Origin of the sequence: Parabacteroides sp. AF14-59, assembly GCF_003479515.1 — a bacterium.
GTDB lineage: Bacteria > Bacteroidota > Bacteroidia > Bacteroidales > Tannerellaceae > Parabacteroides > Parabacteroides faecis.
The window spans coordinates 1-115343 of record NZ_QUHH01000017.1 but is presented as its reverse complement, the minus strand read 5'-3'; the positions used below and the strand labels follow the sequence as shown (position 1 = coordinate 115343).

At 41.3% G+C, this 115343-nt stretch carries 71 protein-coding genes, 3 tRNA genes and 2 pseudogenes (1 of these 76 running past the window's edge); 28 read left to right on the top strand and 48 right to left on the bottom strand.

Annotated features, from left to right (window positions below; translation table 11 throughout):
- Positions 1–778 carry the 5' portion of a sulfide/dihydroorotate dehydrogenase-like FAD/NAD-binding protein gene (locus DWW23_RS17695; protein WP_122354645.1) on the bottom strand. Its footprint begins 20 nt before the window's first position, so 778 of the gene's 798 nt are visible here — the first part of the coding sequence; the start codon lies at positions 776–778; the stop codon falls past the left edge of the window.
- Between the two features lie 95 nt (positions 779–873).
- The gene (locus tag DWW23_RS17690) at positions 874–1257 is read right to left on the bottom strand and encodes a co-chaperone GroES family protein (protein WP_122354643.1); all 384 of its coding nucleotides are present in this window, start codon (positions 1255–1257) and stop codon (positions 874–876) included.
- A gap of 153 nt (positions 1258–1410) precedes the next feature.
- Between DWW23_RS17690 and DWW23_RS17685 the strand changes: the two genes are divergently transcribed.
- On the top strand, positions 1411–2622 hold the full coding sequence (locus tag DWW23_RS17685) for a 6-bladed beta-propeller (protein WP_122354641.1): 1212 nt from the start codon (positions 1411–1413) through the stop codon (positions 2620–2622).
- A 104-nt stretch (positions 2623–2726) separates the two neighbouring features.
- On the opposite strand, the gene DWW23_RS17680 is transcribed toward DWW23_RS17685, so the two are convergent.
- The 6 genes from DWW23_RS17680 to DWW23_RS17655 form a co-directional block, all read right to left on the bottom strand.
- Positions 2727–3305, bottom strand: coding sequence for a DUF4251 domain-containing protein (locus DWW23_RS17680; RefSeq protein ID WP_122354639.1), 579 nt, complete (start codon positions 3303–3305; stop codon positions 2727–2729).
- 71 nt (positions 3306–3376) lie between these two features.
- A complete protein-coding gene (locus DWW23_RS17675; protein WP_122354637.1) occupies positions 3377–4729 on the bottom strand; it encodes an MATE family efflux transporter in 1353 nt (450 codons plus the stop codon).
- Between the two features lie 148 nt (positions 4730–4877).
- Entirely contained in the window at positions 4878–5921 is a 1044-nt protein-coding gene (locus tag DWW23_RS17670; RefSeq protein WP_122354635.1) for an ABC transporter ATP-binding protein, read from the bottom strand.
- Positions 5921–6955 (bottom strand): iron ABC transporter permease, encoded by a 1035-nt coding sequence (locus DWW23_RS17665; RefSeq protein ID WP_122354633.1) that lies wholly within the window; start codon positions 6953–6955, stop codon positions 5921–5923. Before DWW23_RS17665 ends, DWW23_RS17670 begins: the two co-directional genes overlap by 1 nt.
- A gap of 366 nt (positions 6956–7321) precedes the next feature.
- Complete coding sequence (locus DWW23_RS17660) at positions 7322–9322, bottom strand: fructose-1,6-bisphosphatase (RefSeq protein ID WP_122354631.1); 2001 nt, start codon at positions 9320–9322, stop codon at positions 7322–7324.
- Between the two features lie 309 nt (positions 9323–9631).
- Positions 9632–13312 carry a DUF6383 domain-containing protein gene (locus DWW23_RS17655; protein WP_122354629.1) on the bottom strand — a complete coding sequence of 1227 codons (3681 nt, stop codon included), beginning with the start codon at positions 13310–13312 and terminating at the stop codon, positions 9632–9634.
- 627 nt (positions 13313–13939) lie between these two features.
- Here DWW23_RS17655 and DWW23_RS17650 point away from each other — a divergent pair.
- A complete protein-coding gene (locus DWW23_RS17650; protein WP_122354627.1) occupies positions 13940–17962 on the top strand; it encodes a two-component regulator propeller domain-containing protein in 4023 nt (1340 codons plus the stop codon).
- Positions 17963–17995: 33 nt separating this feature from the next.
- Here DWW23_RS17650 and DWW23_RS17645 read toward each other — a convergent pair whose 3' ends face one another.
- The 9 genes from DWW23_RS17645 to DWW23_RS17605 all read right to left on the bottom strand — a co-directional run bounded on the left by DWW23_RS17645 (position 17996) and on the right by DWW23_RS17605 (position 38749).
- Entirely contained in the window at positions 17996–19201 is a 1206-nt protein-coding gene (locus tag DWW23_RS17645) for a glycoside hydrolase family 88 protein (protein ID WP_187576521.1), read from the bottom strand.
- 7 nt (positions 19202–19208) lie between these two features.
- On the bottom strand, positions 19209–21149 hold the full coding sequence (locus DWW23_RS17640) for a heparinase II/III-family protein (RefSeq protein WP_187576522.1): 1941 nt from the start codon (positions 21147–21149) through the stop codon (positions 19209–19211).
- A 196-nt stretch (positions 21150–21345) separates the two neighbouring features.
- Complete coding sequence (locus DWW23_RS17635) at positions 21346–23097, bottom strand: RagB/SusD family nutrient uptake outer membrane protein (protein WP_122354625.1); 1752 nt, start codon at positions 23095–23097, stop codon at positions 21346–21348.
- Positions 23098–23110: 13 nt separating this feature from the next.
- The gene (locus tag DWW23_RS17630; RefSeq protein WP_122354687.1) at positions 23111–26437 is read right to left on the bottom strand and encodes a TonB-dependent receptor; all 3327 of its coding nucleotides are present in this window, start codon (positions 26435–26437) and stop codon (positions 23111–23113) included.
- Positions 26438–27132: 695 nt separating this feature from the next.
- The gene (locus tag DWW23_RS17625) at positions 27133–28926 is read right to left on the bottom strand and encodes a RagB/SusD family nutrient uptake outer membrane protein (protein ID WP_122354623.1); all 1794 of its coding nucleotides are present in this window, start codon (positions 28924–28926) and stop codon (positions 27133–27135) included.
- A gap of 14 nt (positions 28927–28940) precedes the next feature.
- Entirely contained in the window at positions 28941–32291 is a 3351-nt protein-coding gene (locus DWW23_RS17620; RefSeq protein WP_122354621.1) for a TonB-dependent receptor, read from the bottom strand.
- Between the two features lie 735 nt (positions 32292–33026).
- A complete protein-coding gene (locus DWW23_RS17615) occupies positions 33027–35063 on the bottom strand; it encodes a glycoside hydrolase family 2 TIM barrel-domain containing protein (protein ID WP_122354685.1) in 2037 nt (678 codons plus the stop codon).
- 604 nt (positions 35064–35667) lie between these two features.
- On the bottom strand, positions 35668–36072 hold the full coding sequence (locus DWW23_RS17610) for a hypothetical protein (protein WP_122354619.1): 405 nt from the start codon (positions 36070–36072) through the stop codon (positions 35668–35670).
- 187 nt (positions 36073–36259) lie between these two features.
- The gene (locus tag DWW23_RS17605; RefSeq protein ID WP_122354617.1) at positions 36260–38749 is read right to left on the bottom strand and encodes an outer membrane beta-barrel family protein; all 2490 of its coding nucleotides are present in this window, start codon (positions 38747–38749) and stop codon (positions 36260–36262) included.
- 202 nt (positions 38750–38951) lie between these two features.
- Between DWW23_RS17605 and DWW23_RS17600 the strand changes: the two genes are divergently transcribed.
- The 3 genes from DWW23_RS17600 (at position 38952) to DWW23_RS17590 (ending at position 41898) form a co-directional block, all read left to right on the top strand.
- Positions 38952–39584, top strand: a complete 633-nt coding sequence (locus DWW23_RS17600) for a SagB/ThcOx family dehydrogenase (protein ID WP_122354615.1) — start codon at positions 38952–38954, stop codon at positions 39582–39584.
- Positions 39585–39669: 85 nt separating this feature from the next.
- Positions 39670–40761: a metallophosphoesterase gene (locus tag DWW23_RS17595; protein ID WP_122354613.1), complete on the top strand. Its 1092-nt coding sequence runs from the start codon at positions 39670–39672 to the stop codon at positions 40759–40761.
- Positions 40762–40773: 12 nt separating this feature from the next.
- Positions 40774–41898 (top strand): metallophosphoesterase, encoded by a 1125-nt coding sequence (locus DWW23_RS17590; protein WP_122354611.1) that lies wholly within the window; start codon positions 40774–40776, stop codon positions 41896–41898.
- An 89-nt stretch (positions 41899–41987) separates the two neighbouring features.
- Here the strand turns inward: DWW23_RS17590 and DWW23_RS17585 are convergent, their stop codons facing one another.
- The 7 genes from DWW23_RS17585 to DWW23_RS17555 form a co-directional block, all read right to left on the bottom strand.
- On the bottom strand, positions 41988–43058 hold the full coding sequence (locus tag DWW23_RS17585; RefSeq protein WP_122354609.1) for a metallophosphoesterase: 1071 nt from the start codon (positions 43056–43058) through the stop codon (positions 41988–41990).
- 26 nt (positions 43059–43084) lie between these two features.
- Entirely contained in the window at positions 43085–44974 is a 1890-nt protein-coding gene (locus tag DWW23_RS17580) for a RagB/SusD family nutrient uptake outer membrane protein (RefSeq protein WP_122354607.1), read from the bottom strand.
- A gap of 31 nt (positions 44975–45005) precedes the next feature.
- A complete protein-coding gene (locus DWW23_RS17575) occupies positions 45006–48536 on the bottom strand; it encodes a TonB-dependent receptor (RefSeq protein ID WP_233564379.1) in 3531 nt (1176 codons plus the stop codon).
- 104 nt (positions 48537–48640) lie between these two features.
- Complete coding sequence (locus DWW23_RS17570) at positions 48641–49567, bottom strand: FecR family protein (RefSeq protein WP_122354605.1); 927 nt, start codon at positions 49565–49567, stop codon at positions 48641–48643.
- 65 nt (positions 49568–49632) lie between these two features.
- Positions 49633–50205, bottom strand: a complete 573-nt coding sequence (locus DWW23_RS17565; RefSeq protein ID WP_122354603.1) for an RNA polymerase sigma-70 factor — start codon at positions 50203–50205, stop codon at positions 49633–49635.
- Positions 50206–50494: 289 nt separating this feature from the next.
- The gene (locus tag DWW23_RS17560) at positions 50495–52252 is read right to left on the bottom strand and encodes a S41 family peptidase (RefSeq protein ID WP_122354601.1); all 1758 of its coding nucleotides are present in this window, start codon (positions 52250–52252) and stop codon (positions 50495–50497) included.
- A gap of 47 nt (positions 52253–52299) precedes the next feature.
- Entirely contained in the window at positions 52300–53277 is a 978-nt protein-coding gene (locus DWW23_RS17555) for an adenosine kinase (protein WP_122354599.1), read from the bottom strand.
- Between the two features lie 106 nt (positions 53278–53383).
- On the opposite strand from DWW23_RS17555, the gene DWW23_RS17550 reads away from it, so the two are divergent.
- The 3 genes from DWW23_RS17550 (at position 53384) to DWW23_RS17540 (ending at position 53672) form a co-directional block, all read left to right on the top strand.
- Positions 53384–53457: transfer RNA gene (locus DWW23_RS17550), tRNA-Asn, on the top strand.
- Between the two features lie 33 nt (positions 53458–53490).
- Positions 53491–53564, top strand: a tRNA-Asn gene (locus tag DWW23_RS17545).
- 34 nt (positions 53565–53598) lie between these two features.
- Positions 53599–53672 (top strand) — tRNA-Asn (locus DWW23_RS17540).
- Positions 53673–53887: 215 nt separating this feature from the next.
- Here the strand turns inward: DWW23_RS17540 and DWW23_RS17535 are convergent.
- The 14 genes and pseudogenes from DWW23_RS17535 to DWW23_RS26450 all read right to left on the bottom strand — a co-directional run bounded on the left by DWW23_RS17535 (position 53888) and on the right by DWW23_RS26450 (position 73263).
- Positions 53888–57163, bottom strand: a complete 3276-nt coding sequence (locus tag DWW23_RS17535) for a glycosyl hydrolase (protein WP_122354597.1) — start codon at positions 57161–57163, stop codon at positions 53888–53890.
- Positions 57164–57195: 32 nt separating this feature from the next.
- Positions 57196–59835: a glycoside hydrolase family 78 protein gene (locus tag DWW23_RS17530; protein ID WP_122354595.1), complete on the bottom strand. Its 2640-nt coding sequence runs from the start codon at positions 59833–59835 to the stop codon at positions 57196–57198.
- Positions 59836–59991: 156 nt separating this feature from the next.
- Positions 59992–60846, bottom strand: a pseudogene (locus DWW23_RS17525) (alpha/beta hydrolase); the annotation flags it as partial.
- Between the two features lie 101 nt (positions 60847–60947).
- A complete protein-coding gene (locus DWW23_RS17520) occupies positions 60948–62627 on the bottom strand; it encodes a hypothetical protein (RefSeq protein WP_122354591.1) in 1680 nt (559 codons plus the stop codon).
- Positions 62628–62773: 146 nt separating this feature from the next.
- Complete coding sequence (locus DWW23_RS17515) at positions 62774–64399, bottom strand: RagB/SusD family nutrient uptake outer membrane protein (protein WP_122354589.1); 1626 nt, start codon at positions 64397–64399, stop codon at positions 62774–62776.
- Positions 64400–64411: 12 nt separating this feature from the next.
- Positions 64412–67591 (bottom strand): TonB-dependent receptor, encoded by a 3180-nt coding sequence (locus DWW23_RS17510; RefSeq protein WP_233564378.1) that lies wholly within the window; start codon positions 67589–67591, stop codon positions 64412–64414.
- Positions 67592–67886: 295 nt separating this feature from the next.
- Positions 67887–68861: a FecR family protein gene (locus tag DWW23_RS17505; RefSeq protein ID WP_122354585.1), complete on the bottom strand. Its 975-nt coding sequence runs from the start codon at positions 68859–68861 to the stop codon at positions 67887–67889.
- A gap of 66 nt (positions 68862–68927) precedes the next feature.
- Entirely contained in the window at positions 68928–69485 is a 558-nt protein-coding gene (locus DWW23_RS17500) for an RNA polymerase sigma-70 factor (protein WP_122354583.1), read from the bottom strand.
- Between the two features lie 113 nt (positions 69486–69598).
- A complete protein-coding gene (locus tag DWW23_RS17495) occupies positions 69599–70378 on the bottom strand; it encodes a LytTR family DNA-binding domain-containing protein (protein ID WP_122354581.1) in 780 nt (259 codons plus the stop codon).
- Positions 70371–71408, bottom strand: coding sequence for a sensor histidine kinase (locus tag DWW23_RS17490; protein ID WP_122354579.1), 1038 nt, complete (start codon positions 71406–71408; stop codon positions 70371–70373). The genes DWW23_RS17495 and DWW23_RS17490 overlap by 8 nt, the downstream gene beginning before the upstream one ends.
- A gap of 112 nt (positions 71409–71520) precedes the next feature.
- Complete coding sequence (locus DWW23_RS17485; RefSeq protein ID WP_122354577.1) at positions 71521–72153, bottom strand: porin family protein; 633 nt, start codon at positions 72151–72153, stop codon at positions 71521–71523.
- A 15-nt stretch (positions 72154–72168) separates the two neighbouring features.
- Complete coding sequence (locus DWW23_RS17480) at positions 72169–72819, bottom strand: DUF4136 domain-containing protein (protein WP_122354575.1); 651 nt, start codon at positions 72817–72819, stop codon at positions 72169–72171.
- A 68-nt stretch (positions 72820–72887) separates the two neighbouring features.
- Positions 72888–73049, bottom strand: coding sequence for a hypothetical protein (locus DWW23_RS26570; RefSeq protein ID WP_183668710.1), 162 nt, complete (start codon positions 73047–73049; stop codon positions 72888–72890).
- A gap of 70 nt (positions 73050–73119) precedes the next feature.
- Entirely contained in the window at positions 73120–73263 is a 144-nt protein-coding gene (locus tag DWW23_RS26450; RefSeq protein ID WP_158583209.1) for a hypothetical protein, read from the bottom strand.
- Positions 73264–73304: 41 nt separating this feature from the next.
- On the opposite strand from DWW23_RS26450, the gene DWW23_RS17475 reads away from it, so the two are divergent.
- From DWW23_RS17475 to DWW23_RS17385, 19 genes are all read left to right on the top strand, one after another.
- Complete coding sequence (locus tag DWW23_RS17475) at positions 73305–73496, top strand: hypothetical protein (RefSeq protein WP_122354573.1); 192 nt, start codon at positions 73305–73307, stop codon at positions 73494–73496.
- A gap of 5 nt (positions 73497–73501) precedes the next feature.
- A complete protein-coding gene (locus tag DWW23_RS17470; protein ID WP_122354681.1) occupies positions 73502–75871 on the top strand; it encodes a TonB-dependent receptor in 2370 nt (789 codons plus the stop codon).
- A gap of 63 nt (positions 75872–75934) precedes the next feature.
- On the top strand, positions 75935–77017 hold the full coding sequence (locus DWW23_RS17465; RefSeq protein ID WP_122354571.1) for a sensor histidine kinase: 1083 nt from the start codon (positions 75935–75937) through the stop codon (positions 77015–77017).
- Positions 77007–78071, top strand: a complete 1065-nt coding sequence (locus DWW23_RS17460) for a sensor histidine kinase (protein WP_122354569.1) — start codon at positions 77007–77009, stop codon at positions 78069–78071. Before DWW23_RS17465 ends, DWW23_RS17460 begins: the two co-directional genes overlap by 11 nt.
- Positions 78068–78781, top strand: a complete 714-nt coding sequence (locus DWW23_RS17455) for a LytTR family DNA-binding domain-containing protein (protein WP_122354567.1) — start codon at positions 78068–78070, stop codon at positions 78779–78781. The genes DWW23_RS17460 and DWW23_RS17455 overlap by 4 nt, the downstream gene beginning before the upstream one ends.
- A 138-nt stretch (positions 78782–78919) precedes the next feature.
- Positions 78920–81004 carry a right-handed parallel beta-helix repeat-containing protein gene (locus DWW23_RS17450; RefSeq protein ID WP_122354565.1) on the top strand — a complete coding sequence of 695 codons (2085 nt, stop codon included), beginning with the start codon at positions 78920–78922 and terminating at the stop codon, positions 81002–81004.
- A 76-nt stretch (positions 81005–81080) separates the two neighbouring features.
- Positions 81081–81839, top strand: coding sequence for a tRNA (guanosine(46)-N7)-methyltransferase TrmB (gene trmB / locus DWW23_RS17445; protein WP_122354563.1), 759 nt, complete (start codon positions 81081–81083; stop codon positions 81837–81839).
- Between the two features lie 24 nt (positions 81840–81863).
- Positions 81864–82973, top strand: coding sequence for an Mrp/NBP35 family ATP-binding protein (locus DWW23_RS17440; protein ID WP_122354561.1), 1110 nt, complete (start codon positions 81864–81866; stop codon positions 82971–82973).
- Between the two features lie 497 nt (positions 82974–83470).
- The gene (locus DWW23_RS17435; protein ID WP_122354559.1) at positions 83471–86638 is read left to right on the top strand and encodes a TonB-dependent receptor; all 3168 of its coding nucleotides are present in this window, start codon (positions 83471–83473) and stop codon (positions 86636–86638) included.
- A gap of 30 nt (positions 86639–86668) precedes the next feature.
- Entirely contained in the window at positions 86669–88651 is a 1983-nt protein-coding gene (locus DWW23_RS17430) for a RagB/SusD family nutrient uptake outer membrane protein (protein ID WP_122354557.1), read from the top strand.
- 17 nt (positions 88652–88668) lie between these two features.
- Complete coding sequence (locus DWW23_RS17425; RefSeq protein WP_122354555.1) at positions 88669–90006, top strand: BT_3987 domain-containing protein; 1338 nt, start codon at positions 88669–88671, stop codon at positions 90004–90006.
- Positions 90007–90310: 304 nt separating this feature from the next.
- A complete protein-coding gene (locus DWW23_RS17420) occupies positions 90311–91618 on the top strand; it encodes a hypothetical protein (RefSeq protein ID WP_122354553.1) in 1308 nt (435 codons plus the stop codon).
- A gap of 9 nt (positions 91619–91627) precedes the next feature.
- Complete coding sequence (locus DWW23_RS17415; RefSeq protein ID WP_233564377.1) at positions 91628–91951, top strand: hypothetical protein; 324 nt, start codon at positions 91628–91630, stop codon at positions 91949–91951.
- Positions 91952–92026: 75 nt separating this feature from the next.
- Entirely contained in the window at positions 92027–93256 is a 1230-nt protein-coding gene (locus tag DWW23_RS17410; RefSeq protein ID WP_122354551.1) for a 6-bladed beta-propeller, read from the top strand.
- A gap of 2 nt (positions 93257–93258) precedes the next feature.
- Positions 93259–93891: a hypothetical protein gene (locus DWW23_RS17405; RefSeq protein ID WP_122354549.1), complete on the top strand. Its 633-nt coding sequence runs from the start codon at positions 93259–93261 to the stop codon at positions 93889–93891.
- A 367-nt stretch (positions 93892–94258) separates the two neighbouring features.
- On the top strand, positions 94259–94861 hold the full coding sequence (locus tag DWW23_RS17400; protein WP_122354547.1) for an RNA polymerase sigma-70 factor: 603 nt from the start codon (positions 94259–94261) through the stop codon (positions 94859–94861).
- Between the two features lie 139 nt (positions 94862–95000).
- Positions 95001–96239, top strand: coding sequence for a 6-bladed beta-propeller (locus tag DWW23_RS17395; protein ID WP_122354545.1), 1239 nt, complete (start codon positions 95001–95003; stop codon positions 96237–96239).
- 232 nt (positions 96240–96471) lie between these two features.
- Positions 96472–96864 carry a GtrA family protein gene (locus DWW23_RS17390; RefSeq protein WP_122354543.1) on the top strand — a complete coding sequence of 131 codons (393 nt, stop codon included), beginning with the start codon at positions 96472–96474 and terminating at the stop codon, positions 96862–96864.
- A 493-nt stretch (positions 96865–97357) separates the two neighbouring features.
- Entirely contained in the window at positions 97358–97960 is a 603-nt protein-coding gene (locus DWW23_RS17385) for an RNA polymerase sigma-70 factor (RefSeq protein WP_122354541.1), read from the top strand.
- 107 nt (positions 97961–98067) lie between these two features.
- Here DWW23_RS17385 and DWW23_RS17380 read toward each other — a convergent pair whose 3' ends face one another.
- The 5 genes from DWW23_RS17380 to DWW23_RS17360 all read right to left on the bottom strand — a co-directional run bounded on the left by DWW23_RS17380 (position 98068) and on the right by DWW23_RS17360 (position 103045).
- On the bottom strand, positions 98068–99375 hold the full coding sequence (locus DWW23_RS17380; RefSeq protein WP_122354539.1) for an outer membrane beta-barrel protein: 1308 nt from the start codon (positions 99373–99375) through the stop codon (positions 98068–98070).
- Complete coding sequence (locus tag DWW23_RS17375) at positions 99372–99923, bottom strand: RNA polymerase sigma factor (RefSeq protein WP_122354537.1); 552 nt, start codon at positions 99921–99923, stop codon at positions 99372–99374. Before DWW23_RS17375 ends, DWW23_RS17380 begins: the two co-directional genes overlap by 4 nt.
- A 270-nt stretch (positions 99924–100193) precedes the next feature.
- Positions 100194–100871 carry an isochorismatase family protein gene (locus DWW23_RS17370; RefSeq protein ID WP_122354677.1) on the bottom strand — a complete coding sequence of 226 codons (678 nt, stop codon included), beginning with the start codon at positions 100869–100871 and terminating at the stop codon, positions 100194–100196.
- 284 nt (positions 100872–101155) lie between these two features.
- Positions 101156–101833, bottom strand: a complete 678-nt coding sequence (lepB, locus tag DWW23_RS17365; RefSeq protein ID WP_122354535.1) for a signal peptidase I — start codon at positions 101831–101833, stop codon at positions 101156–101158.
- An 18-nt stretch (positions 101834–101851) separates the two neighbouring features.
- Positions 101852–103045, bottom strand: coding sequence for a 6-bladed beta-propeller (locus DWW23_RS17360; RefSeq protein ID WP_122354534.1), 1194 nt, complete (start codon positions 103043–103045; stop codon positions 101852–101854).
- 397 nt (positions 103046–103442) lie between these two features.
- Here DWW23_RS17360 and DWW23_RS17355 point away from each other — a divergent pair.
- Positions 103443–103883, top strand: a pseudogene (locus DWW23_RS17355) (DUF302 domain-containing protein); the annotation flags it as partial.
- Positions 103884–104126: 243 nt separating this feature from the next.
- On the opposite strand, the gene DWW23_RS17350 reads toward DWW23_RS17355, so the two are convergent.
- The 5 genes from DWW23_RS17350 to DWW23_RS17330 all read right to left on the bottom strand — a co-directional run bounded on the left by DWW23_RS17350 (position 104127) and on the right by DWW23_RS17330 (position 115247).
- Positions 104127–107732 carry a glycoside hydrolase family 38 C-terminal domain-containing protein gene (locus tag DWW23_RS17350; protein WP_122354532.1) on the bottom strand — a complete coding sequence of 1202 codons (3606 nt, stop codon included), beginning with the start codon at positions 107730–107732 and terminating at the stop codon, positions 104127–104129.
- A gap of 137 nt (positions 107733–107869) precedes the next feature.
- Complete coding sequence (locus DWW23_RS17345) at positions 107870–109753, bottom strand: RagB/SusD family nutrient uptake outer membrane protein (RefSeq protein WP_122354531.1); 1884 nt, start codon at positions 109751–109753, stop codon at positions 107870–107872.
- Between the two features lie 17 nt (positions 109754–109770).
- The gene (locus DWW23_RS17340) at positions 109771–113301 is read right to left on the bottom strand and encodes a TonB-dependent receptor (RefSeq protein ID WP_122354530.1); all 3531 of its coding nucleotides are present in this window, start codon (positions 113299–113301) and stop codon (positions 109771–109773) included.
- Positions 113302–113366: 65 nt separating this feature from the next.
- Positions 113367–114506 carry a FecR family protein gene (locus DWW23_RS17335; RefSeq protein WP_122354529.1) on the bottom strand — a complete coding sequence of 380 codons (1140 nt, stop codon included), beginning with the start codon at positions 114504–114506 and terminating at the stop codon, positions 113367–113369.
- Between the two features lie 144 nt (positions 114507–114650).
- Complete coding sequence (locus DWW23_RS17330; protein ID WP_122354528.1) at positions 114651–115247, bottom strand: RNA polymerase sigma-70 factor; 597 nt, start codon at positions 115245–115247, stop codon at positions 114651–114653.
- Positions 115248–115343 lie beyond the last annotated feature (96 nt).

The window sequence follows — 115343 nt, the reverse complement described above, 5'->3', positions numbered from 1 at the left end:
TATAAGCACCCAGACGCATAAGCATCTCGTCGAAATCAACCTGATGAGCATCGAATTCAGGTCCGTCCACACAGACGAACTTGGTCTTTCCGCCCACCGTGATACGGCAAGCGCCGCACATGCCCGTACCGTCTACCATGATTGTATTCAGGGAAGCGACGGTAGGTATCTCGTATTTCTTTGTAAGAGCCGAAACGAATTTCATCATGATGGCCGGACCGATGGTTACACACAGGTCTACCTTCTCACGATTGATCACACTTTCCACACCGTTCGTCACCAGTCCCTTCGTGCCGTATGAGCCGTCGTCGGTCATCACGATCACTTCATCGGAATTAGCTTTCATCTGTTCCTCAAGGATCACCAGGTCTTTCGTACGGGCAGCCAGCACGACGATCACGCGGTTGCCGGCCTTATGGAAAGCCTCAACGATAGGCAGCAGCGGGGCTACACCTACACCACCTCCGGCACAAACTACCGTCCCTACCTTTTCGATATGGGTGGCTTGTCCCAGCGGACCTACCAGATCGGTAATATAGTCGCCTACGTTCAAATCGCAGATCTTTTTGGATGAACCGCCTACGGCCTGGATAACCAGGGTGATGGTTCCTTTCTGAGTATCTGCTCCTGCAATGGTTAAAGGGATACGTTCACCTTTCTCTCCCACCTTTACGATCACAAAGTGACCGGCTTTGCGTGAGCGGGCAATCAGCGGAGCTTCCACTTCCAGCTTCACGACGTTGGCAGAGAAATGTTCTTTACTTACAATTTTATTCATTCTAATCGCTACTGTTGATAGTTTATTTTGTTGATTTGCTTGCAAAAATACATCAAAAAAGTATATCTATTAGTATTTTGCCAAAGAAAAAGGCTTTATTCGAACAATCCTTCGTCTCGGAGCAGCATCAAAATAGCAGAATGAGGCACGATCAGGAACTTTTCTTCATTAAAGTTGATCTCATAGGCTGCATTCTGCAAATAGACAGCCAGATCACCTTCACGCGCCTGTAAAGGCAGGTAATGAACAGCTTCATCTTCCTTCTTTTCCCATACTTCATGCTCTTCCTTTTGCGAAGGCAGAGGAAAACCGGGACCTACCTTGATGATATAACCGCTCTGTATCTTATCCTGCTGTACCGTAGGCGGCAGGTAAAGACCTGATTTAGTCTGGCTCTGCGGATTCTTCGGTTTGATAAGCACCTTATCGCCTATCATGATGAATTTATCGATGTCTTTTTGGTCGATTGATAATTGCATAATAACTTAACTTTAACTATAGGATTAATGAGAACAAATCTACAAAATATCTTTATATGCGGAACAAACAAAGTTAAAAAACAACCTCACCACTTTGCTGTATCCTCCTTTATATCTATATTGTTTGCGTTTAACAATCAGATATACTATACCATGAAAACATTCCCTCTTCTATTTTTCACTTTCTCCCTGACAATCTGTTGTTCCGGCACAAAAAAAGAATCCCGGACGGAGGATACCGGAAAAGAGGCATCTGAAAAAGTTACTCTATCGGCTGCCCCCGTCTGGTATGAGGGAGAAAAACCTATCTACTTCAATGTAGAAGAGAACTATCCGGAAACGAATATCCGCTTGAGCGACCTCTCCGACGCTTTGTATATTCCATTGGAGACCAACGATACGACTCTCCTGAGGCAACGCGGCACCTGCGAGGGCAACGAATATCTGCTGACCAACGACTTTATCTACGCCCAGGAAGAGCAAACCGCCATTTATATATTCAAGAAAGACGGCAGCCTGGTCCGTAAAATCGACCACCGAGGCGGAGGACCGGGCGAATATAGTTACATTAGCAGCTATGCCGTCGATACCCTCCGGAAAGAGATATTCGTTCAAGATGCCAACTTAAAGAAAGGCTGCACATACGTCTACGACCTGGAAGGAAACTTCAAACGGACCTTCCCCAACAAAGCGAAAGAGATCGTAATACTCAATGACTCGCTCTTGCTCAATTACTTCAGATACAACCCCGGAGGCCCCCGCTATTCGGTCATCCGCAAAGAAGATGGAAGCACGGTAAAAAAACTACCGATCCGCTTCCCTACCCAATTGCCTCACGACAGCCACGGACGCCTGGCCTACGGAAGCCTGATAAAGAGTCCCAAGGGAGCCTTTATGGCTAACCTGGGCAACGACACGATCTTTGAAATCCGGCAGCAAGACCTGCAGGTCGTTCCGCGTATCATCGACCAAAGCCAATACCCCACCACCTTCGCACAGATACATCCGACGATCGAAACCGAGCGTTACCTGATGTTTTATATCCTCCGCAGCCATTCGTACAAACCGTATGTCGACGAGCATTTCTACATCTACGACAAGAAAGAAAACCAGATCTACAAGATGACCGACTATACGGATAATTCCTACTGGACACTGATGGACGACTATCCGCACATCACCAACTGGAATACGACGCAGAACAGCCATATTGCAGTTCGCACCCGCCAGGTATATGCTTTACAGGAAGCCGAAGGCCAACATGGGGACGAGGAACTGAAAAAGCTTATCGAAACACTCGACGACGACGCGAATCCGGTACTGCAGATAATGATATTCCACGATGTCGATCAAGTGAAGAAATAAACCTCGCATAAAACAACATGTGTCAGAAAACCGGACAACTCATCCGTTTCTGACACATGCTATTTTATATCCGACTTCGCTCCTGCGACAGTCATTCAACCGGTTTAAATGGAACGTCCCTTAAACACATTGGATTGTTCTGTCGGATACAGTGAACCGGTGAATGAAACACGGTTGCTGTTGAAGTTCGGGCTCACAGTAGCCGTACATTTATTGGAGCCTTTAACCATACGGAAAGTGACATTTGCTGAAACAGCTACACCTTGTACCATCATACTGAAAGTGATGTTTCCTTTCTTGTCGGTCTTCATTTCGACATTCGAAGCGTTACCTTCTACAGTGATCCCTCCGATGCCGTTAGGTCCGGCATATGCTCCGTTGAAAGCCAACTGGATCGTTGCACGGTTGCCATCCATCGATACGAAGTTGGTACTAGGAGTGACATAAACAAAACGTCCGCGTTTAAATTCCACACGATCTGCTTCGAGCACGAAATCTTTAGCGTTAAGAGCCTGGACAGCCTGTTCGAACAAGGCCATATTTTCAGCTTCCTCTGCTGCTTTCTTGGCTTCTTTCTCTGCTTTCTTGGCAGCCTTCTGTGCTGCTTTATCCTGTTGTGCCATCATTGTCCCTGAACCGGCACTAAACAGTAGGACAGCTAGCAATAATAATACTCTTTTCATACTTCTATTCTTTATAATTAATACGTTGTGAATCACTTTTCATTATATAGACAAATAACATGCCAGGAAGTTCAATTTACTCCTGTACTTTTTATGTTTTTAACATGATACCATAAGAACCCCCAGGCAGTTACGGCCGCAATGAAGTCTGAAAACGGCGAGGCATACCACACGCCGTCGAGCCCCCAGATGTTCGGGAAAACCAGCAGGGCCGGTATCAGGAAAAGGCACTGGCGGCTCAGACTAAGGAACATCGCTTTCCAGGCAATACCGATACTCTGGAAAAACTGGCTGATGGAGATCTGCGAACCGACCACCACGAAGACCAGCAAACTGATCCGTAAGCCGTTTGCCGTCACCTCTATCAGTGCCGGATCGTTTGTGAAAGCACGGGAGATCGTTTCCGGGAAAAGGATGCTGCATATACACCCGATCCCCATAATGACGGTCGAAGTAATGATAACGAGCCAAAGGGTATCCTGCACACGCTTATGATGCCCCGCCCCGTAGTTGAAACCGACAATAGGTTGCATCCCCTGGGCGATACCGATGATAAGCATGACGAGTAGCATGCCGACGCTGGTAATGATCCCGTTCGCACCGAGCGCCAGGTCGCCGCCATGTACTTTAAGCGCATAGTTCTGGATAACGACTACCAGGCTACCTGCCAGCTGCATGGCGAACGGTGAAACACCGATCGTCAGGATATTCCACACGACATGTCCCTCCAGCTTGAACGTTCCCTTGTGGAAGCGGACGATACTGTCTTTCTGAATAAAGTGATTCATCACGAAAGCGGTACTCAAGAGCATGGAGATAATCGTAGCGATCGCCGCCCCCTGTATACCCATATCCAGCCAGAAAATAAAGATCGGGTCGAGGATTACATTAGCTATGGCTCCGATCAGCATGGTGAACATGGCCTTTTTCGGATAACCGGAAGCTCGCATGACGGCATTAAAGCCGAAGCTCAACGAAGTAAGGATCGTTCCGGGGATGACAATATTCAGATAGTCCTTTGCATAAGGGATGGTCTGTTCGCTACCGCCAAAGGCAAGCAGCAGGTCTTCCATCCAGATCATACAAGGGATTACCGTAAGGATCGTTATGATGAAAGTCAGTGTAAAGGCATTTCCCAGTACCTTCTCCGCCATGTCATTCGCCTTCCTCCCCAGATGGATAGAGACACGCGTCGCGGCACCGGCCCCCACCAACATACCGAATGCCTGCAGGAAAAGCAGGATAGGGAAAGTCAATGTAAGCCCTGCAATCGCCAGCGCACCGACACCCTGACCGATAAAAACCCGGTCTACGATATTGTATAAAGAGTTCACCATCGTCCCGATCACCGCCGGGATAGCATACTGTAACAGCAGACGGCTTACTTTCTCATTCTCTAACCGCCAGGTTATTTCATTTGCCATAATTCATCTGTACTTATCTTATTATATCTTTTATTATTCTTTCATTCTTAGTAACACTGCCAAGTTACTGACAATAACGACACTAAGATACTTTTGTCAACACTATTATGTCAGTGCCCGTAGCACTACCGTGCTGATGCCAATGACACTATTGTGCTGATAGGGGCGACACTCTAGTGCTAAATTTCTCTTCCCTTACCGCTTCAATCAAAGCAGCCACTCCGTCCAGTTTTCTCACTTTCCCATCAGGCAAAGTCAGCAGGAGATCACTGGGAGACAGACAATTTACATTTACCTGTCCCTCTTTCGCCGGGGCAGGACGGAAACCGTTCCGGATAAGGGCATTCCCCACCCAATAAGAGACAAGGAAGTCGCCCTCGACCCCTATCGGATCGACAGGAGCTTTGGTATTCAGTTTCCCTGTAGAGGGATCGAACACGATGTCCTCCTTACCGAAAAAGGATTCGAAGGCACCGCTCAATATCAGATCTTCGGGTGTACCGCAGGCCATCGGGCGGCCTTTCTCCTGCAGCCAAAGACAGTCGCCCATCTGGATAGCCAGATCGAGGTCGTGGGTGGAGAGGAGGATGGCTTTATGTTGTTCCATTGCCAGGCGGTGCAGCAGCACCATAGTCTCTATGCGGCTGGTGACATCCAGGAAAGCGGTCGGCTCATCCAGCAGGATGATCGGGCATTGCTGCGCAAGGGCTTTCGCGATCATAGCTTTCTGCCGTTCGCCGTCGCTCAGTTCGGATACGTAATTTTGTGCTTTGTGGGCAATACCGGCTGCCTCCAGCGATTGTTCGATGATCTCCCTGTCGTGCTTCTTCAGTTGGCCGAAAAAACCTGTGTACGGGTGGCGTCCTAATGAAACGAGTTCATAAACAGTGATTCCGCCCGCGTTTGTCTTCTCCGTCAGTACAACACCTACAGTCAGCGAAAAGTTGCTTTGTGAATAGGATGCCAACGGTTTTCCCATCAGGCGGATCTCACCCGACAACGGGGGTTGAAAACCGCATAGGGTACGCAACAGGGTCGATTTACCGGCTCCGTTCAGCCCCAACAGGCAGGTGACTTCACCGGGTTGGAGACGCAGGTTCAGGTCCTCGTGGATGATCTTGCGCCTGCCGCCTTTCAGCAGGTAACCTATGCTGAGATGATTTGTTTCTATTACTGGTTCCTGTGTCCTCATCAGTCAAAGTATTGGATGTTTTTACGATTTACGATCACATAGATAATGACCGGAGCACCCAACATGGGGGTCACCGCATTCAGAGGCAGGATATTATTAGTTCCGGGCATGACCATCAGTATATTACAGAGTAAGGCGATACAGGAGCCTGCCAGCATCGTAACCGGCACCAGCATCTTATGATTGGACGAGCCTAGCATCAGGCGGGCAATATGCGGGACGGCAAGGCCGATAAAAGAGATAGGGCCGCAGAAAGCGGTGGTCGTAGCCGTCAGCAGACCGGTACAGAACAGAATCCCGATACGGGTCCGTTTGATCTTTATCCCGAGGTTGGCAGCGTACATCTCTCCCAGAAGCAAGGCATTCAGCGGCTTGATCAGCAGAATAGCCAAGAGCAGGCCGGTAATGGTGAAAAATAGAAAGTAAGGCAATTGCATGAGGGAGACTCCGGAGAAATTACCCAGGCCCCACATGACAAAGGCATGTACTTTATCGGTCGATGCGTAATAATTCAGTACGGATATCAGGGAGGATGCCAGATAGCCGATCATGATTCCGATGATTAGCAGCATGACATTATTCTTCACTTTGGCTGAGAACCAGATGATCAGTCCCAGGATACAGGCAGCACCGGCAAAAGCGGCAATGATGACTGCCAGATAACCGCTGATCGGCAGTTCGGTCACCATACCGAGAGTACCGCCGAAGTAAAGCATGATGGCAGCTACTCCCAGGTTTGCACCGTCGCTGATACCCAGGATAGAAGGACCTGCCAACGGATTTCGGAACAAGGTCTGCAACAACAAGCCGCTGGTAGCGAGCGAAGCACCGGCAAGCAAGGCCGTCACCACCTGCGGGAAACGGGATTGCAGGATGATGCTTTGCCAGGCCGGACGGCCGATGTCTTTTCCCAGAAGGATATCTATTACGCTTTCCAAAGGGATGGATACGGCACCGTATACCAAGCCACCCAGAAATAGCAAGACTATCAGGATGGTCAATAGTATGGGGGGCCAGGTTATTCGTTTTTGCATATACTTTATTCTGTTGTTTCAGATGCAATTGTTTCAGATACTATCAAATTTGAATACTTCAATAATTATCAGATTTGAATGTTTCAAAGATTGTCAGTTTGAGCTATCCCCTTATCAAATTATCAAAGAGACTTCACCTTTACAGGTTCATTTGCCGTCAGTTTTAACTGACGGTTTAGTAAATAATCTAGTTCTTTGGACTTTAGTCCCATTTTAAGCACACTCTCTATGCTAAAAGAAATGTGGCTAAAGCCAAAAAGAGAAAAAACTTGTAATCCGTCAGCTGAAGCAGACGGCAAATAAACCTGCAACTAAGCATGTCTTATTTATGACTGATAGCTTATGTTCGAATAAGCTCAAATCTTTCTAATACTCACTGCGTTCCTTCTCCTTGATAAAGCCGTTGCGGTAAGCGTATAATAGCTTTTCCAGATCATGGATCTGACGTTGCAGGTCGGCCCCCTTGTCGGTATCTTTTACCATCTGACGATGGGAACTCAGCTCAACCACAATAGTCGTGGAACGGATATCACGGCCTTCTTTGATGGCTTGGTCGGTAGACAGGAACGGTTCGTGCTGTACCAGCTGAAACCCACGGGAATGGTACACTAAAGTATAACCGGCAATACCTGTTTCCGGGTGATAAGCCTTGGAAAAGCCGCCGTCGATGACCAACAGTTTCCCGTTCGCCTTAATCGGATTCTCTCCCTGGATGGAACGTACCGGCACATGACCGTTGATGATGTGGCGATGTACACCCGTCACGCCGAACTCATCCAGCAGCCTGTCACATATCTTCTCTTCTTCACGTAACGTATAATAAGCGCCTTTTTCCTCTTTCTGCACCCCTTTATCGTCGATAAAACAGCGTTCGAAAGTAGCCATCTTGCTCTTATCGAATAACGGAGAATCTTTTCCTCCCCAGAGATACCAGATATAATCCAGCGCAAAATCTTTCTCCGGAGAATCCTCCGAATCGAAATAGGCCGTACGGATCAGCTGGTCTACCTTATCCAGCAAAGCCTTTCCCTTATATTCCTGTCCTTCGATGCTGACGCTTTTCAGCGAACCGTCAGCGTTCATCGGCACAGAGGCATGAAACAGAAGGTTCGAATTACAAACCTGATACATACTTCCATGACGGAAAAGGCAACGCATATGTTTCTTCAATTTCTCACTGTATTCGAACGAGTGTTGTATCCGGCGGATCAAATCTTCCTCTTCGATCGACAAGGCATAAGGATCTTTCGGATTGAGCGTAGGCCAGTTCTTGTCTTTCAACTCGTATTCCTTTCCGTCCAGATTAATGATTCCACGCTTCAGGTCGATATGGTGAAGCAACAGACGGTCGTCCATCTCGAATTCCGGACGACGGCGGATAATCTCCCCTTCCAGCTTGAACTGGATGATGGTAATAGCCTTATGCATCTGCGAAATCAAGCGGATTGTCTTCTCATCGAAAGTCGAATCAGATGCATTGGTCTTCGGCATGAACAGTTCGCAGGGATCGTCTCCATATACATCCATCGCAAAGGTAGCCAGCGGCAACAGATTGATGCCGTAACCGTCTTCCAGGGTTGCCAGGTTACCGAAACGCAGGCACATACGGATCACATTGGCAATACTGCCCAGATTCCCCGAAGCAGCCCCCATCCACAAAACATCGTGGTTACCCCACTGGATATCGAAATGGTGGTAGTCGCAAAGCGTATCCATGATAATATGGGCACCCGGACCGCGATCGTAAATATCACCGATCACATGTAGCAGGTCGATCGTCAACCGCTGTATCAGGTTACACATGGCAATGATGAAATCATTCGCCCGCCCGGTCGATATGATCGTTTTGATGATCTGGTCTACATAAGCCGATTTATTAGGCTCGTCCGACGACTCATGCAATAACTCCTGAATGATATAAGAGAACTCCTTCGGAAGCGCCTTACGCACTTTCGAACGGGTATATTTGGATGATACATTCCGGCATACCCGTACCAGTTGGTTCAGTGTGATCAGGAACCAGTCATCCAGATCCTGCTCCTTACATTTGACCAACTCCAGCTTTTGCTCCGGATAATAGATCAGTGTACACAATTCTTTCTTTTCATAATCGCGCAGCGTATTGCTGAATATCTCATTCACCTTACGCTTGATTGCTCCGGAAGCATTTTTCAGAACATGGTTAAAGGCCTGGTGCTCACCATGGATATCGGACATAAAATGTTCCGTCCCTTTCGGCAGGTTCAGGATCGCCTCCAGATTGATGATCTCTGTACTTGCATCTGCAATGGTAGGAAAACTACGTGCCAGCAATTGCAGATAACGCAGATCACCAAACACATATTCGGGTGTTATATCTTTCGTCATAAATGTTTACAAACTTTTTCCGTGCAAAGATAAGCAAATACAAGCAGACAAGCTATCCCAATCCTATTATTAGGCACCACCCGGAAAATAAAAATCGACAGTTACGAATCATTTAAATACAAAGCCCCGAAAGAGAGATCTTCCGGGGCTTGTTTTTTGTCTGTCTTCACTCTTCACAGAGGTAGAACAGAAGAACTTTATTTTCATTACTTTAGTATTAATAAATATCACTTGTTCACCTGTCACAGGATAATTAACGCCGTTGCGCTGCGTGATACTCTATCAGAATTATTTGATTACAAATAATTTTTATTTTACGATTGCTTTTACAGCAGCCTCGCCTTCTACAGCTACGAATACTACACCTGCAGGAGCTGAGATTGTTGCTTCATTAGAAGTAATCACTGTGTTAGCAATTGTTTGACCAAGGATGTTGCTGATAGCAACAGTCTTACCTTGAGCACCTATTACAGTAACAGATCCATTTCCGGAAATTACCTTGATAGTTCCCACTTCAACATCTTCTGTATCTGTAGCAGGACCTTCTGTAGCATTCAGAGAGAATACAGCAGCTTGGTTAATAACCTGACTGAAGTTGTTTACCGGAGTACTATTTCCACCACCGACTGTATCGTCAGTATCGTGATTTCCGTTTTCATTATGGAACTTACCTAATACAGGTACACCTGTTCCGTTCAAAGTAACCCAAGCACCTGTGAATGAACCGATACCTGCTTCTGATTTATCAGCTTCAGCCATTGCAACATCATAAGATTCAAGCATAATACCGTCTTCTTCAGAATCACCTACATAGCGGATTGCAAAAGCAACGTTGTTATGTGAACCGTCAAGAGCGATCTTATCGTAAACAATACCTTCCTGATCTGCTGCCAGATAAGTAGGAACTACATACATCTGTTCTGTTGCAGGATCTGCAGCACTGATGCTTGCGATTGTATACGGAGCTTTCAGAACATACAAGAAATCCCCCTGATGGATAGCTTCTACGAAAGCAAGTCTCGTATAGTTATCACTATGGAATTTACTTGCGTCAGTCAGTTTGTTGATAGAAGCATGGATAGAGTCATTCAGGTTAACCAAGAATTCACCTGCAACATAGCCTTTATAAGGATTAGAATGTTCGCAAGTTGAATTGATTCCGTGTTGTGAGCACCAAGTATAAGCCACTGCACTATCAGGTCTGATTACAAACAGATACTGAGGCATACGAGAGTCTACAGCTGCAGCTACTTCGTCTACATACAAAGCAGCATTCTTTCTGCTATCAGCATCAGACAGAGTTTCGATATCCAGATAGTTCAGTAAACCTTCAGCAAGCAAACTGCGTTCAAACAAGTTTCCAGCTGTCTTCATATGAGTGAACTTCATGCAGTTTTCTTCATTGTTGATATAGCTTGCATATTTGTCACCAACTACAGCGTCACCACGCATATTCATGTACAGAGGTCTTGCATCAGGTATAATATCGAATACATCGTATTCTCTCTGGCACAGATCGATAGCTTTTGTATGAGCAGTCTGAAGTTCTTTTGACAGAACACCTACTGGCTGATAAACAATCTTGTCATTTACAGTTTTCAGTTCATGATGAACTAATGTAAAGCAATCTACACCTCCATTTTCGCTGTTTTCTTTAAATGCGAATGTAGCCCATTTCAAGCCGTCTGTACCGGCATTAATATCTCTTTCAGAAGCAATCACAAATTTGTGGTTGTTATCGTATGCAACCCAAACATGATCGTTGTCGATCTTGTTGGCATCGCTTACTTTTACTTTGTACAGATATTTTTCACCGATAGTACCACCACCAACTTTATAACCGAATGCAGGAGCTGCAACGCGGAAGAATTCAAAGTTTGTAGCTGTAGTAGACAAACGTAAGTTTTCAATTACATCGTTAGCAGACAAGAACTGATTGCTAAAGTCTTTTTCAATCAGGTTGAAAGCATATTTGTTTTCTCTCAATACATCATCAGCAATATTCAGATAGCCGATTGTCGGATTTTCAACAGCAGCGAAAATCAATGTGTCAGCACAATTCAATGCATTATTTGCATCCGGAGTTGCCACATTGTTATGACCACGCAGACCCCGGTAATTATGATTGATGATATATACCAATTCTTTACCATCAGCATTCTGTCCTGCAGTATACAACTGACCAATAAATGCCTGAGATGCAAATTCACGGTTAGTAATCTTCACCCAACGGTTTCCACCTTTCGAACAACCCAATTGTTCAACAACCCACTGTGTTGCAGGCATATGAGCGAAGTTTTGTTCAGCTTCCCAAACATCGTAACGATAGTGTCCTGCATAATCTGCAACCAGATAAGAACCGTTCAGACGTTTTTCATCTAAAGAACTGTTAGTCTTAGTAGTTGAAAGCTGCAGATAATAGATGCCAGTATCTTTTGTTGTACGGTTCAATATAGGCAAATAAGTGTTATTGAAGTTCACTTTCACATACATATTTGCGTACGGATAACAAAATGGTTGATTAGCGTGATTTTCTGCAGCAACAATAGCATTTCCGGCAGAAGTAACCACTAAATGTCCCATAGTTGTTGCATTCTGAGGTTGTCCAACAGTAATAACCGTACGATTATCAATACCAGTTGTAGCATTCATGGCAGTCAAGGCAACAGGTACATTTGCTTTCTTTTTAGCAAATTCCCCGTTCAAATCCGCATTGTTTCCACTTGTAGAACCTGCATTAACCGTATTGTAATATTCTGCTGCTATTGCATCTGCTAATTTTGACTGGCTCCACGTTTTACCTTGCTGTTTCAATTCTGTAGTAATAACAGAAGCATTCAGCGGTTCTAATACCAAGCTATCATTAGTTGCATAATAAGTAGCTTTCCAGATATAACGGGCTAATAATGCATCACAAGCTTCTTCCGCATTTACACGAGCAAGCGGAGTATCCTTAACTTTCAAACCACCATGTAAACCTGGGTTCTGAATAGATTCATGTGTTTCATCTGTTGCTACCATTAAATATTTATTGGTAGTTTTCTTGTTCAACAGAATATTGTAACCATAGAAATCACCACTAGGTTGAACTTCTGCCCAAGTTGCATAAGCAGGATATACATCGGCAACTTTTTTTGCCTGATAAGCACCCGTAACCAAATCTTCGTTTACAATAGCAGCGGGAGTACCCATCAATCCCATAGCATCGAAGAGAGCTTCGTTCTTGCTGGTTCTGTTCTGCCATGAACCTTCAGCATCAATCATTGTATTGATATCGGCAGCAGTAAGCACTTTAGCACCGGCAGTACGAACTGTTAATGTAAGGAAGTTGATATTGGTCATCTCGTCTTCTAATAAATCTTTGTTGATTTTCACAGCAACAACATCGTCAGAGTTATTAGCCATCAACCCCATAACCATATTGCCTTCATGTGCATAAGACCATACTTTCTTCGGGCCGAAAATGGCAGGTGAAACATCATCCGAATACCATTCCCAACGAAGATTGTCGTCTTTGATGATAGTCGCTTCTTCGTTATTAACATTATCACCTGCATTAACTAATGTAACCGCATCCGCACAATCATAATTGATTGTATAACCGGTTTCTCTGTTTACAAAAACATATTCCTTACCACGAAGGCCATTGTCTTTTACTTCAATTCTCCATAAAGATCCTGTAAGAGGAGCTTCTTCGATATCCATTACCTTCAAGGTCAGATTTCCGGTCTGATAATCGCGTACCTGCACTAAGACCTTAGCAGGAACCAAATCATTTTGGTGCTCTTCAACTACTGAACCTTTTGCGTTAACCTGCAATTGATAATAGTAATCAGGATTAATAGCCTTAACACCAGTCAGGCAGGCATCGAATTGTTCAGACAAAACAACCTGTGTACGGTAAGGGATCTCGTTTGTTGCATGGGTTGCAAACGAAAAAGATCCAGCCACCAGCGCACAAGCCAGTAAAGTAGAAAACTTTTTGTTCATAATCAATAAATTTAATATTAATAATAGTGTTATAAAAGTCCTTGTTACGAATCCATTTAGAGATCGTCAAATGTTAAATGACGAGTTTAAACGTTCCTTTTTTCTAGTCATCATTTTGTGTATGTTTTGAGTTTATACTGAAAAGGACTAATTTTGTACTAACATTGTTATTCTGTTGATAAGAAAGGATATAGAGAAAGAAAAAAATATTGTCAAAATGAATGGTTGTTAAAAAGATTGTTGTAATTTTGTGACTAGAAAAAAGGAACCTTTAATTTAGTCAGTCACTTTTCTCATCTAAAGCATTAATTATCAATATATAAACAATGGTTATCATTCTTTTTTTCTTAGACAAGAATGAGACTTCCCATATATAATGTACATGTGCGTACATTTATATTATTAGTTTCCCGAAGAGAAAAAAGTCTGTTTTTTAGCGGCAATCGTTATAAATGAAGAAAAAAGAGTAGAAATGTCACCCCAAACTACCTCTAGTACAGCCCCGGTTTCATTATATCCAGTAGTTTATTGTTCACATGATTTACAAAGAGACCGTTTTATATAACTCTCAGTGTAAAATTGTTTCGGATTTTATCTGTATCTTCGTAGGCAAATAGTGATAAAGCCATGAGAAAAACAATCATCCTTTTCATCTTCCTGCATGTCCTTTCTTACGCCTTCCCTATCTATTTTAAACATATCGGGATGAAAGAAGGGCTTTCCCAACTTTCCGTTATGTCTATCTATCAGGACGAGCTAGGGCGTATGTGGTTCGGGACGGAAGAAGGATTAAGCGTTTTCGATGGCGTTCATGTAACGACACATAAACCGACTCTGAAAAACGAAACAAATAAAGAGACTACAGTCGGCAACAGTATTGATTTCATAACAGGAGATAATCAGGGGAATATCTATTTCAATTCTGATAATTCCCTCGTACGATACAATTTGCATACACAACAATTCAGCTGCCTGAAACAATCGGGAGTCACAGCTGTCGCTTTCGGTAACGACCGGCTTTGGGTCGGAGTCGCTGATTCTGTTTTTATCTGGGACCCGCAAATAAAAGAATTGCAGTTTTGTTTTAAACTGGAATACACTTACCAACATGCCACCTGCATCTTTGTCGATTCCCAAAAACAATGCTGGATCGGCACGAATGCCGGATTATACATGAAGGAAGAGAATAAACCGTTGACCTCCATCATTCTGAACGAAGATATTTACGGTCTGTTTGAAGACTCTCACGCAAATCTTTGGATTTCAGCCAGAATGAACGGACTTTATAAAAGAGAAACGTCCGGCAACTTTAAACGCTTCCGTTATGATCCGCAAAAAGCCGACAATATATCCAGCAACCAGGTCAGAGGCATCGTGGAAGACAACTTCGGAAATCTCTGGATAGGGACTTTTACCGGACTGAATAAATATAATCCGCATAACGATCATTTCCAGGTCTATACCCGAGATAACCTTCCGGGCAGTCTCGCCCACTCCTCCGTTTTCCCGGTTTATAAAGACCGTCAGGGAAGTATCTGGCTGGGAACTTATTACGGAGGTGTTCATTATTTCAATCCCGAAATGGACCTTTTCACCTTCTACACGGCGGATCAGTCCAGAAACGATTGTGTCAGTTTCCCCTTTGTCGGCCACATGGCAGAAGATAAGGACGAGAATATCTGGATTTGCACCGAGGGAGGAGGCTTGAACCTCTTCGACCGACAAAAGAAAACATTTACCTATTTCATGGCGGATCCCGACAAAAACTCCATAGCCCATGACAATCTGAAAGACATAGCCTACAGCGCCAAGCGCAACAAGCTTTACATAGGAACCCATACCGGCGGATTATCTATCTTCGATATTCCCCGGAAGCGATTCCGAAATCCTTATTTTGAAGATCCTTCGTATGCGGTCAAAGCCGGCGACCGTATCAACCAAATGACAATCTGGAAAGACAAATATCTGGTATTCCTGACCCAATGGGGAAGTGTCAAAATGGATCTCGACACGGAACATATCAGCCCGGTTTTCCCCAGCGGGAAACAATATGGGAATCATTGCTTCGCCATCGATTCGAACGATTATATCTGGATAACCAGCGGAAGAGTGATTTATAAGATCAACATGGAGAATGAGGAAGACAAGACAATCTTCCGTTGTGGTGAGAACGGCCTCGGGGATCAAACCGTTACCACGATCTATGAAGACAAGAAAGGACGGCTCTTTTTCGGTACCTCCGGTGCCGGATTATACCTCTATGACAAAAAGAATAACTCTTTCAAAGGATACACAACCGAAAACAGCATGATCCTCAGTAACTATTGTTATGAAATTGAAGAATCCCAGCAGGGCTACCTGATCATTTCGGGTGATAAGGGACTCTCATTCTTCGATCCGGAACAGTCGATGTTCAAAGTGGTGGAACTGGGCACCGCTCTTCCTGTATCGGGTATCAATAAAGGGTGCGGACTGCTTGTCTGTAAAAACGGCGAGATCTTTGTCGGAGGAATAGACGGTTTAAGTACCTTTTTCGAACAGGACCTGTTCCGTCCTTCCAAAGACTATCAGTTATATTTCTCAGATCTGTATATTAACAACGAGCCGGTTTACCCTAAGGATCAATCCCGCATATTATCCGAAGCACTTCCTTATACGCAGGAAATCCATTTGAACCATAACCAGAACAATCTCATTCTGAATTTTAATTCGAATAACTATATCAATACGTTAAAGGAAACGGCCTATGAATACAAGCTGGAAGGTTTCGATACCAAATGGATCAGTAACAGCGACAACAGCATTCAATATACCAACCTCAACCCCGGCGAATACACACTGATCGTACGGGAAAAACAGTACGATACCAGAATCGAACCGCAAACGATCCGGATGGGAATAACTATTCATTCTCCTTTCTATGCGACACCGTTATTCTACCTGTTGTATGTATTGGTAGGCGGAGGACTGATTTATGGCTTCTTCCGTTTCAAACAATCACAGTTGCTTTTAAGGACCTCATTACAATATGAACGAAAAGAGAAAGAGCGGATCGAGGAACTGAACCAGGCAAAGCTCCAGTTCTTCTCCAACATCTCACATGAGTTCCGCACACCGCTGACGCTGATCATTTCACAGATCGAGCTATTGCTTCAAAGTAGTTCGCTGGCGCCTTCTACCTATAATAAGTTATTGAAGATATACAGGAACACCCACAGTATGAGGGCTTTGATCAGTGAGTTACTGGACTTTCGCAAACTGGAGCAGGGACATGTCAAACTAAAAGTGTATGAACAAAATATTGTCCCGTTCCTGAAAGAAATTTATCTTTCTTTTTATGAGTATGCTTCCAGCCGGTCGATAACCTATCTTTTTACCTCTGAAAAGGAAAATATCAACTGCTGGTTCGACCCTAAACAGATGCAGAAAGTATTTTACAATCTGCTTTCAAACGCATTCAAATACACCAAACCGGGAGCGAGTATCGAGATGGTGATCGAAGAGAATGAGAACACGATCATCATTAAAATAATAGATAACGGCATCGGTATCAACAAAGAAGATATCAACAAGATATTCGACCGCTTTTACCAAGCTGGCAATCAGACGTCGGATACGGCACAACCCAGTACCGGCATCGGCCTGTCGCTCACGAAGAGCATTATCGAATTGCATCATGGTAAAATACAAGTAGAGAGCACACCCGGATACGGCAGTATTTTCATCGTCCGCCTGCCTAAAGACCGGACGCATTTCAAAGAAGAAGAATGCCAGTTTGTCGAACCTGACAATGAAACCATACGCAACGAGATCCTTCCGGAAAGTATCATCAAAGAACTACCCGAAAGCACTTCCGAATTATCATTTGCAGATACAGACACGACATACACCGTCTTACTGGTCGACGATAACGAAGAGTTGCTTCAGATCCTCAACTCCTTATTTTCACCGGTGTACAAAGTTTTACTGGCACACAACGGAAAGGAAGGACTCGAAATCGCACGCAACGAAAGACCGGATATTATCATAAGCGATATTATGATGCCTGAAATGTCCGGCACGGAAATGTGCCTGAAAATCAAGAATGATTTTGACATCTGTCATATTCCGGTCATCCTTCTTACAGCACTCAGTTCGACGGAACAGAGCATAGAAGGTTTGCAGCGCGGGGCTGACGATTATATCAGCAAGCCGTTCAATGCCAAAGTGCTGCTTGCACGCTGCAACAACCTGGTTCGCAACCGCATTATCCTGCAAAAGAAATTCAACGAACAAAAGGATTTCGATACGCAATCGCTTGCCAGCAATCCGATCGACCAGAAGTTTATGGATACCATAAACAAGATCATCGAAGAGAATCTGAACAATATGGAGTTCGATATGAATACACTGGCTAAAGAACTGGGATTAAGCCGCAGTTCCCTGTATGCCAAATTCAAGGCGTTGACAGGAATGACTCCGAATGATTTCGTGCTGAATTGTAAACTAAAACGGGCTGCTACCTTATTGACCGGACGGCCAGACCTGCAAATCGCAGAGATATCGGATATGTTAGGTTTCGGTTCTCCCCGTTATTTCACCCGTTGCTTCAAAGCACAATTCGATACGACACCGGCTGAATACAGAAAAAAAACAGGGAAAATGGAGTAAATCCATCTTCCCTGTTTGTAATTATCTTCACATTTACATCTTTTCGATGTCCTTTTTACGTTTTAGGGCTTCGACGAAATAGTAATCGGCATAGTTCAACGGAACATCGATTTCCGAATTATGAGGAATACTGCCGACTGAATGCATCAGGATAAAGTTTCCGTTCGTGCCTAACGCAGCACGATAAGCCGGGGAAGCCAACGACGTCATTATGCTGTCGGCATAGGCTTTATACTCTGAGGCATTTTCAACATCCATCGTACTGATCTCATACAAAGCGGAAGCGATACAGGAAGCAGCAGAAGCATCCCGCGGTTCATTCGGTATATTCGGAGCATCCATATCCCAATAAGGAATAAGATCTGTCGGCATTGCTTTATGATTTTTCATGAAATTGAATGTTTTCAAAGCCTGATCCAGATACTTACGGTCGCCAGTTTCACGGTAGCAAACAACGAATCCGTAAATCGCCCATGCTTGTCCGCGGCTCCAGGCCGACTCATGTGCATATCCCTGTGCCGTATGACGGTGACGGACAGAACCATCTTTCAAACTATAATCGATCACGTGATAACAACTGCCATCCGGACGGAAATGTTCCTGTAATGTACGGTCGGCATGTGCTATGGCAATTTTATAGAAAGAAGAATCACCGGATAAACGGGTTGCTTCGAACATCAGTTCCAGATTCATCATATTATCGATGATCACGGGACATTCCCAGCCACGTTCCGACTGCCAGCCACGATCGACATTCCAGGACTGAATCACCTGGGGGGCTTCCCGGAAACGGGTAGACAGGGATTTGGCTGCTTGTACCATCACATCTTTATAGGACGGATCGGCGGTCAAGCGCAAACCGTTACCGAAACTGCAATTAACAATGAAACCGATATCATGGTGCCAAGTCAGATTCTTTGCCTCTTCAATATCCAACGTATATTTCTGTGCAAGCGGAAGCAATGCCGTATCGCCTGTCAACTCATACAGGTACCACATCGAACCCGGGAAAAAACCACTGCGCCAATCAGCATAACCGCAATAATAAACGGAACTATCCTTTTTCAACGTAACAGGGTTCAGAAATTTACCACTGGCTTCTATGACTTCTATTTCCTTACCGATCTGCGCACGGGCAAAATCGACATTCTCGTCTACAAAGCTCTTTTCTACAGTTTTAGGTGTTCCTCCGCACGATATCAGAAATGCAGAGAAAGCCAAAGCGATCCAATTCTTCATTCTTTCTTTATTTATTGTTTTGTTTGATTGTAAACACATAAGTTCCCGACATTGCCGTCTTAACGGCATTCAATGAAAGACGGTATATTTCTTTTCCCCAGACATTCGATAAACGCGGATCTTCCAGCGTAATTGTCTCGACGGAAGGTGTGAACTGTTTTTTGTCATACAATAAATCAACCTTTTCACCATTCACTTCTATCCGGATAATACCGGCAGAAGAAACATCCACCTTCCCCCAGGTCAGGAAATTGACCTGATCCGGCTCTTTCCGTTCTCTCAAAGAGAATGAGTCTTTGATCTTCAGTTCTCCCTTGTTTTTATTTAAAGTATAGGAACGTACCCACGAGTTTACACCTGCTTCTTCGGGATAAGCAGTAGCAATATCGGCCGTAAAGGTCATTCGGTTCGGATCAAACGAAACCTTCGTTGCCTTATACCGGGAACCGAATGATTGGGGGATGCCGTTTATTATCGGCAGGTTATGATAATTGCTTTGCATCGTCCAGATCGTATAACGTTCGTTACTGAATGTCTGGCGGGTATAAGTACCGACACCGGCATCGATAAAGACCGGAGTCGTATTCAGATACAGTGAAAAAGTTCCTGCATCGTTGTGATTATGACTTTCATTATTATATCCGCCTTTGGTAGCCAAAAAGAAACCGGCTTTATTCGTCATATAGCAGAATTGAGTCTCCGGGTACCAGGTATAAGCCGGAGCATGATAGGAAGGTTCTGCCTCTCCCATCTCTTTTGCATACAGAAGGCTTTGTAACGTACGGAAGATATCTCTACCGGAAGAAAGATTCTTTTTAGCAGACAAGTTGCTCAAGTAAGCTGCATATTGCATCATAACATCGCTTCCGACAGCCTTACCGTACCGGTAGATGATCGGGGCATCTCCCCCGCCTTTGGCCGAAGCATCCGCAAAATTGACTACCCAGCCATTCCCTACATAAGAACGGGCGATATATTCTCCCATATTTTTAATGATCGGCTGGTCGAACAAACTGATCTTTCCGCCTGTCCCGTCATATAATAATTGAAGATAGTCATACATCTTTCCGGCAGCATGTCCCCAATAAGAAGGACCTTCTTCGCAGGCACCGTCGGAATGCGTATAATTAATGAATTTATCGACGGAAATCATTGTACGGTAAACGGCTTTAGCCAACTTCTCCTTGTCATTTTCCAGCAACAGGAAACATTGCAACACATTGAAGTTACACCATGGATTCCAGTTATTAACCAGCATTCCCGGTTTATAATTGAAAGCCATCCACCAGAAACGGTCTTCATTCATATAAGTATCCAGTATCCTTTCCTGCAATTCATGGCGGAGACGCCCGGAGATAACAGGATTCACTTTATCGAACTCCGAATGGAAGAAATAATATGTCCAGGAAAGTAACGATCCCAGATCACCGGCAGTCAGGTCGATCACATGTTCCTTATAATCAGGTAAGGATCTTTTAGAGTGTTGGGCGGTCAGGTGTGCAGACAATGCCCAGGAAGTCATTTCACAAGATTGGAAAACACCGTTGATAAGTTGGTCGATAAAACGTCCTTTGCCTTCCGCCAGTTCTGCCATCAGCAAATCGGCGATAGCTCCATTGTTACTTCCGAAAGGGTCTTCCATGATACGGCGGTTACCGCTCCGTTCGAATTCGATATAGTCGGTAGCTTTCACTACTTTCCATTCATAATCCAATTTCTTTTCCCCCCTTCTGATATACTCGGCTTTGTATTCTCCGAGAAACAGATCCCAGGCTGCACGATCCGAGTAAGACGGATACGGAACCCATTTCTGGTCTTCCTGTAAAACCGATTTCAATGTAGCAACATCTGCCGACCGTTGCAGCAGATCACGCTCTTCGTAGGCATGAAGAGGCAAGACAATATAAAATAACAGGCATAACAAAGCCCATGCTCTAAGTGTTTTCATGAGTATCCATTTTTCTAAGAACAAAATTAATAAGATCAGCATAACGGAACTGACCTTTTTATCCAATTTAGGGGTATTTATTGTCCAAAAGCAACCTTTTAATACCGGATATAACAAAAAAGGAGTGCCTCTGAACGATCTGTAAAACAGACCGTTCAGGAGGACTCCTTTTGTCTGGTCAGCCCAAACACACGAATTAATCTATCCAACCATTATTCTGGGTCAGATTTGTATTCATTTGAATTTCAGACTTCGGAATAGCCCAGTTATACAGATAATCGCCACCCCATGTATAGGAAGCCTGCATCGATCCCCAGATCTGTTTCAGACCGGCACCGCTCTTGAACTTGGTTTCATGCCAGGTCTTCCAACGCATTTCGTCGAAGAAGTTAACACCTTCACCTGCAAATTCCCAACGGCGTTCGTTACGGATACGTTCACGCATATTATCCTGACCGGAAACCTGGGTATATTGATTACTGTTCAATAACGCAACACCGGCACGGGCACGCACCTTATTCACCCATTCGATCGCTTCGTCTGTTTTGCCCTGTTCGTTCAGACATTCAGCCAAAGAAAGAACAACATCAGCATAACGGATGATTGGGATATCGATCGGGGAATACTCACGGTTAGGAATTTCAGAAGCTCCCTCTGCCACAAACTTCCTGAATAAATAATAATAACGATTGTTTGTATCTGTCTTCAAATCGAACGGATCGGCCGTATCAAAACCTCTGTATGGCCAACGAAGTGTATACGTATAAGCTGTAGCACCATTTGCTCCGAGATATTCGGCATACGGGGTAATGATAGTTGCCATCAAGCGCGGGTCCCGGCTTTCATAAGCCGTTCTGATTCGTGCTTCATTACCATCTGCCAGATATTTAGACAAATCAGCTCCATCTTCCGCCATTTTAGCCTTCTCTGCATCCGTCATTCCGTCACGCAGGAAATAAACCGATCTTTTTGCCTGGTCCATAGTGTTGTAACCCGGAATAAAATCATCCCAATTAAAAGGTTTACCATCTGCGCATTCATAAGTTTCAACAAAATCAGTACTTGCCAGATAGGTATTCCAACAAGAACCGAAAGAACTACGCGTACCGTAACGGAAACTAAAATTATTACCGTAACCGCTTTCACCTATACATTGCAGAGAGAAGATCATTTCCTCACATTGTTCGTTAGCCTCCTTGAATAATTGTTTGTATTCACCCTGGAATAAGCCGTAGCCCAGATCACCTACTTTACGCAGATCAGCTTCTGCCTTGGCCCATTCGCCTGTCCACATATAGACTTTTCCACGCAAGGCATAGGCAGCACCTTTGGTTACACGTCCATAACCGGCATCACCGGCCGCATATTTATCAGGCAAATCTGCTGTATTGATCGCATCTGTCAAGTCAGTAATAACCTGATTCCAGACTTCTGCTTCCGTATTACGTCCTTTCACCAGTTCATCCAATTCGGCAGGCTCCAGATATAAAGGGACACCTTTATACATCATATTCAATCTATAATAAAAAAAAGCACGCATGAATTTGGATTCTGCTGTTAAACGAGCAAGCTTCGACTCCGACAACGGAGCTTTTGACAAGTTCGTGATCGCATCGTTACATCGACTGATCCCTTCATAGTTGATCTTCCAGTAACCTGAGAATTGTCCGTCGCCTGTTGTTGCATTACCTCTTAACAAAGAGTAATTTCCATCGCGGTAATCGGCAGAAACGCCATAGCTGTCGAATTTATGCAGATCACCGGCCACATTCTCGGAACGAAGCACATTATAGATACCTGTAACACCCATATCCGCCAGATTTTCAGTCGTCCACATGTTTCCGGACGCAATTGAATCATATGGGGTCAAATCCATCAAGTCGCTGTTACACCCTGTCAACAGAGCGATAGAAGCGCCTAATAAACAAATATTCTTTACTAATTTCATAACTCTCTACACTTTAAAATGAAATGTTTGCACCAAATGCGAATTGTCTCAATGAAGTATATTCCGGATAAGCTCCCAGCTCAGGATCCTGGCCCGGATACTTCGTAATATTGAATACGTTTTCAATAGAAACATATACACGAAGGTTATCCGTAAAAATCTTCTTGGAGATATGAGCCGGTAACGTATAACCAAAAGTAAGATTCTTTAATTTCAGATAGTTACCATTAAACAAATACAAAGAAGATGTTTCAACATTCTGATAACCGCTTTCACCGTTCACCAGACGACCGTACTGAGCATACAGGTTTGTACGCGGATCGGAAGGATTTTCCGGATTATAGAAATAGTGATCATTGGCTATATCGGTTCCCAAAGCCACACCGACACGGGTGGTCGGAGAGTTATAACCGGTCGAAGCTCCCCAATACAATTTAAATCCGGCAGCACCAGCCCAGTTCATCGATATATCAAAACCTCTCCATGCGGCAGACATCTGAAAACCGAAGTTATACTTCGGATCGGAAGAAACTCCCTGGAACTCTTTATCGTCCGAACCACCATAGATACCGTCACCATTCGCATCGGCATAAATATAGTCACCATACCAGATCTTATCCTTGGATACTGTTTTATTGGGCATGAAAGTATGACCTGCATCGATCATCGCTTTCAACCATTCCATATCACTTTCCGTACGGATCATACCGTCTGTCGGACCGCCGTTCACACCGTCGGCAGCATACCCATTTCCGGAACCCTTATATGGATTACGAATATAGTATTCCTTCATGATGCGGTCTTCAATAACCGGATTCACTGCGGAAGTGCTGGAAGCGACATCACCGATGTTACTTTTCCATTCGCCGTTTTCGTCATAACCAGCGACTAATTTTCCTTTATACTTCTTTATCTTATTAGGCGTGTAAGAAAAGTTTCCGCTAACGGAATAGCTGACTTCTTCGATCTGGTCTTTCCATCCCAGCGACAGTTCGACACCTTTAGTACTCATTTCCGCTATATTCTTACGGGGAGCACCTTTGTTACCGGCAGTCAGATAAATAGACGGTGTAAACAAGATACCTGTGGTATTCTTTACAAATGCATCCATCGTGAAAGACAAGCGGTTATTCAATGCATTCAAGTCGATACCGACATTGGTCATTTTAGACGTTTCCCACGACAACATGGAGTTGGCTATGGAAGTAGAAGCCAGACCGGATATCAGTTTTCCGCCGAACGGATATTTACTACCTCCGTAAGTAGACTGATATTCATATTCACCCACATCATCACCACCGTTATTACCTACTGAACCATAAGAAACACGAAGTTTCAGGTTATCTAACCAGTTTTTGGTATTTATCATGAAATCTTCTTCCGATATACGCCAAGCCGCAGAAAAGGAAGGGAAAGTACCCCAACGATAATCGCTATGATAGCGGGCATTCCCATCATGACGCAAATTCGCTTCAAACAAATACCTTGATTTATAGGCATAATTGATACGGCCGAAGAACGAACGGCTGGCACGATCAAAAGCTCCTCCGCCTACACTCAGCATTTCCGTAGCCGAACCGGGTGTATGGATACTTGAATCGATCAGTCCCTTCTTTGTTGCATTACGGGTATCGCGTTTGTAATAATACTCTTCGTAACCAGCCAAAGCACCCAGGTCATGATCTTTATTGATCGTTATATTATAGCGTAAAATATTCTGTAAAGTATAGCTATAATCAGCACGGTTATAAAAGTAAGTAGTCATTTCAGACGGTTCTGTTGCCGGTGACATGACTGTACCGTCACTAAACTTGACTTTCTCATATGGATTCGTCCAGGTCTGATTATCTTCCCAATACCGTTTATAGTTCAGGTTAAAATCCCATGACAGCCCTTTTATCGGGGAAATACGTGAATACAAAGTCGTGTTGAAGTTCGTTTTCTGCTTTTTACCATCCTGTGCGTTAAGGAAAGCCAGGATACTATTGGCAGTAGCACTTTCTTCCGATGCTTCCGGATAACCGTACTGTCCGTTCCACTCCGGATACAGACCGGGAGTTGTCTGGCGCAGGTAGTTATTGGCATTATCGAAGTTTCCCGCCTCTTTATCTTCCTGAGAGGCAAATGTACGGGTTCCCACTGTTAACCAATTAGTAACGTTCGCTTCGATATTGGCACGTAAAGAGTATTTCTTAATACCGGTATTATCCACCAAGCCCGGATTATCCAGATAACCGGCAGACATCAGGATACGCAGTTTTTCAGTACCGCCATTCACTGAAACATTATGGTCATTGATCAGACCATGTCCGAACAAGGCTTCCTGCCAGTCAGTATTCGGATAGGCAATATAATTAGGAACTCCGTTCTCATTCAACCCATTCGGATCTTTTGATTTTTCACGCCACAGATCAATCGTACTTTGAGCAAAATGATTCGGCTGGCCGATGTTCTCGAACGACTCATTCAGCCACTCCATATAATCTGCGTAATCGGTCACCTGATCGATCAGGTTCGTAGGCTGTGCATAAGAAACACGTCCGGAATAGGACACCGACAATTTTCCGGCTTTTCCTTTTTTAGTCGTGATTAAAACAACACCATTCGCAGCACGTGATCCATAAATAGAAGAGGAAGCAGCATCCTTCAAAACAGAGATCGATTCGATATCTTGCGGATTAACAAGGTCCATAGCTCCTTCTACACCATCGATCAAAACTAACGGATCCTGATTGTTGAGCGTTCCGACACCGCGAATACGGATTTTCGAACCATCACTACCCGGCTGTCCGGAACTTTGCATTACCTGTACACCGGCACTCAAACCGGCCAACGCATTCGATACATTTGTAATAGGACGAGATAAAGCCTGATCCGCAAAATCTACGGAAGATACGGAACCTGTCAGATTCACTTTCTTCTGCGTACCATAACCAACCACTACCACTTCTTCCAAAGCCTGCGAATCTTCCTTTATCTGAATAGTAAAAGAGGTTTGGTTACCTACCGCGATCTGCTGCTCTGTGTATCCTATAAAAGATACTACCAAAACAGCATTCGGAGAAACGTCTAAAGTGAACTTACCATCCATATCGGTAATCGTCCCGTTCGTTGTCCCTTTCTCTACGATGTTGGCTCCGGCAATCGGGCCCATGGCGTCTTCAACTGTTCCGGTTACTGTTTTTTTCGCTTGTTGTGGCGAAGCGACAAAAACATCGGATTCCGGAACTTCTATCCCCAGATCTGTCGGACTGGCAGAAGCCACTCCTACCGATGTCAGGAACATAGTTGCTCCAATGAACATCTTTGATAAATAAAAACGATTAAAATCCTTCGTCATAATAACACCAGATTTAGTTAATGAATAAATTGTGTTTGCGCACACCAGATTCCAGGAATTTGTTGTGCTGATAATATTAGTTTTGTTCGTTTCGCACAAAAAAGGAAATAGTTCTGTTAAGACTAAGTTCATTTTTTCATTAACTAATTATTCTTTATTTGTGTGTTTTTAGTTGTCGGAGTATATGAAATAGCTTATAATTTAAAGTCTGGTTATCAATAACAAAATATACGGGACAAAAAGACAGGAAAGAATGCCATTGCATAATATTAATAGAAAAATGGTAAAGCATATAGCCTTATTTATAAAACCAACCTTCCTTTTTGACCTCAAATGTTCACCCAGAACTGCAGGAGAGATTGGTGACAAACTGATGACAAATCAGCTACCTTACTGATATGCAGAATATTATACATGTGTTAAAAATTTAATTGTGGACAATAGATGCACCTATATTAGACAAAAATGTATGTTAAGATTTCATACGATACGTTATTTTTGCAGTCGTTCTATTTTGTTCATCATAAGGACATAGTCTTAACAGAACTACATCCACCATATAAAAAAAGGATAGGATGTTAAATCATAACATCCTATCCAACAATTATTTGATCATCAAAAATAACTCTTATAATCTTTATCGGATTACCATTCTTTTTTCAGAGATCACAATTCAGTAGAAGAGTTACTTCCTGTTAGTTTATCCAACCGTTATTCTGAATCAGATTACTATTTCTTTCACACTCTGTACTCGGGATTGCCCAGGTATAGAGATAATCACCACTCCATGAGAACGGATTTACGACAGAACCCCAGATTTCCTTAGAGCCATCACCGGTTTTACACCAGTCACCGATCGTTCTCCAACGCATTTCGTCATACAAGTTAACACCTTCCAAAGGTAATTCCCAACGACGTTCGTTACGGATGCGGGTGCGCATATCATCCTGTCCTTTCACGTAAGTCGGCTTACCGGCATCCGTTGTCTGTAACAAAGCCGCACCGGCTCTTTGACGTACAGAATTAACCAAATCCACTGCTTCTTGTTTAAAGCCTTGTTCATTGATCGCTTCGGCCAACATCAGGACTACATCTGCATAACGGATCAACGGATAATCCCAGGGACAATATTCGCGGTTAGGAGTTTCAGATGCACCTTCTGCAACAAATTTCCGATACAGATAGTAGAACAATGTCTGGCTATCCGTTCTCAGGTCAAACGGTTCCACTTCGTCCGAATTAGTTGCAGGCCAACGCAATGTGTAAGTATATTCATTCGAACCAATCGCTCCGTTATATTTCGCATACGGGGTGATCACCGTTGCTTCCAGACGTGGATCACGATTTTCATACGCCTTACGCAAACGGGCTTCGTTTCCGGAAGGCAGATATTTAGACATATCAGCCCCATTTTTCACTGCCAGTTCAAAACCTGCCCGCAACTTGGATTTGATATCTTCCGAATAAGTATCCCAATCACCGACCGTATCACGCAAGAAAAAGACAACACGCTCTTTCGGGGTCATTTCATTATATCCCGGCAAAAAGTCATTCCAGTTGAAAGCTTTTCCGTCTGCACATTCAAACGATTCCACCCAATTCACACTCGGCAAATAGCTGTTCCAGCAAGAACCGAATGAAACACGTGTACCTAACCAGAACTGTGTTTTGGAACCATAATCCTTAATACCGATATTCTGTTCAGAAAAGATCATCTCATCGCACTGCTCGTTTTCTTCTTTAAAGAGTTGTTGATATTCGCCCTGGAATAAAGAAAAACCTTTCTCTCCGACTTTACGCAAAGCAGCTTCGGCTTTAGCATAATCCTTCATCCACATATAGGTCTGCCCCAGCAAAGCATAGGCAGCTCCTTTGGTAGCACGCCCGTAATTGGCATCGCCTTTACTATATTTGTCAGGAAGGTTCGCATTATTAATACAATCATTCAAATCATTGATAATAACTTCCCATACTTTATCGGCCGTTTCACGTCCATTCGTACATTCACTGTCTTCTATCGGTTCCAGATAAACAGGAACACCCTGGAACACCCGGTTCAGGCGGAAATAATAATAAGCACGCAAAAATTTGGATTCAGCGATCAGACGTTCTTTCTTTGCCTCATCCAAAGGAGCTTCCGGCAAATGGGCTATCGCATCGTTCGCACGGTGAATACCTTCATATAATTGCTTCCAGGTATCGGAGAACAAGCTGTTGCTTGCAGTAATCGTCCCATTCAGCAACGCTTGCGGATCACGAGCCTGTCCGGCAAATCCCATAGCATCCTGCGTAAACATCTCATGTACGACTTTTGCTTCTCGCAATGTGGCGTAAATACCATTCACACCCATATCACACATCGTTTCATTCTCCCACATTGCTCCGGAACCCACTTTATCGTATGGGTTTGTATCCAGCAAATCAGGTTTACATGCTGTTATAACCGAAGTGACAGCTGTAACGAATAATATTTTATTTATTAATTTCATTGTTCTTTTCTCTTTTAGAATGTAACACTAATACCGGCAGCAAACTGACGCAAAGAAGGATAGTTTGTAGATGCACCCATTTCCGGATCCTGGCCGGGGAATGACGTTATGGTAAACAAGTTTTCACCAGACAGATAGACGCGTACTCTTTCGGCAGAAACTTTATCGGTCAAGGTCGAAGGCAATGTATAACCGAGCGTCAGATTCTTCAGCTTCATATAAGTACCGTTGTACAGATAATAATTGCTCGTTTGACGGCTTTGCTTTGAGTTTTCAACCAAACGGGGAATATAACCACTCAGGTTGGTTCTTGAATCACCAGGATTCTCAGGATCATAAAAGTAGTGGTCGTTTGCAACCCGTTCAGAGACAGCAAATCCGTTTCTGATAGCCACACTATTATACGGGTCCTCTTCCCAGTACAATTTAAAGCCGCCGTTACCGGCCCACAGCATACTCAGATCGAAGTTCTTCCAGCTTGCACTGATATTGATACCATACCCGAACTTAGGCATAGCGGAAGCACCTTGAAAGTCATAGTCATAAGAACTACCATAGATACCGTCGCCATTCAAGTCGGCATAAATCAAATCACCATAATAAATGTTATTTCTACCTACGCTCTGGTTCGGCATAAATTTATAACCGGCATCGATCATGGCATTCAACCATTTCATATCATCTTCCGTGCGGATCATACCGTCTTTCGGACCACCATGAATATCGACGGAACCATCGCTGTTGAAATGAGAACCACTACCGGAGTAAGTATTCAATGTATAATATTCTTTGATCGGATGCCCTTCTACGATACGCCCTTTGTCTTTATCGACAGAGACATCACCGATATTCGACTGCCACACTTTCTTTCCGTCTTTCTCTACCCAACCGGCTTCGTACTTACCCAGGTATTTGGTAACTTCATTATGATTGTAAGAAAAATTGGTAGAAACTGCATAGTTAAAATCACCGACATGATCTTTCCAGCCTATTGTCATTTCAAAACCACGGTTCGTAACTTCTGCCGTATTCATTGTCGGCGGAGTTTTGATACCCATTGTCAGGTGCAGATTCGGCGTTGTCAAGATACCGTCTGTTACCTTGTTATACACATCCACTTCGGCAGTCAAACGGTTATTCAAAAATCCGGCATCGATACCAAAGTTCGTTACAGTGGTACTTTCCCATTCCAGGCGGGAGTTACCGATCCTGTTCTGAGCCAAAGCAGCAGCCTGTTTTCCTCCGAAAGAATAATTATAAGTTTTATAGGTAGCCTGATAACCGTAATAGTCCTGATAACCATCTTTATCGGTGATACGATTGTTACCGATCTGTCCCCATGAAGCACGAACTTTCAGATTAGATAACCAACCGATACTCTTCATGAATTCTTCTTCCGACAAACGCCATGCTGCAGAGAATGAAGGGAAGATACCCCAGCGTGAGTCTGAATTGAAACGGGAAGAACCGTCATAACGGAAATTCGCTTCAAACAGATACTTAGACATATAAGCATAATTCACACGCCCGAAAACAGAACGAAGAGATTCGTCTTTTGCTGTACCCGTGCTTGATAACATTTCGGTAGCAGCATCCGGTACATTAATACTCGGGTCTATCAATCCTTTTTTCTGTTCTTTGTGTTCATACTGTTTATAAAAGTATTCGTTGTAACCCAACATTACGTTCAGGTCGTGACCACCTTTGAAGCTTTTGTCATAACGCAGGATATTTTCCAGCGTATATGTTTCTTCGGCATACGACTTCCAGGTCGTTGTCATCTGGTCGGGTGTCGTCCCCGTAGCAGCAACCTCACCATTACTGAATGTGTAACGTGGCAGAGGAACCGTATGTGAATTATATTCGTCAAAGCGGCGGCCATAGTTGAAATTAAAATCCCAACTCAACCCTTCCATGAACTTTATCTTACTATATATTGTCGTATTAAAGCGGGAAGAACGATTCTGTCCGTCAGTCTGTTTCAGGTAAGCCCATATATTGTTGGCAGTCGAGCTTTCTTCTGCGGCTTCCTTATATCCCATCTTTCCGTCATACATACCGATCAGACCGGGAGTTGTCTGACGGATAAAATTCAACATACCGGTATCGGCATAATTTCCCTGTTCCTTATCGTTCATAATAGCATAGGTACGCGTACCCACAGTCAGCCATTTATTTACATTAGCCTCTACATTTGCACGTAAAGTATAACGTTTCAAACCTGTGTTTTCAACCAAACCGGGGTTGTCCATATAACCGGCTGACAATAAAAATGTAACCTTTTCACTACCACCGTTAACAGAAACGACATGATCCTGAACCAGATTATTTTTATACATTTCCTTATTCCAGTCGGTATTCGGATAAGCCAGCCAGTTAGGAACGCCATTTTCATTTACTCCATTCGGGTCAGCATTGGCTGCTTCCCAAGCAGAGATCGTTGCATCAGAAAATGTAGGATCAAAACCCTCATTGAATTTTGCTTCATTGATCAAACGCATATGCGTAGGATAATCCGTTACAAAATCCAGCAGATTGGAAGGTTGAGCCATAGAGAAAGTACCCGAATAAGTTACGCGGATCTTTTCACGGTTACCTTTCTTTGTCGTAATCAGAATGACACCGTTAGCAGCACGCGAACCATAAATAGCAGCAGATGCAGCATCTTTCAATACTGAAATAGTCTCGATATCCTGTGGATTAACGGCATCCATCGAGGCCTCCATACCGTCGACCAATACCAGCGGACTGGCATTATTCAATGTACCTGTACCACGAACACGGATCGTTGCGCCATCGTCGGTCGGATTACCTTTACTCTGCATAACCTGCAAGCCGGCAGACAAACCACCCAAAGCCGATGAAACATTAGTAATAGGACGACTTGCGGCTTGTTCCGTAAAGTCGACGGAAGAAACAGAACCTGTCAGATTCACTTTCTTCTGTGTGCCGTAACCTACAACGACCACCTCATCCAAAGCCTGAGAATCTTCCTTCATCTGAATAGTAAATGAAGTTTGATTGCCTACAGGAATTTGTTGCTCTGTATAACCGATAAAAGAAACGACCAGAATAGCATTTGGTGAAACGTTCAACGTAAATTTACCTTCCATATCGGTAATGGTTCCGTTAGTGGTTCCTTTTTCTACAACATTTGCTCCTGCAACCGGGCCAAATTGATCTTCCACTACTCCACTCACCATTTTCTGCGCTTGCTGTGGAGATGCAAGCGAAACATTGGTACCTGAAGTACCAGGTCCATAAATAGACGAACTGGCAGATGCCACTCCAACCGATGCCAGGAACATTGTCGCTCCAACAAACACCGCCCTGGGTAAATAAAAACAATTAAAATCCTTCGTCATAATAACACCAGATTTAGTTAATGAATTAATAATTATGTACGCCAAAACCCCTTTTGTTTTTGAAGTACAAAGGATAATTAGTTTTGTTCGCTTAACTTAAATGCAATAGTTCTTGATGGACTATGGAGATTATTTATCAAAAAAATCCGGGGTTACTTTCAAGTTGGTATATTTCATCGAGTTCATTAAAGTTTTGGTATTTACCTGTTTATTAAATAATGTTGCCATCCGGCATGTATTTTGTTTGGATTTGCCGGGGAAACTTTCAAATAAAAAGACTCTTTTTCTATCAGAGGGAAATATTTTACCACAATGAACGGAATATAACACAAAACACTTATATATCAATTGCTCTCTGACAGACCAAAAGGTAATACGCTCAATAGAAACTGTATTATAAAATGCAAACGCGAAAAAAGAACTAAGTTACATGTAATCAAGACATACAGCCTTTGTTAATTTTCTCTTTGTGGACAATTTGTGCACTTCAATCAGACGAATTTATGTGTTCGCAAACAAAACATTCGATTACATTTGCGCCCATAATGTTTGCCTTTTAAATCTCCATAGTCCATCAAGAACTACATTCAAAACATAAAAAAAGAGATAAGGCATTAATCACTAACACCCTATCCCTTAAAGACTTTCCTACTAAAATTATTCCCAATAACCTTTATCCAATTATCATTCTTTTTGCAAGAACTACAATTTAGTAGAAAAAAACCATCTATTATATTACTTACAAGTCCAGTTCACACTATCCGTTATACTGTTTTTCTTTTGAACGGCACGAGCTTCTATCGCATTTTCTCCATCCGCCAGATTTACTCCTTTCCACACAAAAGTTGCATAATTATCCGGTGTCTGTTTTCCCATGCTTTTGCCGTTCACAAACAGTTCTACCTCCGGCAAATTTGAGAAAACCATTACATCCGTCACTTGTGTAGTGCGATCGCGATGGCGTCGGTTAGCGATGTAAACGAATTTATCGTCTTTATTCCAGTTCGCTTTATAGTAATAGAAAGCATCCTTCTTCACTTTACGATCGAATGTAACCAGTCCTTTGTCATTGATACCCGGGCGGTCGCCTTCCGTACGATGGGCAGCTCCGAAATCGAACAGGTTCCAGATAAAAGATCCCCAAACGAACGGACGTTCAGCTATTGCCTCCCAGTTTCCCATATGATAGAAAGTCTGGAAATTCTCCGGATGCCACCAACCGGAAGCTACGCCCGGCTTAATTGAATCCTGCTGATGATAAATACTGGCTCCGGCACCGTATTCACTGATAGCGATCTTATAGTCCGGATGGGCTTTATGATTGGCATCCAGCCATTTCCCCATATCAGAGGGGGAACCTCCGTACCAGCCGAAATACTGGTTCCAGGCAATCACATCGGTAATTTTGCTGATATCGCTGTCATACGACAGGAAGCTGGCAGCCGTTGTCGGGCGCGTCGGATCTTCCTGATGAGCCAGTTCATTCAGTTCCTTAATATATTCTATCGGGTTATCCCCGTGTGTTTTCAATTCGTTGAACAATCCCCAGAAACAGATAGACGGATGATTATAATGCTGGCGGATCAATTCTTTCAATTGTTCTTTCCCATTCTCACGGAAAGAAGGCAGATCGTTGAATCCTCTGTCCAGATAACCGCCCGGCCCGATAAACGGGATCTCAGCCCAGGCCACGATACCATATTTGTCCATCAAATTATAAAAATAAGTAGCTTGCGGATAATGTGCCAGACGGATGGCATTCGTACCCATCTCTGCGATAATGGCAGCATCTTCTTCATGGTGTTCTTTATATAAGGCATTTCCCCTCTCCGCACGATCCTGGTGGCGGCATACGCCACGTAACTTCAGATGTTCGCCGTTCAGGAAAAAACCTTGCTCTGCATCCACATGGTAAAAACGAAGCCCCAACGGCTGAACCACTCTGTCTATTTCTTTACCGTCTGCCAGCAAAGTCACTTCCGTACGATATATAAACGGATCTTTCCGGCCATTCCACAAATGAGGGTTCTTAATGGAAAACTCCAAACCTGCCGTATGTACCTGACCGGCATCCACCGTCAGATTCAGATCCTGTTGCTGCACAATCTTGTTTCCATCCCATATCTTTACATTCACCTGTACCGGCACGTTTTCAGATGAGCTATTCGATACAAGTACTTTTGCCTTTACATCGGCCTGTTCTTTTGTCACCTTGTTTTGGATCAGATAGACACCGGGGGAAGCATAATCGGTCAATGAAATATTAACCGGATCGGTAATGATCAGATTCACATCTCGATAAATACCACCATAGAAATTAAAATCGCCGACCAATGGCATTATATCCAGCTGTAAGGCATTATTGACTTTTACCAATATCTCATTTTCAGCCCCATATTTTACCTTATCTGTTATTTCGAATACAAAAGCACCGTAACCACCTCTGTGTTCACCCAGGCAAACAGAATTGACAAATACGGTTGCAACGGTATTGACACCTTCAAAACGCAGGAAAAGCCGTTTACCTTTCCAGTCGGGTTTTACAAAAAGTTTCTTTTCATAATTTCCCATTCCGCGATAATAATCCTGTTTTCCGGAAAGGGCATCCCCACTGTTCCAGGTATGTGGCAAATTGACTCTCTCTGCACTGTTTTTCTGCACCTGGTGAGAAAAACGGAACATCCAGTCGTTATTCAGAAGTATCTCCTTGCGGGAGGCATAAGTTAATGTACTGCACAATACCAGCAGTAAACCGATAAGAATGTGTTTCATGTTATTTATTTCTTTATTCCGATAGCAAAGATAAAACGATCCTTTCAGGAAGAAAGGCACTTTTTGTCTAAGAAAAGGTACTTTTTTGTCCAAGTATGGCTTTTTATGAGTAACTGAGAGAAAAAAATCAGTAGCTTTATACCGAATCTTCATGCCGTTCTTCATTGCTCATCTATACTATGTTAGAAGATTTTCCCACCTATCTGTTTAGCGGCCGATAATTGTCAGCCGTTCGGTTGATGATTATGAGCCAATCGGCCGATAATTATGAGCCGTTCGGTTGATGGTTGTCAACCATTGATTAGTAGCCGTAGTAATTTGAATTAGTAAGGCGGAAAAATAAAATCAGATCGCAAGGGAATAAAAAAAGGTCCGGATAGAAATACCCGGACACTTTATTCGCATATTGTTTTCTAAACATCGAGTCTAGGGAGTGATGTCTAATTGACAAATAAATGTAACATATCGCATAAAAACAAAAAGAAAGGATTAAAATAAATCTAATCCTTTCTCACAAATTCTCTATTACAAATATGTCAATTTAATCATATTATAACTTAAGTTCTAGTAAACGATTATGAAAGAATGTCGAAACCTAATTCTTTTATTCATCTCTATTTATTTTTAAAACTTTAGTGTCTAAATAATTTTCATCATTGTCATATTTTTGTTCTTTCTCTTTAGATGAATAATTTTTCCGTCTAATATTGACTGTCAAATCGGCATAATAAGTTTTTTCACTCGTATATACCACTACATTTATATATCCTTGACCAGGATAATTCCATGTAATTCTTAAATATTCATCTCCACCAAAAGAGGATCCATTCGTATTCCAACTAATACTAGTATAATTGGAAGGCAAATTTGCTAAACGATACGTTGCTGTCGTTCCTTCTACAACATCCGTAGCACCTTCAATTCTAAGTTGGGCACTCAGTGATGCACAACAAAAGATCATGACTGTCATGATCAGCAAACAATTCATAAAACTCTTCTTGATCTTCATTGTCTTAGATTTTTTAATTAAACATAAATAATATCGTGTTAAATCTAATCATTTTTCACTATTTATCAAATGATAATCCAATAATATTTTTCTGTATTAACATTTAATAGTACAAAAGAAGATACTTTGATAAACAAGATTAATATTTAAATGATAGTGTAATACATTATAAATATTTATACCGGAATTACATGCTTTGTCCGCCGCCACCGCCGCTACTTTCACCACCACTTTTTTGATCATCATTACTGATACCACGTCTTACTTTCTTAATCGCATCTTTCAATGTTCCAAATCGATAGGATACACTAATACGAAAATCACGAGAACTCCAATGGTTCACAGAATACATTCGGAAAGTAGGATCTGATGTTTCATTTTCAAACTTGAGAGTCTTCCAGAATGGATTATTGGCACTTAAGGAAACCGTTAATTTTTTCTTCATGAAACTCTTATTTACAGAGAGCCCTACATTATAATAGGAAGACCCTTTTCCCTGCAAAGTAATCCAGGGAGATGAATAAGAGCCATAGACATTTATAACAAAATCTTTTGGTAGATTAAGCTGGGGACCAGCGTATATATATCCAGTGAAACCACTATTTGACATATTCAATTCCTGAGTAGAATTCGTTTGTAAATCCACATAATTACCACCTGCATTCAAATTAATACGGAATAACGGTATGGGATTCCAACTACCATAAAGATAAAGACCCGCTCTTTGTTGCTTTCCTATATTTCCATAAGTCGACTCGGCTATTCCATCCGAATTAACGAAAGTGTAACGTTCAATAGAGTTGTTTACAAATGTATAGTTAGTACTTACATTAATACTTAACTTCTGCGAAAACATACTATAATTGAAATTCACATTGTTACTCTTCTCCGAATCCAAATTCGGATTACCATAAGAAATATTTTCCGGGTCTGTTGTATTTCTATATGGATTCAAATACCAAATACCAGGACGCTGAATACGCATATTATAACCAATACGCATCTGTTGTGTCATCCCTATCTGATAAGAGAAAGTCACATTCGGTACAACATCAAAATAGTTTGTACTAAAATCTTGCTCGTGTGCCTTAGCATACTTTACACTCAAACTTGTACCTTCTGCACGTACCCCTGCTTTTACTCCAAATTTAGAAAATTTCAACGCATAACCCAAATAACCAGAGTATACATGCTGAGTATGCTTAAAATCACTATTTAATTCAGATTTATCTTCCCAAACAGATGTTGTAGAATTTAATATCTGACGCAACGTTTCACTATCACTTTGGCGGAATATGTATTTACCCCCTACTTCCAAGGTATGATTCTTCCGTATTGGTGTTGTATAATCTACCTGCCCGGTATGCTCCGTCGTTGCTGCATCATTGATATTCCATTGCGGATACAATAGAGAATCCGGATAATTAACCATATTTATCAATTCAGAACGACCTTCGTTATCATTTGGAGAATTACTGAAACGATATGAGAAAGTAAGTAATTCATCTTTTTTACTGGTTGAGTGCTGATAATCCACATTTAAATCAGTTGAACCAAACACATATTTAGCATAACTGTTACGATCATAATGATAAGCCAAATCAGGATTTTGATTAATCATTTCCACAAAATTCTCTGAAAGATTTTTACTATTTCCTCTAAACAAATTGGCTCCAACACTAATAAGATTCAATGTATCAATCTCATAACTTGCTTCTAAATAACCATATTGAAAAGGTCCTTTACGCTTACTACGGCCATTTTGATTCATAATACTCTCTTTACCCGGAATCAGATTTTCACGATTCATATAAGAATCAGTCCACGGGGAATTCTGATTATTATAGTTATAATTGGCTGTCAACCCTAGACTTCCTATTTTAGCTGAAATATACGCGCCACCACCAAAGCGTCCTAAAGTACTTGCGTTTGCACGAACATTTCCAGTATACCCTTGCAGCGCATTCTTTGTTGTGATAATATTAATGATACCACCCACACCTTCTGCATCATATTTGGCACCCGGATCAGTAATTACTTCAATATTCTTAATTGAACTTGCAGGCATACCTTTTAATACATCTGAAGAATTTTCCCCGCTTAACAGATTCGAAGGTTTACCATTCATATATATTTTAAAGTTGGTAGAACCTTTCAGCTGTATCTTATCTTCACCATCAACAGTAATCATAGGAACTTTCCGAAGCATATCCAATGTATTATTAGTTTGTGCTTCCGGATCATCTTCCAAACTATAGGTAAGTTTATCTATTTCTACCTTCACCAATGGTTTCTGGGCAGTAACCGTCACTTCCTTGATCTGCTGAGAATCATCATTCATATACAACTTTCCCAGATCCAGGCTTTTCTTGTTTTCAGACAAGGTAAAATGTTTTACTGCAGGGACTTTCCCCAGCGATTGCATGGATATGATGTATTTTCCGGGTTGTTTCAGGGTAGTGGTAAACTTACCGTCATCATCACAAGCCAACAATTTAATCGCTTTCTGAGGGGCATTTGCCAAAGCGATGTTTAACGTAGCATAAGGAACTGTTTCATTAGACAGGGAATCAACGACCTGTCCCTTGATCGTGTAGTCAGCGGCATTTTGGCTTTGTGCACGGAAAGGCACAACCATCATCAACACCAACACTAAGTAGAGCAGTTTTTCTTTCATCAAATTTAAAGAATTTAGAGGTTATCGATTGATTTATTATTCAAATAACAATTTAATTTAAGTGTAAACCCGATGCAAATGTAGAAGATTCTACGAAACGTTCGTATTTAACAGGATTAAAGATTTGTAAAAGATGTATTTTGCTGTTTGTTTAGATGAATTTCTTTTAAATTTGTAAGAGTTACTATTAATAAATATAGATATGAGAAAGATTTCATTCCTTTTAACCGCTTTATTATTCATTTCAGTTATGAGTGCACAAGATCTTAAAGTCATTAAACTCAATGCTCCGGACAAGACACGAGGAACAGCAGTCATGAAAGCTTTTTCCGACCGTCATTCCGACCGCGAATTCGCATCCAAAGAATTAAGCGCCCAGGACCTTTCAGACTTGTTATGGGCAGCCAACGGCATTAACCGGACAGATGGAAAGCGTACGGCTCCTTCCGCTTTAAACAAACAAGATATCGACGTTTACGTGATCATGAAAGACGGTGCTTATCTGTATGACGCCAAAGCACATGCTTTAAACCCGATAGCTAAAGGCGATCATCGCGGGGCTGTAGGTGCCGGACAGGATTTTGTGAAAGAGGCTCCGGTTTCTCTTGTTTTGGTATCCGATCTTTCCCGTTTCGGAAATGTAGGTGATCATACAAAACTGATGGCAGCCATGGATGCAGGGATTGTATCGCAGAATATCAATTTATGCTGTGCCGGGATCGGATTATCGACAGTTCCCAGAGCGACCATGGATCAGGCTGCCCTGAAAAAGATCCTTAAATTATCCGACAGCCAGGTTTTGATGATGAACAATCCGGTGGGATACCCGAAATAAGAACGGACACCGACTAAAATAGCCAAAACCTTTTTTCACAAATGAATTGAAGATTATTATGTACATTTGCCGAAAATTTGACAAAATGCCTACAATTTTCATTGCCCTCTTTTGCGCTTATTTCGCAGGGAATATCTATATATTTACGAGGGGGGCACAAGCTCTCGTGGCCCAACCCTTTGGTGTGAAAGTACTTCTGACAGTTCTGTTTTGGAGTTGTGCGCTTTCATTTGCCGTCAGTATGCTGGCCAGGAATGTAAAATATCCGGATGTATTGGCGCATACGATCCATGAAGTGGGTACCGGCTGGCTGGTATTTACCTTATATATGGTGCTGTTCCTGGTTGCATTCGATATATTCAAACTTTTCAACGGGAGTTTCAAATATGGGTTCTATATATCTTTACTACTGACTTTAAGCCTGTTAAGCTACGGATATTATCATTACCAACACCCAAAGACAGAAGTTTTCAACATAGTTATCAACAAGGTTGTCAACAACAATTCATCCCCGATAAAAGTGGTTGCTATCAGCGACGTTCACCTGGGTTATGGAACGAACAAGGCACAGTTGAAGAAATATGTAAACATGATCAATGCCGAAAAACCGGATTTAATTCTGATCGGCGGCGATTTGATCGATAACAGCGTGACGCCTCTTTACGCAGAGAATATGCAGGAAGAGTTATCGCAGCTACAGGCTCCGCAAGGTATCTATATGGTTCCCGGAAATCATGAATATATCAGCGGAATAAAGAAAAGCGCCGAATTCATCCGGTCGACACCGATCAAACTTTTACGCGACACCGTGATCACACTTCCCAACGGATTACAGATTGCCGGACGCGATGACCGCCATAATCCGTCGCGCTTGTCTCTCCGGACATTATCACAAAACATTGACCCGGCCAAACCTGTTATTCTTTTGGATCATCAGCCGTATGACCTGCAGGAAACGGAAAAGGCCGGTATAGACCTCCAGTTCAGCGGGCATACACACCGCGGACAGATCTGGCCGATGAGTTTACTGACCGACCGCCTGTTCCAGCAAAGTTACGGATACAAACAATGGGGAAACAGCCATATTTATGTATCTTCAGGCTTATCGCTTTGGGGACCGCCTTTCCGCATCGGGACAAACAGCGAAATGGTGGTATTCAATATTGCATTCAAGTAAGGCAAGCAAAATATGAAAGTCTTTATTCAATCGATCGTAGCACAACTGTTGTTGAATCCCTACATCTTTTGGCGGGGTTATCAGGCAATACCGGCAAAAAAGAGCTGGCGTATTCCTTATACGTTATTCTTTGTACTTGAACTGGCTCTCTATTTCTTCGGATTTATTTTCCGCAAAGAATTGCCGGATAATATCATGACGCCTATTCAATATATCTGTAATTCATGGTATATAGCGTCTGTCTATATCACGCTTTCCTTATTGACGCTGGAAGTGATCAGATTGTCGAACCGTCTTTTCCATTGGTTCCCCCAGTGGCTTACCCGACACTGGAAACAAACCAAACTGACATTGTTTTTTGTGATCATCATCGGAGTTACCGGACTGATGATCAAAGCCTATCTGACTGTCGCCCATCCGATCGTGAAAGAGGTATATGTGACTCTTCCGAAAGGTAGCAGCGAACGTGACAGCCTTACGGTTGTGATGATGAGCGACCTGCATATCGGAGAAGTGATAGGGAAAAAGATGGTACAGCGATATGTCTCTTTGAGCAATGCACAGCATCCGGACATGGTCGTATTAGTAGGCGATATAATGGATTACGAATCACGTTTTGCAGAAATGGAACATATCGAGGATGACCTGCAACAGCTAAAGGCTCCTTTAGGCGTATATGTCGTCAATGGCAACCATGAATACCGTGCCAACCGTTTCGCTAAATACCGCTGGTTGGCAAAAACCGGGACAACGCTCCTGATAGACTCGGTCGTACAACCGGATTCATCTTTTTACCTGATCGGAAGGGACGATTATGTCAACAAAAAGAGAAAAGCCTTACACACTTTAATGGCAGACATCGATACAACCAAACCGATCATCGTATTGGATCATCAGCCCTGGTCATTCGCCGAAATGGCAATGAACGGTGTCGATCTCGGCCTTCATGGGCATACCCACAACGGGCAGCTCTGGCCTTATCCCCTGTTAATGAAACTGATCTATGAATGTCCTTACGGGTATCATAAAAAAGGACCGACCCAGTTCTATGTCTCTTCGGGTATCGGTATAGCCGGGCCTCCTTACAGGGTGGGAACTGTCTCAGAGTTGGTTGTTTTACATATAAAGTTCAAATAAATCATATTTTTCTCATTGACAGATGCTACCTGCGAATTGAGAAAACCTCAAAATACAGGTAACATCTGTTACATTATATATTAAGCAATCTATTCTATTATGATATCGAACTGGTCGTAAGCTCCTGTACGGTGAGCCAAATGTTTTGTAGAAGGAGATATACCAAACAAAGGAGAATATGTTTTTACTTTGATTGTTTTCCCGTCCGGCATAAATTCCAAAATACGTAACCAACCATCGCCCCCATTTCCTTCCCAGCCACCACCAAGAACCTGAACATTAAACATCATTTGATGTACATCCTTTCCTGCTTTATTTTTATCCACCCGATAGGCAACTGAATCTTCAAAATCACCAGGTTTACCTGTATGTCCACATATAACGAATAATATATTGGAAGAAGGCTCCACCAATTTCTTCCATACAGCCTCTCCCCAATTTCTAGGTGTAATTGTATAACTTTCATTATCAGTCCTGCAAGCTGTTCTTTCCCGCAAAAAAGAATGAGTCATAAATATGACTTTACAATCTTTGTATTGAGGGCTTGCTGCCAGTTCTTTAGCCCAATTCAGAACCTCATCTCTCGGAGCGAATTCAGATGTGATCACTAATAATTTCCCCCAATTAGGATCATTAAACTCAAATGCAGCATTTTCCAAAGAAGCAACACCGCTCCTGTTCGGGTAAGCACTGACGCAAATATCTCTCCATGCCGTATTTCGTTCAAATGGAAAATATTCAGGGAAATGAGTCATACCATTTTCGGAATGTTGGTAGCCATATTCATGATTTCCTGCCGAAATAATATAAGGAACTCTATTATCCAGGCGAGTAAAAGCATTGGAAGCAGCTACCCACATTTCTTTACTAGTCTGATTCAGCATCTTACGATTACGTATAATATTCTCATTCTGTTCAACAAGATCCCCTGTACATAAAACAGCTTTTATCTTCAGATTTTCGATATTGTCTGCAATCCATGCCGTACACAAATCGAATAAAGGCTGATTAATATCATACTTAGTATAACCCTGGGGATCGCCTAATAGAATCATTGAGAATGAATTTTCATTGCTCAGATGTTGTTGATCTGCCCTATCCTGAGAGGATAGTGGAATAAGAAAACAAAATGCGCTTAAAAATAAATATATATATTTCATGGTCTTATTTTTTATTATACATACGATTAATCTTGCCAACCCGGATTCTGCTCAAGATTTGAATTCATCTCTCTTTCTTTTGCTGGAATCGGCCATACTTTCATTTGTTCACCAACACTAAGGTGTTTATAAGTCGTTTCTCCCCAAATCTGCATCATACCATTGGAATTAAGTTCTCCTACCTGACCGGAAGAATGATCTTTAAATTTTCTATCATACCATGTATTCCAACGAAGTTCATTAAAATACATAGAATCTTCACCTCCAAGTTCTACATAAAATTCTTTACGGATACGTTGACGCATATCTTCCTGTCCTTTTACACTTGTGGCCGGATAAGACGGATCATTAAGGAGAACATGACCGGCACGTTTTCTTACCATATTCACGTAAGCATCAGCTTCGCTTGTCCTGCCAAGCTCGTTCAAACACTCAGCCCGCCGAAGAAGGACCTCGGCATATCGGCAAAGAATGATATCTTCCGAATATACCCAGCGAGTCGTACATTCATCATACTCTGGAACATACTTTCTCCATAGATAATAAAACTTAGAGTTGGTATCCGTGCGGATATCATAAGGTTCGCCTGCATCAAGGATATAAGGCCAACGAAGCGTCCATGTATAATTTCCGATTCCCGCCTGATTACCATTATATGTCGAGTAAGGAGTAATAAGTGATTGCATAAGTCGTGGATCACGATCTTCATATGCCTGACGAATCCTTGATTCATTGCCTTGATCCAAATATTTACTCATATCTGCACCATAAGCGACCATATTATCATAAAGATCTTGATAATTAGAGGTTGCCTCTGTTGTTCCCCATTTGCCATTACCCGATTGAAGACCGTCGCGAAGAAAAAAAGCGACTCTTGCCTGAGGAGCCATGGAATGCCATCCCGGACAATATTTTTCCCAATCGAATTCAGAACCATCAGCACATTCGTACATCTCGACAAAAGCCGGATTAGGAATATAATTATTCCAAGCAGAACCACCTGTCACACGGTTTCCATAATTGATAGCTCTCGGGTTACCCATTCCGGTAGTCTCAACGCATTGTACCGAGAAAATCATCTCATCGCATTGTTCATTTGCAGGCTTAAACAACTGGAAAAAATCATCGTTCCCTTTAGCTCCTCCATTAGGACTGTAGAGAGCGTAACCAAGTCCTTCAATAGCTTCAAAATCTACCAAAGCTTTGGAGTAATCACCGATAAACTGGTAAGCTTGTCCTCGAAAAGCATAAGCCGTACCTTTAGTGACACGACCGAAGCTACTATTCCCTTTAGCATACTTACCCGGGAGATTCGGTTCGTTGATGCAATCTGAAAAGTCTGAGATTATAAGTTCCCATACTTCAGCTTCTGTAGAACGAGCTTTCGTTGCATCTGTATTTGCAACATTCTCTGTATAGACAGGAACACCTCTCCAAAGCACATTCAAATGAAAGTAAGCCCAGGCACGCAGGAACTTACATTCAGCTTTAAGTCGAGCTTTTTCGCTATCTTCCATTCCCGGAACATTATCAATATTATTGATAACATCATTAGCCCTATATACAACCGTATAATAGAACTTGTAATGTGAAGCTACATGGTCATTAGATGGAGTACAAGAACCAGTCGTTACAAAACAATTACCCTTCCAGTTCATATCGATATCCATTATGGAGGAACATGCATCAAACGGCATACCCTTAGCATTATCATAATTCTTCGAATATTTATCATAAAGTCCGTTATACACCCCCATTACTGCTGCGCGAGCCAAAATTGGACTAGTCCATACATTAGAGCTTGAAAAACTATCGCTTGGTGATGTATCAAGCAGATCATTATTACATCCGACTAACCCACAAAAGATTACTGATGTAGTAAAAACAACTGCTATTTTTCTGAATATTTTCTTCATATTTCTAACACTTTAGATGTTTTTTATAAAATTAGAATGTCAAATTAAGACCAAAAGCATACTGACGCATTGTCGAATAACCGACAGTCGTACGCATTTCAGGATCCTGGCCAGAGAATCCGGTAATGGCGAAGAGGTTTTCTCCCGATGCATAAACACGAAGTCTCTCTACATAGAACTTTTTGGAAATATTTTTAGGTAGAGTATAACCTAAAGTTAAATTTCTAAGTTTAATAAAATTTCCTTTCTCCAGATGAAGAGATGAACTTGTAGAACTTTGTGCGCCTGAAACATTTACCAAACGAGGTTGCTCGGATGTTTGGTTAGTTCTCGGATCATTCGGATTTTCCGGATCATAAAAATAATGATCTTTTGCTACATTATCAGGAATCGCATAACCATAAACAGTCTCACTGGAGTTTCTTGACGTAGAATAATAATAGATACTAAATCCTGCAGCTCCTCCCCAAGTCATTGAAAGATCAAAATCTCTCCAGTTAGCACTAGCCTGAAGACCGAAATTGTATTTAGGAGTAGTTGATGTTCCCTGGAATTCGGAATCATATGAATTACCATATATACCATCCCCATTCGCATCCGAATAAATATATTCACCATACCAAAGTGCATTTTTAGCAACCGTATTATATGGTTGGAAAGTATAACCAGCATCCTGCATAGCCTGAAGCCACTTCATATCATTTTCAGTACGAATCATGCCATCTTTAGGACCTCCATTGATATTCACAGAACCATCTGCATTAAAGTATGAACCGGAGCCTTTATAAGTATTAGGCAGGTAGAACTCATTAATTTGATGTCCTTCAATAACTCTTGTCGTACTACCGGTGGATACGTCTCCGATATTAGTCGAATATTCCGAATGATCCGCATTCCAGCCTTTTTTCAATTTACCCTTATATTTGCTGACAATATTCTTATTAAATGAAAATTGTCCCTTGATACTATAACTAAAGTCTTTACCAATATTATCTCTCCATCCCAATTCGAATTCAACACCCCGGTTAGTTACCTCTGCTATATTTTCTTTTGGAGCAGTGGCATTTCCCATTACCATATACATGTCAGGTGTATAAAGAATTCCGGAAGTAATCTTGTTATATACATCAATATTACCTGTCAATTTATTGTCCAAGAATCCATAATCAAGACCGACATTGGTTACAGCTGTTTCTTCCCAGGTAAGAGCTGCATTTGCGATAGACGTAATAGCAATACCACTTGTCAAAGCCTGTCCAGTCGAATAGTTTGCAGCTGAATAAACAGATTGCCAATCGTAATTACCGATAGAATTATTTCCGAGTTTACCCCAAGAAGCACGAAGTTTCAGATTGCTCAACCAATGTACTGGTTTAAGCCAGGATTCTTCATTCATACGCCAACCTGCAGAGAATGAAGGGAAAGCCCCCCAACGGTAATCTGGAGCAAATCTTGACGAACCATCATAACGCAAATTAAATTCAAACAAATATTTGCTCTTATAAGCGTAATTCGCACGTCCAAACACTGAACGGGCTGTATATTCTGTACCATAGCCAGCCGTCGAATAAGGTGTGGTAGCAGAATTAAGATCATTTACATTTGCATCTGTAAGTCCTAATTTACTTACATCCGTTTCTCTATATTTATAAGTTTGCTCCTCATAACCAATCATTGCAGATACATCATGATCACCAAAAGACTGATTGTAGTTAATCAAATGATTCATCTTTGTGGAATTCTCTCTTGTGTAGAACATATAAGTATAAAGAGTTGACGGATCAGCAGCACCGGTAGAATATGCACCTTTCGAGAAACTATACTTTCCTATGGAGGTATTTACTGTTTTTTTCTCACGACGAAGATCTTTATAATAGAAATCAATGTTATAAGTAAAGTGTTTCAAGAACTTAACCTGAGCATACCAGTCTGTATAAATCTGTGTATATTTATCATATCCATCCGAATTTGCCATATCCCAAAGAGGATTATGTGATTGCGGATCATCTTCGGTCCCTTCCGGAGCACCATATTTCCCGTCATAATATGGATACGTACAAGGGAGCATCTTCTGCGTATTAATTGAATTAAAAAAATTATTACTAGAATCACTGACATCACGATCAGTAACATTTCCCCAGGTACGGGTACCAATCCTCAGCCAATCTGTTATATCGGAATACAAATTCACACGTCCCATATATCTAGAGTAACCGGTATTTTTAACAACACCTGGATTATCTATGAAAGAAAAGCTCATAGAGTAACCTGTTCTTTTTTCCTTCCCATTAATAGAAACAGTGTGTTTCTGCATCCATTGCTTTGTATATATCTCATCCCACCAATCGGTATTAGGATAAGCAACAGAATTAGGATAACCAGATGCTGCTATCCCATTAGGATCTGCATTTGCTGCCTCCCACGCATTAATCGAACTTTGTGAAAAGATTTCGGAATTACCTAGGTTATTAGCAGATTCATTCATTAATTGCATGTACTGAATATAATCAGAAATGGTATGAACAATCTTAAACGGTTCATTATAAGAGACTGTACCATCATAAGTTACGCTAATTCGCTCACTGGTTCCATTCTTGGTTGTGATAAGAATAACACCATTGGCACCTCTGTTTCCATAGATAGCACAGGAAGCTGCATCTTTCAGGACAGAGACACTGGCAATATCAGATGGGTTAACCATACTGATACTCTGCTCCATACCGTCAACAAGAACAAGAGGACTGGATGTATTCAATGTTCCTACACCACGAATGTTATAAGAAAAACTTTCAGCATTAGGTTCACCTGATGTTTGCATAATCTGGAGACCAGGAGAAGCCCCATTCAGTGCCTGGGAAGCATCCGTGACTGGTCTGGATGACATTTCCTCAAAATTGACGGTAGAGACCGCCCCCGTCAAATTAACTTTTTTCTGGGTACTGTATCCGACAACAACAACCTCTTCCAAAGCTTGTGTATCTTCCGTCAGCACTATATCGACAACAGAACGATTATTAACCGATATCTCGATCCGATTATACCCTATATAAGAAGCAACCAATACAGAATTGTCATATACAGATAAGGAGTATTTTCCATCTATATCAGTAATAGTACCATTAGTAGGATTCCCTTTTTCAATTATGTTAGCACCAAGAATAGGTTCACCATTTTTATCAGTTACTACTCCTGCTATTTTTTTAGTCTGTAGAACGATTTGCTTTTCATCCCTTTCCTGTGCCGAGAGTACTATATAAGAACCTTCAATCTTGTAAACCACGTTGGTATCGAATAAATTCTTCAACACTTCCTCCAAAGACAAATTATTCGCTTCAATCGATACTTTGCGGTTAACATTCACCTTTTTATTATAAATGAATAACAAATTTGTCTGGCTTTCAATATCGTTTAGTATATTTTCCAACCTGACATTACTTTTACTAAGTGTAACCCGTGCGTTCTGTGATTTTACCATTTCTGCCTGTAAACAAAGAGAACTGGAAAAGAAAAACAGAAAGACCATCTTTAAAATACGAGAAACACAGACTTTTCTTTTTTTCATGTTTGTGATAGTTTAAGAATGATATTAGATTAATTATTCACATTGGGGTATAACTATCCCTTATTTCGACTTTTAAATCATCTCATAGGCTGTATAATTTAATGTTATTGAATACGAATGACTTCTTCACTTTCCCATTTAAAAGTAAAATGGGCATCTTGTTGTAGCGCTCTCAACACCTCTTCAATCTCATCTGAAATACGAAACTTTCCACTACATGCATAATTATCCAGATGGGAATTATCCGTAATTATATGGACACCATAATTCTTTTCTAGTTTTTTCATCAACACTTCAAAATTGATGTCTTTAAACGCGATAACCCCATCTTTCCAACTATAGGAATTAAAATCAGTAATAGGGGTGACAATCAGTTTTCCATTATCCAGCCTGACTGTATTATTAGGTTTCAACACAACCGACTCATTTAACTGAGATTTGTCAGTAACTTTTACGCTTCCTTTTAAAAGGGCTGTTGAAAAATCATCTTCACCATAAGCATCCACATTAAACTGAGTGCCTAAAACCTCGACTTCACAACGCCAGGTATTCACTATAAATTTTTTATTTTCATCCTTAGCCACATCAAAAAAAGCTTCTCCTTTTAAATAAACTTCACGTTTATCACCATTAAAAGTTACCGGATAAGAAAACTCAGACCGGGCATTCAACCAAAGATGGGTTCCATCAGACAAGGTAACTTCCACCCGTTGTCCGGCAGGGACTTTAATCGTATTAAAGGCAATCTCTCCAGAATAATAGTTTTTGAGAAATACAGATACATTGAATAACAAAAATAATGCAACAACAGCAGCCACGAGACTTCCAGCCCATTTCCAAAGAGAGATCGAACGCCTGTGTACACATATTTCTGATTTAATACCGTTAAATTGAAGCGCATCAAAAAAAGCACGTTCATGATAAAATGAATCTTTATTCTCTTTACATTCATTCACCCATTGCCGGATCTGCGTCAGTTCATCATCTGTCGCTTGTCCGCTAAACATCTTATGTAATAATTTTTGCTCCATTTTTCCTGTTTCTATAATAAGGGCGAATAAAGGAGCAAATACCCTAAAAGAAAAATGATTTTTTTTTAATTATAGAAGAAATCGAAGACAAACAAAAGGGCAGGCAGATAATCCTTCAATTCTTTACGTAGAGCAGTCAATACTTTACTAACATGAAATTCAATGCTCTTTACCGAGAGATTTGTTTCTTTAGCTATAGTTTGATAACTCTTTCCTTCATAACGGCTCATAATAAAAATACGCCTTGATTTTTCGGGCAATTTATCCAGTGTTTTTTGGATAAGATCTTGTACTTCACTACTGAATAACGCTTCCGGTTCGCACGCTTCCAAGCTGGATATACGCATTTGCAGTTCCCATTCTTTATTGGATAACAGGGTTTCTGCAATATTACTCCACATGCGTTCTCTCTGTAAATAGTCCAAGCACCTATTCTTTATGATGATTAATATATATAAAGGAATATCTTTCACATCATCCAGCCTATTACGATTCTCCCAGTAATACATCAGGCTTTCTGCTACCAAATCCTCAGCGACTTCATGATTATAGGTATATGAATATGCAAACCGGATATACCGTTCACGATGATTCGCGAAAATATAATTGAATTGTTTTATGTATGCTTTCTCATCCATGGTGTATTTTTATTATGTAGATATTATACTAGCGGTTAACATATTACAATTCGATCTTATGAGATCAAACACGCATAGTTACCTTTATTTTCAAGGCAAAACATGGACAAAGATAAACATATTTGAAAAAAATCCTCGTATATTGCAACTGATGTTACTTTGATAATGTAACTATCGAACTGTCTTTAAGTTAAAAACGAGAAATATTGAAATAAAAATATACCAAGAAATGAACAGGTATCAATTTCAACCTGTTCATTTCTTGATATACTTAATTATAAATAGATAATTATCCTATAGTCTGATCAAAGACATAGGCCATATTCCCTCCGACAGAAGCTTTCACTTTGTCTTCAGTGGGTTTAGTATCATCCTCTTCCGGTGTACTCAATGTCTTGTTATAAAGCTCCTGATCACCTAAAACTTCAATGGCTTTATCCAGCACTTCATCCTCTTTCAGGCTTTCCAGCAACTCCCCTTTCTGATAATAATAACGTTTCACGATCTCCGATGCCATAAGCTTCTTGATCTGATCTTTATAATGGTTGAAGTCACGGTCCAGATCAGGAGTCAGACGTGCCTCCAAAGCATTGAAGATAGTCGAATCGCTATCCATATAGCCTTCAAACTTAGCGACCTCTTTCAGATTCTTGAGAACCTTTTCGCTCTGACGGTCGTATGTAAAGTTCTTTTCTTTCGCATAGTTCTTGAAAGCTTCGAAATCTTCGTCGGAAACGGTAAACTCTTCGACAGGAGGGATCGTTTTATGTTTCTGTGCCCAGTCCGTAACAAAATCCATCAGGACAAAATCGGTTGCCAGATAATACATCATGGTCGGCATTTCTTCCTCTTCTATCTCAAATTCCGGACGTACGCCACCACCGTCACGAACCGGACGGCCTTTGGAAGTATAGAACACAGAGGTCAGACTATCCGGTATGGCATCCACACTGCCATCCGCCTTTCTATGCGTATAGTCCATCTGCTGGATACAACGTCCGCTGGGGATATAATATTTACTCATAGTGACTTTCAAACGTCCTTCATAAGGCAGTTCGCGGGTAGATTGTACCAATCCTTTCCCATAAGAACGCTGTCCCACCAATACGGCACGGTCCATATCCTGCAAGGCGCCGGAAACAATCTCTGCTGCTGAAGCCGAATTACCGTTGATCAGGACCGCCATCGGCATAACCGTATCGATCGGTTCGTTAGAGGTACGATAGGTACGGTCCCACTGGCTGATCTTGCCTTTAGTAGATACCACCTCTTTTCCTTTGGGAACGAACATACCGACAATCTGTGTGGCACTTTCCAGCAAACCACCGCCATTGTTCCGTAAATCGAGGATCAATGATTTTATCTGATGATTCTTTTTCAAGTCTTCCAAAGCAGCTTTCACCTCCTGGGCACTCTTATCGGTAAATCCCTTCAGATAGATATAGCCGACACCATCGCCACGTACACCGTAATAAGTAACCTGGTCGACCAGGATCTGCTTACGTATCAACTCCACTTCACGCGGTTTCTTTTCGTTCGGACGCTGTATTTTCAGAATCATTTTGGTATTGGGTACGCCTTTCAGCAACTCGCTTACCTCGCTGGATGTTTTATTGCTCGTATCTACCGTATCGATAGCCAAAATACGGTCTCCCGCTTTCAGCCCCGCCAAAGCAGCAGGCATTCCTTCAAAAGGTTCGGTCACATATACACCGCCGTCTTTCCGTTCCCGGATATAAGAACCGATACCGCCATACTCACCCGTAGTCATTATTTTCAGTTCATCCATATCCTGTTCAGGATAATAAACGGTATAAGGGTCCAGACCGCCCAACATGGCATTGATCCCTCTGCGAACTGTTTTCTCTACATCGACCGAGTCTACATAAAACATTTCAACCTCTTTCACCAGGGCATTGAAAATGTCCAGGTTCTTACTCACTTCAAAACGATTATCTTTCTGAGCTTGTGCGGGTATAATACTCCCAGCCAGGAGCAGTAAACAAAACAAACCTATCAATCTTTCTCGTCGTATCTTCTTAAACATAGAATATTTAGTTAATTAACGATGTAAATGTATACATAAAACCTATTTCAGGATAATATCGCATCTACTTTTAACTTTATTTGTTCCCATTTATCATCCGGTATCTGCGCTCCGATTACATCTATAATATAGCCAGCCAGCAGTGAGCCGATACGGGCCGATTGTTCTAAAGAAGCACCGACAGATTGTCCGTACAGGAATCCGGCAGCGAAATGATCGCCTGCCCCTGTCGTATCGACAGGTTTACCTCCTTCTGCCGGAACTGCGATGATCTGTCCGTTGCTACCAATCAAAGCCCCCTCTTTCCCCAAAGTGACCAGAGAGACCTCTACCATTCCGGAAAGGGCCTTTACAGCCTCCTGTGCTTTTAATCCGGTAAATGCTTCCGCTTCACTTTCGTTGGAGAAAAGAATATCTACATATTTAGGAATAATATCATCCAACAATCCTCTAAAGGCATTGACGATATTAAAATTAGATAAATCGAGAGCTACTTTCAGCCCCAACGCTTTGGCTTTTTGCATGGTCGTACGGACCAAATCCTCATTTACCAGCAAATACCCTTCTATATAGATGCAATTATATCGGCTAAGGATCTCTTCCCCGATCTCATCCGGAGTAATTGTCGGAGCCGGGCCCAGAAATGTTCCCATCGAGCGTTCGCCGTCTTTAGAAATAAGCACCGTACAACTACCTGAAATTCCGTCGGTTTTTATAAAGTAAGGAGCTACATTCGCGTCTTTCAATGCTTTCTCATAGTATTCGCCGACAGTATCCGTTCCGATCTTTCCGATAAAGCCTGTATTTGCCCCCAGGCAAGCCATTGCACGCATCGTATTACAAACGGAGCCTCCCGGAGCCTGGCTTCTCTCCAGACGTTCCTGTGTTTTACGGATAGCGATCATCTGTTCCTGACCGATCATATCCATTGCACCCTTCTTTATACCTATTTCTGTGAGCACATCGTCACTATCTAACTGTAGTAAAACATCCACTAAAGCGTTTCCTAAGCCTATCGTATTCATTTTTTCAAATTTTTTCTGCAAAGATATTGCATATTTCAAAAAGAACCTCTACTTTTGCAGTGCAATTTCAGAAAGGGATGCAAGATGTCCCCTGAAGGTTGAAAATTCTTCCTTAGCTCAGTTGGTTAGAGCATCTGACTGTTAATCAGAGGGTCCTTGGTTCAAGTCCAAGAGGAAGAGCAAAAAGACATCGGGAAAGACTGAAAGACATATTCTTCCTTAGCTCAGTTGGTTAGAGCATCTGACTGTTAATCAGAGGGTCCTTGGTTCAAGTCCAAGAGGAAGAGCAAAAGACATCGGGAAAGACTGAAAGACATATTTTCTTCCTTAGCTCAGTTGGTTAGAGCATCTGACTGTTAATCAGAGGGTCCTTGGTTCAAGTCCAAGAGGAAGAGCAAAAAAAGAGAGATTTCGTTGAGATCTCTCTTTTTTTATGTAGTTTCCTTTCGGTTTCCTCGGTAGGAAACTATAGTTTCCCCAGGAGGGAACTGGCGTTTCCTGCCTGGGAAATTACAGTTTCTTACCGGGGGAACTCCAGTTTCCAGAGATGGGAATTACAAGGAAACTGTAATAAGTTGACACATAGGCAAGAAGGTATTAAATATCCATCTCAATTTTTGAACGTCTTCAGAACGACTGGCCCCAACAAGCCACTATCCCTCAACGGAGCGTCTTTGGATGGTCCGGAAATCGTCCAGGTCTTACGATTTTCTTCCGGTTGGCCGGCATCGTACACCAATCGGTTAAACCAGGTACCCGTAACCTCTACCGTCAATATATTCTTGCCTGTCTGAACGGCATCCGTAATATCCAGGCGATAAGGAGGAGTCCATAATACACGCAGCGGTTTTCCGTTCAGAGAAACACTGGCCATCATTTCTACAGCACCAAGATCCAGCGAATAACCGGCATACTCCTTCGCATTCTCTATATCGAAAGAGGTAGTATAGGTAACTGTACCGGAAAAAGCTTTCCCTTCCGGTGAAATATCCAGGTCTTTCCAGGCTTTCAGTTCATCCGTCTTTAATGAAGCAGGAGCGCCCCATCCATCCGGGAAAGCCAATGTCCATTCATTCCCTACCGGTATTGTTCCGGCTTCTTCCAATAAAACAGGTTTTGACTCACCCTTGCGATCATGCCGGAATACAACAAAACAGCTTCCTGCCCGGGGCATATCTAAAGAAACAACGGTCCGGTCTCCATCCTTACGGTTAACCGCCGGTTCCATTTCTCCCGTAACAGGGTCCCATATTTCCGCGTAACCTGAATTTCTGAAACTCAAATCGCCCTTAAAGCCCTGACCTTTAGGTGCAGTAACAAAATACCAGTCAGCTCCCTTTGTTTGCCTGTGCGACCATAACGCATCCCCTGTAGCCGTTACATCCGGAGACATCTTCAGCTCACGTAATGCTTCATCGAGAGACATGCCGCTTACGACCATTCCTTTTCCTATCCGGTTACAACCTTTCGACGCTTCTCCCCAAAGTGCATGAACCGCAGCATCGAAACGCTTTTGAGCCGACTTCTGTCCGGATAACGTGGCAAGTCCTTCCGGAGCATCTCCGATAACAACAGCACCTTCACGTACCAAAGCCAGAAGTTTCTCCAAGGTTTCCGGCAGCATCCGCTTGTTATCGTTCAACCATAATACGCTGTATTCGATACCTTCCGGAGTAACAATCTTACCATTCTTCACAGATAAACGGTTCAACAGAACATCCGGATTGCAATAATCATATTTGAAACCTTCCGGGAAAGGATAATTCTGATCCGGTTTATGGCTGATTTCATCCCCCAGATACCATAACACATCGGAAACAGGACGTCCACGTTCCAGCAGATAAGTACACCGGGAAAGATAATTAACAAACTCCGGCATATATTTCCACCATGTTTGCAGACGCAGGAAAGGTGTTCCGATCCCTGAACCGAACGAGGTGCCCGGCGGTAAAAAGTCTATACGCGGATTATGTGTATAAGTATGGAATACAAGATGAGTCACTCCTTCGACACTATTGACATTCATTACCTCCTTCAGCATCGACAGATGTTCATCCCAGGTCAGTTCAAAAGAGGTAAATGCTTCGGCAGCCACACGGGGTTTACCATACATCCGGGCAGCAGAAGCCGTCGGCTTAATCGGTTTGAAGTTGTTTGAACCGACAAAACTTTCGGAAAGCGGTTGCCAGAATTCACACATCGGTATATCCGCATATTTGAAATATTCCAGTAAGTCGGCCGGGACTATATCCCCGGCAGCCGTTTCATACGAAACCGCCAGACCATTCTGATGTGCCAGCTGGACCATACGCCCGTAGAACTTATCTGCAAAAAGAGAACCGATCGTATTACGCCAATCCAATAAGAAACGGGCTGTTGTTTCATGGTCATTCACCACGTAACCGAATACGGCAGGCAACCATTGACGAAGAGGATAACCCGATTTCAAACTAAATTCATTCTCCATCTCCTCCGTCCAGGTTTGTGTCTCACACTCCCAGCTATCCAACAACATACCATTTAACAAACCACCCTCCAACGGTCCGTTAGCCAGTCGACCGATATAACTTGCATAATGAATATCAGGTCCGGTTTCCGACAATTTATTACATTCCCATCCGGTTCCTTCTTTTGGAGCCGGTCCGTTCTGTTTTCCGGTACAAACATGGCCAACCCGCAAGACCGTCCATTTTCCTTCGGGAACTTCCCAATTCAAATGTCCGTTCGCATCCATCGAAGAGGTGATGTCCTTTACCTGATCCAAAGAGACGAAAGCTTCGGGTGACTGTTGCGGTTCCTCTCCGGCACGGACAAAATCACGCAATGTCCATCCCGCCTCAGCTTCCCAGTTATTTTTCCGGGCGGCAGAATAAAGGCTCATATGTGAAAGAAGCAAAGGACGCTTATGGGTAAAAGAGATACGGTACGTCTTTACACCAGGTACTTCGGACAAGGCTAATGTAAAATACTTATTATCCTGCCAGCTGCTTTGCGGGGCATCTGTCTGCAGAATATCTTTCTCCGTTCCATCCGGCAATATAGCCTGAACCTTGATATTCACTCCCGGTTCGTAGCACCAGTTATAATTATAGTTACGAACTTCGGACAATTCGATTGTACGAAGAGGCGTCGGTTGGGAAAAAGAGACTTCCACCCAATGCGGTTGCCCTTCCTCCTGGTTGATCCAATGTCCCTGATCTTTATTTTCAATCAAAAAATCACTCCAGGGATAATCGATATTACTTCGGATAGATTGCGGTCGAAGCGGCTGGTTGGTATCATCCAGCGGAGTAGGAAAAGCCAGGACTGTGATATCTTTATAATCCCGCCAGTCTTCACTACTCGGTTGAGGAACCGCCAAATCCATTGCGACCTGTTTACCTCCGTCTATATCCGTCCGGCTCCATACCAGATGACGCATCGAATTTTCCGGTTTGATCCACGGACCGCCTGCCATCGACCAGCCCGGACAGTTCTGCATCGTAAAACGCAAACCCAACCGGCGGCATTCTTCTGCAGCATGTTTTATCGTTTCTTCCCACGAAGGGCTCAGGCAGGCAATTTGTGGTTCTACTCCCGGCCAGGGGCCGCCAAACTGTCCGTGAAACAACTGGATACCGGATAACCCGGCAGCTGAGAGTGCTTCCAAATCGGCTGTGATACCCGGTTTGGAAACATTCCCGCCAATCAGGTGGAACCAAGTTTCCGGATGATAAATTTTCGGAGGTGACTGAAAGTTCTTCACATCATTTTCTCCGAAAGGTTTGTACAATTCTTTTAAAGACGGGACACCCGGTAAATTTGTCTCTTCCTGCAACGTCGATGTACAGGCGTTCAGGCTGACAATCCCGGCTATTACCACTGACATATAAACAGAACGTCTCATTATCATCCGATTTTAAATTGTATTATTATTGACTATTTTGACACATTCAAGACAAGACTATGCTTACCGGCTTCCAGCTTGATCACTTTATCGCCTTTTACATAATCAGGTAAATAAAGGGTCGCCGTACTATTTGCCGGAACAACCACTTCATACGTGATCTTTTTCCTGTTCCACTCCCATTTGGAGATGATCTGCCCGTAAGGAGAGTTATGTTGCGCTTCAAAATGCTTCAGTTCTTTTACAAAGTTGGGACGTAACAAGATATGTTTGAAACCGGGTTGTTCCGGATCGGGGAAAATACCTCCCAGCCCTTTATAGAACCAGCCACCGATCTCTCCGAACATCATATGATTATCCGAAATATCGCGTTCAGCCTTCAAATCCCAGTTTTCCAGCAAAGTCGTTGCACCGTTGACAATCCACCACCCCCATGACGGATAAGTATCTTGCGCAGCTACTTTATAGGCCACTTCGGGATATCCGTTTTCGCTCAGGGCGTTCAGGATCGCTTTCGCACCCAGGACACCGACATCCAGATGGAATCCAGCTTCTTCCACTTTCTTTGCCAGGTTTTGTGCCACCTTGGCAATCATCTCTTCAGGAACGATCTTCCATTGCAAGGGAACACTCAGTTCTGTCTGGGAACCCTCTGCATATATTCCAGTTTCCTTGTTCAGATATTTGTCATTTACTGCCTTTTTGATCTTTTCAGCCAGAGCTGTGTAATGTTCATAATCTGCTTGTTTATTAAACAACCTGGCTGCATTTGCCAGAATCCTGGTATCGACATAGAAATAAACAGACGATGTAAATTCTTTATTTGAACGCGATTTAACCGGAACCCAGTCTCCACGTCCCCACGTTGTCAGATGGTTAGGACTTGTGCGATCCACATAATCGACATAACGTTTGATATTCTCGTAACAATCGGATAAAGGTTTGCTGTCACCATAAAACATATACAGGTTCCAGGGGATAATAGCTATCGTACTCGTCCAGTCCAATCCGTTGTCCGTACCATATCCCCAGCCACCTGTAGGGATAATATCAGGAAGTACGCCGTTAGGCTGCTGTTCATCCCGATGGTCTGCCAGCCATTTCTCATATACTGTAATACCGTCAAAATTATACAAGGCGGTTTCTATAGCAAAGTGACCGTCTCCTGTCCAACCGTTCTTTTCACGTTGCGGACAGTCGGTCGGGTAACCCATCAAATTCGAGAGATAAGCATTATTGGTTGCCCACCATAATTTATTGACAAGTTCGCTCGATGTTTTGATTGTACCAACAGGCGGAACATCGCTGTGCATAAAATAGGCAGTCAGACTATTCTGATCCAATTCTATCGGCTTATCGCTGGTTACTTCCACATAACGGAATCCTTTATAATTGAACTTAGCCATAAACTCATCTTCGCCACCGCTCAGGATCAGAATATCCGTCTGGAAAGGATCTTTTTCCTTATCTCCCCTGTAATAAACATCGATATTGGACATATCGATACGGCCATTATCAAAAAGCCGTTCCCCATGCTTAATCCGAACTTCCGTACCTTCCTGTCCGGACAGCTTTATATTGGTCACACCCGACATATTCTGACCGAAATCGAATACATAGGTTTTATCATCTATCTTATTAAGAGATTTCGCCGGAAGAGTCAGTACATTATGGATCGGACGGATCTGTTGTGCCGTCACATTCTGAGAAGGAACACCTCTGAAACCGACTCCATGCCATTTGGAATCATCGAAGTCCGGAGTATTCCAGCCCTTTTGTTCTAGGCGGGCATCATAATGTTCTCCGGTATAAATACTATTGAAGGTCAATGCACCTGAAGATGTTTTCCAACTAAGGTCGGTCGGGATGGTTTCTACAGTTCCGTCGCTGTAAGTGATGCGAAGGTCCATACAGAAAGTCGGACGGTTACGCCAGGGAGCCCGGTCGAAATCCCAGACGGCTTTCGACTGGTGGTTATACCAGCCATTTCCTAAAAGGACACCGATCGCATTCTGTCCGTTCCGAAGTTGTTCTGTCACGTCATAAGCGACATACAGGTTGCGTCTGTCAAAACGGGTGTACATCGGATCCAAGCGATGATTGCCTATTTTCTCACCATTGATATACAATTCATACAGACCGGCAACAGCAATATAGGCACGGGCCGATTTGATCGTTTTGTTGGTTGCAAATTTCTTACGAAAATAAGGGGCTGCCTCATAATTTATATCTTTTCCGTCGCCGATCCAGGCCCCTTGCCAATTCTTTATATTCATCATACCTGTTTCAAAAGAACTGACCGGCGAAGATACTTCTTTATTTTCCAGATCGCCACCTATCACCTTCCAGTAATATTTAGCAAAAGGTTCGAGTTGTTTACCAGCATAAGTGATCAACATATCTCCGGAGTTTATTTTTCCGGTATCCCATATATCAGCTTTCCCATTGACAACTTTCATCGAGTCTTTATCCACCAACACACGATATGAAGTCTGTTTCGCTCCTTGCCTGCTGTCATCCATCCTCCATGAAAGACGGGGAGCCGGATTATCGATACCTATCGGGGTTTCAAGGTGATCACTTTGTAAGCCGGTCAAACGAACGGACTGCCCGTTAGCGCCGGAATAACTGAAGAAAGTAGTAACAGTAATAAATAATATAAGCTTTTTCATCCGCTTGTTATTTTATAGTAAAATCATTTATATGAATTATCTTAGTCAGAACATTAGCCGTTCCAAAGCTCTATATTCTAAGCAAAATATTGGTTATAAAAATGATTTTTGATGTAATATATTTGATAGTATCTGTAATGATACGCTGTTTTTTTAAAAACTCAAAAGCCAGGCTTCCAGATCTTGCAACATTTCCTTATTGTATTTGAAATCTTTCCTGCTGCCCCATCCGTGTCCTCCGGAAGGGTAGATAAAGAAGGAAGCCGGCACATTATTTTCCTTCAATGCCAGATAATAAAGTGCACCGTTTTTAGTAGGAACCGCATCATCATCGTCCGAAAAAGCGATGTAAGCTCTCGGAGTTTCTTTAGTTACCTGCTTTTCATTGGAATACAGATCTTCCAGTTCCCGGGAAGCATCCTTTCCCAATAAATTATCATGAGTGCCGAGATGCGTAAATGATTTATCCATTGTGATCACAGGATAAAACAGCACTTGAAAAGCCGGCCGCACACTTGATTTTGCATGTGTTGCCATAGTGGAAGCCAGATGTCCACCGGCCGAAGAGCCCATGATCCCTATATCAGCCGGATTAATATTCCACTCTTTCGCCTTCTCTTTTACCAGCCGAAGCGCCTCTTCTGCATCAGAAAACGGGACTTCCCGGTTTCCACGCGGCATACGATACTTCAGAACAACCAGAGTAATACCTAATTTATTAAAGAAAGGTGCCCACTCATATCCTTCATGTCCATAAGCCAAACCGGCATAAGCACCACCGGGACAAGCAATAACGGCACGTCCGGTCGCATTCTCCTTCGAGGGTAAAAAAACACGTAACGAAGGTTTGTAATTCTGGATGTTGTCATCAAAAGGTGTCCGATCTATACCATTCGTATTCGGAAGTCCGTTGGTCCATAGATCTACATCAAACTCTTTTTCCGTAAATTGAGCAGCAACAGAATTGCTGAAGACAAGAAATGTCCAAAGAATAAAAACAAATGTTCTCATAATAATAAATTTAGAATCAGTTATATAAGATAGTGTGTATCTATCCAAAGAGAAAAGCCTGGTCCCTATCTGTAAACCAGGGGCCAGGCTCTTATAAAAAATCAGTTCGCACAATTAATAACCAATCCATTGCCTGACGGGACAAAACGCAGGACATAGTCAGTATTATTGCCTTTAACGATATTACCTTTTTTACACGTTATAGTATAATTGAATCCTCTGAATTCCGATTGGATAGAAGATTTACCGAAATTCTTGAATGGCAACTGACCGATCCTTTCCTGAGGAACTTTCAGTTCCAGTGCCCAATCCAATTTTTTTCCGGTAGCTTTACATGAAACATCGATCTTATCTTCATAGAATGTAAAGATAAAAGTATTTCCGCTTTTATCTTTGGATTCTACTTTCAATACACTATTCGAGGGTTCACTAACAACCGGGTCTGTCAAAACTACATCCGTTTTATTTCCATTCTTATCCAGTCCCACTACTCTGAGGCCCGTTTTATCTTCGGGTGTACTCCAGTAGAACCGGTCGATTACCGGCAATGTATAATAGAAAAATTGTCCGCCTGTACCCGGAGTATCCAGATATTCCGATTTCATTTTTTCATCGAATAAGTGAATATCCCTGAAGCAAAAACCATCTTTTTCCCAATACAGGTTAGAACGATAAAAGCGGCTGTTATACCATACAGACTTATTTCCTTCCTTGCGGACATCGACCAGCGTAGTAATAGCAGTAGCCGGAGTTTTAGGGAATTGTTCCTTAAACCAACGACCGGATTCTTCAAGTGTTTCTACTTTGATCTTTCCGGCTTTACTTAATGAGTCGAATATCGGAAATTGAAGTTCCAACCCTTTACCCATACCTGACCATGTAAATGAATTTTCTTGTCCGGCCTGCGCATAATTAAATGCCAGACAGGGTTCATCGACTATAGACTCCATGAAATATTCAACCCATTTTTTATCACCGCCTCCGTCTTTATAAACAGGTTCAAGAGTGATGACTCCCTGATGATTCGTTCCGATCCCTGCATCGTACTGGTACATCGGATCGCTGCCTAACATACGGAATACCGGTACCGGGATTTGGAAATCATCTGTCTGGGCAGGCATATAAGCGTTCAGCTTACTGGGATAATAAGCCTGGTTCCAATAACCGCCCCATAAAGTATATCCGTCAGTTCCTACCTGGTCTTTACAGTTGCAGGAAGCGACGATGCCATATTTTTTATACATATATTCCAATGTATGTGAATCAACATACCAGGAACCTACGGATTTAGGATACTTACCATAAATTTCCTTGAACTTTGCCATATAGACATCAACCAGCTTTTCTCTTTCTGCCAGAGTATATCCCGGAGTAAAGGCGATATTGGCTGTCGATACCCATGAATGTTCTCCACGCCATTTCAATCCGGCCGCTTCCACATGAGGCTGGGTGATTTCCCACCACGCACCGAGTTCACATTTAGAGCTAAGCTTGGTTTTCATCAATTTCTGGTATTCCGGATTGATCAGGGCATCGTACTGAAACAAGAAAGTAGCGGGAAAGTCATACCGATTGACAAGGTCTATCTGCTTTTCTACCGTTTCAAACATCAGTGCATCCGAATTTTCCAGGCGATAGTCTGTCTGGCGAATAAAATTGACGATGTTAATTATTCGCGGAGATTTCTCTTTTTTATTACTTGCCGTTTCTTTTGCTGTAATGCTATCTACCGAAAACATCAAAATACTCAACAGTAATAGTACAGTTACTTTTAAATTCATGATATTATTTTTTATTCTTTATATCCTCATCTTTATCAAAAAAGAAGAAAAAGCACACAACGACGCAAATTAATAAATAAAAATGCTTTTTACTTATTTGATATTTGACAAATATGTGTCATTTATGCGCTTTTTCTTCTTTCAAATTAATTATAGTATGGATTTTGCTCCAATGTATAATTACTCTTTATGATTTCTGAACGGGGAATCGGTAACCAATAGTGCTGTGGAAGGAAGTTACGTTCCAAAACAGTGATTTCAGTATATTTGAAATTACCATTTTCATCCTTTTCTATTTTCATACCGATAGAATTTTTGTTTTCATACTCATCCGCGATTTTCCATCTTCTCAAATCGAAATAGCGTTGGTTCTCAAAACTTAATTCTATTCTACGTTCGTTACGAAGCTTTTCAAGCAATTCGGTGCCGGTGGCTGTTACCGGAGGCATTTCTACGCCTTCACGGGAACGTACTACATTGATAGCTTTACGGCATTCTTCTTCATTACCTAAATAATACTGAGCTTCTGCATAATTCAGATAAAATTCTGCCAGTCTGAAGAAAGTCCATGGTACAGTCGTTGCTTCAGATTCATTAACAACCTGATTTTCATCATGAAATTTATGCAAATAGTAACCGGTCTTAGAGCAGTTCCAACTACCAATGGCTCCTTGTTCACTATCTTGTCCTTTCGGAATAAATGTTTCAACCGCACGCCCTCTGAACATCGCTCCATTATGAAGTACTGTGGCATAAAAGCGAGGATCACGACCTTCATACGGATTTGCCGGATCATAGCCTGAACCAGCTTCCGCCGGTCTTTTACCCGTAGCTTTCATTTCATAATCATTTACCAAATTCTGAATAGGACAGTTACCGCCCCAGCCTCCATAACCGTTAGGTGAGTTAAACAAATTCACCCTGTTTGCATTTGCTTTCGTATAATAACGTCTGAAAATAACTTCGTCGTTGTCTTCCAGAAAAAGAGTTCTATAATCGGAAGCAAGGCTATAACCCGGCAGATCGATGACAGCTTTAGCCGCATCACGTGCCAGTTCCCATTTCTTCAAATCATTAGAAGTATTTACCAGAGGACTTGCTGCATACAACAGCACTCTCGATTTCAAAGCCTTGCAAGCATCTGCAGATGCACGACCTTTATTTTCACCCTCCATCTTGGCTGGTAAATGTTCAATAGCCTCATCCAGATCCTGTAAGATGAAATCAAGACACTCCTCATAAGTATTTCGTGTGATAGAATAATCAGTATCTTCCAATGTATAGGCTTTTGTTATAATCGGAACACCTCCAAAACGCCATATCAGATTAGAATATACAAAAGCACGAATAAATTTCATCTCACCATACAGGCGGCTCTTTAGTTCTTCCGTAACCTGAGCCTCTTCATATTTTGCAAAGAACGTATTGATATTACGCAAATACTCATACGCAGTATTCCAGTAATTAAAGTTGGAAAATCGACCGGAGTCAAAATTCTCAACATTATCCGGGTTCATTTCTCCCCTGGCAACAATATTAGAACTACCGTCGCCATGACGAGTATATGACTCATCTGTTGCCGATGATGACATTGCTTCATCGAAACCGTTCGGATAAGCGCTATAGCAGGCTGTCACATAAGCAGTAAGTAAAGCATCATCATTAAAAACGGCATCCTCTGTAACAGAATCCAACGGTTTTTTATCCAAAAAATCGCTACAAGAACTAAAGCTTAACAGTGCGGAAACTGCCAAATATATTATCTTTTTCATCTCTTTTCCTTTTTAAAAAGTTAAGTTACATCCTATATTAAAGATTCTCATTTGAGGATAATAGCTACCTTCTCCGCTACCTTCCGGATCTACATATTTTATATGATCCAAAGTAAACAGGTTTTGCCCGCTCAAATAAACTCTACAATTGGATATACGCAGTTTATTAAACCACAGATTAGGTAAAGTGTATCCTACTTCCAGGTTTTTCAAACGTACGAAAGAAGCATTTTGTGTCCAGAAACTACACGGATTTTCGACACCATAGTTGATAGACCCACCGGCACGAGGCATAGTTCCATCGATATTATCTTCTGTCCAGCGATCTTCAGCTCTCCATTTATAGAAATTCGAAGTTGCATCCATACGGCTGATTACATCTTTTACAGCACGGGCCTGCCCCTGGAATAAGACGCTAATATCAAAGTTTTTCCAATCGGCAGACAAGTTCAAACCAAAGATAATTTCCGGAAAACCACTCAGGTTCTGACGAACACGATCCAGTGAGGTAATTTTACCGTCGCCATCAACATCTTCGAAAATCAAGTCACCCGGACGGGCTGCATCCAAATGAGGATAAGCATCCAATGCTGCCTGGTCTCTAAAAATACCTATAGCACGATACTGCAAACCTGCTCCCATCGGACCACCTGTTTCATTCATATATTCATGTCCTTCACCCCATGGAGTTTCATCCATGAACAGCACTTTATTTCTGGCGAACATAAAGTTTCCACTTGCACGGAAATTAACTTCACCGATCTTATTGAAATGGCTTAACTGGATTTCCAGTCCCTGATTCTGTACTCTTCCGATATTCTCATTCGGCAAATCGATCAAACCTGTATATTTAGGAATAGAGGCATTACGTTTTGCCAGGATATTAGAACGTTTTGTTTTAAAATATTCAATTTCAAAACCTAAAAGACCATTCCAGAGTGTCCCCTCTGTACCGATGTTCCAGGTATCAGCCACTTCCCATGTTACATTATTATTAGGGAAACCTTTTTGATACAGACCGACCATATCAGTTCCGCCAAACACGTAATTACGTCCCAGATTGTATTTCAGCAAATACTGGAAAGGATCGATATTGTCGTTACCCTGTTTACCGAATGATCCGCGGATTTTCAGATTATTGACCCAATCGAGATTGTCCTTGATAAAACTTTCTTCAGATATTCTCCAACCGGCAGATACACCAGGGAAGAAGCCCCAACGCTGTCCTGACTGGAATATATATGAACCATCATAACGGAAATTAAACTGAGCCATATACTTACCGGCAAAGTCGTAAGCGACACGCCCGAAATAACTACGACGTGCACTTTCCGAAGCATCACCGGAGTTATCATAATAATCTTTGTTTGAAGTACCTGCAAACAGCTGGTCGATAGCCGTAGACATAAAGCTGCCACGAGATGCCCAGAACTTATCCTTTCTATAGCTATTCTGTTCAAAACCCAGGATAGCATCTACTCCATGACTGCCAAATGTTTTCTTATATTTCAATTTAGCATTCAACGTCAGTGACCAATCAGCCGAATGCTCTTGCTTTAATGAAGTTTGCTGAACAAGGGTATTCATATGTTCCGTATAAGTATCCGTAGCCTCATCCCAAGTATAAAAAGACCAGGGGGTCTGCCATTTTTTATGATCTATTCCTACACGGTCATAGGCCATATAAGCATCTGCAGCCAAACCATCCAGCAACCAGGATAAATTCCAATCTGCAGTAATAGTACCATTGAATACAGCCTTCTTGTCATACTCATAACCCGTCTTATCTGTAGCCATCACGATAGGGTTACTATCCAAACCATTTGTTGGCAATCCATTCGGATATTGAGCCAAAACAGTAGGATAAGATCTGGTAATACGCCAGAATATATCACCGGCACTCATGCTCGGGAAATTAGCATCTTCCAAACGGGACGAGATATCCACTGATATTTTCAGGTCTTTAGTGATTTTGGCATCGATATTTGAACGAACATCATATTGTTCATACTTGGTCGAACCATTTTTAAAGATACCGTCCTGACTGGAGTAACCGCCACCTACATAATAACTAACAGCATCCGTACCACCGGAAACAGATACATTATGTCTCTGTTGCAAAGCACCCTTTTTAAGCACCTCATCTGCCCAATTTGTATTCGGATAGTGTATCGGATCCAGCCCGTTTCTGAATAGTTCTATTTCATCAGCTGTATAGCGGGGAACACGTCCGTCATAGGATTCCAACTCATTCGTTACTTCAGCAAAAGTTGCAGCATCTGCCAAATCCGGCACACGTGTAGGCTGCTGTAAACCGACATTAAAAGAATAGCTGATCGACGGTTTTCCTGTTTTACCTCTCTTAGTCGTTACCAAAATAACACCATTGGCAGAACGGGAACCATAGATAGCAGCAGAAGCATCTTTCAAAACCGTAATACTCTCAATATCATTCGGATTAAGTCTATCCAAAGAACCACGACCGGCAATACCATCGATCAGGATCAACGGATCATTATTACCGGTTGTACTCTTACCGCGAATATTGATCGTTACTCCGTCAGCACCCGGCTCACCACTACCGTTAGTTACAATAAGTCCCGGGAGACGACCAGCTAATGCCTGTCCCAGGTTCTGAGTCGGACTCTTGATGATATCATCGCCCTTTGCCGTTGCGATAGAACCGGTTACAACACCTTTCTTTTGTGTACCGTAACCTACTACTACAACTTCCTCCAAAGCCTGAGTATCTTCTTTCAGTACGACCTCAAAACTTTTCTTATTTCCGACTTTGATCTCCTGCGATAAATAGCCGATATATGAAACCTGAATTTTTGAACCGGCCGACACAGATAAAGAAAATTTTCCATCTATATCGGTCATGATACCATTCGTTGTACCTGCTTCTATAACATTGGCTCCAATGATCGGAAAACCGGACTCATCCGTAACCGTACCGGAAACTGTCTGCGTTTTTGCCTGCTGGTTACTTTCAGGCGTAATTAAAATGTGGCTTCCCTGAATTGAATACGAACAACCGGCATCTTTCAATATCGCATTTAAAACATCACTTAATTGCATATTGGTATAAGCCTTTTTAATACGTTTATTCGTATTGATTAATTGGTCATTATAATCTACTGAAAGATCTGTTTGCTTTTCTATTTCAATAAAAGCTTCTTTCAGTGTCATTTGATTTGAAAGTATAATTGATTGATTTTGAGCTTTTAAATAAAAAGAACAACACAATAAAAATGCTAAGCAAATAGGTTTAGTAAAAGTATTTACCATACATTTTCGTGATTTGTTATATATTTTCATAACTTTGTATATTTAAGAATTAAATTGAATACTATCTTTTTGATTTAAGGGCATATATAATACCCCAAAAATCAGGATGATTTTCGATTTCAGTCCGGGAAGAAGTGATTGGCCGTCAGCTTCCCGGATACCTTTTTTTCATGATATTGTTATTTTTTTTTAGTTATTACTGAATATATACGTCATTGTTTACAATTTTATATTTAAAGTTAACTCCAATTCTTTTTAAAACATTCAGTGCATCTTCCAGGGATTCCCGTGCATGGAAACGGACAGTAAATGTCATATTTGCAAACTTAGTATCGTTATAATTGATCTTTACGTTATATTGCCTTTCCAGTGCACGAAAAATACCCCCCAATGTTTCTTGCTGGAAAATCAAATAACCTTTTGTCCAGGAACTTAACCGGGAAGCATCCACAGAATATTTAAAGAAAGAAGCATCCTCATGATTATAGATCAATTGTTCGTTAGGATTCAATATAACAGAACCGGATGAACCTATTTTATCATCTACCCGAACTTTACCAGACTCCAAAATAGTTGTGGTCTCGTTTTCTTCCGGATAAGAATGTACATTAAAAACTGTACCCAAAGCTTCAACATTCAAATAATTCGTCTTTACAATAAAAGGTCTTTCTTTATCTTTTGTTACTGTAAAATGACCTTCTCCACTCAGGAACAGTGTCCGTGTTTTTCCAAATTTTTCGGGATAAATCAAAACGGAATTTGCATTTAACCAAACTGTAGAACCGTCGGGCAAAGTAACTTGTTTTCTTTCCCCATTCGGGACAAAACATTCCAGCATATGCACATCTTGTGACATTCCTGAATATTCATAATACCATGTAGTTGCCAAAATTCCCAATAAGGGAAATACAATAATTGCAGCCACAACAGCCAGTCGGCGATAGAATTGATTATATCCGAAATGAATACGTTTATTTACTTTCTTCAATTCCGCACAAGAATCAAAGTCCATAACAACAGGCAAGGAATCCCATATTTCTTCTAATACTTCCTCTTTTTCGCTGGTTTGCTCCGACCTGATAAACCAGGTTGCAAACCGATTACGCACATCTTCGGGAAAATCATTTCCAAAGAAGCGGGAAAGTAATGTATGTAGATGTTTTTTATCCATATTTTTTTGTCTGTACTATTAAGACAAATGGGATAAAAAATACACACAGTCAAAAATGATTTTTTTTCAAATAAAGAAAGGGAGTATTACTTTCAAAACTTTTCGAAGATCCGACAAAGCTTGAGTTATATGGTTTTCAACAGTTCTTTTATTAATATTCAGCCGACGGGATATTTCTTCATTAGAGAGCCCATCCTTCCGACTCATTTTAAAAATAAGTTTTCTTTGAGGGGGCATATTGTCTATTGCAATATCCAGTAAAAGTCCTAACTCTTCCGCCAGAATACGTTCTTCCAGCAAATCATCCACCAAGACAGATTGACTCCGGTATTTTTCCAAATGATCTTCATGAATTGCATTTAGCTTATAATAATTATATATTTCATTACGAGTCATTCGAAATAAATACGCCTTAAATGATTCGGCAGAAGCCGCTAGTTTCCGATGGGTCCAGACCTTAACGAAAACATCCTGAGCAATATCCAATACCTCATCTTCATCCTTTATAAAACCGAGCAGAAATCGTTTTACCAAAGAATGATATGACATAAACAGTATATTGAACGCCTCATGATCTCCTTTTCCTAATGCTTCCAGACACTTAGCTTCTAAGACCTTATCCATTTGCTTACTCTGTTATTTGTGGCTATTATCGTCTCAAAAGTATGTCATATTCACGGAAAAAACAAATAAGCCAATCATTTAAGCCTGTAAAAAATCAGAAAACCAATCCTTTGTCAATAATTCAACCACAGTTTGAAAGCACTGATCTTCTCGCGGCTCACAATGATCTTATCTTTAAAAGGCGGTATTACTTTCACGACCACTTTTCCCAGGAAATAACTCTCTATTTTCTGGATAGCCTGAACGCTCACCACTGTTTGCCGGTTCGTCCGGAAAAAACGGTCCGGATCGAGCTGTTCGCACAACTTATCCAGAGACAGATCTATAATGTACTCCTTATTTTGGTGGGTAACGGCAAAAGTAATCTTATTTTCAGAATAGAAATAAGCAATATCATCGACCTGCAGAGTAAACAGCTTGTCTTCGCCCGAAATAAGGAAACGTGTCCTGTATTTTTTCGCAGGGCTGGTTATATTCTGTAGTATTTCCAGGATATCCCCTTGTTGACCGAACGGCCTGTAATACTTAGAGATCAATTTCTCAAACTTCTCCAAAGCTTCGGTTAACCGTTCTTTATCGATCGGTTTCAATAAATAATCTATACTGTTCACTTTAAAGGCACGGATCGCATATTCATCGTAAGCTGTCGTAAACACGATCATACTTTCGGGATTCGCCTGTTCAATAAAAGAAAAAGAAACGCCATCGGTCAACTGGATATCCAGAAACAGGATATCCGGATGCGGATTGCTGTTGAACCATTTCACAGCCCCCTCCACATTTCCAGGCAATAACAATATTTCCCATTCAGGACGCAACTCCGTCAACATCTTGTTCAGCAGACGGGCTGCCGGAATTTCGTCTTCAATAATAGCTGCTCTTATCTTATTCATTCAGCAAAGGAATTTTGACAGTAAAACATGTTGAATCATTCTCCACAATAATATCCCGATTATTCATCAATTTATAGCGGGAGGACAGATTCCTGAGTCCGGTACCCGACTTTACTACATTTTGTTTAAGCCTTATCTGATTACTTACGACCAACATTTTCCTGTCTTCTGTAGTACTCAGATGAATGGTCATCGGATTATCCGAATTGATTATATTGTGTTTGATCACATTCTCGGTCAACAATTGTAAAGTAAAAGACGGTATTTTCTTTTCCAACAAAGAAGGATCGATCTTGTTGTCTACAAAAATACAATCCCCCAGTCTTACCTGATGCAGGAATATGAATGATTTCAAAAAAGTCAACTCCGAACTCAAAGTGACCAGTCCTTCCTGCTGGCTTTGCAAAATATACCGGTAGACTTCCGACAACCGCTGGGTAAACACCACGGCATTCCCTGGATTATATTCTATTTCCGAAATCAGAGTATTCAGATTATTAAATAAAAAATGCGGATTCAATTGATTCTGCAAGGCGACATATTGCGCCTTTATAGCGCTCTCTTCCAATTTATTCGCCTTTTCATGAAGGACGATCAACTGCCTGTAAAAATTCGCAACCATCGTGAGACTGACGATCACCATCTCCACCAGCCAGACAACAAAGATCATTCTAATACCAGCCCCTTTTAACGCGAAAGGTGAAGGAATCTCCAACAAAACCTTCACAATGGAAAACAACAGATAATTCAGCAAAAACAAAAGTCCCGCCATCAAAATGCAATTAATCATCAATTGATTTTTCCTCTTTACCAGGAACTGATAGCTTCTCTTCTGCCATTCATTGATCAGCATTATACTGAATCCTAATGCATTAAAAACAAACACAACCAACAGGAAAGCCCAGAAAGAAATCAGCAGATGCTGGTGCTGCGGAGAGAGATCCGAATAAAGCACCATAAAGAAATAAGAGAAACAGGCTAATCCGGAAAAAAGGAAGAAATTAAAATAATGATTGTATTTGTTCTGCATAGCTTAATGATCTATTGTAAACACAAATGTAAGGTTTTAAAGAAATAAAGAGGGTATCTGATATCGATTTTCAGATATCCTCTTTATAAGAAAAATATATATCACGAACATATCAGAAGCAAATACCGACACGGAAACCCAGATTATTCTGTCCGTTCATCGAATAAGTCAGCAAATCCGTCTGGTTTGTGGCATAACTGTAATACAAAGCCACATGAAAACCTAAACGTTTGTCAGGTACCGGATAAATATTCATTCCCAATTCAGGCGATACATAAAAACCCCACGGATTCGAATAATAACGGACTGTCGTCATATAACTCGAGTTTTCCGCGTACATAGCTCCCAACCTGACACCGACATAAGGTTTCAGATAATCATTCTGCCCAAGACGGTAAGAAGTGGAAAGACCGAAAGGTAATTGGAAAGCCGACAACTGCTGGTCAGTCGTCAACGACTCGGTCGGCGATAATTGCAATGTCTGCCGGTCTACATATTTATGATTCGTATGAAAACTCAGAAACGCTCCCAACGACCAACGGGGAGTTACATAATACCCTGCTTCAAAATTCATTCCCCAACCACTTATTTTATCGGCAAAATCCGTACTGATCGGAGCATTCATCTGCCAGTCGACATTAAAATGCAACTTATCCTCTACCTGTGCCTGTCCTTTCAAACAGAAAACGGACAGCATCATCAACAATATGATTTGTTTTTTAAAAATGTATCTTATCGTTTTCATAATCTTCCGGTTTTATTATTTATCGGTATACAATATATTGAGATAAGGAGATTGTTCAAAAGCCTGTCCGACTGCACGAAGAGTCAACTGCATGTCGATACGCGAGTTGTTATACATCAGGCCTGAAGCATACGCATGCCAGATTACCGGCAGATCGACCTTCTTGCTCTCATCAGCAGGCTTAGCTGTCAAATCGACCATTTCCGCAACAAAGGTTCCTGTATCATAGCTATAAGAAACCGGGTACGGATAATACCAGTCATTCCAGAATGGTCCCCAAAAACCGGCTCCCCACCAACCATAATAACCATAACCATAGCCCGGAGAAATGATCTGCGTGGTGCTCTGGGCGTACGACAATTGCAAGCCGATATCAGCTTTATCCTTGTCATCGACCCGGGTATATCCACGGTCGTCCATCTCAGTCACTACCTCATTAATGATCTTTTGGGCATTCTCGTCTTTCCAGTATTGAGCTTTCATACCGCTACCGGCAATCAGGATGCTATCAGGAAGATAATAAGAACTGAATTTGTTAAACTGAATACTGTTATCATAATTCGTATAAACAGCATAATCACTGGACAGTTTATTCAGGTCCGGATCTTTCTCACAGGAAGAGAATAAAGCTGTCACAGCCAAAGCAAATAAAAACAACTTCTTCATACGTCTTTAAATTTTAAGTAACAGAATTAATTCAAAACTCACAACGAATGTTTTTTTAATCCATCCGATCATCTATTAATAACCAGTCCCGCCTCTTCAAATAGAGACTTATCCAAAACCTCCGGAATCACTTTTTCGTCTTCCGCAACTGGTTTACTCTCTGCCTGTACCGACCTATAGTCGGCACACGTAAACGAAGCTAACAGCCCCAACAGTAATGTGTTTGCCATTTCTCTCTACTATTTTAATCCTCCAATCATTCATTTCAGTGCAAACATATTATATAGATGTAATATAAACTTACTTTATTTTGCCGAAACGAAACAGGAATCTGCCGAAACGTATTTTTTCGTTACTGAAATGAAACAATACCTCGTCGACAGCAGGAAGGATTTTATATACGAAAAAAACACTTCCGTCTACAAATTCAAAAGCACTTTCCATACAGGATTATCTTCGCCGCATAATCATAAAACAAGATTGTTATGAACAAGCGAGAAGTCATTTCAGCAGTAGCAAGCCGCTCAGGAATAGCCCCGGAGGATTGCATCAAAGTATTCGATACGTTCGAAGAGGTTTTCAGTGAAGAAATAGCACGTAGTAAATGGAAAGGCACAATCTTCGAATGTGTTTACGATATCCTGACACGCATCAAAAACAAAAAAACAATTCAATAATGAATATGCATCGTATAATTACATTTTTATTCCTGCTTATCTGGTCTGTATCCATAACCAGAAGTTACGCCCAACAAACCGGGAACAACCAACCCGCACAAACACTACGCGGAACAGTTATCGACAAAGCATCCGGTCACCCGATGCCCGATGTTACGATCATGCTCCGGGATATGCCGGGAACAGGAACTACCACCGATGAGAAAGGCCAGTTCGTACTATCGGGCATTCCGGTAGGGCGACACAATGTAGAGGCGACTTTCCTGGGATACGAACCCGGTATATTCCGGGAAGTTCTCGTCACTTCCGCAAAAGAAGTGTATCTGGACATTTCACTGAAAGAGAACGTCCGGGAGTTAAGCGAAGTCGTTATCCGTCCGCAGATAAACAAAGAACAACCACTCAACAAGATGGCAGTCACCGGTGCCCGGATGCTCAGTGTGGAAGAAGCCAGCCGCTATGCCGGAGGACTGGATGATCCCGCACGCCTGGTCAGTTCTTTTGCCGGTGTAGCAGCCAATCTTTCCAGTAACGGCATATCTATCCATGGAAATGCTCCCCATCTGCTGCAATGGAGAATGGAAGATGTGGAAATACCCAACCCGAACCATTTTGCCGACATTTCGATACTGGGCGGTGGTGTCCTTTCCTCACTCAGCAGCCAGGTCCTGGGAAATTCCGATTTTTTCACCGGTGCATTTCCAGCCGAATACGGGAATGCTGTTTCCGGAGTTTTCGACATGAAACTGCGGAACGGCAACAACCGGAAAATGGAAAACACTTTACAGGCAGGTATATTAGGTTTAGATATCGCTTCGGAAGGACCGTTAAGTAAAAAGCATCAGGCTTCCTATATTTTCAACTACCGCTACTCCACGACCGGATTACTGAACCGTATCTATCCTGGATTGGATATGGGTGGTACACTCGATTACCAGGACCTCAATTTCAAACTGAATTTCCCGACACGTAAAGCCGGAACTTTCTCGGTGTGGGGAACCAGCCTGATCGACAAATACGAAGGTGATTTCGAAGATAATCCGCAGGAATGGGAACATACTCGTGATAATTTCAAGTCGGAAGCCAAGCAATATATGGCAGCCGGAGGAGTCAGTCACCGCTATTTCTTCCCGAACGACGCGACACTGAAAACGACCTTGGCCGCCACCTATTCCGGAATGAATGCCACCGAAGATTCTTATGCACCGGACCATACTTTTACCCCGTTCACCTATCAGAAGTATAATAATACCAATTTAACCCTGACCTCTTCCTATAACAGGAAATTCAGTGCGCGGCATACCAACCAGACCGGTTTCACCTATACCCGGATGTTCTACGATATGAGATTAAACCTCGCACCGTATGAAACAGCTCCGTTAAATACCCTCTCCAAAGGGAAAGGACAAACCGACCTGATCTCTGTTTATAGCAGTTCTTCTTTTGGGATAACCAACCGGCTTTCTGTGAATGCAGGATTAAACAGCCAGGTCCTGACATTAAACAATCACTGGACTCTGGAACCCCGTTTAGGAATGAAATGGACACCTACCACGCGGACCTCATTTGCCCTGGCTTACGGTTTACACAGCCGCATGGAAAAAATGGACGTCTATTTCGTCAATTCCAAGAGTTCCGGTAAGGAATCCGTCAATAAGAACCTCGATTTCACAAAAGCTCATCACCTGATGCTGACATTCGGCTACAAATTATCCGATAACCTGCTTCTCAAAGTCGAACCTTATGCCCAGTTCCTGTACGATGTTCCGGTCATTGCCGACAGTTCTTATTCCGTCCTCAACCGGAGAGAATTTTATGTGGAAGAAGCCCTGGTTAATAAAGGGAAAGGACGTAATATCGGAGTGGATATCACATTAGAAAAATATCTGAGCAGGGGATTATATTACCTGATAACGGCTTCCGTTTTCGATTCCAGATACAAGGGTGGAGACGGTGTCTGGCACAATACCCGGTTCAACCGCCGGTATATACTCAACACTTTGATCGGGAAAGAATGGATGCTAGGGAAAAACAGACAGAATATCCTGAGTGCCAATGCCAAATTCACTTTACAGGGAGGAGAACGTTATTCCCCTCTGGATACGGAAGCCAGTCTGGCCCACCCGGATAAAGAAGCACAATATGACGAAACACGTGCCTATTCACAACAATATCCGGTGATGTTCATCGCCAACTTCACCGTCAGTTATAAAATAAACAAAAAGAAAGTCGCACATGAATTTGCGATCAAGGCTCTGAATGTAACAGGTACAAAGGAATATTACGGTTATCATTATAACCTGAAATCCGGTGTGATGGAACGTAACGGAAACAGTATTCCCATCAGTAACATCAGTTATAAGCTAGAATTTTAAGCGTTTTACAGACTGATAACAAATAAAGTAGTAATTTCGGACACTTAAAGAGGATGCCGCTATATGACAGACAGCCCTATAAATAAACAAACTTTTCTGTATCGGTTTCTGGTCAGTTCCAGATACAGAATAGCCCGCCATATCTTGTTGCTCCTGGCAGTGGCGGCGGTATCGCTCAACCAGAATATCTACACATACGGGGCAAAAGCAGAGTTATTGGACCATTACGTTTATCTGGCAGGTTTCTGTACGTTGATCTCTTATGTCATCGTCGGCTATCTCCATCTCTATCTACTGGTTCCCAAGCTATTGCTTAAAAAGAAATATCTGGTTTATATCCTATATTCGACCAGTTCCGTTTTACTGCTTATATTGATACGGTACGTACAGGAATACTGGATATTTACTTCATCCGGTATTCCTCCGGTCAGAAGTTCTTACTTCAACATAGTCAGTATCCTGGATAGTTTATCGGATTTCATGCTGAACATGATCTGTATTACCGGTATCTCCATGACTGTTCTACTGAAACACTGGATGATAGAGAATCAACGGGTGAACCAACTGGAAAAAAAGCAGATACAATCGGAAGTGGATAATCTGAAAGAACAGGTGAACCCTTCACTGCTATTCAACACGCTGAACCGGACTGCCGTATTATCGAAAAGCGAACCGCAAAAAGCAGCCGATATGGTACTGCAGTTAAGCCAGCTACTACGTTATCAACTGTATGACGGAGCACGCGATAAAGTGCTACTGAATTCAGAGATCACTTTTGTGAACAATTATCTGGCACTGGAAAAATTTTATTCCGATTCATTCGATTATCAGATCGTATCGGATAAAGAACTGACAGGAGTACTTATTCCTCCTCTCCTGCTTGTTCCGATTATCCAGTATGCCTTGAAAAAAGCAGGGAAACAAGAATGCAGGCCATCTATCCTTCTGCAAGTCGATCGAGAAGGGCAACAAATATTCATCATCTGCCGGTTTAACGATACCGACACACCGGTTATCAAAGAGTTGGACGGCTTCAAAGCACGTCTCGCCCTTCTCTACCCGGATAGCTATTCATTATCCGTTACGCAGGACAAAGATCAGGGGATAAGTACTATTCTATTAAAATTGAATACACATGGTAAATAATACAGATCATATAGTTCCAGATTTCCTGCTAAATCCGCAGAAAAGGATCTACAGGCATCTCCTGTTACAACTGGTCGTTTTCCTTATCACGATCAATGTATTCTGGGATACGCCGGACGAACTGATTATTACTCCGCCACGTATCCGCTCATGGATCGGTTATTTCCTGATTATAAACATGCTCATTTATGTAAATGCTTATATATTAGTACCACGATTTCTGCTAAAAGGGCGTCTCCTTCTTTATCTGATAACAGCATCGGGCCTGATCCTCATTTCTATTGTGATATTAGGCACTCTCCAAACACTTTTTGAAGATACACGTTTTGAGAGCCTGCCCACCAGCCAGTCGGTAATCCTGTTAAATATCCTGTCCTCAACGATATCCAGCGGCTTACTGGTAGCCGGTTCGTCAGCCATGATTCTTTTTAAACATTGGATCAGCAATAACCTGCGTGTCAATGAACTGGAAGCCGCCACCCTGCAATCGGAACTGAAATTCCTAAAAAGCCAGATCAATCCGCATTTCCTGTTCAATATGCTGAATAATGTCTATGTGCTGATCAGGAAAGGACGTGATGAAGCAGCCGAAGTATTGTTCAAGCTGGAAGACCTGCTGCGTTATCAGTTTAATGACAGTACCCAGGACAGGATCCAACTCAGTTCGGATATTCGTTTTATGAACGATTTCCTGAATCTGGAGAAAATACGCCGCGACAATTTTAATTATACCATTTCCAAAGAAGGCGATATCAACAGTGTATGGTTACCTCCTCTGCTGTTCATCCCTTTTGTTGAAAATGCGGTCAAACATAATACGGACGGGGAGAATGCTTCATTCGTATATATTTCTTTCAACGTGCAGGATAACCGGTTGTTTTTCCGGTGTGAAAATTCAAAGCCTGCCGAAGAGGAAGAAAAGAATAACCGTATCGGTGGCCTGGGACTGAAAAACATCCGGAGGCGGTTGGAATTATTGTATCCCGGCCGCCATTCCCTGGAAATCATAGAAGATAAACAAAGTTACATCGTTAATTTATACCTGGACTTATGAACTGTATCATCGTAGACGACGAACCTCTGGCCCGTGAAGCGGTAGAGATGCTGATAAATGAAACCGGAGAACTGACACTGGCCGGTAGCTTCAACAATGCCACTTCAGCGGCCCGGTTTATCGGGGAACATCCGGTCGACCTGATCTTCCTGGACATCCGTATGCCTAAAGTAACCGGACTGGAATTCGCCCGTACCATACCCAAAAGCACCCTCGTCATATTCACAACTGCCTATGCCGAATATGCAATCGACAGCTATGAGGTGGACGCCGTCGACTACCTGGTCAAACCGATTGTCCCCGAAAGATTCCAAAAAGCAGTAGAGAAAGCCAAAACATACCATGCACTTTTGTTGACGGAAGAAAAGGAAAACATCGAAAATGTAGAAAGCGAGTTCATGTTTGTCAAATCCGAACGTCGTTTCTTCAAAGTCAATTTCAAAGATATATTGTTCATCGAAGGATTGAAAGACTATGTAATCATTCAGCTTCCCGACCAGCGTATCATCACTAAAACAAGCATGAAAGCGATACACGAACTGCTTCCCAAAGCATTCCTTCGGGTGAACCGTTCCTACATCGTCAATACCCAACAAATAGCATCTTTCGATAACAACGACATTTATATCGACAAATATGAGATCGCCATCGGTAACAACTACCGGGATATATTCTTCGATGAATTTGTTGCAAAAATGGGAAGGGTATAATCAGTCGACCGATAAAACAAAATACAGACAATAAGTAAGATAAGCTCAGTCCGGAAGGTAAAAAATTTACTTTTAGAACTGAGCTTTTCTATGTATAAAATACTACTTTTGTTAAGGCTAACGATAAATTCTACCATCATGAAACGACTACTGTTCTTCTATCTGTTTTCTCTCTGTTCTTCTGCCATCATGGCCCAAAATACGATTTATGTATCATCCGAAACCAAAGGTATAGAAAACGGAACGCTTGAATCTCCCTATCAAACAATCGAAGCGGCCTTGAAACAAGGGCTTAATTCCACCGGAAACGATACTGTCCGTATCCATGTCCAGGCGGGTTTCTATCCTTTAAATAAAACGATCCGGATAGAAAAAACTCCTTCTGCCCCTGTTCTCATTGAAGGAGATGAAAAAGATATGCCGGTATTCAGCGGGGCGATCACTCTTACTTCCTGGGAAAAGACACCGCAGGGATGGTGGAAAACACATATCGACGAAGTAACACGCTATGGAGTAAAGATTGAACAACTGTTTGTTAATGGAAACAGGGCTATCCGTGCCCGGACACCCGATAAAGGATGGTTCTTCGTGGAAGGAGCTGAAGAAACCGTTCATTATAAAGGGACAGGCCGATCCCCCGAATATGCGACACAACGCATCAGGGTAAAACCTGAAGATATGGAATCACTGAAAGGACTTTCTGCTGAAGAACTGAACAATGTTATGGTCATGTGTTACCATAAATGGGACAATACCCGCAAATATCTATCCCAGGCAATACCTGATTCTGGTTATTTCTTCCTGAACGGACAAGGGATGAAACCCTGGAACCCTATAGGGAAAGGAAGCCGGTTTATTCTAGAGAATTACAAACAAGCCATGAATACCGAAGGGGAATGGTTTCTGGAAACATCCGGCGACCTGTATTATATACCGCGTAAAGGAGAAGTGATGGAAACATCTGTCGCTTATGCCCCGGTTTTAAACAGATTACTTTCTATAAAAGGCGATAAAGACCGTCCGGTTAAGAATATTACATTCCGAAACCTGTCTTTTGAACATGCGGGATATGTAATGCCTAAAACCGGAAATGATCCGGCACAGGCCGCCTCACCTGTCGATGCAGCTATCCAACTCGATCACGCAGACAATATCCGTTTTGAGAACTGCGAAATAAAGCATACGGGAAACTACGCCATCTGGTTCCGGAAAGCTTGTACGAATTGCAAACTGGAACACTCTTATCTAACCGACCTGGGAGCCGGAGCCGTTAAGATAGGGGAATATGAAACACCCGACCCTGCATATCTCACAAAGCATATTACAATCGATAACAACATTATCCAAAAGACTGGATTCGTCTTCCCTTGTGGAGTCGGAGTTGCTATTTTCAATTCATCCGACAACAAAGTGACTCACAACGAAATATCCGATCTGCTTTACTCCGGAGTTTCTGTCGGCTGGGTCTGGGGATACGGAAAAAGTTACGCTGTCAACAATGAGATCGCTTACAACAATATCCATCATATCGGTTGGGGAGAACTGTCGGATATGGGGGCCGTTTATACCCTCGGTATCTCACCCGGTACCCGGGTTTGCAATAATGTGATCCATCACATTTATTCTTACGACTATGGAGGCTGGGGACTTTATACGGATGAAGGAAGTACAGGTGTCGTTATGGAGAACAACCTGGTATACGGTTGTAAAAGCGGCGGTTTCCACCAACATTACGGAAAAGAGAACATCATACGAAACAATATTTTTGCCTTCAACCATTACCAGCAGTTACAATTTACAAGGGTTGAAGATCACCAATCCTTTAGTTTCACTTCCAATATTATATTAATGGACCACGGAGTATATCTTGCCGGCCCCTGGGACAAAGCCAATATGGATATGGATTACAATTGCTATTGGGATTTACGCGGTAATGCAGATCCAAAGTTTCTGGATTATGACCTGAAAACATGGAAAAAGATCAAAGATAAACATTCGATCATACAAAACCCGGGATTTAAAGCCCCTTATCAACTGGATTTCCAATTCAAAGATCAGAAAGCAATCCGGAAAATCAAATTCAAACCGTTTGATTACCAGAAAGCCGGAGTTTACGGCTGTAGCGAATGGATACAAAAAGCCCGGATGAGCAAAGAACGGGAAGAAGAATTTGACAGGATCGTCCGGAATAGGGAGGAATCGGTATCTGCCTTATACGATTGAGTAATATCTGCTATATAAGTACACGCAACCCGGTTGGATATGTCATCCCGAAAAAATAAAGTATTATCTTTGCAGCATGGGAAAAAATAAGTTAGCAAAGTTTGACGATATGGCGGAGTATCCGCATGTTTTCCAGTATCCGTTTGCCGTTCTGCAAGAGAAAGGATTTGAGTTGAAAGGACACTGGCACAAGGAGTTTTTCAAGAATGACAATCCGATCGTACTTGAATTGGGTTGTGGTAAAGGTGAATATACAGTAGGACTGGCACGCCTGTTCCCTGACAAAAATTTTATCGGTGTAGATATCAAGGGTGCCCGCATGTGGACCGGAGCCAAAGACTCTTACGAATCGGGTATGACCAACGTTGCTTTCCTGCGGACCAGCATCGAACTGATCTCACATTTCTTCGCAGCCGGAGAAGTAGCCGAAATATGGCTGACCTTCCCCGACCCACAGATGAAAAAGGTCAATAAGCGCCTGACTTCTACCCGTTTCATGAAGATGTACCGCGAAATACTGTCAGGCGACGGCATTATCCACCTCAAGACAGACAGTAACTTCATGTACACTTATACCTGTGAAATGGTAAAAGCCAACAAATATCCCGTATTGTTCAGCAACGACGACCTGTATCATTCAGGATTAGTAGACGATATCCTGTCTATCAAAACCTATTACGAACAACAATGGCTCGACCGCGGACTGAACATCAAATACATCAAGTTTGTTTGTGAAGAAAGAGACGAACTGATCGAACCGAACGTAGAGATCGAACTCGACCCCTACCGCAGTTTCAACCGGAGTAAGCGCAGCGCACTGGCTTCCGGCAAATAAGACAACCAATTATACAATTATATTATGGCTATATATCCTAAACTGATCATGGACGCACTGGCAAAAGTGCGTTACCCGGGGACAGGGAAAGACCTTGTCGAAATGGGCATGGTAGAAGACAACATACGGATCGACGGCAATAAGGTTAGTTTCTCCCTCCTTTTCGAGAAACCCAACGATCCGTTTATCAAATCAGTCGTAAAGGCTGCCGAAACAGCTATCCTGACTTATGTAGGTGAAGATGTAGACATCAAAGGAAACATCGAAGTACTGGCACGTCAGGCAGCACGTCCTGAACCGGATAAACTACTTCCGCAGGTAAAAAATATCATTGCCGTATCTTCCGGTAAAGGAGGTGTAGGTAAAAGTACAGTTGCCGCCAACCTCGCAGTAGCTCTTGCCGGGCTTGGTTATAAGGTAGGTTTACTGGATGCCGATATTTTCGGTCCTTCACAGCCCAAAATGTTCAATGTGGAAGATGCCCGTCCTTATATGGAAGAGGTAGACGGACGCGACCTGATCCAACCAGCAGAGAACTATGGAGTAAAATTGCTATCGATCGGTTTCTTCGTAAACAAAGAAGATGCGGTTTTATGGCGCGGAGCTATGGCAAGCAATGCATTGAAGCAACTGATCGGCGACGCCAACTGGGGCGATCTCGATTACTTTCTGATCGACCTGCCACCGGGAACAAGTGATATTCACCTGACAATGGTACAGACACTGGCTATCACCGGTGCCATCGTAGTCAGCACTCCGCAGGAAGTTGCCCTTGCCGATGCCCGCAAAGGTATCAGCATGTTCACAGGCGAAAAGATCAATGTGCCGGTATTGGGACTGGTTGAAAATATGGCCTGGTTCACCCCTGCCGAACTGCCGGAAAACAAATATTACCTGTTCGGAAAAGAAGGAGCCAAACGTCTGGCAGAAGAACTGAATGTCCCGCTGTTAGGACAAATACCTATCGTACAGAGTATCTGTGAAGGAGGTGACAACGGAACACCTGTTGCCCTGAATCCCGATACGATCACTGGAGCCGCATTCCGCAATTTAGCAGAAAACGTAATTGAACAGATCAATTACCGCAATGCAAACATGGCTCCCACACAACGGGTACATGTTTCAAAGACGTAATCTTTAAAAACAGAAATCATCCTATAAAGAAGAAGGTATCCTTTTGGGGATACCTTCTTCTTTTTGTCATATAGGCAGGGTTTCTTTTGCCTGGAGGTTAACTCTTTAAATATTATCTTAACCTATCTTATATATTTTATTTTCAGCAACGGCAAGTACGATTTTTTACCGAAATAAACAAGAGGGAACATCCAAATCACCTCGGCTGTCTCTTTGTTTTTCATGTCATCCCTGACTAAAATATATTTTTACTTTTTTATTCTTCTTTTAATTCGATGACATAATCCTTAGAGAACTAAGGTGATAAAATGATTTTTGAAAGGCTGGTTGATTCAGTGTATGCTTCTAAATCTCCGCTGTTGGATAAATTATGTTAAACGATTAGTTAAATTTAATAATGTAGATTGTATTGTTAAGATTTATTTCACTACTTTGCACCAATATCGGACTTAGTTCTCTAAGAACTTATATATTGTTTAACTTTAAATTATCCGCACATGGATTTAGTATCATTGAAAAGAAAACGGAAATTGATTGTGATTCTGCCACTTTGCGCAAGTTTCATTAGCAGTTATCCGCTCTACGCCACCGCCGGTCCGGATGACACCCCGGTGTTGAAGATTACCCAAAGCACGCACCCATCCAAACGAACTGTCGAAGGAACTGTGTTTGATGCTTCTACAGGAGAGGTGTTGATTGGTGTAAACATCCGTATCAAAGGAACAACAAGCCAGGGTACTATCACAGACACTGAAGGTAGGTTCACAATCCCTGTTACAGGCAGTCAAACAGAGTTGTTATTTTCTTACATCGGTTATAAGGAACAGACAGTAGAGGTTGGCGATTTGGGAGTCCTCACTGTAAAAATGCAATCAGACAACGAAATGCTGGATGAAGTGGTTGTTGTAGGTGCCGGTACGCAGAAAAAAGTGTCGATTACAGGTGCTATTACATCAGTTGAAGGTATTACTTTAAAAACTCCGACTTCTTCGCTTACCAATTCTTTAGCCGGAAAATTGGCCGGTGTCATCTCGACTACCAGTACCGGTGAGCCCGGACAGGCTTCAGAGTTCTATATTCGGGGTATCAATACTTTCGGAGGGGTGGCAACTCCTTTGATCCTGCTCGACGGAGTAGAAATATCCAGTGGTGACCTGAATCGTATCCCGGCAGAGTCCATCGAAAGTTTTTCTTTACTGAAAGATGCATCGGCTACAGCCATCTACGGTAACCGAGGTGCCAATGGCGTTATGTTGGTTACAACTAAAAGTGGTGCTGAAAATTCGAAAACAACTGTCAACGTATCTTTGGAAACATCTTATTTCCAACCGATGAACAAAGTTGAATTCGCCAACGGTACCACGTTCATGCGAACCTATAACGAAGCAGAGCAAGCCCGCAGCCTCACACCGATTACCCCAAGATATTCGGAAGAACAGATTCTGAATACAATGAATGGAGTCAATCCATACATTTATCCGGATGTAGACTGGTACAAATTACTCTTCAAAGAGGGAAACTTTAACCAGCGCGCCAACATTAACGTGCAGGGCGGTGGTTCACGCGTCAAATATTATATGAGCTTGCAAGCTAACCACGATACGGGTTTACTCGATGCTCCATCCGATTACTACTACAATCCGAACATCAACAATTGGGAATACAATTTCCAGAACAACATCTCCTATAAGATGACCAGCACGACCACCATCGATATGAGAATGATGGCACAAATAGGAAACAGGAAGGGCCCCAATTACAGCACCTCAGACTTATACAAGAGCGTGATGGTAGCCAATCCGGTATCTTTCCCGGCTTATTTCCCGGCTCAAGACGGTGACGAACACATCCGTTTCGGTAACACACTGATCAAATCGGGAAAGTATGGACAAAACCCGTATGAATACATGATGAGTTCATTCAAGGAAAACAACTACAACACCTTGAATACCTCAATCGCCATCAATCAGGATTTCAGTTTCATCACCAAAGGGTTATCTGCCAAGGTGCTGGTAAATTTCAAAAACTATTCATCTTCTGACTACAACCGCACAATGGCATCCTACTTCTACGAAGCAAAAAACGGTTCTTATAACCCTGAAACAAACGAATACGAACTCACCCTGTTGCGAACAGGCGAAGACTTCGTCAAGCAATCGGACATCAGTAAAGCTGCCGACCAGACATTCTACCTTGATGCACGGCTGGATTGGAAACGTAGTTTCGGTTCTCATAACATGACAGCCATGTTCATGTATATGATGCGCGAATACCGGAACGGTGCCCTACCTAACCGTAACCAAGGTTATTCCGGTCGTCTTACCTATGATTATTCCAATAAATACTTGCTGGAGTTCAACTTCGGTTACAACGGTTCCGAACGTTTGGCTAAAGAAGACCGCTTCGAATTCTTCCCGGCAGCATCTGTAGGCTGGATAATCAGTAGCGAAAAATTCTGGGAACCCATCTCTGAATATGTTAATCACTTTAAAGTCAGAGGTTCTTACGGATTGGTTGGTAGCGATGCATTCAACAGCGGTGCACAACACTTTCTGTATCAAAACCAAGTGGGTATCGGTAACGGTAGCAGCTATACCACAGGCTTACCGACAAACTCAATCGAACGTAGCGGACACTCTTTCAATATATTGGCCGTACAAAATGCAGGATGGGAACACGTTAAGAAATTAGATATCGGTACCGACATCTCACTCTTCAACCAGGTAAACATCACATTCGATTATTTCCATGATCATCGCGACCGTATATTGATGAAACGTGCTTCCTTCCCCAAGATACTGGGATACTGGGGTTCTACCCCTTGGAGTAACATCGGAGAAGTGATAAACCAAGGCGTCGAATTAAGTGTTAACTGGAATAAACAAATAGGTAAAGACTGGATTGTGGATTTCCGCGGAAACTTCACTTATAACCAGAATGAATACAAATACGTAGACGAACCGGATTATCCTTACGTGTGGCAGACCGATACAGGGAAACCGCTGAACACCTTGAAAGGTTACATAGCAGAAGGTTTATTCACAAGCCAGGAAGAAATAGACAATTGGGCAGACCAATCACAACTGGGTGCCAACATCATGCCGGGTGACATCAAATACCGGGATATAAACGGGGACGGACAAATCACTTCGGAAGACAAAGTCTTACTGTCTACCTACAATAATATGCCTCGTATCCAATACGGTTTGGGATTGAATGTCAGATACAAGAAAATCGATTTCGGTGTATTCTTCAACGGTTCGGCTAAACGCAAAATTATGATTAACTCCGGTTACGCTCCCTTTATCTCGGCTGGCGGTGATGGCGACAACTCCGAAACTCTGCCCCGTAACCTGATGCAGTGGATTGCCGACGAACACTGGTCTGTGGACAATCCCAACCCCAACGCCACCTATCCGCGTTTAGGCACTACCGATGCCGACATATCCAACAACACGCAAGAAAGCTCTTACTGGTTACGTAACGGGAACTTCCTGCGATTCAAAACATTGGAAGTCGGTTACAATTTCCCACATTGCCGTGTTTACTTCACAGGAGATAACCTGGCCGTTTTCAGTCCGTTCAAATTGTGGGATCCGGAACTTTCATGGAACGCTTATCCGTTACAGCGTACCTTTAATTTGGGAGTTCAACTTAGATTTTAAAAATACAACACACAATAAAGATATAAATATATGAAATTCATACAAAAAACCAATCGACTAATAAAAGCATCATTGTCGATATGCCTGCTGGGATTATCCGCGTGCAGTTATCTGGACGTTATTCCGCCGGCACAACCAGATTACGATGACACGATGAAAGATGAGGCCACTACATTAAGTTTTTTATTCACGGCCTATTCTTACATACCCGGTACGAATCCTTTCATCTATCAGCATATTGAAAACTCGGCAGACGAAATGGTACATCCCAAAGATTGGGGTGTAGAGGAGCAGCAAATGTTATTTGGAACCATATCCCCCTCATCTGATCCAGCCAAGTGGGAAGATATTTACAATTATATCGGTTACGTCCATTATTTCATGGAACAATTGGAGTTGTTACACCCCGTAGGTGTCACGGAAGAGGATAAAAACCAATACCGGGCCGAAGCTTATTTCCTGGAAGCCTACTACCATTTCCGGGCATTAGAAGCATTCGGCCCCTGTCCGATCATTCCGGCAAAAGTCGACCAAAACATCTCGAAAGACGACATTCCGGGACGTTCTCACTTCGATTACTGCGTCGATTACATCGTAGACAAATTGGATGAAGCAGCAAAGGTACTTCCCGTAAAACGTGAGACAGCCGACCTGGGACGTGCCGATGCCACTATTTGCAAATCTCTGAAAGCGCGAGTTCTGTTGTATGCAGCTTCTCCATTATGGAACGGTTCGTTCTACAATAAAAATTGGCGGAACCTGAACTACGAAACACCCGGATACGGAACAGAATTGGTTAGCTCCACTTACGACAAAACGAAATGGGACCGTGCTCTGACTGCTTGTAAAGAAGCCCTGCAAGCTGCCACAGATGCAGGTTATGAATTATTCGATATCGAAACAGCCAATGCGATTGCCGACCGTATGAAAATACCGTTGCCATTTATTCCCGGCCTGGAAGAAGACACGGAGAAAAACCGTGAATTCAAAGAACGTGTCCGTATGTTTCAGTATTTGTCTACAGCTACCGAAGGTGACAACAACAAAGAAATCATCTGGGGACAGATTGTATCGAGCAGCGGACTGGGAGAAGTAAACCCGAACATCAGCCGCATGCCTGAAAGAAGCATAAAAAAGAGTGACGGCAGTTGGGCCGGAGGTTATTCAGGTTGGGCTCCCACTTTAAATGCGGTAAAGCGTTTCTATACCGTAAACGGTGAAACTCCGGAAAACGATAAAAACTTCTACCCGGAAAGTAAGTGGTATGAACGTTACTACGAAGGAACTTCAAGTCCTGAACTGGAAACAGATGGTCTGGATAAAGAAGACGTTAAAAATGACATCATCAAATTCAATGTTCACCGTGAAGCCCGCTACTATGCATGGATTGCATTCGACGGCGGTCAATATTCACCTGTTATGGTAAATAACCAACCTCTATGGTTAAACTTTAAGAATTCCAACACCAATGGTTACAGACCCGGTTTACGCAATGTGTCAGGTACCGGTTTCCTGACAAAAAAGTTCATCACACCGGATCTTATCTATAACACCTCCGGCGGACTTAGCGGAAGCCGTATACGGGCACCTTTCATCCGTTTGGCGGAACTGTATTTGAATTTAGCAGAATGTTATGCAGCTCTGGAGCAGACAGACGATGCACTCAAACAATTGAATGTCATCCGCAAACGTGCGGGTATCAAAGAACTTACCAGTTCAGATTTGTCAACAATGAGCCTAACCGAATGGATCCGCAACGAACGTTTCGTCGAACTGTATCAGGAAGGCCACCGTTATTACGATGTACGTCGTTGGACTATCGCTCCCGAAGTTCTGAAAGCCGGTGAACGCTACGGACTGAACGGTATGACCACTGACCCTTCGTTTGAAGAGTTCAACAAACCGACGCTGATAAACCAGCCGATCAAGTGGGATAACAAACAGTATCTGGCTCCTATCCTAAACAGTGAGATATATAGTAATCCGCAATTGGTACAAGCTCCCGGTTATTAATCTAAAAAACAATTTGTATGAAAACAAAACTAATATTGGCGGCAGGAGCTTTAATCATATTAGGAGCCTGCAACGAATCAAAATATGAATTGGAGAATTTGGTTCCGGAACAATACCATAAAGTAATGTATATAAACAATTCCGGCACAAAAGATTTGACCTTATACAACACAGGTGAAGACAATACATACAACCTCTCCATTTACAAAGGCGGAAGCGAACCGGGATTAACAGCCAACGTTAATATCGGTGTGTTACCACAGGAAACCGTCGACAGTGAATATAGTTTGCCGGAGGGAGTAAACTATAAGGTCATAAGCCCGGAATGTTATTCTTTCGAAGCTACCCAGCTTAGCTTTGCATCCGAAGAGCGTTTCAAAAACGTGACGGTCTCCATCAATGTGCCGAACGTTGAAAAGATTATGGCTAATAATCCCGAAGCTACATGTGTGTTACCTTTGTACATTTACAGTGAGACTGATTCCATAAATGTGAATAAGGACGAAGTATTTCTCAAAATAACGCAGGTACTCACACCGACATTAGGTTTCACAACCACCGATCTCACTTATAAACCATACACAATCGGTTTTACAACTGAAACAGCCGAAATAGACTTCGGACTCGATACAGACAATAAGTGGGATATCGACTGCCAATTCGAAGTAGATGCCAATTATGTGGATGAATACAATGCTAAAAACGGAACCTCTTTCGTAGCCTTACCAGACGATTGTTATTCATTTGAGAAAAGCATGACACTTGCTAGCGGAGTAACTACTGAAAAAATGGTCGTTACGATTAATGGAAGCAGCCTGCAACCCATCGACTATATGTTGCCTGTACGACTTAAGGAAGCATCGCTGTTCGAAGTTTCCGAAAAAGCCTTGTATCCGTTGGCTATCCGTATTGTCGGTAAGGAATTCGACCGCTCAAGCTGGTCCATTACTGCCAATACCGAAGAAAAGAGTGGCGAAGGTGTTGGTAACGGTGTCGCAACAAGCCTGTTAGATGGCAATATCAACACATTCTGGCACTCACAGTGGCAAGGTGGTTCAATCAATCTGCCTCACGAACTGGTAGTCGATGTCAAGGAAGTTGTTACCTTCTCCCACATCGGATTGACGGAAAGACAACATGCTCAATACAAAGACGTAAAAGCCGGTGAATTCTTCGTTAGCTCCGACAAGCAGACATGGACTTCTGTCGGCAAATTTAAAGCAGAACAGGTATACGAAAACCAAATATTCCCCATAACTCCAACGAAAGGACGTTATTTCAAAATACAAATCACCGAAAGCAACAGAGAGCAGAACTCATCTCTCGCCGAGATTTATGCCTATGGTATAAAATAACCTCATATGAAACAGGTTATAGGACCTGCGATAGAGGGGCTATCCACTTTTGGATAGCCCCTCTTGTTTATTTCGATAATAATTCGCACTTATCATTGCATAAATAAAACACAAACAAAGGCACAGGAAAAACTTATAGACAAAAAGGCTTTTGATGGGATTTAGCAAAGACTATTTTACTGTTACAGTTTGCATGCACCAATTTATTTTGATGAAAAAGTAAAAAACCTCATCTTTCTGCTAGGGTAAAATCAAAAAAAGTTGTTCTTCCTATAAAACAATCTTTGCTAACTTCAAATATAGTATGAAAAAAAGCACTGTATTCGACACTGTTTGGCCTTATCTGATGCTCATATCAATAGTTATATTGGTATATAGCCCAGTAATAAACCACGATTTCCTATATCAATGGGATGATCAATGGGTTGTGATAAATCATTACACCACAGGAGGTATACATATTCATAATTTATGGCATATATTAACTAATTTTTATCATGGGCAATATGCTCCTTTTAATGAATTAAATTACTTATTACTGTATACTTTCTTTGGCTATAACCCTTTATTTTTTCATATAGCTAGTCTATGCTGGCATTTAGTCAATGTTTGTTTAGTTTATCGATTCTTTATTGTGCTATTGAGTAAAAGTAATACCTACGTTAAATATAATACTAGAACTATAGCTTTTTTCACTGCATTATTATGGGGTATCCACCCCGTCAATGTGGAATCTGTAGCATGGCTTAGTGCCTCTAAAGTTTTAATATATACATTTTTCTATTTACTTTCTTTGCTTTGTTATTTAAAATATATACAAAATCGACGAAACTCATATTTTCTGCTAACACTTTTTTTCTTTATCTGTTCATTCTTAGGAAAAGAACAAGCTGTCACATTACCAGTTTGTTTACTTCTCATAGATTATTTTGTTGACAAAGATTTTCATGACAAAGAGCTATGGTTAGAAAAAATTTCTTTTTTCTCTTTGTCTGTATTAGGAGGAATTCTAACAATTCTTTCACAAGGAAACGGAGAAGAAGAACTTGTTTACTCATTAGACTACCGCATTTTATTTGCTTGTTATACAACATTCGAATATATAATAAAATCATTTTTACCTATAAATTTATCGTACATATATCCATTTCCTGTATTACCAGAAGAGGCAATTCCTCTACGCTTATGGTTTTATCCTATTATTGTATTGACAGGATCAGGGATGTTGTTAGTTTATAGGAAAAATAAAATTGCAATGTTTTCCATTTTATTTCTGATCCTACATGTCGCAGTAGCCCTACATCTAATTTCAATATCCCGTTTTACCATAGTAGCCGATCGCTATCTTTATTTAGGATGTGCAGGTATTTCTTTTCTGACTGTTTGGATTGTTTTTTATTTCATCCAATCCTTGTCTGATAAATGGAAAAAGCTGTTTGTTTCAGTTTGCTTTACTTTTTATCTAATTTACTTAGGCAGCTACTGTTTCTCCTATACAAAGACTTGGAAAGATACAGATACATTAAAAAGTCATGTAAGAAAACTAATTAAAAATAGAGATAATAGGTCTCCCATTAAAAAGTATGGAGAGCCATTTAATAATAACGAATAAATAATTGTTATGAAAAAGAAAAAAGTATTTGTAACATTTGGAGCAATAGTTCTAATGTTAGGTTTGGCAATGAATGTTCAGTATGCACTGGCTGATTACGGTATTGAAACAAATTCTTTGCCGATTATGGTATTAGCTCAATCCGGAGGAGGTAATAGTACCAGTGCAAATGATTATGGACATCAACATCAAGAAGGGATAAAATGTAGTATCGAAACAGTTAATGGTAGTACTACTACTATAAAAACTACTACAGGAGACCATTATTGGTGTGATGACACTAATTTGGTTGAGAGATGCGTGAATTATAATCCATGCGATGGATTTTATTGAAAATGAATAGTATCAGCCGATGGGTTATTCCCATCGGCTGACTCTATAAACATCAAATCACTTAGATAAAAGATTATGAATAAACAATTTATCTTATTTTGTATTATAATACCATTTTTATTTTCTTGCAAAAAAGAAAAAGAGAAATCTGTGACTACTGAGAAAGATCAGTCTGAAGTATCTCTGCTTGCTCCATCACTGGAAAATGTAAAAGAAATAAAATTGAATCCCCATGGAAAAGGTTATTTCTATGATGAATTGATAGATAGTGTTTCTTTCGTAAAACTGGAGACTACGGATGAGAACCTGATTGGTCATATAAACTATTTATTATTTACAAAAGATAATATTATTGCTGTGGACAGAGGAAACTCAAAGACAGTCACTGTTTATGATAAACAAGGACGTTTTTTGAACAAAGTTTCACGTTTGGGACAAGCACCGGATGAATATGCATTTTTAAGTTATGTGACCTTAACTCCCGATAGTTCTCAACTAGTAATCATGAGTACCGGGAGCAAAGCTTTGAAGTATTTTTATATTAATGATAATGGAGGACAACTAGCAGGCTCCTCTTTAGCAAAAACAGAACATCACCCCTATACATTCTCTAATATGGAATTTATAACGGATCAGCTCGTAATTGGCTATTACGATGCAGGCAATGAAATTCCAGGGACGACAGATAAACCAACATTTATAATAACGGATTTGGATGGAAAAGTATATTATTCGCAATACAACAGTTATTATAGTAATAAATTCCACTATTCCACGGGGTATCCCCTTCATAGATTTGGCTCAAATATTTATTTTAATCCTCCTTTCAATGATACTATATTTGAAGTTAGTAAAAATAGCTTTAGAGCAAAATATGCATTTAATATAGCAGGGGATAGCCATTTGCATATCGATGAGGCAACTACTGATAATGATTTTAGAGAACAAATGAGAAAAACCAATTATTTCAATAGTCATTTTATTGATTTAAAAGATGTTGCTGTTTTTCATTACATGAGTAATGTCGATTATTTAACGTGGGGAGTATATGTAAAATCAGAGGATATAACCTATGAAAATAATGGAAAATGCAAAAATCCACTATTTAGCTTTTTCCATATTCCTTGGTTTTATTATGGAGATAATACAATCGTAGTTCCGGTTAGCGCCAGCAAGATTGTGTCAGCTAGAAATGATATACTCAAAAAATGCGATTCAAAGTTAGCTAAATTATTATTAGACGGTCTTACAGAAGATGATAATCCTGTCTTATTGTTTTACCACATGAAAACAAAGATAAAATAAATATGTATAGAATAACATTAATAATATTGTCTTTAGCGTTTATAGGTATGTCTACTATCACGTTTTATTTGATAAAAGAGAATAAATCGGAATATATGGATGTTAATAAATTTCAACATGCTTCATCTTCCGGAAATACAGCTGAAGCGATACAGCAGGCATTTATCATACAAACACTAAATAGTAATACAAAACTTAATGACAAAGTGATAAGAGATCTATCAGGTAATGAAATTTTACTTAGCGATGCTATAGGAGGTAAATCCCTCTTATTTATTCGTTTTTCAGAACACAACTGTAATGAATGTATAACTTATATATTGAATAAAGTCAGGCGATTATCTGTGCAAAAAGGGTATTCTGACAAGATTATTTTACTTGCCACTTATAAAGAAGTACGAAATTTAAAAATACTGATAAAAGATATGCAACTTACATTTCCTGTTTATTTAATAGATGGACTCAATATTCCTTGTGAGGAGATAAATTATCCTTATTGTTTTGTCAGTGATAGTTCATTGCTAGCAAATCAAGTATTCATTCCAGATAGAAGCGAGTCAAAAATGACAAACCTTTATTTCGACCTTATAGAGATAAAATATTTTACTACAAAAATACAAAATGCAATAAATTGAGTAGAAACTAAAGAAATTCATATCTTCTATTTATATTTGCAAATGATATGCAGAGAGGCAAAGCGTTGCCGGATGCAACTTATTAGCAAAACATAAGCGTTTAAAGATATTATCCTGTATCTGAAATCTCGACAATTTCAACAACTCTGGGTAATAGACAACAAAACGCTCATGTTCTTTTTCTTGTTATACACTGACAGGTATATTATGTACTTGTGTATTCAGGATAAAGAGCGTGAGTCTGTTGTTTATATCAGAGTTGTGGGCAGTCGAGAGCCTCAGATGCAGATATATCAACAGTTCTCACGCTTCCTTTATATAAAAACCATCCACTTCGGGAACTGATGGATAAAACTCCATTTGGATTATGGGCCGATCACTTCTAATACAGCAACTAAAGGATGGCAATGAAAAAGTCTTTGAACAGATAGTTAAATCCTACTGGCCTCGTTTATATGCATTTGCCAATATTTATGTGATAAACAAAGAGGCTGCAAAAGAGATTGTGCAGGATACATTTCTGGTTCTTTGGAGCCAAAGGAAGTATCTGGAAGATAATACCTGCCTGATCACTTATCTGATGGTAGTCGGTCGTAATAAATGTCTAAACTATTTAAAGAGCCTGCAACTGCATACAATACCGATAGATGATCTGAATGAATATACCGTTTATCAAAGAAGCAATGTATATGTTCTTGAAGATGATTCACTGGAAATACTTATCACAAAGGAGTTGGCTCAGGCAATAGCAACCTCTTTAGAAAAATTACCAGCGCAGACCAAAGAGATTTTTATGCTAAGCCTATATAACGGACTCAAGAATAAAGAAATTGCAGACCAATTAGGCATTTCAACAAAAAGCGTTGAATATCATATTAAAAACGCCTTAAAGCAACTAAAAAGCGATCTTATAAAAGACTATTTTACTATTGCTATTTGCATCCTTCAATTTATTTTGATGAAAAAGTAAAAAAACTTCATTCTCATGCTAGGGTAAAATCAAAAAAAGTTGTTCTTCATATATAATATATATAGTAAACTTTAAACACATACCATTGTTGATAAATATTTAATTATTAATACATTACCCCATACTAAAAAAAAAGATTATGAAAACATTCGTTTTAGAAATAGTCAATAAATGTATTATAAGTCTTTCATTTATTACGCTATTAATTTCATGTCAATATTCTCAGAAATACACGAAAGAGTTTATTTATAAAGATTTTAATAAATTTACTCCAATTGAAAACACTGTGATCAGGATAGATGTTTCTACTGCCAAATCATTATCTTATAGAGATTTTATTGATAGTTTTGTTGATAGTATTTGTTTTTTACAATTATCATCTAAAGAATTAATAGGAGAGATAACAACACTTCATATTTTTGAAGATAGAATATTTATTTTGGATCAATTTGTGGCAAAAAAAGTTTTTATATTTAACATGAAAGGAGATTTGATCCGTGTAATAGATAATCAAGGGGGAGGTCCAAATGAATATCTGAGGCTAGGAGGAATAAATATTAATACGACGTCTAAGGAACTTATTATAGCAGATGAAGGATATCCAAAATTTCTTTATTATAGTTTAGATGGAGATCTGATCCGGGAAACTCAAGCAATTCCAAATGTTTTCTTTTATCCGGAAATGGATAATTCTTTTTATAATTGTGTTGGATATAAACAATTAAAAAATGAAACAGATCAATACCACACATTGTTATTCTCTAGGGATACAGTAGTGTTAAATGCAGGATTCACCTTTTATCCGATCCAACAGGATGCTATGGTTAGCAATCCTTTTAATAAGAATACATTAGATGAGCTATTATATATTCCATTTCTGAGTGATACAGTTTATCATCTGTTGGGCAATCAATCTTATCAAGCAAAGTATGTAATAAACCAAACAAAAAGTTTGTGGGATAAAAAAAATGAATTCCTATCTAGCATAGAACAGAGTGACCTTATTTTGGATAAAAATTATACTACTTTAGGAAGTCAATTTCTTGAAAATAATGATTTTTGTTGTTTCTCTATAAGTTTAGCCTCTAAAGGACGAGTACTTTCACGCCCTTATTATTATAACAAAAAGGATAGAAGTACTTTTTACTACGATTCTGAAAAGACATTCAATAAAACAGATCCATTTAAAAATAGACTTTATATAATTGCAAATCCACAATGTGTATATAAGGACTATTTTGTGTCATCATTTAATCCTACTCCTGTATCGAATGATTCTGCATTATTCAACAAGTATTTTCTTGAAATCATGAATGCAGCAGATGATAATACTAATCCAGTACTTGTTTTTTATAAATTTAACAACAGGTATGAGTAAGGCATTGTATATATTTTATGTTTTAGTTTTGACTATTATATTCTTTATTTTGAATAATAATCTTGACAAAAAAACATATTATACTGTGAACCAAAGAAATACACAAATCCATTTTTTTTATTTTATATCCTAATATGAATACTTCTAATTTTTTATGCCAGATGCAAAATACCACTGCTAACAAGGCAATATAGTGAAGGAACAAAGTGCCTAATATGTAATTCTCAATAATATGGAACAACTTATATCCAAATTCCTCTGTTTCTCCCTGGTTGGCCTACTAGGTATGGTCATTGATTTTACTGTAACATATATCTGTAAAGAACATCTGAGATGGCAAAAGTATCTGTCAAATACATTAGGTTTTCTGACTGCTGTTTGCTCCAATTTCATATTTAACCGATCTTGGACATTTGAGAGCCAAAATCCGGCAATAGGAAAAGAGTTTGCGACTTTTACATTTGTATCATTGATTGGGTTAATGATAAATAGTGCAGCTTTATGGTTGTTGTATCAACGTCTGAAAGTTCCTTTCTATTATGCCAAAGTAGTAGCTACAGGAATAACAGTCGTATGGAATTTCTTTGCTAATCTATGTTTTATATTTAATGAATCTTGCCCGTGAAGAAGGGGCGTTTTTTAGTAGAAGAACGGAGCTCTAAAGAGGAAGAGCAGAGTATCAGTTTCCGGAGAGGAAAAAATCTCAATAGATGCGAATATTAAACGATTACGCCAGATCATTCAAATAAAACACTTAAAAACAAAGTAGAAACTAAACTTCTGTTTATATTTGCAAATGATATGCAGAGAGGCAAGGCGTTGCCGGATGCAACTTATTAGCAAAACATAAGCGTTTAAAGATATTATCCTAACAATGAAATCTCGACAATTTCAATCTTCATGGATAATAGACAACAAAACGCTCATGTTCTTTTCCTTGTTATACATCGACAGGTATGTTATATACTTGTGTATTCAGGATAAAGAGCGTGAGTCTGTTGTTTATATCATGAAGATGGGCAGTCGAGAGCCTCATTGTTAGATATATCAACAGTTCTCACGCTTCCTTTATATAAACTATCCACTTCGGGAACTGATGGATAAAACTCCATTGGACTATGGACCGATCTTTTCTAATACAGCAACTAAAGGATGGCAATGAAAAAGTCTTTGAACAGATAGTTAAATCCTACTGGCCTCGTTTATATGCATTTGCCAATATTTATGTGATAAACAAAGAGGCTGCAAAAGAGATTGTGCAGGATACATTTCTGGTTCTTTGGAGCCAAAGGAAGTATCTGGAAGATAATACCTGCCTGATCACTTATCTGATGGTAGTCGGTCGTAATAAATGTCTAAACTATTTAAAGAGCCTGCAACTGCATACAATACCGATAGATGATCTGAATGAATATACCGTTTATCAAAGAAGCAATGTATATGTTCTTGAAGATGATTCACTGGAAATACTTATCACAAAGGAATTGGCTCAGGCAATAACAACTTCTTTAGAAAAATTACCAACACAGACCAAAGAGATTTTTATGCTAAGCCGATATAACGGACTCAAGAATAAAGAAATTGCAGACCAGTTAGGCATTTCAACAAAAAGCGTTGAATATCATATTACAAATACATTAAAACAATTAAAAAACGATCTTATGAAAGACTATTTTACTATTGCCATTTATATCCTTCAATTTATTTTGATGAAAAAGTAAAAAACGTTCTCTTCCTGTTAGAGTAAAATTATAAAGAAAAGAGCAGGGCCTCCCGTCGGAAACCCTGCTCATCTTTTTCCTGTACAGGAAATCAACATCACATCTCATCAAAAAGCAAATCTAACCCCGAACTGTACCGATGCACAGAGTGGCTGCTCTTTCCGGATCGTCTCAACCACACTCTTATCATCAAAATAATAGGCGATGCCGGGTTCGGCATAGATACTAACGGGTTTTGCTATATCATATTGTACCCCGAGCGATGCTAAGGCAGAGAACTGCACTTTATCAACATCAAGGTCTGTTTTACTTTTACGCTGACGGGTATTATTCAGATAATAATCCGTATTCAGACTCCCGTCCACACACATCTCCGCCATTGCCCCCGCAGAAGCGTAAAGAGATAAACGGTCTTTCTTCCAGATGGTATAATTCACTTTCACGGGTATTCCGAGATAGTGCAACCGCTGTTCCTGCTTGTAATAGTCACCTTCACCGGCAGTCAGTTCCGAAGAAAGGAAAGTGTAAACCAATCCGCTCTCCAGCGAAAAACGGTCACTGATCTTTTTCTTCACCGTCACACCTGCAGAAAGAGGGAAACGATGTTTCACCTTTGTCCCCGTCGGGCGCTGGTAATTTTCAGCAGCGATCTTCTCAAACATTGTAAAATCATCTGCATCCCGGAAGTAAGGAGCATTCGACGCCACATTTTTCATATAGTCGTCGAATGTCCCTGAACCCGGGTTATTATTCACACTTACATCCGAACGGGTTGCCGACATGCTGAACATCTGCAAACCTCCTGTGGCAGAGGTATTGCCGTTAAACATATTTCCGGCATATAAACCGAATGTCCATCCTTTCGGGGAAGAAGCAGCTTTCACCGGAACCGGTTCATAACTCTTCTCCGGAACATATTCGTACCGTCCGCTTTCCACTACCGAACGATTATTGTACGAATTATTTTCCACGACATTCTCTTCTGTTATCTCCGCATGAAAATAGGCAGAGATAGACATGTACACTTCCGACACCACCTGCGACAAGTCAGGCAATTCCGCTTCAACCTTTTTTACTTTAGCGACCAACGCCTTAGCGATCGGTTGCGGTTTTACAGGCTCAACAGGTACGACCGGTACAGGTGTAACAGTCGGATTCTCACTTTGTGGAACAGGAAGAACGATGTCCGACAAGACCGGTTCTATCTCCTTATCTATCCCCATAAAGTAAAGAGCAGAACCCAAAACTGCCAAAAAAGACACTGCTGCCGCCAACCAACGATAAGGGAAGCGACGAACTTCAGGAGCCGGAGCGAACGCAGCTTCCAGCCTCTCCCAGCCATCCTCCGGCAACGGCAAGCGGTATTCAACCGACCGATTCCGGTATTCCTCTATTAATTTATCTTCCATCTTCATCTTCTGGCTTCTTTCTGAATGTAATCGTTTACTTTCTTTATCAGCATTGCTTTCGCCCGGCACAACTGCGACGATGATGATCGTTCGTTTATGTGTAAAAGCTCGGCAATCTCTTTATGACTTCGTTCTTCAAATGTATATAAGTTAAACACAGTGCGATAGCCCGTCGGTAACTCCTGGACGAACTTCATCAGGACCGACGTCGGGATCTGTTCGATCTCCTCCGGAGGCTCTTCTTCTGTTTCAGCAATAATATCAAGGGGGACTACTTGTTTGAGGACGTCCTTTTTTCGAAGGTACTCCAATGCCGTATTTACAAATATACGGCTCATCCACGCTTTCAAACTCCCTTCTCCACGGTACGAAAAACTTGAGAAGGAGGAGAATACTTTCAAAAATCCGTCATGCAACAGATCGTAAGCTACGTCCATACCTCCTGTGTACCGGAAGCAGATGCTCAACATCTGTTCCGCATAAGTATCGTAGAGTTCTTTACGGGCTGCATTTGCACCCCGCATACACTGCTTTATCAGTTCTGCTTCACCCATCAACGCCGCGCGTGTTTATTATATAAATGTATTGACTGCGGGAATACTGCATGCGATTTCAAAAATTTTCTGCCAAAGTAGTAAAATAATACGGATATATCTCCTTCCACAGGGAAATAAAAGAAGTGACGTTTCAACCTTCAGTTCCTATAAGATATTATGTATAAACGATTTGCACTGAACTATCTAAAAAAACAAAGAGATGTATCTTTACGACACATCTCCCCTAAAAAATAATTTCCGGTGACCCGGTTTTCTTTAAACACACAATTATCTTGTCTGCATCTCTTTTACAAACTCATCGGTTGTATATACTTTTTCAGCCAACAATGAGAAATTTATAAAAGCAGCAGTATCCGCATCCATACCCTGTATTCGCGCTGAAGCGGTAGCATCGAAAACGACAGCGGCTTCAAAACCCCGCTCCTGCAATTCACGTAAATGGGATTCTGCACATAAATTACCTGACATACCGCAAATCACTACTTTATTGATCCCCCGTTTCCTCAACTGAAGGATCAGGTCGTTGTTTTCAGGACCGAACAGTTTGTGAGGAGCTGTAACAATAACTTTGTTTGTATTATTAATGTAAGGCTTATAGATATCCAGCCAGTCCGCTCCGGAACCTTCAAAACCTTCACCTGTCAACTGTCCCTTTCGCTCAAACATGCCGTTCTCATGCATCATTTTCTCTACAGGACCTTCGAACGTCCATTCATGGTCATGTTTGTAATAGTAATGCGGAGAGATGAAAACCAGCATATCTTTTTGAGCTGCCACATCAAATATCTGCCGCAAATGTTCTACCGTACCGTTCTTGATTATATTCTCCCCAAACAATCTCCAACCTTTACCCTCTTCACTAAGGAAATCATTTTGAGGGTCAGTCATTACAATAGCAGTATGCTCATCAATAATAAATTCGTCTTTCGCTTTCTTCTCTTTCATTTCGTTTTCTTTTTTGTTTTCATTACTCACTCCGGCAAACACCATACCTGTTCCTGCAACCAAAACCAAACAGGCGACTAAAAATCTTTTCATTTTCATTGTCGTACTTCTTTCTAAGTGATTATACCTAATAAGTGATTGTTTTTTTGCTATAGCGTTTCATACCACTCATTTTTCTGATTGCAAAGTTACAATGCAATGTAGGGTCCGGGAATAACAATATTACCATTACATTTAGCAATTATCCCCAGGTAAAATTGAGAAATCAACAGGTAAAACTGTTATCAAAGCAAATGATGAAACAATCTAAGGAAACGAAATCTACAAAATTTCGAACAGTCAGGATCAATCGAAAATAACACACGATCAACCTTTCCTACAACAGAACTCTCCGGAAGATAGCCGAATGACCTGCTGTCATAAGATTCAGATGCATTATCTCCTAACACAAAATAATAATTCTGTTTTACCCGGTAAGACGAATCGGCTCTACCATTTATATATATCTTTTTCTTTCTTACAAAGGAAGAAGCATACTCATTATCAAGTATCTTCTTTAGACTCAAATAGGTCTTTTCATTAAATGTAACAGTATCCCCGGCAGAAATAATCCCTGCGACTCTCTTTACCAATAAAATATCCGGCCTCTCAGGACTATTAAAAACAATGATATCAGAGACTCTAGGATTTCTGACACCTCCAACTCGATGATACCCCCAGTTTATTCTTCCATCCTTTTGTCGTAAAGTCATATTCCATGTAAACACATTTATTAATGGAATATCACTCCAACGAGCTGGTAAACGAGCACCATAGGTCAACTTATCTATCCACAACCAATCGCCGACAAGAATTGTAGGTTCCATACTGGATGACGGAACAACACATATCTCTCCACAAAAAGTTCTGACAAATACACACAAGGTTATAAATGCAAAAGCTATAACAGATATTCTTTTCATCTATTCATTTTTGTAGAACTAGAATTTTAACTCATAAAAGAACAAGACAGGATTACTGTCTTCAGTCAAATCTTTATAAAACTCATCTATTTCCTCCTTTTTCCCTAGTTTGTATAATTCATTTTTATAAGCAAGAACGATATCCGGACGAGCATCTACAACTACCGTATTATCACCAAATCGAGCTTTAGGTGCATCAAAAAAGCATAAAAAAGGACTATAGCGAATGTCATTACAACAAAAAGTACGCTGTTTAGCATTTGAATAAATTCCAAAACGGTACCCAGGGAATCCTGATTCAAAAATATGAAATATAGCGCCATCCTTCAATTTTATAAAATCTCCATTGAAAAATGGATTATTTCGACGATGTTCTCTCAATAAATCATCTGTTATATCTTCATTTAGTATCATTGGTTTAGCTCCTTTTACATTCAAATGATAAGCTAGCTCAATACCATTTGGGGTCAACAGATAAATAGAATCTGTATTCGGACTATTATATAGAACCTGATCCCCAAATTTTCGAATCGGTTTGGAAATTGTACTCGTATATTCCTTCCTATAATAACTCTGAAAAGCTGAAGAAGAAACATTTCCCAATAAATCTGTAACAACCAAAAGCGGCTTATAGTATTCGTTTTCGTCTGATATAGCATTCCCTTCTGAATCATATCCGGCAATCAAATTCTCTGTTACAAATTCGCTAGAAGAAAACCAATATGGGCATTTTACAGATTGAACAAATTGACCATCTATAGTATAATATTTTAAGCTGGTACTGCCCATATCTGTTACAACAAGCATTTTTTCATCCGGAGTTAATGAAACATGGGTAAAAAAAGCATATTCTTGAGGACCTTGTCCTAGTGATCCTATTTGATTTAGATAATGGCCTTTCATATCATAAACCGTAATCGTTTTAGATTTCCAGCTATCCACTACAATGATTTTATCATCAACAAATAAAAGTTGAGAAATTTCTCCTATAAGATTATCACCCGTAGTTTCTAACTTGACATAGTTGATTTCAGTCATCAAACTATCATAAGGCAAGCAGTCTTTGTTTAAATCAATATGAACTTCCACCGGTTCCTCTACACATGCCAGAGAAATAGAGCTAGTAATCTTTTTTTGAGATTCCTGAGATGATTTATGACATGCCGCAAAAGACAAAGAGATCACAAGAATTCCTACTAAAATTTTATTCATCGTTATATATTAATTAGATACAACATCAAGAAATTCATATCCATGACAGGAGCATACTATCCTGCATGAAAATCAGCTTGAAGAACCTTAAAATAGGCAAGTACACAAACTATCAGTAAAAGACAATAGGCAATTCTTTCTTTCATAATAGAATTTTAATTTATAAGATTCTAAAGAAGAACAACTTTTTTTCAATTTACCCTAACAAGAAAAACGATAAAATAGGTATTACATGGATAAATAATTCTGTTCGATACAGGATAAAATTATCTCCAGGTAAAATTGACAAATCAACAGGTAAAACTGTTATCTAAAGAAATACGTTATTCTTTTATTTTTGCAGGGAAATGACAGATAATAGAAGTATAATATGAAAAAGTATATATCAATTCTGGCAGGGCTTCTGATTGCAGGGGCAGCACTGGCACAAAAAGGAGGAAGTAATATGAATAATCAGGAAAGCAAATTCAGTGTAGACGAAACAATGAAGCGTATCGAACTGATACTGCATAAAAAGGATATTCCGGTGTTCGCTAAGTTCGATCATGGGAAAAATGCGGAAGAAGCAGGTCTGAAACTACGCCCGAACCAGGTAATCGTATTCGGTTCGCCTAAAGTCGGCACCAAGCTGATGCAGGAAAATCCGGCTATTTCCATCGAATTGCCACTAAAGATATCGGTATGGGAAGATAAGAATGGGAAAGTATGGACTTCTTTCCCTCAAATGGAACGATTAGCTTCGGAGTACGGATTGGAGAAAGAACCGGTTATCGAAAAGATGCAGGAATTGTTGGAAAATATAGTCTACCAGGCAGCCGGAATAAAGGAGGATAAGTAAAAGACTATTACTTTCTGGTTCAAAAACAATAGTGTTCTAATATAAAGCATACTATCTTCCATATTTTTGACCTTGGTCAAAAACGTTTAGCACCTAGGTCGAAAACGTTTACTACCCAGGTCAAAAACGTTTAGCACCCAGGTCAAAAATATAAAAGATAAGGGTATTTGGATTAGAAAGAAATTGTATTTGTATTACAAAACTACTATATTGACAACACAAACAAGAAGGTTCCTCAATCCATCAATAAACCTCAAGCTCATAAATACGAGCATCGCGGCTACCGGTTTCCTGCGCCGGTTGAGCAATCAGTAAACGGATGTAACGAACCGATTCAGGTTTCGTTAACAAACCGGTCACTTCATTTTTACGGTTGTCATCCAGACGTCCTAACGTTTTCCACTCTTCCGACAGGCTATTCTTTCCCTGAAGGAAGCAAGTACGGGTTACATAAGAATGACTTTCCTGCCCGGCATTCACCAGTTTCCAACCGCTGACCTTCCTGCTTTCTCCCAAATCGAAGTCTGCATAATTAGGCATACCGGTAATATCACACCATTTCGTCTGCGTATCTCCGTCGATCATACGTTCGGGAGACTCTTCATCATTGACGAATCCTGAACAAGCAATCACCTTTGCCCCTTTCATCAGATTTACTTTCGGAGCATTTGCCTTATTACCGTTCTGAGATTTCAAGGCCGTACGGAATAGTGCAGAAGCCGGAGAAACCTGCGGATTTTCTTCTTTCACTGCTGTTGCAGCAAACAATACAATATCTTTATTATCCGGCAGAATCAATTGGGTTGCCCCTTTGGGAATATCCATACCGAATTTAAACATATAAGTATATTCATACGCTTCGTCTCCACCCGGAGCATGACGGTGAGTTCCTACATAAGCGATCTCCGCCTCTTTCAGGAAACCTTCCGTATGGCCCGTATGACCCCATTGGCCGATAAAGCCTGTATATTCGGGAACTGTTATCGTCTGTTCCGTTTTACCCAGTCTGAAGATACCTTCGTTGTCACCTTCTCTCGATGCAGCTAGGAAGTAAACGCGGTTATAATTGTTTCCTGCCGGCAACTCTATCGTATCCCCTTTACAAGTCAGACCATTGGCTGCTTCTTTTTCACCCAGAATGAACGGAATGGAATTGATTACGATCGAATCGGGCAATAATTCTGCGGCATAAGAATAACCGGAAGAGAAATCTGCTTCACGACGGAATTCATTCCAGCTGACGCATTTTTTATCATAATCCAGAGCCAGGCTTGCATATAGGGGTTTATCAACCGGAGCATCTGACGATTTGAGTTTAACCTTGAAGGTTTTCACCGAATTAGGCTTGATAGATACCTGCAACTTATTACCATTGAAGGCTGCTTTGCCTATTGTCTTCTCTGTTCCGTCGGCTTCGCTTGCACTGACAATCGCATCTGCAAAAGAAATTTCGGCAGTCTGTTCCTTCACTCCGCCGGTTTCATATACACGAACTACCAGTTCGTCGGATGCCTGGGCTTTCTTTAGCGTCTTGATAACGACACTTGTGTTATCCGAATTGACAAAAGAGAAAGATTTACCCAGACGGCCGGTATGTTTATTAGCTGCAAAAGCCATGATCGGTTGGTTCAACTTATCGGCAGAAACACCCGTCTGTGCTTTCTCGAACGCTCCGGCATGAGGCAGCAAACTATAAGTAAATGTATGGTAACCAAAGTCCTGACGATCCTGATAAGCATAACCGCCCTTTGTTTCCGGTGTATGAAGCAAAGTCAACCGGAGCGTATAATCGTTCGGTTTATCCCAACCGTACTTGCTGTCATTCAGGACAGATACGCCATACGAACCACTTGCATCCGTCAGGTCTGCCCAATACTGTGCATACACTTCATAGGCTGTCAGCGTATTATTTCCTCTCTTAACGCTTCCGATACCCAGATCATAGGTTGCTTCCGGGTTTGCGATACTCAACGGGAACTCGGCTTTCAGCAGTGCATTGGTCGATTGCCAGTCTATTTCATTGTAAAAGTCGATACGGTCGGCACGGCTTCCTTCATACAAACGGATATATTGTTTGAATACGGACTCTCCGTGGCGCTTTTCTATACAGAGAGACTTTCTCAACTCCCCGTTCTCGATCTGAGAGATCTTCACATCTCCGGTGATAGAGATCGGTTCTTTATCAGTCGTTTCTTTGATAATCTCCCAGGCAGGCCAGTTATACGATTTGTTCTCCGTAAAGAGAGCCAAACGGATTGCTTTGCCTTCCTTCACCAGTTCTTTATTGTTCTTCTTATCGAAAAGAGAGATGATATCTCCTTTTCCATCCAGCTGTATCTTATACAGGGAGTTTTCCAATGTGTTCGCTTCAGAAGAAACCGCACGGGTTGCCGAACCTCCTTCACGCACATCATAAACGGCATAGCCGCTTGCCGGAACGGAAGCTGCAATCAACACACGGGCTTTTCCTTTTTCATAAGAAAGCATCTGGGTGGCTACTTTCTTTCCTTTTTCATCATAAACGGTCACCCCTTTCGGTGATTTCGGCATATCCAGTACAACTTCTACCAGATCGGTTACCGGAAAAGAATGCGCATTATGAAGGATAACCGGAGTACCTTTTACACGGGTATCCAACTGACTGGCTACGCCACTCACGGAGGATGTCAATACACCGGCAAACTGTTTGAGGGAGATCAATTCATCATTCCATGAGAATTCATAGGCCCGGGGAATACTCGTTCCCGTCAGGTCGTCATGGAACTGGTGAACGATAAACCGCTTCCAGGCATCAGTCAGTGTATTCAACGGATAAGTAGCCGTTCCCAACCAGTCTGCAGCGACAGCAGCATTCTCGGCGGCATTTGCCAGGACTTCGTTCTGGCGGTTATATAGTTTCATAGCGGCTTGGGAGGTGTAACAACCGGTTCCGTGCACATCCATCAACAGTTCGCCGTCAAAGACTGGCAGTTCAGGATGTTTGCTATAAGGCATGAAGTCTTTGAACATCTGGTCGCTGGTGGCACTGATCACTTCTACCGGACCATCGCCCTTAATACCTTTTTCAACGGAACGGACAGAGGCAAGATTAGGTGAACCGCCCGTATCGCCTGTTCCGTAATAACGATAAACAATATTGAACGGATTTCGTTTGCTAAGGTCCAGCAGATACTTGCTTTCGGACAGATCTTCGTCTTTCCATCTTCTGCCGTAGTCATATCCGTGAGCCAGCATGATGGAGGCGCCGTCCACTCCCTTCCACATACCGATCATGAAAGGATGTTTGCTTTTTCCGTAAAACGGATTGTTACGCCAGTCGAGCTTCTGGGATGAGAAACCGATCAGTCCGCAATGGGAAGCGATCGTCGGCAACGTCCAGCCGAAGCCAAAGCAGTCGGGCAGGAAGATATCCGTGCTTTCCACACCGAACTCTTTCCGGTAGTACTCCTGACCGAGCATGATGTTACGGATAAACGACTCGGTAGAAGGCACCAGCACATCCGTCGCATCCCAGCTACTGCCGGAGATATGCCAACGGCCGTTCTTGATATACTCTTTCATCTCTTCATACTGCACCGGATAATATTCCTTCATCCAGGCATATTTTACACCGCCTTCGAAGTTGAACACATAGTCGGGATAGCGTTTCAACAGGAATAGATTCTGACTGAGCGTATTCCAAACATACTCTTTGATCGTTGTCTGGATGTCCCAGTTCCATTGGGTGTCCAGGTGGGCGTCGGCAACCATATAAGCCTTCGCCTTTTTGTCTTGTTTGTCGGTTTGGGCAAACGAGGCATTCCCGCTCGAAAGGATTGCGAGCGAAAGGATTGCTAATGATAATTTCATTTGTCTAAAAAATTAAGTCTGCAAATGTATAATGAATTATTTAATCTCACCGGATCTATTGATAAAAAAAGCCTGCCGCTCAATTGAAACAGCAGGCTTTTCATCAAATTAAAAACACAAATCAGTTCTGGCCTATCTTACCAGCCAGGGTTCTGTACTAGAGAGGGGCATCTTTTCAACTCTTCTTGCATAATGGGCCACAAATATGATTTCGGAGCTGTAAACACACGATTGTCTTCTACGACAAAACGCTCCATACGATATTTTTTCCCATTCACTTCAATTTTACCATTCGGGTCTTCTACCGGCTTCATACCATGAGACTGACGCAGATCTTTCGGATACGGCCATTCCGTAGCCTTCACGTTAGTAGTTGTGCTATAATCCCCGGGTTGGAGATAAAGGCGGGAAACCCAATAACGATTATTTTCATAGAATAACTCTACGCGACGTTCACGTTGTATATATTCTTGCATCAATTCTTTATCCGATTTAGCAGCCGGTGGCATTGGTGCCATAAAAGAACGGGCACGTACCTTGTTGATCAAATTATAAATTTCTTCATTAGGACCTGACAGCGTATTAACGGCCTCACAATAAATGTAAATGAATTCCGGTAAGCGCCAAATAGCCGGTCCGTTAATAGTATGACCACCATGACCGCGGTCCCAACCGTCTTTATAGAACTTTCTCAAATAGTAGCCAGTATGAGATGCCTGATCCAAATAACTACCGGCCACAGCATCATTGCCTTCAGCCGTATTCAACTGGTTACCTCCATACCAGGAACCATGATAACGGATATCACGATATAAACGCGGATCACGTTGAATACCTTCATAAGGATTGCCATCATCGTATCCATCTTTTTCTGCATGATTGCAATAAACCGGATAACCATATCCATCCGGGCCGATATACTCATATTCATCTACCTGTTCCTGCAAGGGGCGTTGACGGGCATGACCACCTTGTGACGGAGGCAATACGTCGCCGGACCAGCCTGTGTCTTTATCTTTTGTTACGAACCAAACCCATTCATCCTGGATAGCATTCATATCAAACATCATCTGCCACAAACGCTGCTGAACTTTTTTATTATTCGTATCGGTTTTTCCGTCCACATCCCTGAAGTCATCCTCTGTATACGTTTCATATAACTTATAACGTAAAGAACCGTCTTCTTTTGTACACTCCAAAACCGCTTTGGCTGCATCTCTTGCCGATTCCCAACGTTTCTGGTCATAACCGTATTCAGACTTGAACAAACGATTGTCGTTAGGCAACTCGCCCCCATTCCAAAGAGGTGTGGCTGCAAGCCAGCGAGCCATGGCTTTCAACCCTAAACAGGCTCCTTTATCTACACGACCGAAATATTGTCCGCCATTCCAGCTATCGACACGACTATAAGCCGAGTCGGCATCTGCACAAATCTTTTCTACCATCGAATGGAACGATTCTTTCTCGAAAGTCATGTCATCCCCCGGATTTATCACATGATCTACATAAACAGCTTCACCGTAAGAACGAATCAACAGTAAATGCAAATAACCTCTCAGGAAGAACACTTCGCCAATACGTCTTTTTAAATCTCCTGTACGTCCATCCTGCGGATTGTCCGGTGTGTTATATTTTTCAACACCTTCCAGTATGATATTGGATGAACGGATGGTAGAATACAGATCATCCCAGTATTGTCCTGCACTACTACCTGAAGGCATTCCCTGCGAAGGGCCATAGTTCCCTGTATGAAACTGGTGAGGAATTGCACCTTCATGGCTACTGGCACTACATTCATCCGAAATACTGGACAAACTGAAGTGATTAAAGTAAATCAACGGATGCTGTGCATATTTTGCATGTGCATATAAGTCGGTCACCAAAGACTCTACTTTTTCATAACGGCTGAAAACCTGCTGTTCAGTCGTTTTGTCATCCGGCGCACGATCCAAATAATCATCACAGGATGTCACACCTAATAATCCTGCCACCAAACCGGCTAATATATATAATTTCTTCATTGTTGTTCGTTATTAAATTAGTAAGTAATATCAACACCAAAATTGAATATGCGCTGGATAGGATACCAAGCTCCGTCTCCTTCTTTTGTTTCAGGGTCAACATCCACATCACCCAGACTGTCAAATGTAACCAGGTTCATACCTTGTACATAAAAACGGACATTCTGTAATCCGGCAAAACGAATAGCGCTTTTAGGTAAAGTATATCCAATCTCAACATTCTTCAAACGCAAATAAGAAGCATTGTATAAGAATAAACTACTGTTTGAATTCTTATTATTGTCATTTTTACCAATCGTCAAACGAGGATAAGTAGCAAAATCTTTGGTCTCTTCAGTCCAACGGTTTAAGTGCATTGGTTTTACCTTACCGATCTGGTCTTGATCATATTGCGGGAAATCCCATACACCTGCACCATTCAGCAAAATGCTGGAGTTGGCAGCTCCCTGGAATAACAGACTTACGTCAAAACCTTTATACTGAAGACCGAGAGGAATACCGAATTGAATTTCCGGAGTACGAGGATTACCCATTGCCCGACGGTCGTGTTCATCATCGATCTTTCCATCTCCATTCAAGTCCTTATAAACGACGTCACCCGGATATAATGTACCCCAAGGCTGGAAACCTTCTCCATTGTTCATTGCGTTCAAACGATCGGCTTCTGCCTGGTCATACACGAAATGATCTACTTCATAAACAAAATATTCGTCGATTCGCTTACCGGTATTTGCACGCCATTCGTTATCATACGATACTTCATTCATGAATGTAATCTTATTTCGTGCAAACGTGAAATTAGGCTTGATATAATAACGGAAATCATCTCCTATATTACCATTCCAACCGATTTCAAAGTCTATACCTCTATTATCCACAATACCGGAGTTAACAAAAGGCGCATCCTTTCCGACTATTCCCGGATATCCTAATTTTCCGGCATCGCTTAAATTGGTAATAATATCATAACGATGTTCATAGAAATAATCTGCTGAGAAAGTCAGACGTTCATTGAAGAAAGATGCATCGATACCGATATTCAACTTGCGTGCTTTTTCCCAAGTCAGATTGGGATTCGCAAAATTACCTTCTTTCAATGCACTATACTCGTTTCCGAATTCATTTACACCATATGAATACTTATCTCCTTCCTTGAAGAATTGCAGATAAGCAAAACGATCGTCGTTATTATCAGAAATTTTATCACTACCTACTAAACCGTATGAAGCTCTCAATTTCAGATTGCTCAACCATTTATCAGCACCCTGCATAAACTTTTCACGGGAAATAACCCATCCGATAGATCCGGCAGGGAACGTTCCGTAACGTTTACCCGGAGCGAAGTTTTCAGAACCATTATATCCGATATTGAATTCAGCCAAATATTTATTCTGAAAGGCGTATGTAGCCCTTGCCGTCAATCCCTGGTAACGATAAGCTACACGATTATCATAACTCCGGTTCGAACGGTTTAATAAAACCATAGCCGTAACGTCATGATCATTAAATGTACGCATATAATCCAGCTTTAACTGATAATAGGTCTTACTTTCAGCTGCATTATGGCTAAATGCATTTCCGATTGTCTCATCTTTGTCATACCAGGGATTTCCTAAGACATACTTACCTGTATAATTCGAATTATTCATATAATATGAACCGTAACTACCTTCTGCCGGCTGGAATGTGGCATATTTAGTAAAGTTCATATAACCATCCGAACGATTCCCGAGTTCCCGTCTGACCCAGTTACCTTCAGATGCATCGTATGAGAACACCCCTTCCACTTTCAAACCTTTCGTTATAAAATCAAGTTTATGTCCGATTGCAAACGATCCGTTCAGATAAGTATTCTTTTCAACCAAATATCCGGTTCTTGACAGCTCTCCTAAAATATTTTTACGATGTTTGTAGTCTCCATATAGCATACCATACGGATTATTCAATACATAATCTTCATTATCCGGATTATCATTGTCAGGGAGTGTGATCGGTAAATAGGGAGGCAATGTATTACACAAACTAACGATTTGGGAAGCTGTCGTTCCCGGAGCATGACGATCTGTGATACGAGCACCTAAATCCACCCGCACATAAAAATCTTTTGTGATATCGACATCGACATTCGCACGGAAATTATAACGTTTAAACCGTGCCTGTGTATCATGTTCCGTCAAATTCGTATGCTCATAGTTTCCGCTCTGAGAATAATAGTTGGCCATCACGTAATAACGTGCACGCTCGGAACCACCTCGGATAGACAAACTATAATCCTGCTGCATACCCGGTTTAAATGCATAATCGAAATAATCCCAGTTATAACCTAAACCATCGGAATTATCTCCTTTTGCCATTCTGTAATTATTAATAGCATCCTGTGTAAACAGCTCCAACTTTGAAGGATCTGTTCCCGGATTACTATTTATCATTGCTTCATTATATAAGGTTGCATAGTCTGCAGATCCTAAATAAGTCGGGAATTTAACCGGGGCATTCGTTCCTACCGATGCTTTAAAATTCACACTCGGTTTTTCAGAAGCCTTACCACGTTTAGTCGTAACAATGATAACACCGTTAGCACCACGTACACCATAAGGAGCGGTGGCAGAAGCATCTTTCAAAATTGTAAATGTCTCGATTTCTTCAGGGGCCAGATAACTCATGTCGCGTTCAACACCATCGACAATAACGATCGGCGATTTGTCTCCGTAAGTACCCATACCACGGATACGAATGTCAGCTTTATCCACACCAGGTTCACCACCACCGAATTGGTTTGCCATCAAACCGGGCATTCTACCGGCCAGGGCATTATTCAGGTTTGCAGTCGGGCTTTGTTTTAAATCTTTAGTAGTGATAGTTGATACAGAACCGGTAATTGTGGCTTTTTTCTGAGTCGTATAACCTACAACTACTACTTCTTCCAATGCTTTGGTATCTTCCACCAATGTAACAGCCAGCATCTTTTTCCCGTCGATCTTTATTTCCTGAGGCTGATAACCTATATAAGAAAAGATCAGGCTGGCTCCTGAATAAGGGGCAGTAATCTCAAAATTACCATCCGCATCAGATATAACACCTGTCATGGTTCCCTTTACCATGATATTCACACCTGCCAAAGGGCCGAATGCATCGGAAACACTACCTTTGACCTTAAAACCTTCCTGAGAAACAACAGCTACTGTTGGCTGTGCTTTCTCTACAGGAAACAATATTACTTGCCCGTTTTCTACTTTGTACGAACAATTCTGATTAAGCAGCAATAGGTGTAAAGCCTCTTCCAATGATACATTTCCGGAATTAAGATTTACAACAGCCTCATCATTCAATACATTATTTGAATAAATGATGCTAACACCAGCTTGCTCCTGAAGCTGTTCCAGTGCATTCTTTAATGTAGTATTGTTGAACGATAAACTCACCTGCGATTTCAAGACATTTGCATACATGGTCAGTGATACACAACCACATAGCCCTACGGCCAAAAATCGTCTCCAAGGTCCCCGTTCATGCGGAACAGCTTTTCTCATGCTAGACTTCTTTCCCATAATAATAGATTCTTTTTGTTAAACAATAATTTTCCTTTTACACAGTCTTTCATAATGCTTCAATTTTATATGGATGACTTTTTATCTTTTATCAAGAATAATTTTTGTTTTTGCGGGTTATAGTTCGGAATAAGAATTCTCATCAGGACATCCATCGTTTCCTCTGCGGTGTTTTTTAGGTCAAGATTTCCTGATATCAGATATTCCAGGTATTTAGGATTAAAAAATTCGATTTTTATATTGTACGACTTTTCCAGTTTACGGATCACTTTTTCCAAAGGCTCACGATTAAATCTCAACCGTCCTTCTATCCAAGAAATATAATCTCTGACATCCACTGTTCTTAATTCATCCAGGCCGGAGTCTGATTGGTAGACATAATATTGATTAGGAGTAAGTTCTATTTTACCGGCATTACTTTCCAGGCCAATCTTACCTGTGACCAATACCGCTTCAAATAAATTCTGCGTTTTATCGACTGAAACATTGAACTTTGTACCCAATACTTCTATAGCTTTACAGCTTGTCTGTACGATAAATTTTCTCTGGGATTCTTTGGATACTTCGAAATAGGCTTCGCCATCCAAATAAACTTCACGTTTATCTTTTGCAAAGACAACCGGATAAACCAAGGAAGAGCCGGAATTAAGATAGACTTTGGAGCCATCTGCCAGAATCAGTGTTGAACGTTTACCATAAGGGACATAGATTGTATTCAGATCACTTTTATCTTTTTTCTCTTTCGGAACAGTCACCGTATCATTGATCACGATCTGTCCCTTTTTATCATAGGCAACAACGGATGTATCGGACAACTCTATCTCCTTTTGATCGCTTACCGTCAATGTGATCTCCGTTTTATCCGTAATTCCGGCTAAAGCCTTTTCATATTCATAACGATCTTTTTGTTCGAAAGGGAATAAAACGACAAACAGGATAACAGCAGCCGAACAAACAGCCGCACCGATATAAGTAGCCAAACGATAACGTTTCCGACTTATCTCTTTCATGATCTGTTGTACATCTTCAGCATCCACATTCCCGGTACGGTCTGCGCTATCGATACTGATAGAAGCATACACAGCCTGCATATTCCGGAAAACTGCCTTATTTTCTTCGCTGGCTTCAATCCAGCGAAGAACTTCACGAGCTTCATCCAATGTACATTGCCGTTCTATAAAACGTATAATTAAATTGTTGTCCATATATCCTCTTTTGATGTCAGATGGAAGAGGAACAACATTTTTTAATTTTACCCTAACAGAAAATGAATCTTTTTTTGACTTTTGATGAATATTTTTTTCAGACGACAAATAAACGTCTGAAAATCAGCAACAATATTAAAGTAATTATTTCTTTAAGATGAGATACAAGAAAACAAAAACAACGGAAATAAAATATTCCTGGGACAGATCATGTCTCAAATGACTTAATGCCTTGTTTATGTGGAATTCAACAGCTTTTACCGTTATATTCTGATGCTCGGCTATCTCCCGGTTCTTAAGACCTTCATAACGGCTCATCATAAAAATAGCTCTTGTACGGGAAGGTAGTTTAGAAAGTGATGCTTCTATAGCCGAAGCTAATTCTTTTGTTACTAAAATCTCTAGTGAATCGTCTTCCAATACATAAATATTACTCCGCTGATAAATAGCCGATTCTGTCAATTCATTTATTTCAACCTTTTCAAACTGCAGACTTTTCAAATAATTCAGACATTTGTTTCGGCATACTACCATTAAATAAGTTATCAGGCAAGTTTCATCGTCCAGATTTTCCCGTTGTTTCCACAGAATGAGGAAGGTATCTTGTACAATCTCTTTGGCGGCTTCTCTATCCAATACATAAATTTGAGCAAATTTATGTAAACGCGGCCAATATGATTCTACTATACCTTTAAATATCTGTTCGTTACTCTCTTTTAGTTGCCGTACATTTATGTCCATCAGAAATCGTAAACTTTGAATTTTATTCCCAGTATACTTAAAATGACTAGAAAAAACGATCGTTTTTTCTAGTCACTAATTAGGCCATAGAGTAGA

Excerpts from the sequence above, each read along its gene's own strand:
- DWW23_RS17690 (WP_122354643.1), bottom strand. The coding sequence starts at position 1,257 with ATGCAATTATCAATCGACCAAAAAGACATCGATAAATTCATCATGATA.
- DWW23_RS17685 (WP_122354641.1), top strand. The coding sequence starts at position 1,411 with ATGAAAACATTCCCTCTTCTATTTTTCACTTTCTCCCTGACAATCTGT.
- DWW23_RS17680 (WP_122354639.1), bottom strand. The coding sequence starts at position 3,305 with ATGAAAAGAGTATTATTATTGCTAGCTGTCCTACTGTTTAGTGCCGGT.
- DWW23_RS17675 (WP_122354637.1), bottom strand. The coding sequence starts at position 4,729 with ATGGCAAATGAAATAACCTGGCGGTTAGAGAATGAGAAAGTAAGCCGT.
- DWW23_RS17670 (WP_122354635.1), bottom strand. The coding sequence starts at position 5,921 with ATGAGGACACAGGAACCAGTAATAGAAACAAATCATCTCAGCATAGGT.
- DWW23_RS17665 (WP_122354633.1), bottom strand. The coding sequence starts at position 6,955 with ATGCAAAAACGAATAACCTGGCCCCCCATACTATTGACCATCCTGATA.
- DWW23_RS17660 (WP_122354631.1), bottom strand. The coding sequence starts at position 9,322 with ATGACGAAAGATATAACACCCGAATATGTGTTTGGTGATCTGCGTTAT.
- DWW23_RS17655 (WP_122354629.1), bottom strand. The coding sequence starts at position 13,312 with ATGAACAAAAAGTTTTCTACTTTACTGGCTTGTGCGCTGGTGGCTGGA.
- DWW23_RS17650 (WP_122354627.1), top strand. The coding sequence starts at position 13,940 with ATGAGAAAAACAATCATCCTTTTCATCTTCCTGCATGTCCTTTCTTAC.
- DWW23_RS17645 (WP_187576521.1), bottom strand. The coding sequence starts at position 19,201 with ATGAAGAATTGGATCGCTTTGGCTTTCTCTGCATTTCTGATATCGTGC.
- DWW23_RS17640 (WP_187576522.1), bottom strand. The coding sequence starts at position 21,149 with ATGAAAACACTTAGAGCATGGGCTTTGTTATGCCTGTTATTTTATATT.
- DWW23_RS17635 (WP_122354625.1), bottom strand. The coding sequence starts at position 23,097 with ATGAAATTAGTAAAGAATATTTGTTTATTAGGCGCTTCTATCGCTCTG.
- DWW23_RS17630 (WP_122354687.1), bottom strand. The coding sequence starts at position 26,437 with ATGACGAAGGATTTTAATCGTTTTTATTTATCAAAGATGTTCATTGGA.
- DWW23_RS17625 (WP_122354623.1), bottom strand. The coding sequence starts at position 28,926 with ATGAAATTAATAAATAAAATATTATTCGTTACAGCTGTCACTTCGGTT.
- DWW23_RS17620 (WP_122354621.1), bottom strand. The coding sequence starts at position 32,291 with ATGACGAAGGATTTTAATTGTTTTTATTTACCCAGGGCGGTGTTTGTT.
- DWW23_RS17615 (WP_122354685.1), bottom strand. The coding sequence starts at position 35,063 with ATGAAACACATTCTTATCGGTTTACTGCTGGTATTGTGCAGTACATTA.
- DWW23_RS17610 (WP_122354619.1), bottom strand. The coding sequence starts at position 36,072 with ATGAAGATCAAGAAGAGTTTTATGAATTGTTTGCTGATCATGACAGTC.
- DWW23_RS17605 (WP_122354617.1), bottom strand. The coding sequence starts at position 38,749 with ATGAAAGAAAAACTGCTCTACTTAGTGTTGGTGTTGATGATGGTTGTG.
- DWW23_RS17600 (WP_122354615.1), top strand. The coding sequence starts at position 38,952 with ATGAGAAAGATTTCATTCCTTTTAACCGCTTTATTATTCATTTCAGTT.
- DWW23_RS17595 (WP_122354613.1), top strand. The coding sequence starts at position 39,670 with ATGCCTACAATTTTCATTGCCCTCTTTTGCGCTTATTTCGCAGGGAAT.
- DWW23_RS17590 (WP_122354611.1), top strand. The coding sequence starts at position 40,774 with ATGAAAGTCTTTATTCAATCGATCGTAGCACAACTGTTGTTGAATCCC.
- DWW23_RS17585 (WP_122354609.1), bottom strand. The coding sequence starts at position 43,058 with ATGAAATATATATATTTATTTTTAAGCGCATTTTGTTTTCTTATTCCA.
- DWW23_RS17580 (WP_122354607.1), bottom strand. The coding sequence starts at position 44,974 with ATGAAGAAAATATTCAGAAAAATAGCAGTTGTTTTTACTACATCAGTA.
- DWW23_RS17575 (WP_233564379.1), bottom strand. The coding sequence starts at position 48,536 with ATGAAAAAAAGAAAAGTCTGTGTTTCTCGTATTTTAAAGATGGTCTTT.
- DWW23_RS17570 (WP_122354605.1), bottom strand. The coding sequence starts at position 49,567 with ATGGAGCAAAAATTATTACATAAGATGTTTAGCGGACAAGCGACAGAT.
- DWW23_RS17565 (WP_122354603.1), bottom strand. The coding sequence starts at position 50,205 with ATGGATGAGAAAGCATACATAAAACAATTCAATTATATTTTCGCGAAT.
- DWW23_RS17560 (WP_122354601.1), bottom strand. The coding sequence starts at position 52,252 with ATGTTTAAGAAGATACGACGAGAAAGATTGATAGGTTTGTTTTGTTTA.
- DWW23_RS17555 (WP_122354599.1), bottom strand. The coding sequence starts at position 53,277 with ATGAATACGATAGGCTTAGGAAACGCTTTAGTGGATGTTTTACTACAG.
- DWW23_RS17535 (WP_122354597.1), bottom strand. The coding sequence starts at position 57,163 with ATGAGACGTTCTGTTTATATGTCAGTGGTAATAGCCGGGATTGTCAGC.
- DWW23_RS17530 (WP_122354595.1), bottom strand. The coding sequence starts at position 59,835 with ATGAAAAAGCTTATATTATTTATTACTGTTACTACTTTCTTCAGTTAT.
- DWW23_RS17520 (WP_122354591.1), bottom strand. The coding sequence starts at position 62,627 with ATGAATTTAAAAGTAACTGTACTATTACTGTTGAGTATTTTGATGTTT.
- DWW23_RS17515 (WP_122354589.1), bottom strand. The coding sequence starts at position 64,399 with ATGAAAAAGATAATATATTTGGCAGTTTCCGCACTGTTAAGCTTTAGT.
- DWW23_RS17510 (WP_233564378.1), bottom strand. The coding sequence starts at position 67,591 with ATGACACTGAAAGAAGCTTTTATTGAAATAGAAAAGCAAACAGATCTT.
- DWW23_RS17505 (WP_122354585.1), bottom strand. The coding sequence starts at position 68,861 with ATGGATAAAAAACATCTACATACATTACTTTCCCGCTTCTTTGGAAAT.
- DWW23_RS17500 (WP_122354583.1), bottom strand. The coding sequence starts at position 69,485 with ATGGATAAGGTCTTAGAAGCTAAGTGTCTGGAAGCATTAGGAAAAGGA.
- DWW23_RS17495 (WP_122354581.1), bottom strand. The coding sequence starts at position 70,378 with ATGAATAAGATAAGAGCAGCTATTATTGAAGACGAAATTCCGGCAGCC.
- DWW23_RS17490 (WP_122354579.1), bottom strand. The coding sequence starts at position 71,408 with ATGCAGAACAAATACAATCATTATTTTAATTTCTTCCTTTTTTCCGGA.
- DWW23_RS17485 (WP_122354577.1), bottom strand. The coding sequence starts at position 72,153 with ATGAAAACGATAAGATACATTTTTAAAAAACAAATCATATTGTTGATG.
- DWW23_RS17480 (WP_122354575.1), bottom strand. The coding sequence starts at position 72,819 with ATGAAGAAGTTGTTTTTATTTGCTTTGGCTGTGACAGCTTTATTCTCT.
- DWW23_RS26570 (WP_183668710.1), bottom strand. The coding sequence starts at position 73,049 with ATGGCAAACACATTACTGTTGGGGCTGTTAGCTTCGTTTACGTGTGCC.
- DWW23_RS26450 (WP_158583209.1), bottom strand. The coding sequence starts at position 73,263 with ATGGAAAGTGCTTTTGAATTTGTAGACGGAAGTGTTTTTTTCGTATAT.
- DWW23_RS17475 (WP_122354573.1), top strand. The coding sequence starts at position 73,305 with ATGAACAAGCGAGAAGTCATTTCAGCAGTAGCAAGCCGCTCAGGAATA.
- DWW23_RS17470 (WP_122354681.1), top strand. The coding sequence starts at position 73,502 with ATGCATCGTATAATTACATTTTTATTCCTGCTTATCTGGTCTGTATCC.
- DWW23_RS17465 (WP_122354571.1), top strand. The coding sequence starts at position 75,935 with ATGACAGACAGCCCTATAAATAAACAAACTTTTCTGTATCGGTTTCTG.
- DWW23_RS17460 (WP_122354569.1), top strand. The coding sequence starts at position 77,007 with ATGGTAAATAATACAGATCATATAGTTCCAGATTTCCTGCTAAATCCG.
- DWW23_RS17455 (WP_122354567.1), top strand. The coding sequence starts at position 78,068 with ATGAACTGTATCATCGTAGACGACGAACCTCTGGCCCGTGAAGCGGTA.
- DWW23_RS17450 (WP_122354565.1), top strand. The coding sequence starts at position 78,920 with ATGAAACGACTACTGTTCTTCTATCTGTTTTCTCTCTGTTCTTCTGCC.
- trmB (WP_122354563.1), top strand. The coding sequence starts at position 81,081 with ATGGGAAAAAATAAGTTAGCAAAGTTTGACGATATGGCGGAGTATCCG.
- DWW23_RS17440 (WP_122354561.1), top strand. The coding sequence starts at position 81,864 with ATGGCTATATATCCTAAACTGATCATGGACGCACTGGCAAAAGTGCGT.
- DWW23_RS17435 (WP_122354559.1), top strand. The coding sequence starts at position 83,471 with ATGGATTTAGTATCATTGAAAAGAAAACGGAAATTGATTGTGATTCTG.
- DWW23_RS17430 (WP_122354557.1), top strand. The coding sequence starts at position 86,669 with ATGAAATTCATACAAAAAACCAATCGACTAATAAAAGCATCATTGTCG.
- DWW23_RS17425 (WP_122354555.1), top strand. The coding sequence starts at position 88,669 with ATGAAAACAAAACTAATATTGGCGGCAGGAGCTTTAATCATATTAGGA.
- DWW23_RS17420 (WP_122354553.1), top strand. The coding sequence starts at position 90,311 with ATGAAAAAAAGCACTGTATTCGACACTGTTTGGCCTTATCTGATGCTC.
- DWW23_RS17415 (WP_233564377.1), top strand. The coding sequence starts at position 91,628 with ATGAAAAAGAAAAAAGTATTTGTAACATTTGGAGCAATAGTTCTAATG.
- DWW23_RS17410 (WP_122354551.1), top strand. The coding sequence starts at position 92,027 with ATGAATAAACAATTTATCTTATTTTGTATTATAATACCATTTTTATTT.
- DWW23_RS17405 (WP_122354549.1), top strand. The coding sequence starts at position 93,259 with ATGTATAGAATAACATTAATAATATTGTCTTTAGCGTTTATAGGTATG.
- DWW23_RS17400 (WP_122354547.1), top strand. The coding sequence starts at position 94,259 with ATGGGCCGATCACTTCTAATACAGCAACTAAAGGATGGCAATGAAAAA.
- DWW23_RS17395 (WP_122354545.1), top strand. The coding sequence starts at position 95,001 with ATGAAAACATTCGTTTTAGAAATAGTCAATAAATGTATTATAAGTCTT.
- DWW23_RS17390 (WP_122354543.1), top strand. The coding sequence starts at position 96,472 with ATGGAACAACTTATATCCAAATTCCTCTGTTTCTCCCTGGTTGGCCTA.
- DWW23_RS17385 (WP_122354541.1), top strand. The coding sequence starts at position 97,358 with ATGGACCGATCTTTTCTAATACAGCAACTAAAGGATGGCAATGAAAAA.
- DWW23_RS17380 (WP_122354539.1), bottom strand. The coding sequence starts at position 99,375 with ATGAAGATGGAAGATAAATTAATAGAGGAATACCGGAATCGGTCGGTT.
- DWW23_RS17375 (WP_122354537.1), bottom strand. The coding sequence starts at position 99,923 with ATGGGTGAAGCAGAACTGATAAAGCAGTGTATGCGGGGTGCAAATGCA.
- DWW23_RS17370 (WP_122354677.1), bottom strand. The coding sequence starts at position 100,871 with ATGAAAGAGAAGAAAGCGAAAGACGAATTTATTATTGATGAGCATACT.
- lepB (WP_122354535.1), bottom strand. The coding sequence starts at position 101,833 with ATGAAAAGAATATCTGTTATAGCTTTTGCATTTATAACCTTGTGTGTA.
- DWW23_RS17360 (WP_122354534.1), bottom strand. The coding sequence starts at position 103,045 with ATGAATAAAATTTTAGTAGGAATTCTTGTGATCTCTTTGTCTTTTGCG.
- DWW23_RS17350 (WP_122354532.1), bottom strand. The coding sequence starts at position 107,732 with ATGAAATTATCATTAGCAATCCTTTCGCTCGCAATCCTTTCGAGCGGG.
- DWW23_RS17345 (WP_122354531.1), bottom strand. The coding sequence starts at position 109,753 with ATGAAGAAATTATATATATTAGCCGGTTTGGTGGCAGGATTATTAGGT.
- DWW23_RS17340 (WP_122354530.1), bottom strand. The coding sequence starts at position 113,301 with ATGGGAAAGAAGTCTAGCATGAGAAAAGCTGTTCCGCATGAACGGGGA.
- DWW23_RS17335 (WP_122354529.1), bottom strand. The coding sequence starts at position 114,506 with ATGGACAACAATTTAATTATACGTTTTATAGAACGGCAATGTACATTG.
- DWW23_RS17330 (WP_122354528.1), bottom strand. The coding sequence starts at position 115,247 with ATGGACATAAATGTACGGCAACTAAAAGAGAGTAACGAACAGATATTT.